General features: G+C 64.2%; 79 protein-coding genes and 3 tRNA genes (2 of these 82 cut by a window edge). 39 read left to right on the forward strand and 43 right to left on the reverse strand.

The annotated features are described in order from the left end of the window. From HRU71_11580 to HRU71_11590, 3 genes are all read left to right on the forward strand, one after another. On the forward strand, positions 1-788 hold the 3' portion of the coding sequence (locus HRU71_11580) for a PEP-CTERM sorting domain-containing protein (protein QOJ04083.1). Its footprint begins 121 nt before the window's first position; only the last 788 of its 909 coding nucleotides appear in the window; its start codon lies off the left edge, out of view; it ends in the stop codon at positions 786-788. A 370-nt stretch (positions 789-1,158) separates the two neighbouring features. Further along, positions 1,159-2,568 carry a tryptophanase gene (locus tag HRU71_11585; protein QOJ04084.1) on the forward strand — a complete coding sequence of 470 codons (1,410 nt, stop codon included), beginning with the start codon at positions 1,159-1,161 and terminating at the stop codon, positions 2,566-2,568. A 95-nt stretch (positions 2,569-2,663) separates the two neighbouring features. Beyond that, positions 2,664-4,526: a hypothetical protein gene (locus HRU71_11590; GenBank protein ID QOJ04085.1), complete on the forward strand. Its 1,863-nt coding sequence runs from the start codon at positions 2,664-2,666 to the stop codon at positions 4,524-4,526. A gap of 75 nt (positions 4,527-4,601) precedes the next feature. Here the strand turns inward: HRU71_11590 and HRU71_11595 are convergent. Beyond that, positions 4,602-4,675: transfer RNA gene (locus tag HRU71_11595), tRNA-Arg, on the reverse strand. A 201-nt stretch (positions 4,676-4,876) separates the two neighbouring features. Here HRU71_11595 and HRU71_11600 point away from each other — a divergent pair. The 5 genes from HRU71_11600 to HRU71_11620 all read left to right on the forward strand — a co-directional run bounded on the left by HRU71_11600 (position 4,877) and on the right by HRU71_11620 (position 11,922). After that, entirely contained in the window at positions 4,877-6,526 is a 1,650-nt protein-coding gene (locus tag HRU71_11600) for a dienelactone hydrolase family protein (GenBank protein QOJ04086.1), read from the forward strand. A 119-nt stretch (positions 6,527-6,645) separates the two neighbouring features. Then, positions 6,646-8,838, forward strand: coding sequence for a UvrD-helicase domain-containing protein (locus HRU71_11605; GenBank protein ID QOJ04087.1), 2,193 nt, complete (start codon positions 6,646-6,648; stop codon positions 8,836-8,838). 192 nt (positions 8,839-9,030) lie between these two features. Continuing rightward, complete coding sequence (locus HRU71_11610) at positions 9,031-10,104, forward strand: mannose-1-phosphate guanylyltransferase (GenBank protein QOJ04088.1); 1,074 nt, start codon at positions 9,031-9,033, stop codon at positions 10,102-10,104. A gap of 68 nt (positions 10,105-10,172) precedes the next feature. Continuing rightward, positions 10,173-10,625, forward strand: a complete 453-nt coding sequence (ruvX, locus tag HRU71_11615) for a Holliday junction resolvase RuvX (protein QOJ04089.1) — start codon at positions 10,173-10,175, stop codon at positions 10,623-10,625. A gap of 109 nt (positions 10,626-10,734) precedes the next feature. Further along, positions 10,735-11,922, forward strand: coding sequence for an AAA family ATPase (locus HRU71_11620; GenBank protein QOJ04090.1), 1,188 nt, complete (start codon positions 10,735-10,737; stop codon positions 11,920-11,922). A 6-nt stretch (positions 11,923-11,928) separates the two neighbouring features. Here the strand turns inward: HRU71_11620 and HRU71_11625 are convergent, their stop codons facing one another. The 13 genes from HRU71_11625 to HRU71_11685 all read right to left on the reverse strand — a co-directional run bounded on the left by HRU71_11625 (position 11,929) and on the right by HRU71_11685 (position 26,345). After that, complete coding sequence (locus HRU71_11625; protein ID QOJ04091.1) at positions 11,929-12,648, reverse strand: class II aldolase/adducin family protein; 720 nt, start codon at positions 12,646-12,648, stop codon at positions 11,929-11,931. A 79-nt stretch (positions 12,649-12,727) separates the two neighbouring features. Continuing rightward, positions 12,728-16,156 carry an ABC transporter permease gene (locus tag HRU71_11630; GenBank protein ID QOJ04092.1) on the reverse strand — a complete coding sequence of 1,143 codons (3,429 nt, stop codon included), beginning with the start codon at positions 16,154-16,156 and terminating at the stop codon, positions 12,728-12,730. Positions 16,157-16,165: 9 nt separating this feature from the next. Further along, positions 16,166-16,933 carry an ABC transporter ATP-binding protein gene (locus HRU71_11635; GenBank protein ID QOJ04093.1) on the reverse strand — a complete coding sequence of 256 codons (768 nt, stop codon included), beginning with the start codon at positions 16,931-16,933 and terminating at the stop codon, positions 16,166-16,168. Between the two features lie 18 nt (positions 16,934-16,951). Beyond that, positions 16,952-18,253, reverse strand: a complete 1,302-nt coding sequence (locus HRU71_11640; GenBank protein QOJ04094.1) for a glycosyltransferase family 4 protein — start codon at positions 18,251-18,253, stop codon at positions 16,952-16,954. 126 nt (positions 18,254-18,379) lie between these two features. After that, a complete protein-coding gene (locus tag HRU71_11645) occupies positions 18,380-19,003 on the reverse strand; it encodes a PEP-CTERM sorting domain-containing protein (GenBank protein QOJ04095.1) in 624 nt (207 codons plus the stop codon). A 194-nt stretch (positions 19,004-19,197) separates the two neighbouring features. Further along, a complete protein-coding gene (locus HRU71_11650; protein ID QOJ04096.1) occupies positions 19,198-20,358 on the reverse strand; it encodes a PQQ-binding-like beta-propeller repeat protein in 1,161 nt (386 codons plus the stop codon). Positions 20,359-20,403: 45 nt separating this feature from the next. After that, positions 20,404-20,862 carry a hypothetical protein gene (locus HRU71_11655; protein ID QOJ04097.1) on the reverse strand — a complete coding sequence of 153 codons (459 nt, stop codon included), beginning with the start codon at positions 20,860-20,862 and terminating at the stop codon, positions 20,404-20,406. 18 nt (positions 20,863-20,880) lie between these two features. Continuing rightward, positions 20,881-21,291: an acyl-CoA thioesterase gene (locus HRU71_11660; protein QOJ04098.1), complete on the reverse strand. Its 411-nt coding sequence runs from the start codon at positions 21,289-21,291 to the stop codon at positions 20,881-20,883. Further along, positions 21,281-22,912 (reverse strand): sodium:solute symporter family protein, encoded by a 1,632-nt coding sequence (locus HRU71_11665; GenBank protein ID QOJ04099.1) that lies wholly within the window; start codon positions 22,910-22,912, stop codon positions 21,281-21,283. Before HRU71_11665 ends, HRU71_11660 begins: the two co-directional genes overlap by 11 nt. Beyond that, a complete protein-coding gene (locus HRU71_11670; protein QOJ04100.1) occupies positions 22,909-23,124 on the reverse strand; it encodes a hypothetical protein in 216 nt (71 codons plus the stop codon). The genes HRU71_11665 and HRU71_11670 overlap by 4 nt, the downstream gene beginning before the upstream one ends. After that, entirely contained in the window at positions 23,121-24,386 is a 1,266-nt protein-coding gene (locus HRU71_11675) for a tryptophan 7-halogenase (protein QOJ04101.1), read from the reverse strand. Before HRU71_11675 ends, HRU71_11670 begins: the two co-directional genes overlap by 4 nt. 52 nt (positions 24,387-24,438) lie before the next feature. After that, on the reverse strand, positions 24,439-24,963 hold the full coding sequence (locus HRU71_11680; GenBank protein QOJ04102.1) for a hypothetical protein: 525 nt from the start codon (positions 24,961-24,963) through the stop codon (positions 24,439-24,441). 50 nt (positions 24,964-25,013) lie between these two features. Then, positions 25,014-26,345, reverse strand: coding sequence for a coproporphyrinogen III oxidase family protein (locus HRU71_11685; protein QOJ04103.1), 1,332 nt, complete (start codon positions 26,343-26,345; stop codon positions 25,014-25,016). Between the two features lie 189 nt (positions 26,346-26,534). Between HRU71_11685 and HRU71_11690 the strand changes: the two genes are divergently transcribed. Both HRU71_11690 and sugE read left to right on the forward strand, forming a co-directional pair. Beyond that, on the forward strand, positions 26,535-26,936 hold the full coding sequence (locus tag HRU71_11690) for a hypothetical protein (protein QOJ04104.1): 402 nt from the start codon (positions 26,535-26,537) through the stop codon (positions 26,934-26,936). A 9-nt stretch (positions 26,937-26,945) separates the two neighbouring features. Further along, positions 26,946-27,269, forward strand: a complete 324-nt coding sequence (sugE, locus tag HRU71_11695; GenBank protein ID QOJ04105.1) for a quaternary ammonium compound efflux SMR transporter SugE — start codon at positions 26,946-26,948, stop codon at positions 27,267-27,269. 132 nt (positions 27,270-27,401) lie between these two features. Here the strand turns inward: sugE and HRU71_11700 are convergent, their stop codons facing one another. Further along, positions 27,402-27,779, reverse strand: a complete 378-nt coding sequence (locus HRU71_11700; GenBank protein ID QOJ04106.1) for a hypothetical protein — start codon at positions 27,777-27,779, stop codon at positions 27,402-27,404. Positions 27,780-29,467: 1,688 nt separating this feature from the next. Between HRU71_11700 and HRU71_11705 the strand changes: the two genes are divergently transcribed. From HRU71_11705 to HRU71_11725, 5 genes are all read left to right on the forward strand, one after another. Next, on the forward strand, positions 29,468-30,919 hold the full coding sequence (locus HRU71_11705; protein ID QOJ04107.1) for a flagellin: 1,452 nt from the start codon (positions 29,468-29,470) through the stop codon (positions 30,917-30,919). A gap of 165 nt (positions 30,920-31,084) precedes the next feature. Further along, positions 31,085-31,294: a hypothetical protein gene (locus HRU71_11710; GenBank protein QOJ04108.1), complete on the forward strand. Its 210-nt coding sequence runs from the start codon at positions 31,085-31,087 to the stop codon at positions 31,292-31,294. Between the two features lie 77 nt (positions 31,295-31,371). After that, positions 31,372-34,404, forward strand: a complete 3,033-nt coding sequence (gene fliD, locus HRU71_11715; protein ID QOJ04109.1) for a flagellar filament capping protein FliD — start codon at positions 31,372-31,374, stop codon at positions 34,402-34,404. A gap of 186 nt (positions 34,405-34,590) precedes the next feature. Continuing rightward, the gene (fliS, locus tag HRU71_11720; protein QOJ04110.1) at positions 34,591-35,076 is read left to right on the forward strand and encodes a flagellar export chaperone FliS; all 486 of its coding nucleotides are present in this window, start codon (positions 34,591-34,593) and stop codon (positions 35,074-35,076) included. A 47-nt stretch (positions 35,077-35,123) separates the two neighbouring features. Then, the gene (locus tag HRU71_11725; protein ID QOJ04111.1) at positions 35,124-36,173 is read left to right on the forward strand and encodes a hypothetical protein; all 1,050 of its coding nucleotides are present in this window, start codon (positions 35,124-35,126) and stop codon (positions 36,171-36,173) included. A 92-nt stretch (positions 36,174-36,265) separates the two neighbouring features. On the opposite strand, the gene HRU71_11730 is transcribed toward HRU71_11725, so the two are convergent. Both HRU71_11730 and HRU71_11735 read right to left on the reverse strand, forming a co-directional pair. After that, positions 36,266-38,398, reverse strand: a complete 2,133-nt coding sequence (locus HRU71_11730; GenBank protein QOJ04112.1) for a hypothetical protein — start codon at positions 38,396-38,398, stop codon at positions 36,266-36,268. 283 nt (positions 38,399-38,681) lie between these two features. Next, complete coding sequence (locus HRU71_11735) at positions 38,682-40,109, reverse strand: DUF2252 family protein (GenBank protein QOJ04113.1); 1,428 nt, start codon at positions 40,107-40,109, stop codon at positions 38,682-38,684. Between the two features lie 298 nt (positions 40,110-40,407). Here HRU71_11735 and HRU71_11740 point away from each other — a divergent pair, with 298 nt between their 5' ends. Continuing rightward, positions 40,408-41,322 (forward strand): prepilin-type N-terminal cleavage/methylation domain-containing protein, encoded by a 915-nt coding sequence (locus HRU71_11740; GenBank protein ID QOJ04114.1) that lies wholly within the window; start codon positions 40,408-40,410, stop codon positions 41,320-41,322. Between the two features lie 119 nt (positions 41,323-41,441). Then, positions 41,442-43,760 carry a hypothetical protein gene (locus tag HRU71_11745; protein QOJ04115.1) on the forward strand — a complete coding sequence of 773 codons (2,319 nt, stop codon included), beginning with the start codon at positions 41,442-41,444 and terminating at the stop codon, positions 43,758-43,760. A gap of 30 nt (positions 43,761-43,790) precedes the next feature. Here the strand turns inward: HRU71_11745 and HRU71_11750 are convergent, their stop codons facing one another. From HRU71_11750 to HRU71_11765, 4 genes are all read right to left on the reverse strand, one after another. Beyond that, entirely contained in the window at positions 43,791-45,305 is a 1,515-nt protein-coding gene (locus HRU71_11750; protein QOJ05002.1) for a CoA-acylating methylmalonate-semialdehyde dehydrogenase, read from the reverse strand. 94 nt (positions 45,306-45,399) lie between these two features. Beyond that, positions 45,400-46,719, reverse strand: coding sequence for a PQQ-dependent sugar dehydrogenase (locus HRU71_11755; GenBank protein QOJ05003.1), 1,320 nt, complete (start codon positions 46,717-46,719; stop codon positions 45,400-45,402). 285 nt (positions 46,720-47,004) lie between these two features. Further along, a complete protein-coding gene (gene mutL / locus HRU71_11760) occupies positions 47,005-49,035 on the reverse strand; it encodes a DNA mismatch repair endonuclease MutL (protein QOJ04116.1) in 2,031 nt (676 codons plus the stop codon). A gap of 107 nt (positions 49,036-49,142) precedes the next feature. Next, positions 49,143-49,718 (reverse strand): phospholipase D family protein, encoded by a 576-nt coding sequence (locus HRU71_11765; GenBank protein ID QOJ04117.1) that lies wholly within the window; start codon positions 49,716-49,718, stop codon positions 49,143-49,145. Between the two features lie 323 nt (positions 49,719-50,041). Here HRU71_11765 and HRU71_11770 point away from each other — a divergent pair, with 323 nt between their 5' ends. Beyond that, the gene (locus tag HRU71_11770; protein ID QOJ04118.1) at positions 50,042-51,868 is read left to right on the forward strand and encodes a hypothetical protein; all 1,827 of its coding nucleotides are present in this window, start codon (positions 50,042-50,044) and stop codon (positions 51,866-51,868) included. Positions 51,869-51,888: 20 nt separating this feature from the next. Here the strand turns inward: HRU71_11770 and HRU71_11775 are convergent, their stop codons facing one another. Continuing rightward, positions 51,889-52,365 (reverse strand): hypothetical protein, encoded by a 477-nt coding sequence (locus HRU71_11775; protein QOJ04119.1) that lies wholly within the window; start codon positions 52,363-52,365, stop codon positions 51,889-51,891. A 168-nt stretch (positions 52,366-52,533) separates the two neighbouring features. Here HRU71_11775 and HRU71_11780 point away from each other — a divergent pair, with 168 nt between their 5' ends. The 3 genes from HRU71_11780 (at position 52,534) to HRU71_11790 (ending at position 55,828) form a co-directional block, all read left to right on the forward strand. Next, positions 52,534-54,027, forward strand: a complete 1,494-nt coding sequence (locus tag HRU71_11780; protein ID QOJ04120.1) for an RtcB family protein — start codon at positions 52,534-52,536, stop codon at positions 54,025-54,027. A gap of 84 nt (positions 54,028-54,111) precedes the next feature. Further along, complete coding sequence (locus HRU71_11785; protein ID QOJ04121.1) at positions 54,112-54,273, forward strand: hypothetical protein; 162 nt, start codon at positions 54,112-54,114, stop codon at positions 54,271-54,273. Positions 54,274-54,439: 166 nt separating this feature from the next. Further along, on the forward strand, positions 54,440-55,828 hold the full coding sequence (locus tag HRU71_11790) for an alginate export family protein (protein QOJ04122.1): 1,389 nt from the start codon (positions 54,440-54,442) through the stop codon (positions 55,826-55,828). Positions 55,829-55,846: 18 nt separating this feature from the next. On the opposite strand, the gene HRU71_11795 is transcribed toward HRU71_11790, so the two are convergent. Next, positions 55,847-56,935, reverse strand: a complete 1,089-nt coding sequence (locus tag HRU71_11795; protein QOJ04123.1) for an HD domain-containing protein — start codon at positions 56,933-56,935, stop codon at positions 55,847-55,849. A gap of 80 nt (positions 56,936-57,015) precedes the next feature. On the opposite strand from HRU71_11795, the gene HRU71_11800 reads away from it, so the two are divergent. Further along, the gene (locus tag HRU71_11800) at positions 57,016-58,134 is read left to right on the forward strand and encodes a hypothetical protein (GenBank protein QOJ04124.1); all 1,119 of its coding nucleotides are present in this window, start codon (positions 57,016-57,018) and stop codon (positions 58,132-58,134) included. A gap of 62 nt (positions 58,135-58,196) precedes the next feature. Here HRU71_11800 and HRU71_11805 read toward each other — a convergent pair whose 3' ends face one another. Together HRU71_11805 and maf are read right to left on the reverse strand one after the other, a co-directional pair. After that, a complete protein-coding gene (locus HRU71_11805) occupies positions 58,197-59,156 on the reverse strand; it encodes a glycosyltransferase family 2 protein (protein QOJ04125.1) in 960 nt (319 codons plus the stop codon). Positions 59,157-59,286: 130 nt separating this feature from the next. Further along, on the reverse strand, positions 59,287-59,874 hold the full coding sequence (gene maf, locus HRU71_11810; GenBank protein ID QOJ04126.1) for a septum formation protein Maf: 588 nt from the start codon (positions 59,872-59,874) through the stop codon (positions 59,287-59,289). 84 nt (positions 59,875-59,958) lie between these two features. Here maf and HRU71_11815 point away from each other — a divergent pair, with 84 nt between their 5' ends. From HRU71_11815 to HRU71_11855, 9 genes are all read left to right on the forward strand, one after another. Beyond that, positions 59,959-61,656: a glycosyltransferase family 39 protein gene (locus tag HRU71_11815; GenBank protein QOJ04127.1), complete on the forward strand. Its 1,698-nt coding sequence runs from the start codon at positions 59,959-59,961 to the stop codon at positions 61,654-61,656. A gap of 253 nt (positions 61,657-61,909) precedes the next feature. Then, positions 61,910-61,982 (forward strand) — tRNA-Thr (locus tag HRU71_11820). A gap of 281 nt (positions 61,983-62,263) precedes the next feature. Next, positions 62,264-63,472 (forward strand): elongation factor Tu, encoded by a 1,209-nt coding sequence (gene tuf / locus HRU71_11825; protein QOJ04128.1) that lies wholly within the window; start codon positions 62,264-62,266, stop codon positions 63,470-63,472. Between the two features lie 140 nt (positions 63,473-63,612). Next, positions 63,613-63,789 carry a 50S ribosomal protein L33 gene (gene rpmG / locus HRU71_11830; GenBank protein QOJ04129.1) on the forward strand — a complete coding sequence of 59 codons (177 nt, stop codon included), beginning with the start codon at positions 63,613-63,615 and terminating at the stop codon, positions 63,787-63,789. A gap of 49 nt (positions 63,790-63,838) precedes the next feature. Next, a tRNA-Trp gene (locus tag HRU71_11835) sits at positions 63,839-63,911 on the forward strand. A gap of 485 nt (positions 63,912-64,396) precedes the next feature. After that, the gene (gene secE / locus HRU71_11840; GenBank protein QOJ05004.1) at positions 64,397-64,600 is read left to right on the forward strand and encodes a preprotein translocase subunit SecE; all 204 of its coding nucleotides are present in this window, start codon (positions 64,397-64,399) and stop codon (positions 64,598-64,600) included. Continuing rightward, positions 64,600-65,292 carry a transcription termination/antitermination factor NusG gene (nusG, locus tag HRU71_11845; GenBank protein ID QOJ04130.1) on the forward strand — a complete coding sequence of 231 codons (693 nt, stop codon included), beginning with the start codon at positions 64,600-64,602 and terminating at the stop codon, positions 65,290-65,292. Before secE ends, nusG begins: the two co-directional genes overlap by 1 nt. A 60-nt stretch (positions 65,293-65,352) precedes the next feature. Further along, entirely contained in the window at positions 65,353-65,784 is a 432-nt protein-coding gene (gene rplK, locus HRU71_11850; GenBank protein QOJ04131.1) for a 50S ribosomal protein L11, read from the forward strand. 139 nt (positions 65,785-65,923) lie between these two features. Continuing rightward, positions 65,924-67,639 (forward strand): sodium/solute symporter, encoded by a 1,716-nt coding sequence (locus tag HRU71_11855; GenBank protein QOJ04132.1) that lies wholly within the window; start codon positions 65,924-65,926, stop codon positions 67,637-67,639. A 123-nt stretch (positions 67,640-67,762) separates the two neighbouring features. Here HRU71_11855 and HRU71_11860 read toward each other — a convergent pair whose 3' ends face one another. From HRU71_11860 to HRU71_11890, 7 genes are all read right to left on the reverse strand, one after another. Further along, positions 67,763-68,692: an OmpA family protein gene (locus HRU71_11860; GenBank protein QOJ04133.1), complete on the reverse strand. Its 930-nt coding sequence runs from the start codon at positions 68,690-68,692 to the stop codon at positions 67,763-67,765. Between the two features lie 267 nt (positions 68,693-68,959). Next, positions 68,960-70,318, reverse strand: a complete 1,359-nt coding sequence (locus HRU71_11865; GenBank protein ID QOJ04134.1) for an ABC transporter permease — start codon at positions 70,316-70,318, stop codon at positions 68,960-68,962. Beyond that, positions 70,315-71,244, reverse strand: coding sequence for an ATP-binding cassette domain-containing protein (locus HRU71_11870; GenBank protein QOJ04135.1), 930 nt, complete (start codon positions 71,242-71,244; stop codon positions 70,315-70,317). Before HRU71_11870 ends, HRU71_11865 begins: the two co-directional genes overlap by 4 nt. Positions 71,245-71,522: 278 nt before the next feature. Further along, the gene (locus tag HRU71_11875) at positions 71,523-73,193 is read right to left on the reverse strand and encodes a hypothetical protein (GenBank protein ID QOJ04136.1); all 1,671 of its coding nucleotides are present in this window, start codon (positions 73,191-73,193) and stop codon (positions 71,523-71,525) included. A 165-nt stretch (positions 73,194-73,358) separates the two neighbouring features. After that, the gene (locus HRU71_11880) at positions 73,359-75,836 is read right to left on the reverse strand and encodes a VCBS repeat-containing protein (GenBank protein QOJ04137.1); all 2,478 of its coding nucleotides are present in this window, start codon (positions 75,834-75,836) and stop codon (positions 73,359-73,361) included. 368 nt (positions 75,837-76,204) lie between these two features. Continuing rightward, the gene (locus HRU71_11885; protein QOJ04138.1) at positions 76,205-78,793 is read right to left on the reverse strand and encodes a CRTAC1 family protein; all 2,589 of its coding nucleotides are present in this window, start codon (positions 78,791-78,793) and stop codon (positions 76,205-76,207) included. 78 nt (positions 78,794-78,871) lie between these two features. Continuing rightward, positions 78,872-83,068: a hypothetical protein gene (locus HRU71_11890; protein QOJ04139.1), complete on the reverse strand. Its 4,197-nt coding sequence runs from the start codon at positions 83,066-83,068 to the stop codon at positions 78,872-78,874. Positions 83,069-83,449: 381 nt separating this feature from the next. On the opposite strand from HRU71_11890, the gene HRU71_11895 reads away from it, so the two are divergent. Both HRU71_11895 and HRU71_11900 read left to right on the forward strand, forming a co-directional pair. Beyond that, on the forward strand, positions 83,450-84,049 hold the full coding sequence (locus tag HRU71_11895) for a sigma-70 family RNA polymerase sigma factor (GenBank protein QOJ04140.1): 600 nt from the start codon (positions 83,450-83,452) through the stop codon (positions 84,047-84,049). 4 nt (positions 84,050-84,053) lie between these two features. Further along, positions 84,054-87,554, forward strand: a complete 3,501-nt coding sequence (locus HRU71_11900) for a protein kinase (GenBank protein ID QOJ04141.1) — start codon at positions 84,054-84,056, stop codon at positions 87,552-87,554. On the opposite strand, the gene HRU71_11905 is transcribed toward HRU71_11900, so the two are convergent. The 7 genes from HRU71_11905 to HRU71_11935 form a co-directional block, all read right to left on the reverse strand. Then, positions 87,527-88,810, reverse strand: a complete 1,284-nt coding sequence (locus HRU71_11905) for a hypothetical protein (GenBank protein ID QOJ04142.1) — start codon at positions 88,808-88,810, stop codon at positions 87,527-87,529. The genes HRU71_11900 and HRU71_11905 overlap by 28 nt on opposite strands. After that, entirely contained in the window at positions 88,810-89,136 is a 327-nt protein-coding gene (locus HRU71_11910) for a hypothetical protein (GenBank protein ID QOJ04143.1), read from the reverse strand. The genes HRU71_11905 and HRU71_11910 overlap by 1 nt, the downstream gene beginning before the upstream one ends. Positions 89,137-89,314: 178 nt before the next feature. Beyond that, positions 89,315-91,393 (reverse strand): tetratricopeptide repeat protein, encoded by a 2,079-nt coding sequence (locus tag HRU71_11915; GenBank protein ID QOJ04144.1) that lies wholly within the window; start codon positions 91,391-91,393, stop codon positions 89,315-89,317. A gap of 117 nt (positions 91,394-91,510) precedes the next feature. Further along, on the reverse strand, positions 91,511-92,194 hold the full coding sequence (locus tag HRU71_11920; protein QOJ04145.1) for a PEP-CTERM sorting domain-containing protein: 684 nt from the start codon (positions 92,192-92,194) through the stop codon (positions 91,511-91,513). 572 nt (positions 92,195-92,766) lie between these two features. Beyond that, a complete protein-coding gene (locus HRU71_11925; GenBank protein ID QOJ04146.1) occupies positions 92,767-95,562 on the reverse strand; it encodes a hypothetical protein in 2,796 nt (931 codons plus the stop codon). Positions 95,563-95,578: 16 nt separating this feature from the next. After that, a complete protein-coding gene (locus HRU71_11930; GenBank protein ID QOJ04147.1) occupies positions 95,579-99,625 on the reverse strand; it encodes a proprotein convertase P-domain-containing protein in 4,047 nt (1,348 codons plus the stop codon). A gap of 371 nt (positions 99,626-99,996) precedes the next feature. Next, positions 99,997-100,917, reverse strand: coding sequence for a type II secretion system protein (locus tag HRU71_11935; GenBank protein QOJ04148.1), 921 nt, complete (start codon positions 100,915-100,917; stop codon positions 99,997-99,999). Positions 100,918-101,131: 214 nt separating this feature from the next. On the opposite strand from HRU71_11935, the gene HRU71_11940 reads away from it, so the two are divergent. The 6 genes from HRU71_11940 (at position 101,132) to HRU71_11965 (ending at position 111,959) form a co-directional block, all read left to right on the forward strand. Next, complete coding sequence (locus tag HRU71_11940; GenBank protein ID QOJ04149.1) at positions 101,132-102,160, forward strand: LacI family DNA-binding transcriptional regulator; 1,029 nt, start codon at positions 101,132-101,134, stop codon at positions 102,158-102,160. A 50-nt stretch (positions 102,161-102,210) separates the two neighbouring features. Next, positions 102,211-105,345, forward strand: a complete 3,135-nt coding sequence (locus tag HRU71_11945) for an alpha amylase N-terminal ig-like domain-containing protein (protein QOJ04150.1) — start codon at positions 102,211-102,213, stop codon at positions 105,343-105,345. A 13-nt stretch (positions 105,346-105,358) separates the two neighbouring features. After that, on the forward strand, positions 105,359-107,731 hold the full coding sequence (locus tag HRU71_11950; GenBank protein ID QOJ04151.1) for an extracellular solute-binding protein: 2,373 nt from the start codon (positions 105,359-105,361) through the stop codon (positions 107,729-107,731). A 4-nt stretch (positions 107,732-107,735) separates the two neighbouring features. Further along, the gene (locus HRU71_11955) at positions 107,736-108,596 is read left to right on the forward strand and encodes a carbohydrate ABC transporter permease (GenBank protein ID QOJ04152.1); all 861 of its coding nucleotides are present in this window, start codon (positions 107,736-107,738) and stop codon (positions 108,594-108,596) included. Between the two features lie 172 nt (positions 108,597-108,768). Further along, positions 108,769-111,219, forward strand: a complete 2,451-nt coding sequence (locus tag HRU71_11960; GenBank protein ID QOJ04153.1) for a DUF4968 domain-containing protein — start codon at positions 108,769-108,771, stop codon at positions 111,217-111,219. 206 nt (positions 111,220-111,425) lie between these two features. Then, entirely contained in the window at positions 111,426-111,959 is a 534-nt protein-coding gene (locus HRU71_11965) for a hypothetical protein (protein QOJ04154.1), read from the forward strand. Positions 111,960-111,962: 3 nt separating this feature from the next. Here HRU71_11965 and HRU71_11970 read toward each other — a convergent pair whose 3' ends face one another. The 4 genes from HRU71_11970 to HRU71_11985 form a co-directional block, all read right to left on the reverse strand. Continuing rightward, complete coding sequence (locus tag HRU71_11970; GenBank protein ID QOJ04155.1) at positions 111,963-112,547, reverse strand: methyltransferase domain-containing protein; 585 nt, start codon at positions 112,545-112,547, stop codon at positions 111,963-111,965. A gap of 61 nt (positions 112,548-112,608) precedes the next feature. Next, entirely contained in the window at positions 112,609-114,243 is a 1,635-nt protein-coding gene (locus HRU71_11975) for a hypothetical protein (GenBank protein ID QOJ04156.1), read from the reverse strand. Positions 114,244-114,266: 23 nt separating this feature from the next. Beyond that, positions 114,267-115,313 (reverse strand): DNA polymerase III subunit delta, encoded by a 1,047-nt coding sequence (gene holA / locus HRU71_11980; protein ID QOJ04157.1) that lies wholly within the window; start codon positions 115,311-115,313, stop codon positions 114,267-114,269. A 13-nt stretch (positions 115,314-115,326) separates the two neighbouring features. Then, positions 115,327-115,343: the 3' end of a tetratricopeptide repeat protein gene (locus tag HRU71_11985; GenBank protein ID QOJ04158.1), read on the reverse strand. Its footprint extends 1,426 nt past the window's final position; only the last 17 of its 1,443 coding nucleotides appear in the window; its start codon lies beyond the right edge, outside the window — the gene reads right to left on this strand; it ends in the stop codon at positions 115,327-115,329.

Consider the following 115,343-nt stretch of genomic DNA (forward strand, 5'->3'; position numbering starts at 1 on the left):
ACGTCCTGCCGAACGGCGTCACCGTCCAGTCCTACGGCAATAACTTCACCCAGTTTGATCGCGAGGTCACGGACAACGTCAAGAACCTCAACGCCGGCACGATCAGGTTTGATTACAACACGTGGAACGCCGCCGGCAACCCCTCCCCGGGCGGAGGCGGCGCGCTGACCGGCGGCTTCTTCATGGCCGACGGCATCACCGTCAAGCCCGGCTTTGCGCTGCATTGGGTTCAGATTGTCGGACGCGACACCACCACCAACGGCGCCAATGACTGGGGCTTTAATCCGCAGAATCAGAACGGCCCGTTCCCCGACGCGGATGCGACGACACCTGTCTATCCGTACGAAAGCCTGCTTCCAGGCGTCAATCCCAACCCCGCGCCCACGCTCGGTTTCACCGATTTCCCGGCCCGGCCGTATGCTTGGGGCCATCAGGACTGGTTTGCCGAGCTGGCACTCACCTGCATTGCCAACAATCCGGGACCGGACGGATTCCGGGAGAGCCGCGTGATCGGCTCGTTCTTCTGGGGGTTCGAAGTCATTGTTCAACCAGGCGGAAATAATCTCATCGGCCGGATTGAGCCGTCCCTGTGGGGGACCGCCGGTGCGACCAACGACTTCATCACCACCATGAATGAATACTACGACGGCATGTCGCCCGACGGCCAGGTGACGCCGCGCCACCGCTTCGAGAATAACTCGAACTGCTTTGTGCCGGAGCCGGCGGCCGGCATGCTGCTTCTCGTTGCCGCGGGATTGGCGCTTCGCCGGCGTTCGCGCTGTGCCTGAACGGTCCTGACGCGCTGCGTCCACGGATGAATCAAACAAAGCCCTCGACCATGCACCAGTTGGTCGAGGGCTTTTGCTTTGGCGAGCCAGGACGGTGCCCAACAAGAATGCCCCGCGCCCATCCGACGAGTGCGGATTACTCCGCAGCGACGCGCAGCTTCACCAACGTCAAGCGAAGCACGCATCCCGACGGCGATGATTGATCCGAGTTTGATCGAACGACAGGCGTCTCCAACCGTGACGACGGGACTGGCCTGATGCTTGCAGAGGGGCTATATCAATGGATGGTGGACGCGGTTGGGCTTGCGGTGGCCGGTCGGGACCCGTGGCCGCATCCAAAGCCCGGCGGATCGCAGCAGGGATCATTTTCATGAAGACGATCATCGAGCCGTTTCGGATCAAGTCGGTCGAGCCGATTCGAATGACCACGCGGGAGCAGCGGGAGCGCATCCTGCGCGAGGCACATTTCAATCTCTTCCGCGTACCGGCGGAGGACGTGCTGATCGATTTGCTTACCGATAGCGGCACGGGGGCGATGTCGTCGGAGCAGTGGGCCGGCATCATGCGCGGCGACGAGTCCTATGCCGGCGCGGCGAGTTTCTTCCGGTTTCAGGATCGCATCACCGAGCTGACCGGCTTTGAACATGTATTGCCGACGCATCAGGGCCGTGCGAGCGAACGCATCCTCTTCGAACTCGTGGGCGGGCCGGGCAAAGTGGTCCCCAATAACGCCCATTTCGACACGACGCGCGCAAACGTCGAGCATTCCGGCGCGCGGGCGGTCGATCTGCCGATTCCCGAAGCGGCCGATCCGGCCAACCGCCATCCGTTCAAGGGCAACATGGATGTGGCGGCGCTGCGCCGGCTGATCGCGGAGGTCGGAGCGGATCGCATCCCGCTCGTGATGATGACCATCACGAACAACAGCGGCGGCGGGCAGCCGGTGAGCCTCGAGAACCTGCGAGCGGTGAAGGCGGTGTGCCGCGAACAGGGCCTGCCGTTATTTCTCGACGCATGTCGCTTTGCAGAGAACGCCTACCTCATCAAGCAGCGCGAGCCGGGCATGGCCGACCGCTCGATCCGCGAGATCGTGCACGAGGTCTTCGCGCTGGCCGACGGCGCGACGATCAGCGCCAAGAAGGACGGACTGGTCAACATCGGCGGATTGCTTCTGCTGCGCGACGAGAAGCTGCTTCACGCGGCCAGCAATCTGCTCATTCTCACCGAGGGGTTCATCACCTACGGCGGTCTGGCCGGGCGCGATCTCGAAGCGATGGCCCAGGGGTTCGAGGAGGTCGTGCAGGAGGACTATCTCGCCTATCGAATTCGCAGCGTGGAGTACCTCGGCGAGAAGTTGTCCGCCATCGGCATCCCGATCGTTCAGCCGCCCGGCGGCCATGCGATCTACCTCGATGCCGCCGCGATGTGCCCGCAGATCCCGGCGCATCAGTTTCCGGGCCAGGCAGTCGTGTGCGCACTTTTTCGCACGGGCGGCATTCGAGCCGTCGAGATCGGGAGCGTGATGTTCGGCGCGAAAACCGGCTCGCCCGCGCCGAGCTTACCCGCCGTCCCGCAGCCTCCGAAACGGCCTCGGCTCGAACTGGTGCGTCTGGCCTTGCCACGGCGGGTTTATACGCAGAGCCACATCGATTACGTCATCGAGGCCGCGAGCGAGGTCCACGAACATCGCCGAGCGCTTCGCGGACTTCGCATGACGTACGAGCCTCCCGTCCTGCGTCATTTCACGGCGCGGTTTGAAGAGATCGAAACCGCGGGTTGATCCGGCGGGGAATTGACGCCCTTGTGCGAAGCGCGGTATATTATCTATAAGCGGATCAAGTTATCGTGTATTCGGTCCGCGCGGAGGAGTGAGACATGACGCCGCGACGCATGTTCGAGTGGATGATGGCCTGCCTCGTCGTCTTTGTGCTGGTTTCGAGCGACGCGCTTCAGGCGGAACAAATCACCGGCTACGTCCTGCGCCAGGGCGACTTTGCCCCCATCGCCGGCGCCAAGGTGACGCTCCAGGCGACGACGACACACGTCTTCACGCAAGCCGACGGCTCGTTCACCTTGCCGGTGCGCGCCGGCACCGAGCGCGTGATCGTGGGCGCCGCCAAGGGTTACTTCAACGCCGGCGTCACGCTCACACCGCCCGCTTCTGGTGTGCAGATCTTTCTTGAACCCGTGCCGCAGGACGACGACCCGGCTTACGCCTTTCGCGAACCGATCGAGGCCTGCGGCTTCTGCCACCCGAATCAGTTCAATGAGTGGAATGACTCACCGATGGCGCGCGGCGGGCTGAACACCTGGGTGCACGACATCTACAATGGCATGGGGACGCCGGGAGGTCTTGGCGGCTTTGTCTACACGCGCGACTCCATCTATGCGCCGACCAATCCCAACTCCGAGTGCGCCTCCTGTCATCAGCCCGAATCCTGGATCCCCGCTCCCTTCAGCCGAATGGAAGGACCGCAGGATCCCAACTATCCCTCGCCTGCTGCCGCACACGGCATCTCGTGCAGCGTCTGTCACAAGGTCGCCAACGTCGACGTCTCACGAATTGATTTCCCCGGCATCTTCCCCGGCGCCGTCCTCTTCACGCGACCGGCTGGCCAATTTCCCAACGAAGTCATGTACGGCATGCTCGGCGACGCCACGTACAACGTCCCCACGCTGATGCGGCCTTCGTATCAGCCCCAGCTGGCGGCCGAGGTCTGCGGCGCCTGCCACCAGGATCGCAGCGATCCGGACGAGAATCACACCTACACCGGCCCCATCTCCGAGCCGACCTACACCGAATGGGCCCAGTCGCCCTACAGCGATCCGCAGTCGCCGATGTATGCCAATTGCATTACCTGTCACATGCCGCCCACGGAGCACACCACGCTCTGCGAGGTGATCTGGCCGCCGCTGGAACGCCAAGTCGGCACGATTCGCTCGCATGATATTCGCGGCACGACGCCTCTGTTCCTCGAAAATGCTGTTTCCCTGGGCATGACGACTTCGGTTGTCGACAGCGAACTGACCGTGAACGTCACCCTGACCAATACCGGCACGGGTCATCATGTCCCCACCGGTGTCACCACGCGCAACATGATCCTGCTGGTCGAAGCCTGGCCCGATGGCGGCGATCCGATCACCGATCTGCTGCCACTCGCAAACGGCCCCACGGTCCACATCCTGGGCGGTGTCGGAAATCCGGCACAAGGCCATTACGGCGGTCGCCCCGGCAAGCTCTATGCCAAAGTCCCGCACGATGCCCAGAACAACTTCCCCGCCTTCTTCACCGATGCGACCGGCAACATTTTCGACAATCGAATCGCCGCCCTGGAATCGGACGCCACGCAATACACCTTCTCGTTGCCACAAACCAGCGGCGACGTCCGCGTGCGCGCCAGATTGCTCTATCGACGCGCCTGGCGCGCGCTCGTGGACGCCAAGCAATGGACGCAGGACGGCCACGGGAACCCGTTGAGCGATGTCGCTCCGCCCCACTACGGATACCTGATGGAAATGGCCGAGACGGCGGTTCCCAACTGTGCCGAGGCCGGCAGCGGCGACGTCAATGGTGACGGGTTGCTCAACGGCGCGGATGTCGGCGGCTTTGTCGATCTGCTGTTGAACCACTCGCTAGGTCCCGCCGGAGCCGCCTTTTGTGCTGCGAACATGCAACCGGACGCGGTGCTGAACGGCGATGATCTTGTGCTGTTCGTCGCGGCGATGCTAAAGCAATAGCTTCTGCTAGGGGGCGCTGGGCTGTCGCGGCATGCGCCCGAACCCCGCATGGCGGCAAAATAACGCGGGTTGCAACGCGCCCGGAGGGATTCGAACCCCCGACCGTCGGATTAGAAATCCGATGCTCTATCCGGCTGAGCTACGGGCGCCTCGTTCCCATCATCATATCCGCTCATTGAGCCTCCGAACACGAGGTGTAAACGCCTTGGTGCCGTCAAGCAGCCTCCGTCGCAGCAGCGGCCGGTGACGGCGGGGAGTCGAGCGGCCTTGCGAGAGGGGTCGCGTTATAATACCCGCGGCAAGCCAATCAAACAGGAATAGACACGTAGCAGTCTGAAGGAGACACAACCATGAGTACGCGCAAGGGGTTGAAGCGGGTCATCGCCTCGGACGGCAGGGGGATGGCGAGGGATGAGGCATCCGTCTGGATCATTCGGTCGTCGGCGGAGCGGCGCGTGCGCGTGATGGCGGCGGCTGTCGGTTTGGCGGTGGCTGTGTTTTGGTCGCCGGTGACGTATGCCGGGCCGGATGAGAAGCCGGCGAGTCTGACCGCGTTACAGAAGCAACTTCGCAGCGAGTATCGCAGCGGGAATTACGAAGCGGCGCTGAAGACCGCCGAGAAGATTCAGGCGATGCAGCCGAATGAAGTGTACGCGATGTACAACGTGGCGTGCATGAACTGCCTGCTCGGGAAGCATGATGAGGCCTACAAGTGGCTGGAGAAGGCGATCGATGCGGGCTATCGCGACGCCGACGGGCTGATCGAGGATTCGGATTTCCGCACGATTCGCGGCGAAGATCGATTCCGCGCGCTGATTCGGCGCATTCGAGCGGCGACCTCGGACACAACGAAGCACGGCGGCGGCGTGGCCGACGTGCGCAAGAAGGACCCTCCCGCACCGGAGAAAAAGGCCGGCAATCGGCAACCCGAGGATGAGGACGAAGGCGACAAGCCGAAGCCGGAAACCAAGCCGAAGAAAGTGGTCAAGAAGCTGTCGCCGCAGGAGGCGAGCGAGAAAATCAACGAGCTGACGCAGGAATTGATCAAGGTTTCCAGCGAGGGAGATAAAGACAAGGCGCTGGATTTGGCGACCAAGGCGTATGAGATCGCCAAAGCGTCCGAGGTGGGCGGGTTGATTTCGCTCACGTCGTACAACATGGCGTGCATGCACGCGTTGAAGAAGAACACCGACGAAGCGTTCAAGTATCTGGAGGAAGCCATCGGCGCCGGCGGGGGGTTTACGCGTGATATGGCGGCGCAGATGGAGGGCGACAGCGACCTGGACCACATCCGCAAGGACGCGCGCTACAAGAAGCTGCTGGAGAAGGCCAAGAATCTGCGGCCGCCGGCGGCGCGCGTCGGTCAGCGCGGCTCGGCCGACAAGAAGGTCGGATTCCGTTACGAAGTAACAACGCCCAAGGGGTTGAACAAGAGCAAGGCGGCGCCGCTGGTTGTGGCGTTGCACGGGTTCGGCAGTTCGGCAATGGAGGAGAAGGAAACGTGGCGCGAAGCGGCGGCGCGCGTCGGGGCGATTCTGTTGACGCCACAGGGGACGAATCAGCGCGGCTCGTCGTACAACTGGGGCGACAACCTCGACGAGATCGAGGAGAACATCATGTCGGCGATCGACGACGTGATGGACAAGCAGAACATCGACAAGAAGAAGATCGTCATCGCCGGGTTCTCACAGGGCGGGCAGATCGCGTACGCCCTGGCGCTGCGTAATCCCGATACCTTCTGCGGCGTGATTCCGGTTTGTGGTCTCTGCAAGGAGTCGGAATCGTCCTTTGATGACGACGCGGTGAAAAACCTGCGCGTGTGCATCCTCTATGGCTCGGACGACGAGGACGAAATCCTCGACTCCAACAGGAAGGCGGCCGAGAAGTTCAAGCAAAGCGGCGCGAAGGTCTCGGTCAAGGCCTACGACGGCGGCCATGCCTATCCCTCCGACGCGGACGAGATGCTGGCCGACGCGCTGAAGTTCGTCCTGAACAAGTAACAGCAGGCCAGCCACCCTTTCATACGGCGACCGGCGCGCGCGATCGCAAACGTGAGCGCGGCCGGTGCGCCGACGCGCCGGTTGGCGGGTACAATGCGCGCGAATCGGGGCGAGGGTTCATGGACGCCGACGCATTGTTTGATGATCTGACCGAGCCGCAGAAGCAGGCCGTCGCGCATACCGACGGGCCTTTGCTGGTTCTGGCGGGCGCCGGCTCGGGCAAGACGCGCGTGATTACGCGTCGCGCCGCGTACATCGCGGCGACGGTTGCCTCGCCCGACCAGGTGCTGGCGATCACGTTCACGAACAAGGCGGCGGGCGAAATGCGCGAGCGCATTGCGGAGCTGGGCGCGCTGGGGGACAACCCCTACGCGCGGATGTGGGTCTGCACGTTCCACAGTCTGTGCGCGCGGTTGCTGCGGCTGTACGCCGATGCGGCGGGGGTGTCGCGTTCGTTCACGATTCTGGATGACGGCGACCGGGCCAAACTCGTTCGCGAGGCGATTGAGGCGTGCGAACTGCGCGTGGAGAACTGGACGCCGTCCTCCGTCGAGCACGCCATCAGCGACGCGAAGAACAACCTCCTGACGCCGCAGGCCTTCGCCGAGCAGGCGACGGACTTTCACGGCCGGACGGTCGCGCGCATCTACGAGGCCTATCAGGCGCTGCTGGCCCGCAATCAGGCGGTGGACTTTGATGATTTGCTGATGCTCGCGGCGCGCCTGTTGACCGAGCAGGACGACGTCCGCGCGGCGCTGTCGGATCGCTTTCGCTACCTTCTGATTGACGAATACCAGGACACGAACCATGCGCAATACATCATCGCCAGCCGTCTCGCGGCGGCGCGGCGGAACATCTGCGCGACGGGCGACCCCGATCAATCCATCTATGCGTGGCGGGGCGCGAACATTCAAAACATCCTCGATTTCGAAGAGGAATATCCCGACGCAACGGTGATCCGATTGGAGCAGAACTTCCGATCGACCGGGGCGATCCTCGCTGCCGCGTCCGCCGTCATCGCCTGCAACCAGCGGCGCAAGGACAAGGCGCTCTGGACCGAACAGGAGACCGGTCCGGCCGTGCGCGTGTGGCGCTGCGAGGACGAGCGCGCCGAGGCGCAGCGCATCGCGGAGGACATCGCCTGGCACCTGCGCGAGGGGCGAACCGGCGGCGACGTCGCCGTGTTCTATCGCGTCAATGCGATGAGCCGTGCGATTGAAGACGCGTTGCGCGCGGCGGGCATTCCCTATCAAATCGCGCGCGGCGTGGAATTCTACAACCGCAAGGAAATTCGCGACGTGCTGGCGTATCTGCGAGCCATCGTGAACCCGGCCGATCAACCGGCGTTGTTCCGCGCGATGAGCAATCCCTCGCGTGGGATCGGCGCGGCCACGCAGGCAAAGATTCGCGCGCTTGCCGAACAGCAGGGGATCACCGTGAGCGACGCGCTGGAGCAGCTCGCGGCCGGGGGCGGTGCGGTGGGGAAGAAGCTCGCGGGCTTCACGAGCCTGATGCGTCACTTGCGCGCAATGTCGGCGCAGCCTGTGCGGCCGATCGTGGAGGCCGTTTTGAGCGAGGCGGGGTTTGACCCGTCGGCCGGGGGTGGGCAGCGATCGCTCGGTGGTGATGCCTCGGGCTGGCTGGAAAGCGACGCCGTGGAAAACGTGCGGGAATTGGTGACAGCAGCGCGGCAGTTCGATCAGGACAACCCCGATGGCACGCTGACGGACTGGTTGCAACAGATCAGCCTCGTGTCGGACACGGACGCGCTGGACGAGCAGGGCGGCGCGGTGACGTTGATGACGCTGCACACGGCGAAGGGGCTGGAGTTTCCGCTGGTGTACATCGCCGGGCTGGAGGAAAATCTGCTGCCGCATCGGCGGGCGCTGCGCGAGGGCGAGGACGACATCGAGGAGGAGCGGAGATTGTTCTTCGTGGGGATGACGCGGGCGATGGACTCGCTGACGATCACGCACGCGAAATACCGCATGACGCGCGGCATCACGGAGCGCTCGACGGCGTCGCGCTTCTTGAGCGAACTGCCGGCGGAGGGCGTTGAGCATGAGTCGTTCGAGATCGAGCGCGATCGGGCACGCAGTCACCTCGGCGAATTCAACGAGGGCGAAGAGTCGTTCGACGCGTCAGGGTATTATCCCGGCCAGCGCGTGCGGCACGACGAATACGGCGAGGGCACGGTGCTGACCGTGGAGACGCGCGGCCGAACGCCGTATGTACGCATCCACTTCGACTGCGGCGAGCGCAGCTTCGCACTGGAGCATGTGTCGTTATACATCATGGACGGAGAATGCTAAGTGGAGCCGCAGAATGATTCATAGGGTGTGGCACCGGCGTCCCGCCGGTGAATCACAGGCGAGACACCCGGGCCACAAGTGAATGCTCGTTGCGGTGCCACTTAGACTGCGCGAAGCCCGTGTTGGACGAAACGAGAGAGGCATGTTGATGGAAGCTCGGATCGTAAGAAGCGTGGTGAGGGCCGCGGTTTGATGAATCACGTCGCCGTTATTCTCGCCGGCGGATCGGGTCGGCGGTTGTGGCCGCTTAGCCGCGCGGATCGTCCCAAACAGTTGCTTCGCATCGTCGAAGGTCGGAGCCTGCTGCGCCATGCCTACGACCGCCTGCGCTTGCGCCTCGCTCCGTCGGACATCTTCGTCGTCGCGCTGGAGCGGCATCTCGATGCGATCGCCGGGCAACTGGAAGGCATCCCGCGCGAGAATCTTATCGGCGAACCGGTCGGCCGCGATACCGCCAACGCGATTGCCCTGGCGGCGGCGATTCTGAACGAACGCCGGTCCGGCTGCACGATGGGGGTCTTCACGGCCGATCATCTCATCCGCCCGATTCAGACTTTCAGCGAAATCGTTGCACGGGGGTACGAGGCGGCCGAGACCCATGCCGACGCCCTGGTGACGTTTGGCATTCGCCCGACCGAGCCGAGCACGCAGATGGGCTACATCGAGCGCGGCGAGCCGGTCTCGCCCGGCGTGTTTGCCGTGAAGTCCTTTCGCGAAAAGCCCGACGCGGCGACGGCGAAGCAGTACATGATCGGCGGCGCGCACGATTGGAACAGCGGCATGTTCGTCTGGCGGCTGCCGACGATTGTGTCGGCGTTGCAACGTCATCTGCCGCAGGCATGGGAGGCGCTGGCGCGGGTGGCGCCACGGTGGGGCAGTGAGGCGGGCACACGCGCCGCGGCGGAAGTGTACCCGACGCTGACGAAGACAAGCATCGATTACGCCGTGATGGAGAAAGCGGCGAAGGTCCTCGTGGTCGAGATGCCGCTGGAATGGCACGATCTGGGTCATTGGACGAGCCTCCCGGCGGTGGTCGGTGCGGACGGCGCAGGGAACACGATATCGGCGACGCGGGTGGCGGCCCTGGCGGCAAAGGGCAACATCGTGGTCAGCGAAGAAGACCACCTGATTGCGGCGATTGGCGTCAGCGATCTGGTCATTGTCCAGAGCGCCGACGCGACGCTCATCTGCCACAAGAGCCAGATCGACCGGCTGAAGGATCTGCTCGACGAAATCGGCCGGGACTACGGCACGCGGTACGAGTAAACGCCGAAGCGATCTGGTTCGGAATCGGCTGTCAATCCAAATCTGCCCGGGATGATACAATACCGTCCATGCAACGCATCCTCGGCATCGACTACGGCACGACGCGGATCGGCATCGCCGTTGCGGACCTCGAAACGAAGGTGGCCGTGCCGCTGACGGCACTGGCCGGTCGCAACGACGTGACGCGGGATGCCCGGGCCATGGTCGACGCCGGCGCGGAGCAGGGGGCGGTCGCGTTTGTCGTCGGTCTGCCGTTGAGTATGGATGACAGCGATTCGCAGCAGACGGCGCTGACCCGCCGTTTCGCCGCCGAGTTGGAACGGCTATCCGCGAAACCAGTCTATTTTCAGGACGAGCGACTCTCATCCATGGCGGCGGCCGATGCCCTGCACGAGCTGCACGGCGGCCGTCGAAGCGGCCAGCGCCGCGCGAAGCAAAGCGGCCGCCTGGATGCCGTCGCGGCGCAGCGCATTTTGCAGGCCTATCTGGATAACCCCGAATCCGTGTTGCCGGGCCGATAACGCGCCGCGGCACGATTTTCGACCCGCCGTCGAGCGGTTACTATTACAAGGAAAGAGAGCGAACGGTTGATCCGCTGACCCCGAGCGGGGCCGGTCAAGGAGACGCAGCATGGCAAAAGCAGCTTCGACGTTGTTCGGCAAGCCGCGGCACGAGGGCGTGCGCGTCGTCGTCACCGGGCAGGTCGGTGTGGACAAGAAGCAGTTCCTGGAAGAGGTCGTCCGCATCGCCGCCGAGCGCGGGCACGACGTGAAGCTGCTCAACGTCGGCGACATGATGTATGCCGAGGCGCCCGACGTGGTGCGCGGCCGCATCCTCGATCTGCCTCGGACGCGGCTGAACAGCCTGCGCCGGGCGGCTTTCAAGGATATCCTCGCCACTGCGGAGAAGTCGCCGAACGTCATCATCAACACGCACGCCACGTTTCGCTGGAAGCATGGGTTGTTCGAGGCGTTCGACTTCGATCAGATGACCGCGCTGGATGCCGATCTTTACATCACGCTGGTGGACAACGTCGATGCGATCCACGAGCGGCTGCTGCGCGATCACGACTTGGCTCACACACTGAAGGACATCATGGTCTGGCGCGAGGAGGAGATTCTCGCGACGGAAATCCTCTCGCACGCCATCTGCGGCCATGGGCGCTTCTACGTCCTCGCCCGCGGGCAGGAGGGGGCTACGGCCAAGTCGCTCGTCCGGCTCATGTTCGAGAAAGACCGCAAGCGCATCTATCCCAGCTTCCCCATGTCGCACGTGATGGACATGCCCGATGTGCTGGCGGAGATCGACGGCTTCCGCGACGCACTGGCCGAGCATTTCATCTGCTTCGATCCCGGTGATTTGGACGAAAAGCGCCTGCTTTTTGAAGCGGCCGAGGCGACGAAGCGCGGCGAGCAGACGTTCAAGCTGGCCGTCAATCGCCGCGACCTGGTCTTCAACGTCACCGATGTCACCAGCGTGGCCCGGGACATCGACGGGCAAATCTATGCCCGCGACTTCAAGCTGATCGACCAGTCCGACATGATCGTGAGCTACATCCCCGAGCTGACGGGCGGCATCCCCGGCCTGTCCAGCGGCGTCGAGCGCGAGTTGCAGCATGCATTTGAGGGGACCAAAGAGGTTTTCGTCATCTGGCGGCCGAAGAAGGAACCGTCGCCCTTTGTGACCGAGACGGCGACGAAAGTCTTCACATCGGTGGAGGAACTGTTCCAATACTTCCAGTCGCGCGGGTACATCGGGGATTATCAACTCAACCTGCTTCGCACCGGCGCGCCGAAAGAACGCGGCCGGTTCGGATGAACATCGTTAGTACCGTTCCCCGGTCGGCGTGATGCGCGGCAGCGGCGTGCCGGGCATGCAGGTCGGCGGCACGTCGGAGGCACGGCCGATCCCCATCTGTTCACGCAACGCCGCCAGCTTGGCGATTTCCTCCGGCGGCAACGCGCGCGTCTGGCCCAGTTGATGCGCCATGAACAGCACGTGCGAGCCGTGTTCGAGTTTCTCCAATTTGAAGAACGCGTCGGCGGCCGTCTTGCCCACGGTGATCGAACCGTGCCGGTCGAGCACCAAGGCGTCGTAACGACGGATCAACTCGCGCACGACCGTGGCGCCCTCCACCGTCGCGGGCGTCGCATAGGCCGTCACCGGCACCTGGCCGAATGCAAGAATCACCTCCGGCAGGGCGCAAGGATCGATGGTCAGTCCGGCAACGGTGAAGGCAATCGTTGTCGGCGGGTGCGCGTGAATCGCGGCGCCGATGTCCGGCCGCTCGGCGTAGGCCGCGAGATGCATCCACCGCTCGCTCGATGGTTTGCCGCGTCCGAGAATCGGCCGACCGGACCCGTCGATGAGCACGAAGTCCCCCGGATCGATCATGCCGAGGCACGAGCCGCTCGGTGACACGAGGAAGCGGTCAGGCCCCGCGCGAGCCGAAACGTTCCCGTCGGTGCCGGCGACGAGGCCGCGGTCATAGACGCGGCGGGCGATGTCGGCCAGTTCCCGTCGCAATTGCCATTCGCTGATCATTCGCTGCTCGCGCTGCGTCAGGGTGTGTTTGAACTCATAAGAAGGTAACGGATTGCGCACGGCCCGTCCAAGTTGTGGTTCAATCTCGCCGGAGCGATGCCAGGAGCGGCGCGCGGGACGCCGTGCGCGCCGCCCAGGCGCTGGCCGCCATCCCGCAGCCGGTGCAGAGCAGCAGGGTCAGCGCAAGTTGGTTCCACGGTGCATCCGATGCCTGCTGTGACGACCCCGCGAGTTGCGGTCCGACCGCCACGGCCGACGCCGCGATCCCGATGAGTAAGCCCGCCGCCAGCAGCGCGGCATTTTCCACGAGCACAAGGAACCGCAGTTTCACGCGGCTCATACCGACCGCTCGCAGCAGCGCCAGCTCGCGGCGGCGCTCCAGGACGCTGCGCAGCATGACCGCCGCGAGACCGAGCGTGCCCAGCACCAGACCCAGCCCGCCGAGGGATTGGAATGTTGACAAATAGGTGTTTTCTATCGCCAGGTAGCCCGCCAGCCGTGAGGCCGTGTGCGTCGCGTCGAAGCCGAGATAGGACAGATCGTGCTCCAGAGCCGACTCCACCTGCTCGGCGCGCTCCGGCGGCACGTCGATCAGAAAAAACGAATAGCCCGCGATGGATGGATACAGCCGCTTGAAGTTCGATTCGGCGATGATCAACTCGCCCTGCAACACGCTGCCGACCAGCGTGGCGACGAGGCGCAGCTTGACCGGCCGGCCGCGCTCGTCGACCGCGAGCCAGTCGTCGCCGAGCGACAACTTGAGCAACCACGTCGTGGTGTTGGCGTCGGCAATGACCGGAATCGCGCCGTCGTCGAACGTGCGATGGAGCAGCTTCCACGGATTCAGGCGCTCGGCGGGGGAGGCGTCGAGGTGTGAGGTGAAGGAGAATCCGCCGCGCCCGATCATCGCGTCGGTCGCCCCAAGGATGCGCGGGCGGCTCACGCGGTACAGGTTCTCGCAACTGGCGTCCTCGCCGGGTTGAACGCGAAACGACTGAATCGACGAGCCGCGAAGAAGTTGGGCAGTCTCCGGCGCGAGTCCGATCGTGGCGCGACTGCGCGGATCGCCGAGGTCCTCGGCGATCGGCGCGATGGACTGCGCCATCAGGGAGAAGCCGCCCAGGCCGCCGGACCGCGCGAAGTCCGTCTGGGTCACGTCGCGGCGGTAGAGGCCGACCGATATGACGACGAATGTCGCGCAGGCGATCAGTCCGCCGGCGAGCAGGCTGCGGCCGGGATGTCGCCGCGCGTTGCGAACACCCAGTCGTAGCAGGGCGCCAGAACCGGGGGCGATGGGGCGGCGCGAATCGGCGCGCATCCATGCGCGCAGCCCTGACAAGCCGGCGATCAGCACCAGCGCGCCGGCGCTGAAGAACGCCGCCGGCGCTCCCGTGGAGCCGCGTTGCGCGCCCAGTATCGCAACGAGGCACGCTGCTACCGCACACAGCACCGAGAGGCGCGTCGACCACGGCGAAGCTGCGCCGCGCGCCGTGGATGGCGATTCGATCTCGCCGGCCATCAGGGATCGAGCCGAGCGGCGCGCCATCCCGCGACTGCTCCACGCGATCATCGCGACGGCGGGAACGAATCCGGCGATCGGGCCGATCCACAGGGCGCTTCCATCGCAGTGCAGCGACAGAAACGTGACGCTCCCGGGCAGCGCCCACCACGTTTGCAATCCTGTCAGCATCAGCCACGCGTAGCCCAGTGCAGCGGCTGTCCCACCGGCTACGCCAACCAGCGCGAGCAGACCGCCCTCGATCAACAGCAGCCGCGACGCGGTGCGCACCTCGAAGCCCAGCGCCAACAGCAGGCCGATCTCCCCCGCGCGCCGCTCGATGCCGAGTCGAAAGATCAGAACGACCAGCAGGAACGCCGCGGCGATCAGAAACAGGCTGAATCCCAGAAACAACATGCCGAAATCGGTGCTGCCGGCCGCGGCGCGCTCCACCCGGCCGCGCAGATCATCAACGCGAAGGCCCATCTCGGACGGGTCCAGGCGGCGCAACAACTCCTGTTCGAAACGCGCAGCCAACAACGCCGGATCGCCTGACGCCCGCGGGCTCACGTTGCCGGCTTGGTTCGTGACGCCTTCCATGCCGGAGTTCGCTGGATAAACGTGTATTGAAGTCAACGTTCCGAACGGCGCATCGGCCTCGGCCCAAAGCCGCCGACCCGTCGTTAATGCGACGAAGGCCTTCGGCGTGGCACGATGTTTGTCCCAGTAGTCCTCGTCCTTCGGGCGTATACGCTTCATGTCCATGGGGAACGGCGCGTCCCACTCCGACAGGCGATTCGTCGTCGTGATGCCTTCGTACGTCGGCGTCAGTCCGGGGTCGGCTGCCGCGCCGGTCATTCGTACAATGCCGCGCAGCGTCAGCGTCGTCGTGGACTCTTCCAGCTTGCCGAATGGGCGGCTCACGAAGTAACGCAGTCGAAGCACGTCGCCGACCTTCGCGGCCAGGTCCTCCGCGGCCCACGTATTAATATAAATGTCGCCATCATGCAGCGGCAGCGCGGGCGAGCCATCGGAAAGCGTCAGCCCGCGCTCGGACTCGATGGCCGTTGCGACGGAGTACGGGATCCCCTCCGGCTGATCGGTCCGCGAAAGATCGTTCACGAGATAGGTCAGTATCGGATCAAGGACCACCCCCAGCGCCGCGGCCGCTTCACGTGCTGCTTTTTCGACGGGTGGTTCCAGTAGGATGCGCCGCGTCTCGAGCGAGACGTACCCTCGCGCCTCATCCACGCGGAGTGAGAGATCGTAATCCGCGAGCGTCGCTGCGCGCCGCAGCGCCGCCTCGATGACAGGCTCCCCGCGTTCCTGGAACGAGACGGCGCCAAAGTGAAGGATCGCGTTGACGCGGCCCTCCTGCCGAAGCCGCTTCTGCAATTCGGCGAGATCAACAAACGCGTTGAGCGGCAATTGGGTTCCGGGCGAAAGTGCCAGCCCGCCCAGCTCCGCATCAGCCGGCAGAATGCCCGACACGCGCAGTCGAAACTGCATCGCCAGATCGTCGCGCCGACCCAGCAGCGTCTCCGCAGGCACCACCTGCGCTTTGGCGACGGCGATGATCACCTCGTCGCCCGCCTTCGCGCCCAGCCGTCGCGCCAACTCCGCATTGAGCACCACGCCATCTTCCCGCGCGGGCGATCCGCCCGGCCCCGTATCGCTCACGGGCAGCCCGATCACCGTGACGCGGTTTTCCCGCGCGCGCGAATCCGCATGGGTGAGTTGCGCCGAGATCAGAATGCACGACCGCGCCCCGGACGCCGTGCCGCGCACCGATTCGGCAAGTTGCTGCGTGAAGAATCGCGGCGCGAGGACGGCTTGATCGACTCCGGCCAGCCGCTTCAGCGCCTGCGCATGCAGGCTGCCGCGCATCGAATCGCCCACCAGCAGCGCGCCGGTCAGAACCGCCGACCCCGCCAGAACCGACAGCACGACGGCCAAGTGGCTGCGCGCGTGATACGTCAGGCTGTGGCGAACAAGCCGGCCGATTGTCACACGAGGCTCCTAAGACAACGGCGTCAGTCGACCGCCGACCAGTTCGTATCGCCGCTTGAATTGATCGGCCAGCGCGCGGCTATGCGTCACCGCCACCAGCGCCGCGCGCTGCTCCGCCGCAACGTCGAGGAGCAATCGCGCAACGCCATCGGCCGATGCGCGATCGAGATTGCCCGTCGGCTCGTCGGCCAGCAGCAGGCGCGGCTGGTTGATCAGTGCACGGGCGATCGCCGTGCGCTGCCGCTCACCGCCGGAGAGTTCCGCCGGGCGATGATCCATGCGATCGGCCAGGCCCACGCGCGAAAGCAATTGCTCGGCACGCGTCAGGGCCGATGTCTGCGCTGGATCACGCTCGGCGGCGTCACGATCTGGACCGGCCAGCGCCGGAACGACGACGTTCTCCAGCGCCGTGCAATAGGGCAGCAGCAGGTGATCCTGAAAGACGAAACCGATCTGGCGATTGCGAAACGCTGCCAGTTGTGCTTCGGGGAATTCGAACGGGTCTTCGCCAGTAAGAAGGAGCCTGCCGCGGCTGGGTGGCTCCAGCGTGCCGAGGATCGCCAGCAGCGTGCTCTTGCCCGATCCGCTCGGTCCCATGATCGCGACCGTGTCGCCGGGGTGCAGTTCCAGCGAGCATTCGTCGAGGATTTGCAGCGATCCCCGCGGCGTCTCGTAGTCCTTGCCGATGGCCACGGCGGAGAGGACGGGTACGCGAAAGGAAGATCCGGGCGCATTCGGATCCGGCGTGGTCGGCCCCTGTGACGTCCCGTCCGTCATGGCATCCACCCGCGACCTCTAATCGACTATTCGACCCGCTGCACGTGCGCATTGTTCAAACACGCGCCACGCCGACTGGGCCATGATTGTATCAGAATAACGTGACCGCACCGCCTCGCGTCCAGCCTTTCCCAGGCGCTCCGTTTCCTCCGGTGCGTCCATCAGGTTCGCCAGCTTGGCCGCGAGATCACCCGAATCATGCGGCGCGAACAGCAGGCCTCCGCCCGTATCGCCGACCAGCTCGGGAAAACTTCCATGCGCCGGCTGCACGACCGGCACGCCCTGTGCCATGGCCTCCAGCACCGACAGCCCTTTGGCCTCGCGATAGATCGTCGGCACCGACAGCACGGTGCAGGCGCGCAGCAGATCGGCCTTGCCGGCGCGATCGACCTCGCCGCGATAGTCGATCCGATCCTCGTGGCCGGCGCGGCGCCAGGTGTTTCGCAAATTGTCAAAATATGAACGTTCGGGCCGGCCGAGGTAGCCACCAATGAGCAATCGCACGTCGCGGCCCTCGGCGCGAAGGCGGCTGAATGCGTCAATCAGCAGGTGCAGGCCTTTCTCCGGGCAGATGCGCGCCAGGTAGCCGACGGTGAACGTTGCCGGCCTCGGTCGAGGCGCCTCCGGACCAAAATCATCGGTATGCACGCCGAGCGGGACAGGGTGAATTCTCGCCGCGTCGATGGCGAATTCGCGGGACGCATAGTCGCCGTAATAGCGCGTCACCGCGATGAACGCGTCCACGTCGCGCTGCCGCGCGCGGATCAGGTCCAGAACGCGCGCCCGTTGTGCCGCGGGCAGCTTGTCGATGAAAATGTCCTCGCCGGTCAGCGTGCAGACAACGCCGACGCCCAGCCGCCGTTTGATCTCGCGCGCCAGGCCGACGAAGAACACATCCGGCAGATGAACCACGTCCGGCTCGAACGCGCCGACCGCCTCAATCAACTCATCCAGTTCCACCGAGAGCGGCCCGCGCTCGCCCTCCAGCACGGCCGCCGTCAAATCGCCCGCGACCGCGCCGGATGTTTCGCCCGCCCAGCGCATCACGCTTCGCAGCAGCGACGGCGCATCCAGCATCCGTCGCAGAAACGCCGGGACACGCCCAAAGAGCGGCGATTTGTTCTGGAGGTAAACGTTGATACCGCCGTACAGCACGCGCGACTGGCTCACGTCGCGCTCGTCGGTGCGGATCGGCGTGAACACCGGTACGAGGACCACCTTGCGACCCTGGCGAATCAAGGCCGCCGCCAGCGTGTTATCGCGCATGCAACTGCCGCAGAGCATGCCTCCGGCGCCGGCGGTGAGGTAGGCCAGTCTCATTCAGATGCTGCCGCGAAGTGGCACAAAAAAAGCGGGCCGCCCGGATTCGGACAGCCCGCGCGCGATTCAAGTTTCTCCCGCCGTCCGTCAAACATCGAACCATGCGGGTGTCCGTCGCAGCAAGGGCTAGCGGCGGCGGCGAAGCACGAGGCCGCCCAGCATGAGCAGGGCCGCCGTCGCCGGCTCCGGCACAAAGGTCGTATTGACGACGCAGACGTAGTCAAACACGATCGGCTTGTCGGGCTGTGCCGGGTTGCCGATGGCGCCGACGCCGGACCAGTTCTGCGCGATGCGCGACGCGCCAAAGTCAATCTGGCCAGACGAACTGCTGGGCATGACGACCGGCGAGACGAGGCCGAACATGCTCAAATCGTTTTCGAATGTGATCGAATAATCTTCGCTGGTGGTGAACTCTCCGGTGGCGGCGTTGTAGCTGCCGCTCGACGAACCGGGCACGATGCTGACCGTGATCGCGCCGGTCTGGATGCCGCCCGGCAGTTCGATCGAATCGATGAATTGCAGGTAGCTGTCGAACTGCGCCGTGCCGTTCACGTCGTCATAGCTCAACGTAAAGTTCGTGCTGGAAATCTGCCCGCTGCGCGGTCCGCCGTACTGGGCCGGAAAGTTCAGCGTGAAGAAATTCGGCTGGCCCGGATCATGCACCGCCGAGAGGGCGATCATTCCGGCCTGCGCGGCCGATGCCAGGGTTACGACGCCAAGGGCCGCCGCCAGGACTTTCATCTTCAACATGCAGGATGCTCCTTTCTGAAAACGACTCGCGCAAGCGTGTTGGGTCGGTAAAGCCGGAACTATAGCCGATTCCCGCTCCTTTGAAAAGCAACGCAAACCTCACACCGGCTTCACGAAATTCAGGTCAGCCATCGGGTTGGTCCTCTTTGAACCGCACGCTTGCCACGCAACGCACGGCCGATCACGCCGGTGGCTTAATTCCTGCTCGGTGGGCGACCCGGACCTTCTCCAAAACACAGGATGTCCCCGTCCTCTGTCCCAATTACGAGACAGCCACCCCCGACGGCCGGGGACGCCGTCACGGGCGAACCGGCTTCGTACCGCCACCGCTCCTCGCCGCTGCGAAGGTCCAGACCGTACACGTTCCCGTCCGATGAGCCGACCCAGACCCGATCCGCCGCCACCACGGGCGACGAATCGACGCGGCCCCGCGTGCGGAACTGCCAGCGCGGCTTGCCGGTCTTCCGGTCCAGCGCGTGAACGAATTTGTCGCGGCTGCCGATGATGACCAGTTCCTCCGTAACGGCCGCCGATGCGTAAAACGGAAAATCGCGGTCCTTGTTCGTGAACGTCCAGCGTCGTTCGTTACGCTTCAGATCGATCGCCAGCACGTCATTGCCGAACGTTCCGACGTAGACCGCGTCGTCCACAATGGCCGCCGAGCATCCGGACACGCTGCCGAGGTCCACCGCCGCAATCGATTTTCCATCGGATAGTTGCAGCACGTGGAGCTTCTGATCGCAGCCGGCGACGACGACCTTTCCATCCGAGACACCGGCGCTGCCGTGAACACGACCATCCGTGAGGTGCTTCCACAAAAGCGAGCCGTCGGTGAGCTTCAAGCAGTAGACGTTGCCATCGTAGGAGCCGAACACGACGCGATCGCCGGAGCAAATGGGCGAACTGATGTTCTCGGCCTCGGAGCGAAAGGACCATCGCCGCGTGCCGTCGGCCCGATTGAGAGCGTGAAAGCCGCCGTCCTCGTCGCCGTAGAGCACAAGATCGCCGCAGACCGCGGGGGACGATTGAATCGTCGGCGGGATGGCTTGGCTTGTTGAAGCCGGACCGCTCGTGGTGCGCGAGGCAGGGGTCTTCGCGGCCCAGACCACGCCGCCATCCGAGAGTTTCAGCGCATAGAGCGTGCCGTTGTCGCAGCCGACGTAGACGACGCCGTCAACGATGGCGGCGCTGGAGCCGATCGGTTCGCCGGCGGAAAATTTCCATCGCAGTGCGGGCTTGTCAGGAACGGTCGAAGTTGCCACGCCGGTGAGGCGTTCGTTTCCGCGAAACGAAGGCCAGTCCGACGGACCGAGTACTGCGGCGGTCATCCATACGAGAGTCGTGATCGTCGTCATCGTCGATTCAGCTTGCAGAAGACGCGCTGGGCTGGTTGAGTGATCTCAACTCGGTTTGAATCGTAGCACCAGCGCCGCGCCGCCGGCCGCGAGGAGGATGCCAACGTAAAAAAGCGGGCTGGGCGCATGCTGCGGTTTGTGGAAGAGCATTCCTACGAACGTTGCCACGATCGGCGCGCCGGCGAAGACCAGCGGCGGAACCGTCAGCGGCGTGCCGCCCGTGCGCAGCGCGTAGATCACGCAGAGCGCTCCCACCGCGCCCAGCACGCCCGCCAGCGTCGAAATCGTCATGCCCTTGTTGGAGAACGACATCGGCTCGGCCTTGCCGATCGTCAGCGCGAGGCCGGGGATGATGACCGCGACGAGGCAATACGCCAGCCCGACAAACAAAAAAGCCCGGATCGGGCCTTTCGGCTCGAAGCCCATCTGGCCGCTATGAATCGTCGGCACGTACGCACCCCACGACAGCACCGCGCCGAGGACAAACCAAAGGTAGGCTTTCATTTCAGTGTTTGCTCCGTGTCATGCCGTCAGTTTCGCGCGGACGCTCGCCGGGATCGCCACCGAGCGAAACACGCCACCGGGGAGCAATTCGCAGCAGACGGCCCGCGTCCGCCCGCGCGCCAGCCGCTGCCCGGCCTTGCTGAACAGCACTTCGTACGTCATCGACTTGTCCGTCAGATCGGTAATCGTCATCGCGAGATCAATCTCGTCCTCGAAGCGCAGCGGGCCGAAATACTCGCAACTGGTCATGACCCGCGGCCAACTGATCGTCGCGCCGTCCACGTCCTGAATCACGCTCATCCCGCGCGAGCGAAAGAAGGCGTGCTCGACCTCCTCCATCCAGCGGTAATAGTTGGAAAAGTGCATCACACCGGCGACATCCGTCTCGGCGAAGGTCACGCGACGCGTCATGGAAAACTCAACGGGCATGGACGACCTTCCCAAAAAAACGCTCGATCGTCGCGTCCGGCGGTCGTGGCGTGACCAGCGACACCAGCACCAGTGCCGTCGTGGAGGCGCCTATGACAAACGTCACCGGCATCATCCCGGCGACCAGGTGGTCGCCTTTGCTTTGCAGATCGGATCGCATGAAGAAATACATCCCGACGGCGGCGGCCGTGAGGATGCAGGCATAGGCACCGGCCTTGGTCACGCGCTTCCAGTACAGCGCGCCGAATACCAGCGGCGCCAGTGCGGCGAAACCCGTGAAGCACCAGGTGCCCAGCGCGAAGACGCTTGTCCCACGCGAATACAGCGCAAGGATGTAACAGGCCGCGACGATTGCGACGATGAAGATGCGCCCGATGAACAGCCGCTGGCGATCGCTCAAGTTATCATGCCCGATGTAGTGGCCGACAATGTCATTGGTGAAAATGCTGCCCAGGCAGAGGAACTGCGAATCAAGGCTGGACATGATTGCTGCGAGCACGCCGGCGGTGAGCAGGCCGCCCATGACCGGCGGAGCCAGCTTTCGCACCATGACGGGCAGCACGGCGTTCTGGTCGGCGAAATCAGGCGGGATCAGCATCTTGCCGTCCGGACCCAGGGCCGACGTCGCCCAGACGCCGATCAGCACACACGGCAGCCATGTCAGCATCATCAGCAGTGGGTGCGCCACAATCGACAGGCGGAAGGACTTCGCATTCCTGGCCGTGAGCCAGTGTTGGAACAGATGCGGGAACATCGCGACGCTGAATGGAATGAAAATGTAGGTAATAAACCGCAGCGGTGTGATTTCATCCGGCTCGCGCGGCTTGATCGCCGACGCGCCGGCGTTGTACGCGGCCAGTTTCTCCTCATAGACGCGATGATCGTCCTCGGTGGCGGCGAGCTTCAGGTAGGACGGATTGTACGCGACGACTTGCCGCGTGGCGGCGACCGGTCCGCCGAGCTTGTTTGAAATAAATACAAACGTAACAATTCCCAGCACAACGAAGATCACCGTCTGGGCGGCATTGGCCCAGGTCGCGCCGCGCACCCCGCCGAAAAAAATGTAAATCAGCACGACGACGCACATGATCGCGCCGCCCAGCCCGTAGGGAATGCCGCCGGCCGTTGCCTCGAATACCTGCGGGAACGCGCCGACGGTGATCTTCTCGATGGCGGTCGCTCCGCCGACGATGCCCATGAGAATGTACGGCGTCACCAGGCCGATCAGTGCCGGGAAGAGCAACAACCCCAGCTTGTCCGACACGAAGCGGTCGCGAAAGAACTGGATCTGCGTCTGGTATCCGAACCGCTTGCCGTACCCCCAGAGCTTGATGCCGATCAGGAAAAAACAGAACGAATGAAAGATCCCAGACCACGAAACCATCAGCCCATAAACGCCGATGCCGCTCTTGAACGCCTCGCCGCTGCTTCCGATGATCGCGAAACTCGTCATCGTCGTTCCGAAGAGCGACATGAGCAGCAGGAACGGTCCAATGCCGCGCGACGCCACGAAGTAATCCGCCGTCGTACCACGCGACAGCCGACCGCTCAACAGCCCGATCCCGATGAGCATGACCATGTAGACGCCGATGACGAGGCAGCAGATCTGGCCGGCGTTCATCGCGACTCCTCTTCCACGTTATCCAGATGAGTCGGCCAGCAGTACGTCATCGCCACCAGACCCAGCGCCGCGGCACAAAGCGAAATGCCGACGTGCCAGGCGAGCCCGATGGGGACGAATCCCAGCACCAGCGGTTCATGCGTGTGCCACCACCAGAAATCCTGGTGCGCGGCGATCAGCAGCAAAAAGAAGAGGATGACGACTTTCTTCATGGGGATGCGATCTCTTCGTCCACCGCGATGCCTTCCGGCAGCGTCAGATGCCGCGCCATGGTATCAAACAACTCCCCGAGATCGTCGTCAAATACATCTCCGATCAATACGCGCGTCACCGCATCTTTCAAATGCGGGTACTGCCGCACGAACCCGCCGAGGCTGAACGTCGGTTCGTAGTATGCATACACCAGCATGCGCACCCGGTGCATGCCCTCGGCCAGCTTCCTGCCGTATCGCCCGAGGCTCGCGGCCGACGTATCGCCAGACGCCAGGGCCGCATCGATCGCGTCCGACGCGTACTCGCCGCTCTTCAACGCCAGCATCACGCCCGACGAGTAGAGCGGATCGAGGAACCCGAAGGCATCGCCGACCAGCAGCCAGCCGTCGCCGGCCGACCGCCGTGAACGATACGAGAAATCCGCGGTCGTATAGATTGGCCTGACGCGCTCGGCCTTCACCAGCCGCCGCGCCAGGCCCGGCGTGTTGGCGATCTCCTCGTCGAGGATCGCGCCGGGGTCGTCGCCGCGCCCGTTGTACAGGTAATTCGGCGGCGCCACGACGCCGATGCTCGTGAGATCGTCCTCCAGCGGGATGAACCAGAACCAGCCCTGCCGGCCGGGCAGCGCGATCACCAGCGTCGCGCCGGCGTTGCGGCCCTCGTCGCGCTGCGCCCCTTTCCAATAGCTGTAAATCGCCGCGTTCTTGAGCTTCTCGTCCCCGTAACGCAAGTTGAGCTGACGCGAAATGAGACCACTCTGTCCGGTCGCATCAACGATCACCGGCGCTCGCAGCTCGCGCTCCTCGCCCTCGATCACCCCGCGCACCCCGACCGCGCGTCCGCCGTCGAACATCACCTCGCGCACGTTGGCCCGCTCTACCACCTCCACGCCGCAGGCCCGCGCGTTGTCCAGCATCATCTGGTCAAATCGCGCCCGGGACACCTGCCAGGTCGTCGACCACGGGTTGGGATCGCGGTCGGAGAAGAAGAACGGCGCCGAGTCCTTCCCCGTCGCCGAGACAAACTGCACGCTCTCCTTGCGCACGAAATCCGACTGCTTCATCGTCTCGAGCACGCCGAGCTTTTCAAATACAAACCACGTATTGGGCATCAGCGATTCGCCGATGTGATGCCGCGGGAACTTTGACCGCTCCAGCAGCAGCACGCGGCGGCCACGCTTCGCCAGCAGCGTCGCTGTCGTCGCGCCAGAAGGCCCGCCGCCAACCACGATCACTTCCGGATTGGATGAAACGCTTGCCATCGTGCGATTCGCCGAGAAAAACTCGCCAGGTGAGGCCGGGGGTCAGGATGGGTTATTCGCCGGTCGTGCCGCTGACCACTTCGAGCAGCTCTATCGCCGGCTGGGTATCGTAGTGGATTACCGCCAATCGGCCATACGTCGCCGTGAGGCCGGGCCGGAAGTGCTTCATAAACGGGGCGGTCGGGGCGAATCGCAGGTAGAACCGCGGCTCGACGCGCCGCAGCACATTGTGCCGGATCAGAACTTCACCCAGCGGAGCGACCTGGTCGAGGATGTCGCGCTTCACGTCGGCCGCGATCTGCCGCAGGTCGATCCGCACGATGCCGAATTCCACCGCGCCGGGCTTGTCCTTCGGGCGAAGCAAGATCATCCGGCGATACGAATCCCCGTCCCGCCGAGACGACAGCACCGACAGCGCCACCGCTCGGCCGCAATGCCGCTCCAGCCGCGTGGTCATGTGTTCGGAGTGAACCAGCAATTGGCGAAACGGATCGGGCACCATCGCGTCGGACACGATCATCGCGGCGGCGTCCAGCGAGGCGATATCAACAAGCCCCTCGCACAGCGCGCGCAGCATCGCGCGGTGTTTCGTTTCGCCGGAGGTTTGACTTGGCGTACCCACGTCCATCAAGTGTAACGGACTCCGCGGAACCGGCTTTCAAAGAAAATGGGAAGCAGGGCGTCCACGTGAAGCAGCCCGCGGCGCGTCAGGCGAATCTCACCGTCCAACAACTCGGCGGCTCCCTCGGCGACCAACTGATTAAACGATTCAGCAAAGGCCTCGGTGATGTTCATGCCGAACTTTCGGCGGAAATACTCAAGCTCGACCCGGCCTGTCTTCAATTGCAGGATCAGCTCGCGGATCAGACGCTGATGGGGCGTCATCGGCAGGGCGCGGGCCAGCGGTAGCTCGCCACGGTGAATCGCCGCAAGGTAATCGTCCCACTGGTCGGCATTCTGAAAATGCACACCCGCAAACTGCGAGAACGACGCCACGCCCGTGCCGATCATGTCGGCTCCGTGCCACAGCGAATCGCGATAGACGAATCCGGCGTGGCGATCCCTGCGAACCAGCGTATAACCGCTGGAAATCTCGTAACCCGCCGACTCGAACGCGCGGAACGCCTCGTCCACCCAGCGACGCTTTGTTGCCCAGTCGGCCACAAGCGGCGTGGTCCCGCTGGCCTTCGCCTCGCGCGAGAAAACGGCATTGTGCGGAAGCTCCATCTGGTAAATCGTCACGCTGTCCGGGGCAAGCTTCACGGCCTTTTCAACCGTCTCGCGCCACGTCGCATCCGCGTCGCCCACCATGCCGGCGATCAAATCGATGTTGATTTGCGGAAAGCCCACGTCCCGCGCCCAGTCGTATGCACGAAAAATCTCCGGCGACTTGTGCGCGCGCCCGTTCGCCTCCAGCACCGCGTCGTCGAAGTGCTCCACCCCCAGGCTCAACCGCGTCACGCCCAGCGCGCGGATCGTGCGAAGCTTGCTCTCTTTCAGCGTGCCGGGTTCGCATTCGAACGTCACCTCGCGCGCCGCGCTCCAGTCCCAGTGCCCACGAATGCGATCGACCAGCCGGTTGAGCTGCTCGTTGCTCAAGAACGATGGCGTGCCGCCCCCAAAATAGACAAATTCAAAGTTACGGCCCGCCAGCCCGCCGCGCTCCGCGTACAGCCCCACCTCCCGCGCCAGCGCCTCGGCATACGCCTCCACCTCGTCGGCGTTCTTGTCGGTGTACACCCGGAAATAGCAGAACTTACACCGCTTGCGGCAGAACGGAATGTGCAGATACAGCCCCAGCGGAGGAGGCTCGGCGACCGGCCGGTCCAGCGCCGCCAGGGCCGCCGGGATGTGCTCGACCGACCACGCTGAAAACGGCGGGTAATTCGCCACGAAGTAGCTTCCCACTTCGGTCGGCGCCGGGTCGCCCGGTTGCGATGCCTGCGGTAACTCGATCATGGGCGGATTCCTCGGCATCGCCGTCGGGTCTGTATTGGAGCCGCTTTCAATCGCGGTTCCCCCTGAATCGCGGTCGCACAATCAACCGAGAGTTTAGTCGCCGCGCCCGACCGCTTCAAAAAGCCGATCCATGCGGTATCATGGCGCGACCGGGCGCGCGACGCCGCCCGCCTTTGCGAGGCACAACCGATGACAACCAGCATCTATCCGACAACGCGACGCATCGTCGCCGCTTTCTTCGTCCTGACGCTCGGCCACGGCATCGTCGGCTGTGACAAACAACCGGCCGCTCAATCGAACACCGCCGCCGCTCCGGCCGATGCCGCCGCACCCACCCCCGGCCACGCCCCGACCGCCAACCGCGAGACGCTTCTGGCCAAGCTCGCCAGCGCCGACGCCTTCGACGGCAAGACCGACAAAGTCGTTTCGAAGTGCGCCGGCTGCGCCCTCGGCATGGACGGCTCGGAGAAGTACACCGTGCAGTTCGAGGGGTATTCGCTCCACCTGTGCAACGAGGCCTGCCGCAAGCAGTTCGCCTCCGACACGGTCAACGCGGTGCTGGCGATGCGCGTGCCGGGCGCGAAACCCTAGGGCCGCGGCATGGCTTGGTTCTTTCTCATCGTCGCGGGGTTGCTGGAGATCGGCTGGGCCGTCGGCCTGAAATATACAAAAGGCTTCACCGTTCTCTGGCCCAGCGTCTGGACCCTCGCCGCGATGATCGCCAGCATGGGCCTGCTCGCCATCGCCGCCAAATCGCTCCCCATCGGAACGGCCTACGCCGTCTGGACCGGCATCGGCGCGGTCGGGGCGGCCGTGCTGGGCATGGTCCTGCTGGGCGAATCGCGCGACGCCGCGCGGATCGTCTGGCTGACCGTCATCATCGTGGGAATCATCGGCCTGAAGTTCTCAACCCGCGCGTCGTGACGCGCCGGCGGTGCATACCCCGCGGCAGCGCCGTAGGGTGCATCCTCGACGCACCACGAGAAACGGGTTCCGCCGCATCACTGCGGCGGCTCGGACCGGCACGAACCCGCTTCTTGACGGTTGCGGCTCGGTTCAATCGCGGCGACGCGGATCGCGCCAATGGAAGCGATCGCAAGACCGCCGTCGTCGCAGCAGCAACAGCGCCGGGGCGAGGAGCAGGGCCGAGGCCGGCTCGGGGACGTAGTTGATGTGAATGACCGGGTTGGGCCATTCGCCTCCGGCGATTTGGAAACCGGGGTTGGCGCCGAAGGCCACGTTACGCCGCGGGTCGGTAGGGTCGAACGGCTCAAAGCCGAAGAAGCCTTCCGACCCGGCGCGAAGCTGCGTCAGCGTGCCGGGGGCGACGCCGGCCTGCGAGGTCAAAATATAGCTATGCAGATTGTAAACCGTCGGCCCGGCCGGGATCGGGCTTCCGCCCTGCGGCAAACCGACAATGAGCGATGACAGCACGCCGTCGGGGCGGTTCTCAACTGGGGGCAGAAGATGATTGGTAAAGGGCGCCCCGCCACGCTTGTTTCAGAGGCTCAACTGCGTGGCCCCACCGGCCGGGTCGCGAATCCAGAGCGAATAGGAACCGAGCGTGCCGTCGTCGATTCTTACTCGTGTAGTAATGCGCCACTTGCACTCATTAACCGTCGCGTCGCAGCGGAGAAACAGGGAATCGCCTAGGATTCCCTGCTGGTCAATAAATGAGTTGGGCGATAATGCCTCGGCGCGCTGCCAAACCCATATTGCTGCGTGCGCGTACGGAATTGCAGTGAACGAGATTATTGTACTGAGTAGAGCCCTTCCTAAGCGCATTATACGACTCCTTGCGAGAATCCCTATGAACCTGTTGTGAACGAACGCTGAACACTTGATGTTGTATGTCCGCAACTGTCGTTTGAGATGACTCGCCAGTAGTACGTTGTGTTGGGTTGTAATGAGGGTGTCTGCCATTGATTTGCTGTGATACAGCACGGGACTGCCGGCGGGTCTTCCGATGAAGTGCCGAAAAGAATCTGATAGCAATCCGTCTCATCACTCGCGGACCACGTAAGCGTCACGTTGGTGGATACACCGGTCGCATTGTCCAAGGGAAGAAGCAGCGTCGGTATTCCGGGGTTGCCGTCGTTCGTTGGAAGGTTATCGGGAACACGACATTGCTCGGCGAGTTGCCGGTGATGAGCTGCGCGGCACGGAGCGCTGATCGTACGAGTCCAATGCCGGGTTGGACAGCGGGAGTCGACATCCCGCGTTGGCCATGACCTGATCGAACACCTGTTGCGGCATCAATGTCAGGTCAGCCCCGTCGTTGGGCATGGGCCACGTCGACGATCGCTCAAGAACGGCTACGGGTCGAAGCGAACTACGACGGTCCATTGGTCTGGCCTCCTGCGTCATACGACGCGCCAACGGGACAGTTCTCGCCGCCCGATTGCCCGTATGGGCGGCAAGCCCGCCTCCACAAGATGACAGCAGTATAACACAGTTGCCGAAGGCGTGTCAAGGGAAATTTTCGGACTGTTTGCGGTTTGCCATAAGCCCTGTGCCCGCCGCCGGTAACCGCACGCCACGTAGAAGCAGTGGCCGTGTGCCGGATAGAAGCCGTGAACCGTCAGTCGTATGCCAGAAGCCGTGAACCGTCAGCCGTATGCCAGAAGCCGTGAGCCAATAGCCGTGAGTCGTAGGCCGTGTGCCACGTCGTGGCCGTGAGCCGTGGTTCAGACAGTAGCCGTGAACCGTCAGCCGTGAGCAAAGGGCTATATGAAGTTTGATGTCAGCCTTTGGCTCTTAGCCAATCACTGCTTGCCAGCGTGCCTCCGCACCGTTTCCCAGTTTCGCGTTTCGAGTTCGTTTACCCTCGGCGGGTCCGATATGAACTGCTTGGGCAGGTCCGCATTCCGTGAATTGAAACAATTTGGGCGTTAACGAAAGTCCCAAACCACTCGGCCCGATAGGACCGCCGTCACTGCATTGCAGACCGGCGACGCCCCCGCGGCGGTTGTCCGAAACAAGGTCCGCAAGAGGGTGATGAAACAAACACAATCGTCGTCGCGATGAGCCGGGTGGCCGGCGACGACGAAAGACGGCACGCCAGGTCGTGTGCCGGGTCAGGCGGCGCAAGGAAGCGGGCCTGCGGGTTCAGGGAGGAATCCATGAGTCGGATTAATACCAACGTCTCGGCGCTTCAGTCCATTCGGACACTGATCAGCAACCAGGAAGACCTGGCGCTCCGGCTTGAACGCCTTAGCACCGGCGTGCGGATCAATCGCGGCGCGGACGACCCGGCCGGCTTGATTGCCTCCGAGTCTCTGCGGTCCGAGATTCGCGGTCTGACCGCCGCGATCGACAACTCGGCGCGAGCGATCAACGTCATCAGCACGGCCGACGGCGCGCTGGGCGAGGTCTCGAAGCTGCTGCTCGAGATCAAGAGCCTGGTGAACCAGTCGAGCAACGACGGCGCGTTGTCGGACGATGAAATCGCCGCCAACCAGCTCCAGATCGACTCGCTTCTGGAAAGCATCAACCGCGTGGCGAACTCCACGCAGTTCAACGGCAAGAAGCTGCTCAACGGCGAGCTGGCCTACACGATCAGCGGCCAGAACAGCACCGAGCTGCAACGCTTGCAGGTCTTCGGCGCTCGCATCCCGAACGGCCAGTCGCTGCAAGTCGCCGTGCAGGTGACGCAGTCGGCGCAAACGGCGGCGCTGGGCATCGGCCTGGGCGGCGGGAACGGTCTGTCCGCCAGCGGCGTGCTGTCGGCCGGCAACAACGTGACGATCGAGGTGCGCGGGCGACTGGGCACCGAGACCTTTACCTTCACCGGCGGAACCAATCTGGCGACCATCGCGGACACGGTCAGCAGCTTCAAGTCGCTTACCGGTATCTCCGCGACGGCCAGCGCGGGCGGCCTCTCGTTCAACAGCGTCGGCTACGGCAGCGATGAGTTCGTCTCGGTCCGGGCCATCAGCGGCACCTTCACGGTCAACCCCGGCGACCAGGGCGACACGCAGGATCGCGGTCGCGACGCGGGCGTTCTGATCAACGGTCAGTCCGCGAACGTCAAGGGCCTGATCGCCAGCATTCGATCGAGCGGTCTGGATGTCGTGGTCGACTTGTCCGCCGCGTTCGGAACATCCCTGGGTACGTCCACCTTCGCCGTCACCGGCGGCGGAGCGAACTTCCAGATCGGCCCCGAGGTCAACAGTGACGGCCTCGTCAGCATCGGTCTCCCGTCGATCACGACGGCCAACCTGGGCAGCTCGGTTGCGGGCTACCTGAATTCGATCGGCACCGGCGGCAGCAACACGCTGGCACAGCGTGGGTCGCTCCCAACGGCCGAAGCGATCGTATCGGCCGCGATTCGACAGGTTGCGATCTTGAGCGGACGGCTTGGCGGGTTCCAGGCGAACCAGATCGAGACGAACCTGAACAGCCGGCGCGTGGCGCTGGAGAATGTCAAGGCGTCGGAATCAGCGATTCGCGATACGGACTACTCGCAGGAAGTCTCCAACCTGACGCGGGCGCAGATCCTGGTGCAATCGTCCACCCAGATTCTGGGGCTGGCGAACCAGATCCCGCAGACCGTGCTGGCGCTGCTGCGGTAATTGCGCGAAACGCGGCAGCAACAAAAGAGGTTTTCGAGGCGGCCGACGCGCTCCATGCACGTCGGCCGCTTTTCTTTGCCGATAGTTCAGTAAGAAGCGATTCAACAATTGGGACGAACCGGCGAGCATGCTCGCCGGTTCCGCTCGCCGAGACGGGTGAAGACGATGACACCGCAACGAACTCAACCGGAATCATGCCGCAAACACGGGGTGATCCTGACGTGTTTTGTCGATGGTCGGAAGCGCTTTCGCGCCGTGCCGGTCCATCCGGAGAGCCCCGAAGCGATCAACGAATCGAACGAGCCGGTGGGGCCGGTGGAGTTGAGAGGCCTGCTCTCGGCGATCCGGCGCGCCGCGCCCTCGAGCGGTGACTGACCCGGCATGGTCGCCCCGCGCAATTTTTGCGCACCAAGCCATCGCCTCGCCCGATCGCTGACCGGGAGGGTTCACCCATGTCCACCATTTCCACCGGTGTCGGACTTGTTTCCGGCCTGCCGACTCAACAGATCGTCGAATCCCTGATCGCCAGCCAGCGGCAGCCGATCACGCTCCTGCAAGGTCGTGTTTCGGCGCTCAACGCCCGCCGAACGGCGCTTTTGCAGGTCTCCGCGCAGCTTCTGGCCCTGAAAAATACGACGACGCGTTTCGGTACGGCCGAGCTGTTCCGCACGACCAAGGCCGCGTCCACGCAAGAGAGCGTGCTGCTGGCCAGCGCTTCGGCCGGCGCGGCGGTTGGCTCGTACACGTTCACGGTCAAATCGCTCGCGACGGCGCACCAGGTCATCTCCGGCGGTTTCGCCACGAGCAACGCGACCCCGATCGGCGCGGGCACCCTGACCTTTGAAACCGCGATCGCGACGATCAACCGAACGACGCCGCTGGGCGCGCTGCGCGGCGGCGAGGGCGTGCGCGGGGGCAAGATTCGCGTCACCGATCGCACCGGCGCCAGCGCCGTGATCGACCTGACGACGGCGACGACGCTCGACGATCTTCTCGGCGCGATCAACAACCAGACAACTGTAAATGTTCGAGCCGAGGTGCGCGGCGACCGCGTGGCGCTGATCGATCAAACCGGCCTGCTCACCGGCTCGCTCACGGTCGCCGACGTGGACGGAGGCCGCACGGCGCAGGACCTGGGGCTGGCCGGTAGCAGCGCGACCGGCACGCTTGAAGGCGTCGACCTCGTTCGTCTGTCGCAGCATACGCGCCTGGAGCAGCTCAACGATGGCAACGGCGTGCGCCGGCTGCGCAATCAACCGGATTTCTCCGTCACGCTGGCCGACGGCGGCACGCTGACGTTCGAGCTTTCCGAACGCCTCACCGATGCCACGCGGCTCGCGAATCTGAACGGGGGGGCGGGCGTGCCGGCCGGTTCGATCAAGATCACCAATCGCGCGGGCGTCTCGCAGGAGATCGACTTGTCGAGCGCGCAGACGATCGGCGACGTGAAGAGCGCGATTCAGGCGGCGGGCCTGAACATCACCGTGACGTTGAGCGGAGCCCGGCTGCTGCTAAGTGACAACTCCACGCCCGATTCAACGCCGGAGGACAATGCCCTGCGCGTGGAAGAGGTCGGCGGCGGGACGACCGCAGCCGCGCTGGGCATCAAGGCCGTTTCCGCCACCGGCTCGATCAACGGCAAGAATATCTTTTCCATCAGCACCGTCGGCGACGTGCTGCGGCTGATCAACTCCGATGCGGCCAACGGCGGTCGACTGCATGCGTCGATCTCCGCAAACGGGACAGGCTTGACGTTGACCGACACGTCGGGCGGGGCAGGGACGCTCTCGGTGGCGGCGCTGGGCGGTTCGAAGGCCCTGGACGATCTGGGCCTGACGACGCCCGCATCGGGCAACGCGATCCAGTCGCGCCGGCTTGTTGCGTCGCTGAACAGCGTCCTGCTGCGCAGCCTGCGCGGGGGCGCGGGCGTCGCGGGCGGGCAGATTCAGATCACCGATCGCGCGGGCGCGTCGGCCGCGGTGGACCTGTCGACCGCGCAGACGCTTTCCGAAATCATCGACGCCATCAACGCCGCCTCGACGGGTGTGCGCGCGCGCGTCGCATCCAACGGGCTGGGCATTCAACTGTACGACACGAGCGGCGGGGCGGGGAATCTCGTCGTCGCGGACGTCGTCGGATCGCTGGCGACGGACCTGGGCCTTGCCGTGAACGCGGCCGTCTCGTCCGCGTCGAGCGGCAATCTCCAGCGGCAGTACGTTTCCGACGCGTCGTTGCTGACGGCGCTGAACTACGGCAAGGGCGTTCCGCCGGGCAAGTTTCGAATCACCGACAGCGCCGGCGCGTCGGCCGTCGTGGACCTGACGCAGGGCAACGAAGTCACGCTGGCGGACGTGATTGACGAGATCAACTCGCGCGGCATCGGTGTGGTCGCGCGTGTGAACGACACCGGTGACGGCCTGCTCCTGACCGACACGGCGGGGGGTTCGGGAAGTTTGAAGGTCGTGGATGAGTCGGGCGCCGCCGCCAAGGCCTTGCGCATCGCCGGCACGGCGGCCTCGGGCCAGACCTTCATCGACGGCTCGTACGAGACGCGCATCATCGTGACGGGCAACGATACGCTGGCGGACGTGTTGACAAAGATTCAGGCGTCGGGCGGCCCGGCGAATGCCTCGATCATCAACGACGGCGCCAGCGGGCAGCCGTTCCGGTTGAGCCTGACGGCGTCGAGTCTGGGGCGGGATGCGGCGCTGGCGATTGACTCCGGCGCGACGGGGTTGTCGTTCGAGACGCTGGTGCGGGGGCAGAATTCGACGGTGCTGTTTGGTCCGCCGGGGGCATTGAACCCCATCGTGCTGACCAGTGGGTCGAACACGCTTGGCACGGCGGTGGCCGGGGTGAAGCTGGACCTGGTTTCGCCGAGCGATCAAGCCGTGACGGTGAACGTGACGCGGGATACGTCGGCGGTGCTGAAGGAGTTTCAGACGTTTGTCGCATCGTTCAACAAGGTGATGAGCACAATCGACGGTCTGACGCGGTTCGATCCCGAGACCGAGCAGCGGCAGGCGTTGACGGGCGACCCGACGGCGCGGCGTGTGCGTGAGCGGTTGATCGCGCTGGCCAATCGCGTGACGCCGGGCGGCGGCGCGGTCAATCGGCTCGCGTCGATCGGCGTCCGAATCGGCGCCGGCTCGCAGCTCACGCTGGATGAAGACAAGTTTCGCGCTGCGATGGAGAACAACCCCGCCCAGGTGGAGGCATTTTTCACTGACGCGGTGGCCGGCTACGGGAAGGCGATCAACGACGAGCTGGACCGGCTGTCGAAATCCGAGACGGGCCTGATCGCCGTGCAAGGCGGCGCGATCGAGAACTCGGTGAAGCTGCTGACCGATCGCATCGCGTCCATGGAGACGCTGCTGGGCCGGCGGCGCGAACGCCTGTACGCGCAATTCACGGCGATGGAAAACGCCATCGCGCAGTTGCAATCGCAGCAACGATCGCTAAGCGGTCTGTTGAGTCTTTCCTAAGCGTCCTTTTCGGACCCACCGGGCAAGGCAGCGCAGAAACGCTCCACGCCGCGGGAGCCTGGTCGCAACGCGCCCTGTAATAACTGAATCGCCGAACCGCTCCGACCGATGGATACCGTGGACGGAACAAATCTCGGACGCGGCGCCATGCGTCCTTCCGGGGCTTGGACGTCGCGGTGAGCCATCATGCAACGATCTCCAACGGCTTCCAGTGAGTATCTGCGAAACGCGGTGATGACCGCGACGCCGGAACAGCTCCATTTGATGCTCTATGACGGCGCGATCCGGTTTGTCACCCAGGCGAAGGAGGCCCTGGCGTCGAAGGATCTGGAAACCTGCTGCGAGAAACTCATCCGCGCGCAGCGCATCGTTCTGGAAATGCAGCGGGGCCTGCGGCCGGAGTACAACCCCGAGCTTTGTCGCAACCTGGAGGGGTTGTACACCTTTGTTTACAACCGTCTGGTCGATGCCAACATCACGCATGATTCCAGCGCGATGCAGGAAGCCCTGCAAATTCTCGAACATCAGCGGGAGACCTGGCGTATACTGATTGAGCGCGTCCAGGCGGCCCGGGAGCAGGAAGCGAGCGCCGCGCGCCCGGTCACTGCGGCGGGACGAGCGTCCGCTGCCGGCGATTCATTGCCTCGGCCGACGATCAGCTTACAATGCTGAACCGGCGCAGTGCCATCGCGCGAGCCCTCAATCGCAGGATGCTTCCCATGAATGCGCGTTCATCGATTCTTCGACGAGCTGGATGGATGTTGCTTCTGGTCGGGATCGCTTCGTCGCTCCCGGCGGCGCGGGGGCAGGCTCCCGCGCAGGATTCCGCGGTGAATCCTGAATCGCGTCTCGACGAGGCGATTCGCAAACTCGACAACGATGACGTGGAAGGCGCACGAATCGAGTACCTCCAGGCCATTCGGGGCGTTCGGCGCGATCTGCCGAAGCTGAAGCTGGTGGAAGGTCTGCTGCAATTGAAATTGAAGCCGCCCAATGTGCACGAAGCGCTCCTGGCGCTGGAGGAATACAACAAATCACCCGAAGGACGGAATGACTATCGCGGTCACGCGGCGGTGGGACGTGTCTACCTCGATTCGCGCCGCTACCTCCTGGCCTCCGGACCCTTGAAGACGGCCAAGGACCTGGCCCCGCGCGAGCTGGTGAACGGGAAGAACGTGCGGGCCAACATCACGCTCGATCTCGCCATGGTTTATCACGGATTGAAACGGGCCAAGATGGCCCTGGAAGAGGCGAAAGAGGCCGAGCAGATGGCCGGAAGCGATCCGGAGATTCAGTTGCGGTTGGCCGAAGTGGCTTCCGGCGCCGACGATTTTGAGACGGCGATTCAGGCGGCCGACAAGGCGATCAATCTGTATCGCGCGCGGATCAAGACCGCTCCGCTGGACAAGGCAAATTATCGTTCCGTGTTGAATGCGCACCAGTTCAAGATGAACACCGGCATGAAGCATGCGGATAAGAACCCGCAGGATCCAAGGCCGACGTTCGAGGTAGCGGTCACGGTTCAACAGGCAGGCGAAGCGCAGCGGCAACTGGCGTTGGTGGACGCGCGCGAAATCGCCTTGCAGGCCCTGCGAAAGGAACAGGCAGATTCGCGCACGACGATCCGAATCAAGGTTTTCCTGGCGCGGATCGAAGCCGCCCTTGGTGCCTTTGGCGATGCCGACGAGCACATCGCTGAAGTCCTGCGCGACGATCCAGAGAATGCCGAAGCGCTGGAGCTGCGGCGCCAGCTGACCGGCGGGCAGTAAGGACAAGCCGCCTCGATTTCCGCTTCCGGGGAATCACAACGTCAGGACGAACAGGCTCAACGGTGCTTTGTCAGCCTGAACGTCGCGTCGGCTCATTCATCCGAATCGCCCTCCGGCTCTTCGGTCGAGTCGACGTGGGAGTCGGATTCTCCGGACGGTTCTTCCTCGACGGGTTTGGGCTGCGGCTTCTTGTAGTTCTGCACGCTGCGCGTGCGCCAGGCCTTGCCGTCGAACGTCGTGTACGACGAGGACGATTGGTAGAAGTTCAGCTTGCCGGCCACCGGCGCGAGTTTTGCCAGAATCGGCGGCGCGGCGCGGACGATGGCCTGCATCGGCGGCGGCATCTCCTGCGCGCCCATCGCCACGAAGCCCAGGCCCATCGACAGGCCCGCGATTGCACCTTGCACCTCCTCGGCGAAGTTGCGCTCATCGGTGAAACTGATCGACATCACGTTTTCGCCCTTGGGGATCATCGCCTCGGCCGTGAACTGCTTGCTCTTGGTGATGTTCGGGTGCTGTCCCGAGGCCGTCTTCAGGCAGGTCGTGACGGCCTTGCTGGATGAGCCGATGATGAGATGCCCTTCGGCACAGCCGACGACGGGCGAGAGACCGCCCATCATCATCATCATGGGGTGCGAGATCTGGGTGAACTTCGCCTTGCCGATCTCGGTGGGCGTGAGGGTGAGGCCCTGTTCTTGTCCGATTTTTTCTTTGACGAACGCGACGAGGCGATCCATCTGGTCGGCGGCTTTTTCGGCGTCGGTGACGCCGACGAGCAGGACCCAGTCCTGGCCGGCGTTGTAGGAGATGTACGGGCCGGTGTAGAGGGCGAAGATTTCATCGCGGACGTTGATGCCCAGCGCGCCCTGCTGGATGCCCTCCCACGACTCCAGCGCAGCCGGTCCGCCGGGCACGTTGTCGCGGATGAAATCAATCGCGTAGTCATACAGCTTGGAGAGATCGAAGCTGCCGGAGCATGAAAAGGTGACTGCCTCGCGCGGAACGAATTTCGCGTAGTCATCCAGAGCCTTGCCGCTGCATAGGACCTTGGTGAACCCGCTTTTTTCGGTGCCTGGCCGGATGGACGTCAGCTGCTCGGTGTGGACGCGCAATCCGTCGGTCCACTCCACCTCGGCGACGTAGTCAAACGTTGACATATCATCGAGCAGGCGCGAGACCACGCGCATCCACGCGGCCGGATTGTCTTCCTGGCTCGCGGCGTCGTGGTCTTCATCATCCGTTGCGTCCTCGTCGGCGGATTCTTCCTCGTCCTCTGCGGCGCGAGCGGAGCGCTTCCGCTTGGGGCGGGGCGAATCGGCCTGTTCCTCCTCGTCGTCGCCGCCGGCCGGCCGCTTCGCGGCGGCGGCCTTGCGCTTCGGACCACCGGCCTGCATCGAACCTTCGATCATCTTCACCATGCCGTTCATGCTGTTCATCATGCCGCTGGAATCGAAGAAAACGAGGCTGTCCTCCGCGGGCGGGAGCTTTTTGAACGCGCCTTGGAAGCGCGGCGAGTCCACCAGCGCTTTCTTGTCGGACTTGCCCTGAAGCAGGGCGACGGCGTCGCGGGCGATCTGCGTTCCGCCCACGCCGATTACAATTGTATCTTTCCACGCGCTGATGCTCACGACCTTCAGCCCCGGCACCGCCAGCACCTCCAGCGCCGCCGTCGTGATGCCGTCGGTCTTGTCCTCGGTGACTTTCAACACGCCGGGGGCCGCCTGCATCTCGACTACTTTCACGATCTCTTCCAGAAGCGCCTTCAGCGCCTTGTAGTTCGCGGCTGCCTTCTCCCTGGTCATGCGACCGGCCAGCACGCCCTCGAACTGAAACGCCTGCGGGAACGGGCGATAGAACCGTCCGGCCCAGATCATCTCCGTGCCGAACAACTCGCTCCAATCCACGGCGCGGCAGAGCGTGCCGAATCGCTCGTGCAGGTCTTCGACCATCTCCAGGTGCTCGTCGTCGACGTTTTCCATGACGAGATCCCAGATGTCCGTGAGGATGCCGCTGTCCATGAAGGCCTTGTGGACCTCGCCCCAGTAGGCATTGAGGAACTCCCGCTCGGGGTTGCCCTTCGCCGCGACCGCGATGAACACGTCATCGGGGATGGCCTTGGAGAGTGAAAACTTGCTGAAATCCGTCTGCGCCAGGGCGGGCATCGCCGCAGTCAGGACGCCCAGTGCGGCGACCGCAAATCGAACTCGACGGGACTGTATCTTCATGGAATGGACTCCTGCTCCAGAGTGTGAGGTTTCGGATTCGTCACCCGCGCCTGGACGCTCCACCAGCGTGGCGATTGCGGGCCATCAGGAGGCGACGGCATCGATTGGCAACAAGTCCGCCCGGACCCAACGGGGTCAGGTTCGATCGAACCGAAGCCTCCGGCACGATAAGGGGCAACGAGAAGTGTGCCCGAAATTCACGCTTCAGGCAAATCGGACCACACCACGCCGTCCCCCGAAAAAGCGTCCATCCCGGCCCTCTGTAGCGATAAGGGTCGAATTATCAGGGGGTTGGCGACGCAATGCGGGCGATCCACTCATTCGCCCGTAGCGCAAGGTGCTGTGCGGCGGGATCGGCTCGGAACTCCTCGAAGCAGCGGGCGAGATGGGCTTCAAACGCTGCCGCGCGGCGTACGAACTCATCGACCCCGGCTTCCGCCAGCCCGGCCACCCGTTCGGGATGCGTGGCGAACTTGCTGGCGACCAGCGCGTGGCGATGGGCGTGGCCGAGTGTTTCACCAACGAGGTCGGCCGCGGCGAGGAGATCGCCCACCCCGCGAAGGTCTTGCCAGTCGGGTTCTTCGCTCCAGGGGTCTTTCGGGCGCACAAGATACGAACGACCGTCGAGGTTTGCATGGGAGACGAACCAATGCGGCGGACCCTGAAGTGCGGCATGGGCGGCGGCGACGTCGCGCCCGCGATCGGGTCCGGCGCGGATGAGTCCGGCTCGCTCGGCGGCGGGGCGCGGCTGCTCCTTGAATTCAAAGAGCATCGGTGCGGCGTTATGACGCAGCAGACCACCGGTCAGCACGAGGTATTTGCCGACGCCCTGGCTGCCGCTGGAGCCGAGACGCGTCCACCGCGCCGCATCGCGTACGTCCATCGCGCGATCGTTGGCCAGCAGGCGGCGCGACGCGGGAGTCATGCTGCCGATGGCCTCGCGCAATGCGTCGGTCAGCGCCGCGCGGGTCGCGGGCGGCGCCGGATCGAGAATATCGACGGGTTGCTTCTTTTTGCGGCGCACCGGGGCGAAGCGAGGCGGTTCACCGTCGCGCAGATAGCGTCGTGCGAACGTGCGCTGGTCAGCGTCGTGAACCTTGTTCATCAGCGCGCGCACGGCGGGATGCCTTTCGGCAAGCGTGGCGGCGTCAAGGTTGCCGCGCAGCGCCGCCGCATAGGCCGCGCAAAACCGCCTTGCAAGTTCTGTTTGCCGCGCCTCGTCCAGTTCGATTCGCCGCGCCGCCGCCGCCACGCGCAGTGATGCCACGCCGCGCAGCACATCCAATTCAAACGGTCCCTCAAACGCCTCATCGAGGTCCACAACGCCGAATCGCACGAAGTCGGTCGAGTCAGCCGTGCGGTACACGCCGATGTTCCCGTAGTGCACGTCGCCGTGAAGGAGGAGGCGCGCGTCCTCGCGGTGCAGCCAATCGGCGGCATTCTCTCGACACCAGTCATAATACAGGTCGGCCGTCCCGCGAAAGAACGTGTACGCATCCGCATTCAGGCTGCGAAACCTCATCGGCAGTTCGCGCGGATCATCGGGAGAAAGGTGCGGATTCAACGCTGCGAGGCGCGCGGCCGGGTTGCGACGTGCCTCCTCGGCATGAGCCGCCGCAAGGACCGCGGCGCAAACCGCGCACGCGATCGGGGCCGCTCGCGCGCGGCGGACGCGCTTCGGCCTGGGCCATGGACGTGAGGACTTGGACAAGCTGGAACGCCTGATGGACTGCATGGTTCGTGCTGACAAGCGTTTGGGATGCTACCGCCAACCGAGTCGATTGGGCAAACCGAGTCGAACAACGTCAGGCGTTTTTAATCGCGCAGGGCCGTCGGAGGCGTGGATTAACCGATTCTTAATGCAGCCTGAATACACCTCAAACAGTCAGGTGCCACACTACGTCGGGAACTCATCGGCTGGGCGGGAGATCCGTTGTGCGGCGGACCGTCCGGCGAACGCGAAACCTGAAATAGCAATACGTCAGCAAAGCGAGCGAGGATCACCTCACATGCGGAGAAAGTCTTGTCCGACGACGAAGGGGGCCTTCACGCTGATCGAACTGCTGGTCAGCATCGCCATCATCGCGTTGCTCATTTCGATTCTCCTGCCGGCGCTGTCGGCGGCCCGCGAACAGGGTCAGGAGACCAAGTGCCGCGCGAATCTCAAATCCTTCGGCATGGGGTTCATGACCTACGCCAACGTGAACGACGATTACACGTGCAGCGGCGCCTTTGATCCCGACGTCGGCAAGAAGCGCGACGGCCCGGTCGATCAGATCGGCTGGGTCGCGGACCAGGTGAATTCGCAGGCGTCGGTGCCCGGTCAGATGCTGTGTCCGTCGAATCCCGCCCGCTACAACCAAAAGCTCGGCGCCGAAGGCGGAACCTACACCCCGGCGCAGGCCATCGAATTGATTCGCCTTGGCTACAACACCAACTACACCCAAAGCTGGTACATGGGCCGCACGCAGTACAACCCCAACGGAACCGGCAATCTCAAGAGCACGACCGGCACGCTCTGGGCGCTCAATTTGAGCAGCCTCAAGAGCGTGGATACGGCGCGCGTCCCCATGCTCGGCGACGGCCGCACCGATCCCGACAACCTGGTGCTGGGCGAGCGCTCGGTGAAATCCATGACCGACGGGCCTTACCTGGGGAACTACGGGATTCAGAACTACGCGGACTTCGGTCCGGCGCACGGTCGGGCGAAGTGGATCGCGTCGAAGAATCACAATCGCGTTCGGGCGAACATCCTCTTCGCCGACGGCCACGTGGGTTACTTCCGCGATGTGGATGGGGATGGGGAGTTCGCGCTGAACGATGACGATTTTCCGAATGTGACGCAGCGCGATGTGGACCACCAGGTGTTTGACGGCGTCCTGACGCTGGGGCGAAGGTCGAAGAACCCGGATGCAATCGAGTAAGCGCGCGGAGGATGGGTCGGCGGCGTCCCGGCCGGGGGGACGGGTCGCGCATCGGACGTGCTGCGTGGGGTTTATGACGTTTTCGATTTTTGTGTTCTGGTGTTTACGGAAGGGGAGCCATGCGAAGCAGAATCACCGTCATCGTCTGTCTGATCAGTTTCACGTTTGCGCACGTCGCGCCCGCGACGGTCTTCATTAACGAAGTGCTGATCAACCCGCCGGGCAGCAGCAACGACGACACGCGCGAGTTTGTTGAAATCGTCGGCACGCCCGGCAAGAAGCTCGATGGCTACGCTTTCGCGATGATCAACGGCGGTCAGCGCAAGCACTACCCATTGGGCACGATGGACTGCGCGCTGTTGAATTCCATTGGGGAGGGCACGCCCGAGATCGACGAGTTCTTCAGCCTCGATGGATTGCAGATCGGCCCGAACGGCATCCTCGTGCTGGGCATCGGCCCGTCCGGCGCGTACCCGACCCTGCTGGCGGATTCGAACTTCCGCCGCTGGACGACGCTGTGGCAGAGCAATCCCGGTGATCCGCACGGCAAGTTGAGCAACGACGGCTCGAACACGCTTCTGCTGATCCGCAATCGTCCGGGCGACACGCAGGCCACCGGCGACAACGGCGACGTGCGCTGGGGCAAGGACCGCGTCCACGTGGATTCAGAGCTGACTACGCCGGTCGATACCACGATCTGCATCGGCGGTTCCAACAACGGTTCGCCCTGCCAGGACAGTAGCGTTTGCGTCGGCGGCGGGAGCTGCGGCGCGGGGCAGGCCGATCTGCTCGGCGACGGTAACGTGGACAAAGGCGAGCCGAACGGCTTGGCGGCGCCCTGCGGCCCGAACTCGGTCGATCTCAAGGGCGCGAGCACGCCGGGCGACGAGTCCGACGATCTGGAAATCGTGGACGAGATCAGCTACGAACACGACCAGGGCTGGGAATACGACTTCGACGCTCGGCACGTGGACCTCGGCAGCACGACAAGCGGGCTGCCCTATCGACACGTTCATGCCTTGGACGATCCACAGGGCATCAACCCCGACGCGCTTTCGCGCGTCGATTACCGCACCAAAGGACCCGGCTGGCCGCCGGCCCCGGGCGCGACCGGCGAGATGACCAACGGCAACAACTGGCAGGACACGGCCACCGAGCAGTGGATTCGCGGCGAGAGCGCGGCCACGACCGCGACCTGTCCGCCGCCGGGCGGCAATCCCGCCCCGCCGTTCTATTATGACAATTGTACTAATACCAATCCGGCCAGCATCCAGCCCTTTCTCACCAACGTGCCGCTGTGGCTCAACGACGGATCGGGCGTCGATTACAACTTCGCCGCGCAGAACACCTACGAGATCATGGCCGGTCGCGTGAATCCGCTGGCGGTCCCCTTCATTCCCGGGGACGCCGACCGCGACGGCGCCTGCAACGCCGCCGACATCGCCAAGATCGCCGTCTTTTTCGGTGATAACGACTGGGTCTTCAGCAACAGCTTCTCCGAGTCGGCCCAGGGCGATGGCGGCGATCCGGCCGGGCAGATTCGCCCGTGGGACGTCGACCTGTCCGGCGATCACGGCATCGAGCCGACCGACCTGCAATGGGCGCTGAATTTCCAGGGCAACACCGACGGCCGCATCGTCGGCCAGCGCTACGACAGCACGACGCCCTCCGCCACCGGCGTGCATCTGAACCCCAACACCGGCGTAACCGTCGCGGTGACGGCGAGCGCGGCAAGCGGCTGCGGCCGACCGATCTCGGCGCTGTTCATCGGCGATGTCGTGGACGTGACGGTGAGCGCGCAGGTGACGGCCGGTGCGAACCTGTTGGCCGGTCAGGAGAACGGCGTGATGCAGTTCGCGCACGACGTGGCCGTGAGCAGCGGCGGCGTTCTGGAGCTGGTCGGCGTGACGCCGATCAACGGTTTCAACACGACGCGCGCCGCGATTCAGTCGCCGCAGGGCACAAGCGGCGAGCTGGGGGTCAAGCTCGTCAACGGCTACACGACGGCGTTCAATCGCGGGCTGACGTCGGCCGATGCGATGTACCGCGTCAGCTTCCGGGCGGTGGCGGCTGGTACGACAAATGTCAGCATTTCGGCGGCGGCCGAGCCGAAGTTCGCCGCGAGCACGCCCGGCGGCGTGAAGATCGGCCACACGCGGAACCTGCAATCGCTCGGTTCGTTCAACATCGCCACGATCAGTTACGGCGACCCGGAGAGCACGACTTACCCCGCCGCCATCGGCATCACCGTCACGCCCGGGCTGCACGGCGACGTGAACGGCGACACGCTGGTGAACCTGTCCGATGTGCCGCTGTTCGTGAACGTGCTGCTCGGGACGGACACCAACCCGGCACACGTGGCCGCCAGCGATCTGAACTGCGACGCGGCGGTGAACGGTCGCGACATCGAGGGCATGATCGACGCGATCCTGCCGTGAGAGGGCGTATCGCAACAGGCTTCTTCGGCTTCATCCTCTCGTCGTCACAAATTCCCCCGCCGTGCCGCCGGGCTGCCAGCGGGTGAGGATCATCTTCGACTGCGTGTAGAACGCGATGCCTTCCTTCCCCTGGATGTGCAGATCGCCGAAGAACGAACCCTTCGTCCCGGTGAACGGGAACATCGCCATCGGCGCGGGCACGCCGACGTTCACGCCGATCATCCCCGCCCCGGCGCGATGTTTGAATTCGCGGGCCGCGTGCCCGTCGCGCGTGTAGATGACCGCGCCGTTGCCGTACGGATTGCGATGGGTCAGCTCGATCGCCTCCTCCAGCGTGCCCACGCGCGAAACGCTCAAGACCGGGCCGAACAGCTCCGTGCGGCTGGCGAAGCTCTCCGGCGAGACGTGGTCCAGCACCGTCGGTCCCAAATAAAATCCCTTCGGCGCGTCGGGCACTTTCACGCCGCGCCCGTCCCGCGCCAACTTCGCCCCGTCTTTCACACTCCTGTCGATATTAGCGATCAGGTTCTCCAGGTGCGATCGCGTCGTCACCGGGCCCATGTCCACGGGCGAGACGCCCGTGCCACCCGCGCTGCCCTCGATGTCCGTGCGGCCGACGCGCATCGAATCGGCCGTCGCGCGGAGTCGTTCCACCAACGGGTCGGCCACCTTGCCGATGGCGACGGCGAGGCTGCCGGCCATGCAGCGCTGGCCCGCGCAGCCGAAGGCGCTGACCGCCAGGGCGGCGACGCTTTTGTCGAGGTCGGCATCGGGCATGACGAGGATGTGATTCTTCGCGCCGCCGTTGGCCTGCACGCGCTTGCCGTGCTTCGTGCCCGTTTCGTAGATGTATTTCGCGATCGGCGTGCTGCCGACGAAACTGATCGCCTGCACGTGCGGATGGGTGAGGAGCGTGTCGACGCATTCCTTGTCGCCGTGGACGATGTTGAGCACGCCCGGCGGCAGGCCGGCTTCGGCGCACAGCTCGGCCAGGCGCATGGCGGAGAGCGGTACTTTCTCGCTTGGTTTTAAGACAAAAGTATTTCCCGCGGCGATGGCGATCGGAAACATCCACAGCGGCACCATCAGCGGGAAATTGTACGGCGTGATGCCCACGCAGACGCCCAGCGGGTGCACGTACGTCTCACAGTCCACGTCGGCAGCGATGTTTCGCAGCGTATCGCCCATCGTCAGCGTCGGCATGCCGCAGGCGAACTCGACCATCTCGATGCCGCGGCGGACCGAGCCGACCGCCTCGGCGTGCGTCTTGCCGTGCTCCAGCGAGACGGTCCGCGCCAGGCTCTCGGCGTTTTTCTCCAGCAGGTGCACCAGCCGAAACATCACGCGGGCGCGCTCGACCACCGGCGTGTCGCGCCACGCGGGGAAGGCGTCCTGCGCCGCCTGAATGACGGACGCCGTTTCCGCCGCGCTGCACATCGGCACGCGGGCGATCACGTCGCCGGTCGACGGATTGAATACGTCACCGAAGCGCGACGCATTGGATGGCGTCATGCGCCCGCGGACGAAATTGTGAACGGTTTGGATTTTTTCCGAGACGGCGACGGACATGGGGGCACCTCCGGTTGATTGCGAATCCGGATAGTTTACCCCGCCGATCCGGCGGCGTCTTGCGCGGCCGTTAAGGTGCGGCCGGGACGATCCGATGCACCTGGCCGGTCGTGCCGACGGGGCCGAGGTTGGCGCTGGAGAGGACATAGATCTCGCCGGCGGGGTCCTGCCCCATGCCGAAGATGTATCGGCCGAGGCGGCCGTTGTCGCCGCCGTCGATCATGAACTCGCTCATCTGCCAGGTGCCATTATCCTGACGCTGTGCGACGAAGAGGGAGCCGTCGGGCGTTCCGAAGTCGCGTGAGAAATCACCGAAGACGTAGCGCCCGAACAACCCCGGCACGGTCTGGCCGCGATAGACGTAGCCGCCGATGACGGCGATGCCGCGCGGGCCGCCGGCCGGGTCGGTGTGGGGGTATTCGACGATGGGGTCCAGGAGCGGCCGGGCGTCGGCGTCGGTCGTGGCGCAGCTGGCCGAAGGTGAGCCGGGATCATCAAGATTGAAGCATTGCGAGCCTTCGCGAACGCGCCAGCCGTAGTTCCCGCCCGCGGTGACGAGGTTGACTTCTTCGACGAGATTCTGCCCGACGTCGGCGACGAAAAGCTCCTGCGCGCCGCCGGCGTTGAAGGAGAATCGCCACGGATTGCGCAGGCCCATCGCGAAGATTTCGGGCTTCGCGCCGGTCGTGCTGACGAAGGGATTGGTCGGCGGGATGCCGTACGGATTGCCGCTGTTGACGTCGATGCGGAGGATTTTTCCGAGCAGGGTGGAGAGGTCCTGGCCGTTGCCGGTGTCGGGATTGTGACCCTCGCCGTCGTCGTTGGCGGCGCCGCCGTCTCCGACGGCGATGTAGAGGTAGCCGTCGGGTCCGAAGGCGAGCTGGCCGCCGTTGTGGTTGAATTGCGGCTTGCCGATGACGAGCAGGACGCGTTCGGAATCGGGATCGGCGACGTTCGCATCGCCCGCCGAGACGAGAAACTCGGAGACGTGCGTCTCGGAATTGAAGGTAAGCGGCACGTCATCCGACGCGCGCGGGGCGGTGTAAAAGACGTAGAACTTTCCATTTGCGGCGAAGTTTGGATGAAACGCCAGTCCGAGCAGGCCGCGCTCATCGAAGATGAGGCCGCCGCCGAAGTCGATGCCGACGGTGACCATGCGATCGCGCAGATCGAGAAACGGCGTGTCGAGGAGATTGCCGCCGGCGTCGATGACGCGAATGAGGCCGATCTGATCGATGACGAAGAGTCGGCCCGAGCCGTCGCCGGCGTGGACCAGCCCGACGGGCGAAGTCAGCCCCTCGGCGACGAGTTGGAGGCCGATGGTCTGCGGCGTGGGGCCGGCGAGAAGTGCCAGTAAGGCGTCACAACCCGCGCAGGGCAGCGCCAGCATCAGCAGGGCGGCAAGGACGGGTTTTCGGGATCGTGCGAGACCGGTCTGCATGGCGATACATCGGGACATGTGGAGACTCCTGATCTTCGGCGAGGCGACAACAAGCGCCGCGCGGGATTGTCGCGCCGAGCGGCCCGCGCCACCAGCCCTTACAGGCCGAGTCTCTGCGAGTCTCTGGAGGAAGCGTTCCCGGCCGGTAGGCGGATTTTCGCCGTTCGAGCGGCCAGGCGTGCAATGACACGCGTACCGTGTGTGCCAGAATGCACCGGCCTTATTTCCGACAGATTAGGTCCGTTTGAATTGCCGCTCGAGGTCGCGCGTTGTGAGCTGGAGCGTCGTTGGGCGGCCGTGGGGACAGTTGCTGGACCGCTCGGTCAGGTCGCGCTGGCTAAGCAGGGCGACCATTTCATCCTGCGTCAGCGCGTCGCCGGCCTTGATCGCGGCCTTGCACGCCATCATGTCCAGCGCCGCATGGACGAGGGTCTCGGCCGTCGCCTCGCCGCAGTCGACGAGTTTGTCCAGCAGGTCGCGCACGAACGCGGCGGGATCGAGATTCGACAGGAGAATCGGGAAGCTCTGAATCGCCAGCGAGGCCGGCCCGAAGCGGTCGAGTTCGATTCCAAGACGTTGCAGCAGTTCGCCTTGGCGCTCGGCGGCCTCGGCCTGTGCTGCCGAGACGCAGACCGTGGGTGGGATGAGCAGCCGCTGTGATTCGAGCGGTCCGGCGAGCAGGCGCTGGCGAAACTTTTCGTACAGGATGCGCTCGTGCAGGGCGTGCTGATCGATGATGACGATGCCTTCGTCGGTTTGTGCCACGATGTAGGCATTGTGTACCTGGATGACCGAGCCGGCCGGGGAATCGAGCGAATTCGGGGCGGTCTGCGCAGCGGTTGATTCGTTCGCGGAATGGGTCGCACCGCGCTCAAGCGGCGGCACGTCAGCGGGAGGACGGCGCGGGTCCGTCGGACGCGCGACCGGATCGGGTGGCGCGTACTGGTTGTCTGATGGGGGCGTCGGCGTCGCGAAGGTCGGCGCAAGAGACGGGCGGACGTTGCGAAGGGCATAAGACGGCGGCGGGGCGAAGTCGATCCGAGCCTGCGTCGGGTCAATGGAGCGCAGATAATCGGCCACGGCCTGCCGCACGCTGCGCTGCCGGTCGTCGGCACCTGCGTCGCGCGTCGCGCCGGCATCCCCGATCGCGCGGTTCAGCGAGAAGGCCGGCGTCAGATCGCGCGCCAGCAGCGCTTCGCGCAGCACAGCCAGCACCTGCGACTGGACCAGACCCGCATCGCGCCAGCGCACCTCGAGCTTGGTCGGATGGACGTTCACGTCGAACTGTCGCGGGTCGGCGCGGAGAAACAGAAACACCACCGCGTGCCGGTCGTGTTCCATCAATCCGCGAAAGGCCTCGCGCACGGCGTAGGCGATGCGCCGATCGGTGATGAAGCGGCCGTTGAGAAAGACATATTGCCATTTGCTCGATGCGCGTGACTGCGCCGGCGGCGCGAAGAGGGCCTCGATCTCCAGATCGCGCTCGCTGCGCTGTACGGGAATCAGGCACGACGCCAGCTCCGGACCATAGAAATCGCCGATGCGACTGCGGCGGTCGCTCACCGCCGGCAGGCTCCGCGCCGGGCGCCCGTTGTGCGACACCGAGAAGGCAATCGCCGGGTGCGCCAGCGCGAGCCGCGCGATCTGCTCGGTGACGTGGCCCATCTCCGTTGCCGCCTGGCGGAGGAACTTCCGCCGCGCCGGAACGTTGTAAAACAGATTCCGCACTTCGACCGTCGTCCCCACCGGTCCGGCGCTGGGTCGAATGTGCGGAGCGTTATTCGACTCATCGGACTCGTTCGCGACGCGCTCCCCGTGACCGACGTATTCAAACGCCTCGTTCTGGCCTGCCGGCCGACTGACAATTCGAAAGCGGCTGATCGAGGCGATGGAGGCCAGCGCCTCGCCGCGAAAGCCAAGGGTTCGAATGTTGAACAGGTCTTCGGTGCTTCGGATCTTGCTCGTCGCGTGCGGCGCGACCGCCAGCGCCAGATCGTCCCGCCCGATGCCGCAGCCGTTGTCGGTCACGCGGATGAGCTGAACGCCGCCTTCCTCGATGGCGACGTCGATGCGCGTCGCGCCGGCATCGATGGCGTTCTCCAGCAATTCCTTCACGACGCTGGCAGGCCGCTCGATGACCTCGCCCGCGGCGATCTGGTTCACCAGCGCGGGATCGAGCCGGAGGATGGGGCGGCCGGAGGGCGGCGGATCGGCCTGGGAGGACGTAACCGAGTGCTGGCTGTTGGTGGAAGGGGGCGAGTCCATTCGTCCGCGCGAGTATAGGTGGCGCATTTTCGGTCCGTCAAACCGAATTGCGCCGGCTGTGAATTCCGACTCCGCCCTGGGAGGGGACTGCCTCGCGCAGACTTGCTCTACGACGCCCGGCGGGCGTGCTGGAGATGCGCTTTGAAGTTGTCCAGGTAGGCGTTCACGAGGTCGGTGTCGTTTCGAATAATCACGATGTTCTCGGCGTTTTTCTCCTCGGCGGCCTTCGTGAAGTTGTACGATCCGGTGATGACGGTGTGCTGGTCGATGATGACAACCTTGTTGTTCGCGGTGTCGTGGTCGGCGTCGAAGTAGACCTTCACCCCGTCGCGCCGCAGCCTGCGCCAGGGGCCGTAGGTCATCTTCTCCTGCGATTTGTCGAGGATCAGTTCGACGGCCACGCCGCGCTTGGCCGCCTGGGCCACGGCTTCGCCGATGCGCTTCGAGGTGAAAATATACATTTGAATGCGAATGGTCTTGTTCGCCTCGGCGAGCGCCGCGACGATCCGGCTTTCGCACCCGCCACCAGGGCTGAACACCGCCTCGCATAAGACCGGCTTATCTTTTTCGTTCGACCGCATCGCACCGGTCATCGCCGCGACGGCAACGAGTCCGACGGCATGCCAGTACGATCTCCGCATTCCCTGACCGGGGAACGCCCCGTGTGCTTGCGTGGGCGGCATTGCGATTTCCTCCAGACAGCGGTAGGGATTCTGCCGCAGTCGACCGCCGGATTGCAAGCAAATTCCCGCAGCGGTGGGGGGCTTCCACATCCCGTTTCGTATCCAACGGCGCCGGATCCCGGCAATAACGCGAGGGCCGCTGCGTTTGGCACCGACAGTAGAAGTCCCCGTCCACACGACCGGACCGTGGCCAAGCGGCCGAGCCGCGTGGAAGGCGAATGGGGACATTGGGTGTGAGTGGGCATGTCCGGCCGCGGCGAGCCGATCAGCCGGGGCGACTGCCCAGTAACGTACAGCATTACTCTTCCAGGGAGTGGGCAGCCATGTCAAGGCATCGTTGCGCGCCGGTCGTTTGGGGATTCGTCTTTATCAGCGGCATCATCGTTTCAGCCGTCGCGCCCGCGCCGGCTCAACCGCTGCCGCCGCCGCTTCAGCCGCCGCCCGTCCCGCCGGAGAACCCGATTACTGAACCGAAGCGCGTCCTGGGGAAGATCCTCTTCTGGGATGAGCAGCTTTCCAGCGACAACACCATTGCCTGCGGCACCTGTCACATCCCCGGCCGCGGCGGCGCCGATCCGCGCATCGCCCGCCACCCCGGCAACGACAATATTCTGAATACGCCGGACGACAAGCTGGCTTCGCCCGGCGTCATACGATCCGATTCCGCCAATCGGTATTTCCGCGATCCGGTCTTCGCGCTGCTGCGGCAGATCACCTCGCGCGCCGCCAACCCTGCCATCACCGCCATGTACGCGCCCGATCTTTTCTGGGACGGCCGAGCGCGCACGACGTTCATCAATCCGCAGACCGGCGTCGTGAGCATCCCCAACGGCGGCGGTCTGGAGAGCCAGGCCGTCGTGCCGATCTTGAGCAGCATCGAAATGGCTCACGACGGGCGGACGTGGACCGAGGTCGTCAACAAGTTGAACGTCGCCGAGCCGATGATTCTCGCGTCAAACCTGCCGGCGGACGTGGCGGCAGCGGTGCAATCGAATCCGACCTATCCCGATCTGTTCGCGGCGGCCTTCGGAGATCCGATGATCACGGCGGAGCGCATCGGGTATGCGATTGCGACCTACGAGCGAACGCTGCTCCCGAACGATACGCCGTTTGATCGCTTTCTCGCCGGCGTGCCCAACGCGATGACGCCGGGTCAGGTTCAGGGCTTCAACGCGTTGCAGGCGTCGCCGTGCGTCGCGTGTCACACGCCGCCGCTTTATTCGAACAACTCGTTTCAGAACATCGGGCTGCGGCCGGTCGCAGAAGACCGCGGGCGGCAGGATGTCACCGGCCTGGCCGCGGATCGCGGGCGGTTCAAGGTGCCGACTTTGCGAAACGTCGGCCTGAAGCCGACCTTCATGCACAACGGCCAATTCACGACGCTCAACCAGGTGATCGGATTTTATGCCAATGGCGCGGCACAGTTTCCGGACAACAAGTCTCCGCTGCTGCCGATCGGCCTGCCGCCGCCCGTGGTCCCCGCCGTCATCGACTTTCTCGCCAACGGCCTGACCGATGCGCGCGTGGCGAATGAAACGTTCCCGTTTGACCGGCCGCGGCTGCACAGCGAGTCGCCCCAGCCCAATCCGTCGCTGATCGGCGCCGGCACGCCGGGCAGCGGCGGGCTGGTACCCGCCATGATCGCGGTCAGTCCGCCCAACCGGGGGAACATCGATTTCAAGATCGGGGTGAACGGCGCCTTGGGCGGTGCGCAGGCGTTTGTCGCATTTTCCACGTCGCCGCCGGTCGGCGGGCAGCTCGTTAATCCCACGCTGCACGGCCCGATCACGCTGGACGGGGCCGGCCCCGGCAACGGTCTGGGCACGTGGCAATGGCCGATCGACGCCACGGCCGTGAGTTCCTGTGATGTCTATTTGCAATGGCGCGTGACCGATCCCGCCGCGGCCGGCGGCGTGGCGCTGTCGCGCATCGCGCACCTGCGGATGATCCCTTACCTGTGCGGCGGCGACCTGAATTGCGACGGCGAGGTGAACGGTCTGGACGTGCAGGGGCTGGTCGAGGCGATTCTCGATCCGGTGACGTATGCCGCGAATCATCCGGACTGCAACGCAGCGCGCGGCGACCTGAACGCGGATAATCTCGTGAATGTGCAGGACGTCGCGGCCTTTGTTGCGGCACTGGGGATGTAAGGGGCCTCAACGCGCCCGCATCATTCCGGATCGTCCAGATAGACCAGCGCCGTGACGTCAAACGGGATCGGCTCATCGCTGCCGGGGCGGTATTCCTCCGCGAAGACCGTGAGCACGACCGACCGATTGCCGGTCACCGTCGGCACGTTCATCCGGCCGTCCGAAGGCAGCGTGCCGGTTTCGTGTCGGCCATCGGGTTCCAGCGGCAGAACGCGAAGCTCATAGTTCAATCCGCCGATCGGCGTCCAGCGTGGATCGTTGGGATCGACGATCAATACGTGATGCTCCATCACCTCGAATTGGATCGTGCAGCCGGCCGTTGAGTAATAAGTGTCCTTCAACGACGGCGGCGCATCCGGATCGGTCGTCAGCGCCACGATCAGGTCGCGCGGCGGGCACTGCTGACTTGGAAAAATGTCGATCACGCGTCCGAAGCAGCCACACACGGCGGCTGCGCAGACCCCCAGCGCCGACAGGATGACACACCGTGAAAACATGGCGCCCTCCCCTCCGGCCCACCGTTATTCTAGAATGGCCGTCGAGATTTGACGCGCGGATCGGACCGTTCAGCGCGAGAATTTGGCAATCGTTGTATCATGGCGAGATGGGAATGCCCGCGCCGCGCAAGCGTGCGCGCCGTTGCGGACCTTCACACAGGTTGAACCATGAGCGGCGAGTTGTTGAGCAAACTGATCCCCACCGGCGAGGCGACGGCCCTGCTGCCGGTCGACGGCGCGAAGCCCGTCACCGTGATCGGCACCCCTGCGATCCGCGAGACGTTCAGCGACGACACGCTGCAACAGGCGATCAACACGCGGCAGGCCCCCGGCGTCGTCGAGGTCGTGCTGAATCCCGATGCGCACATCGGCTACGGCGCGCCGATCGGCTGCGTCATGGCGTCGCCGTCGCACATCTATCCCGGACCGGTCGGCGTGGACATCAAGTGCAGCATGAGCCTGTTGCAACTCGATCTGCCGGCCGACGCGATCCAGACGCGGCAGACGCGCCGCGCGATCATCGACGCGATCTGCGAGCGCGTGCCGACGGGCGCGGGCCGCGGCCAGCGCCACGTGCCTAAATCGCGTCACGTCTCCGAGGCGCTGGGTCGGAACGTCGCCGTCGAGGGTGCGTCGCCCGTCGTGTGCCAGGCCCTGGGCATCCCGCCGCACTGGGCCGACCGCTGCGAGGACAGCCACCACGTCGGCCACGACGGCACGCGCGACGCGCTGGCCGCGCGGCTGGACAAGCTGCTGCATGCCCGCGCGATCGGCAACTTCGAGGAGAAGGTGCGCCAGCTCGGCTCCTACGGCGGCGGCAATCACTTCGGCGAGTGCGAGATCGTGCGTGTGGACGAGAGCGACGCCGCGCGACGCTGCGCCGAGGTCTTCGGCCTGCGCGACGGACATGTCGCATTTCTGTCACACTGCGGCTCGCGCGGGTTGGGGCACAACCTTGCGATGGGGCAGTTCCGCACGTTGCAGGGCATGTTCGCCGAATGGGGCATTCCGTTCCCGGGAGGCGACAAGGAGCTTTGCTACGCGCCGCTCGGAACGCCCGAGGCGAACGATTACCTCGACGACATGGCCCTCGGCGCGAACTTCGCGACGGTCAACCATCTGCTCATCAACGCGCTGGTGCTGGAGGCGTTTCAGGAGATTTTCCCCGGCGTGAAAGGCGAACTGGTCTATTTCATCAGCCACAATATCGCCCGCAAGGAAATCGTCCACAATCAGCCGATGTGGGTCATGCGCAAAGGGGCCACGCGCGCCTTTCCTGCCCACCATCACGCGCTCATGGGCACGCCCTTTGAATCGACGGGCCATCCGATCCTCCTGCCCGGCGATCCGCAGCGCGGATCGGCCGTGATGGTCGCGCAGCCGACGGCGTCGCTCTCGTGTTACAGCGTGAACCACGGCGCGGGCCGCATGCTGGGCCGCAAGCAGGCGATTCGAACACTGGATCAAAAGGCAATCGACGCGAGCTTCGATGAGCACGACATTCTCTCGAATTGCCGGACCTTTCCGAAGGACGAAGCCCCGGCGGCGTACAAGGACTTTGAGGAAGTGCTGCGTTCGGTGAAGCTGGCCGGCCTGGCCAGCGAGGTGGCCCGGTTGCAGGCGAGATTCGTCATCAAGGATGCCAGCGCTGCGGATGATTGATCGGTGCGCGCGGGTGGCTATACTGCGCCGTCGGCAAGCGACGCGCAAGCAGGCCGGCTCTATCGCGCGTGCAGGAGCAAGGGAATGTTTCCACAGTTCGTCGACAGCCCTGGGGACCAGTTCGGAGCCGTTCTGATCAATCTGTTCGGGAGCATCTTGAGCGGGTTCTTCAACGGCATTATCAACGCGTTCATCAACGCGTTCATTGTGCCGTTCTTTCAAAGTCTCGCGGGCGGCATGGCGTAGTTGGCCGTCGACGCGCGCCGAAGCGGCGCGACAGGATCCCCTCGCCATGCACCGCATGTTCGCACAGCCCAGGCGCAGGTGGCCGTGCGCGGCGCCCGCATCATGCGGCGCGCTGCTTGTCCTGGCGCTGGCGCCGGCGAGCGCACCAGCGCAGGAGCCCGCTGCTGTGACCACCCAACCGGCGTCCACGCAGCACGACGAGTCTGCAACCTCGCAGCCCACCGCTCCATCGATTTCCGAGCGCAAGTATTATGTCACGCGCGCGATCAGCGCCACGCCCGCGCCCGATCCGCCGGTCTACGTTCACCGCGCGTCGGCGCTGGCCGAGTGGTTCGGCGCGGCGGACGCCGCGAGCTTGAGCTGGCTCGACGTCGGCATCGAGCAGAACACGCGCTACGAGCATCGGCAGAATTATTATCCGGCGGGCAATCTCAACGATAACCGGTTCCTGATGCGCAATCGCGCCTACCTGGGCATTCGCGAAATCGTCGATCCGCTTCGATTCGGTTTCGAGTTTCAGGACGCGCGGGCCTTCGGAAACGATTTTCCCGAAATCACCCAGGACGTAGATGAGAATGACCTTCTTCAGGCCTTTGGCGAGCTTTACTTTCAAAACGCCCTGGGAGAAAAACACCCCTTGAGCTTTCGCGCGGGGCGGCAGTCCTTCGATCTCGTCAACCGGCGGCTGGTCGCGCGCAATGGCTTCCGCAATTCCACCAACGCCTTCGACGGCTTCCGCCTCCGCGCCGGCGACGATACCACCTCGTGGGAGATCAACGTCCTCGCCGCGATGCCGGTGGAGCGCTTTGCCCGACGGCTCGACCAGCCCGACGATGAGCGCTGGTTCTACGGCCTCACCGGCTACTTTCGCGCCTTGGACCCCGGCATCCTCTTCAAGCCCTACTACTTCGTCCTCGACGAGGACCGCAAGGGCTTCAACAAGTATGACCGCGAGCTGCACACCGTCGGCCTCAACGTCTTCGGCCTGCTGGGCGACAGCGGCTTCGACTACGACCTCGACGGGGCCTGGCAATTCGGCAAAAGCCGCCGGCGAAACCATCGCGCCTTCGCCACGCACGCCGAACTGGGGTACACGATCACGCACGACTGGAAGCCGCGCCTGGCGGCGTTCGTGGATTACGCCTCGGGCGACCGCCACCCGTTTGATCGCACGAACGAGCGGTTCGACCGCCTGTTCGGGGCGTCGCACATGTTCTACGCCCCCACCGACATGTTCACACGGGAAAACCTCATCCAGCCCGGTTTGCGGTGGACGGTGAAACCGTTGAAGAACCTTACGCTGGAAAGCTTCTATCGCGCCTACTGGCTCGCCAGCGATTCGGATACCTGGTCGCCCAGCAACGTCCGCGCGCGCTACGGGCGCAACGGCGATTTCCTGGGCCACGGGCTGGATGTGGCCGTGATCTATCAAATCACCCGGCAGTGGACGATCGAGATCGGGTACGCGCACCTGACCGCCGGCGAGTTCATTCAGAACCTCCCCAACGGCGACGACTCGGATTTTTTCTACGTGCAGACAACTTTACGCTTGTAGAAATCCCAGCGCGATGCGTCACGCGTTCGATTTCGCCGAGGCATCGGAGCGGGGCAGGCGATTTTTCTCCACCAATCGCGTGAAGGCATCCACCGTCCGAGGCTCGAACAGCTTGCCCGATGCGCCGCGGATCGCCTCCAGCGCTTGCTCGGTGGTCCACGCCGGTTTGTACACCCGCTCGCTCACCAGCGCATCGTACACGTCGGCGAGGTGAACGATCCGCGCGGCCTGCGGCGTCGCGTCGCCTTTAAGACCGTCCGGGTAACCGCTGCCGTCCCAGTTCTCGTGGTGGCTTCGCGCGATCTGCCGCGCGATTTCAAAAAACGGCTTGCGCGAAAGAATGCGTTCGCCGGCGATCGTGTGCTCCTGGATCAACGCGCGCTCTTCGCGCGTCAGCGGCGCGGGCTTCTTCAGAATATGATCCGGCACCTGCATCTTGCCCACGTCGTGCAGAATCGCCGAGTAGCCGTACTGCTCGGCCGTGCTCTCGGTGAGACCCAGTTCCAGCGCCAGCGCGCGGGTGTAGGCCTCGATGCGGCGAACGTGCGAGCCGGTGTCCTGATCCTTGGCTTCGCTGGCGACGGCGAGCATGTAGATCGCTTCCATGTTCGCCTCGCGCAACTGCTCGGTGCGCTGGCGCACGCGATCCTCCAGCTTCGCCGAATAGCGCTTCAGTTCCAGCGCCTGCTCGATCACCGTGTCGCTCATGCGCGACATCTGCACGTATTCCTCGCGCGCCCGCTCCTCGGCCGCCTTCTGCGCCGTCAGGTCGATGACCGTCACGAGGCGAAAATCCGAATGCGGCGGTTGCTCGCCCAGCAGCTTGCCCGACACGCGCGCGGGCACGACGCCGCCGTCGGCGCGGATCAGGCCCAGCTCCATTTCAAAGGCGGCGTCGAAATCGGCCGCGTGATCGGATCCCTCGGCGAGTGGTTTGCACAGCGTGCGCGGATCACGCCCGATGAGATCGCGAACGGTCAGTCCCAGCAGGTCGGCCAGCCGGGCGTTGGCCAGAACGATCCGCCGCGCGCGGTCCACCACCAGCGCGCCGCAGTGCAGCGCGTCGATCAGGCACGGGAGCGTGGCCAGCAGCGGGTCTTCGGCCATGTCGTGAATTGTAACCGGTGGCTCGCCGTCCGCACGCGGCGTAGAATCCCAAAGGACGGGATCACGATTGGAATCCAATCATGGCACAGCGCAGGATGACGCCGGCTCACGGGTTTTTTTATACGATCGTCATGATTGGCGCGGCGTCGTGCATGGCCGCCGCCCAGGCCGAACCAGCCTCCAAGAACCCGCCCGGATCGACGCGCCATTCCGATCCGCGCGATTCCGCCGGCCTGAAAGACGAGGCGCGCCAACGCCGCCTGCGACTCTTTCCTCCGTCAACGCAGCCGGTTCTGCCCGAGGGCGCGACGGTTCGCATCGGCGACTGGGTCTATCGCGCGGCGCGCGCCAACCCGGCCGATGGCGTGCCGTGGGACCTGATGGTGACACCCGTCGAGGAAAAAGCCGACCGCTGGCAGCTCGGCGTTGCCGGCCAGCCTCTGCCGCCGCTGGAGATGGGGCGCCGCCGCGTGCCGGGCGACGTGCTGCGGCCGGGCATGGCCGCGCCGCGCGGGTCGGCGGCCGTGATCGAAGTGCCCGACGTGCTCTGGAAGCAGTGGTTCGCGCGCGACCTGGCCGATGTCGTGGGCGTGCATTTTCACGAGGTCGTCTCGGAGGACAAGGCACGCATCCTGTTCAGTCTGCACAAAGTGCCGCCCGACAGCCCGGACGGCCGGCCTCCGGCCGATTACAAAGGCGTATCGGGCAGCCGCATCGAGGCGACCTTGCTGACGCCGCTGGCGTTTCATCTCGATCAGACAATTGTCGCACGGGTCGATCCGCTCAAGAAGGAACTGGTGGAGAGTCGCACGCAGCACGAGCTGGCCCACGCCGCCGTTTCGCAGGATGTCTTTCTCGCCGTCCTGCACGGACCGCAGGATTGGAACGTCGAAGCCTGCACCGGCCGACGGACGAAGCTGGCGTATTACTGGCGGCGCGAGGAGATCGGCCGCACGTGGCGCGAGTTCCGCGGTGGGCGGGAGAAGGCGAAGGCCGTCCGCACGACGGTGGTGCTCGTGCCGCCGACGCGCTGGTCGCTGATGCTGCCGATCCCGCCGGATCGCGTGATGCAGTCGCAAGTGGATGCGTTCAACGAATCGATCGTGCGCGTCAGCCAGCGCTTTGCCGAGGTGGACGCCGCGGCGCAGGAACGCTTCCACGGGCAGCACGGGGCGTTCGAGGCGGCGGAGGGGCCGTGATTCGGTTCGTTCGCCCGGCGATCCCGGATGGTCGCGGCTCGGATCGGAAGGGGTCCGGTTAATCACTCGCCGCCAGGTCTGCGGTGATCTTCAATACGACGCAGCCGATAGGAGACATCCTCCAGGATGGCGCGGCTGGAGTTGATGAGATCGGCGACGATGCCGGTGAGCACCATTTGGAACCCGGCAATGAGCAGGATCGCGCTAAGAATGAGTGATTGAATGTGCTTGTCGTGCTCGGTTGTAAAGAAGAAGAAATACAAGAATCGCAGCCCGATGAGAAAACCGAGCGCGAACGTCGCGCCGCCGGCGAGGGTGAAAATCTTCATCGCCCGGTAGGACGAATACACCCGCACCATGATGCCGACCGAGCGCGAGATGAACACGCCGATGTTGGAGAACAACCGGCTCTCGCGCAGTTTCTCATTCGTGCGAATCGGCACGCTGATCGTGATGAGTCGCTTTCGCCCCGCCTGAATGACGTGGTCCACCGTGTGATCGAAGTCGGTCGAGCAGGCCAGTCGCATCGCCGCCTCGCGCGAGTAGGCCTTGAAACCGCTCGGCACGTCGGGAACGGTGATCCCCGCCAGATGGCTGACCACGCGGCTGCCGAGCATCTGCATCTTTTTCTTGACGAACGAAAAGTGCGGCACCTTCTCCGGCTCGCGGTCGCCGATCACGAGGTGCGCGCGGCCTTCGAGGATCGGCTGCACGAGCTTTGGAATGTCGCCGCCGAAATACTGGTTGTCCCCATCGGTGTTGACGATGATGTCGGCCCCGTGCGCGAGGCAGTAGTCGATCCCCGCGGCAAAGGCATGGCCCAGCCCGCGATTGCCGGGAAATCGAATGATGTGTTCCACGCCGTGTTGCCGGGCGATCTCCACGGTCCGATCGGTGCAGCCGTCGTCGATGACGAGGATTTCGACTTTGTCGATTCCGGGAATCTGGCGTGGAATGTCGCGCAGCGTTGCCGGCAGCGTCGCCTCTTCATTCAGACACGGAATCTGGACAATCAGTTTCATGCGTCGCGTCGTGCGGCGAGCGTCATCACGGAGCCGATCGCGCATGCGATCGATTGAACGTCCGGCGGTGCAGCATCACGACGATCGCTATCGTAGGCGAACGCGGCAATTAGTCCAGAAAGACCGACCGTCACGCGACCCAGTTGGACAGCATGCGCCCGACCAGTTCCATCGGAAGTCCGACGATGTTGGAGAAGCTCCCCTCGTAGCGCTCCACGAACTCGTCACCGTGATCCTGAATCCCGTAGGCCCCGGCCTTGCCGCGCCATTCGCCGGTCTCGATGTAGTCGTCGATCTGCCGGGACGTCAACGGCCTCATGTGAATGATGGAGACCTCGTGCTGAAGCAGCCGTCGACCCGACGCCGGCGCAAGCAGGGCCACGCCGGTGATGACCTGGTGCGACGTGCCGGCGAGGCGCGTGAGAATGGCGCGAGCGTCGTCGGCGTCGGACGGCTTGCCGATCAACGTGTTGTCGTAAAACGCCAGCGTATCGGCGGCGAGAATCGTTTGCTGAAAGTACTCCCCGGCCACGCTGCGCGCCTTGAAGTACGCAAGCGATTCGACGTGCATCATCGGGCTGACGTGCGGCAGCGGGTCGTCCGGTTCTTCGAAACGCGGCGCCACCACCTCAAACGCGTACCCCGCCTCGGCCAGCAACTGCCGCCGGCGCGGACTGGTGGAGGCGAGGATCAAACCTTGTCGTTGCGTCGATTGCATGGCGAGAACCACAGGTACGCTGAAAGGCAATCTGCGTAAATCGTACCCGATTCCGCCGATTCGTAAAGCGCGGAGGAGCGGGCGTTGACCGCCGCCGCCGCAACCGGCTACCTTCTCATACGCATGTCAAACAGCTCGCTCGAATCTCCATCATCGCCTCCCGCCATCCTTCCGATCGGTGCGCCTTCGCGCGATTCAAATAATTGGCCCTTTGCCGTCGTGGCCGGGCTGCTCCTGTTGCTGTATGCCGCAGGGCTGACGCGCGATCTGACGCGACCCTGGACCGGTCTGCACGATTGGAACGGCGCGCTCTTCTCCCAACTGGCGCGAAACTTCAATCGTTACCCGGCAACGATCCATCACGGCCTGCCGCTCGTGGCGGCGGGGGCGACGGTTCCCGAACCGGTTGATCGCTCGCTCTACGTGCGCCATCCGCCGGGGATCGTCTGGCTCGTCGCCGGCGCGTTTCGATTGGGCGGCGAAGCGGAGTGGGTCGCGCGGCTTGTTCCGATTCTCGCATCGCTGGTCTCGTGGGTGCTGCTGGTGCGCCGGATGCGCCGTCGACGAGGCGACCGAGCGGCGTTGCTCGCGGGAGTGCTGTATGCGCTCATGCCGATGAGTGTCTATTTCGGCCGCATGGTCAATCACGAGCCGATCTGCCTGATGTTCATGCTGCTCGCGCTGGAGGGCTGGGGCGGGATGACGGGAAGCGGCGCGAGCCGGCCCCGCCGCGGGTCGGTCGCGATCTGGCTCACGGCGCTGGCGGCGGCGATCTGGATCGACTGGCCTGGCGCCGTGTTTGCTGCGTTGTTCTGCCTCTACGCGCTCGCACAGCGGGCACGCGGCCGGATCGGCATCGCCCCGGTGGCGGCGGCGTGCGTCCTCTGCATGGCATCGCTGGGCGGGTTGCTTGGATACATCGTCTATGGCGCATTCGAGGGTCGCTGGTCGGACTTGTGGGCCGTTTACGCGGCACGTCGCGGCGCGCCGCCTCGACCGCTGGGTGAATTGCTGATCTGGAAGCATGTGGTCGACAACGCCACGTGGGCGATGCTGATCCTGGCGGCCGTCGGCGTCCTGATCGAGATGAGCGGGGCGCTGCGTCACCGCGCGCGGGATAACACACGCCGCGTACCGGGGGTGCCGTCGGGTGGCAGCGCAATGGGTGTGCTGACCCTGACCGGGCTGGTGTGGGTGATCGCTTTTCCGCGGCAGTTTGAAATCCATCCGTACTGGATGTTCTACCTCGGCCCGTGGCTGGCGGCGGAAGGCGGGTTCACTCTGGCCGCGGTTGATTCGCTGCTGCAACAGCACCGACCCCGCGCCGCGATCGGACTGATCGGCGCGCTGATCGCCGCAACGGCCGCTTTCTGCTTCGTCGGGCAGGATTATTATTTCTGTCGTCTTCCGCCGCGCGCTGACACGGCCCGGCTGAATGATCTGATCGACCTGTGCAGCACGCTGAAGCGCGAAACCAGCCCGGCTGATGCGATCCTGCTTTACCGCGATCCCTGGCGCGGCGAGCGACATGGCGACTACGACGCGCGGTACATGATCCCGCCGCAATTGATGTATTACCTCGATCGGCGCGTGGCGGTTGAAACACAGCCGTCGCTTGCGATTCAGTGGCGTGATCGTTGCACGACTTATGTCATCAGCCTCGACGATCTGGCCTCGGCGCCGGATCGCGACGCGGCCCGGGCCGCTCTGGCAGAATTGCCCGTTCGGCAGGTTGGCCCATACGTTGTGTTTGACCTGCGAAGAAAGGGGAAAACCGATTGAGGCATCGCGGGCCATTCTCGTCTGTAATTCATTGTCTGGAAAGCAGTTATGACTTCAAGGCCGACGGACTCCAGGGAGCCGGGCCGTCCAAGTCTGGATCGGAATTGCATTTGACGCAATTCGGTTGCTCCTTATACTGGTTGGTCTTACAAATGGGCTGGCGCGGGTCAAGGTCGGTTCGTCTGCCCGGGCGGCGTCGGTCCCCGGCGCGGCAGGACGCGCGTGCCATGCGGCTGCAAGGCATGGACAACGTGCTGCTGTAGCTCAGTCGGTAGAGCGCGTCCTTGGTAAGGACGAGGTCACGGGTTCAAGTCCCGTCAGCAGCTTATTGATAGAGGCTGCGGAGCGGGGCTGTCCCGCTGTCCGGCAGCCCGTTGAGCAGACGTCTGCGGCGTGTTGTGCAAGGCCGAGCGCGGTGGAAGCATCGCGAACGCGCATCGCATCAATGACTCCGAAGAGTAAGTTCGGCATGCAGTAAGAGGCCGGCCGACGGCCACCGGTTGTCCGGGGTGAAATCGGCAGGCATCTTCGAATTTGTTTTGAGGTTGGGACAGGTTCACATTGTAGAACACCAGAGGCAAAGCTGGCACGCGGAGGAATCGCAGGAATGGCCAAGGAAAAATTTGAACGAACAAAACCCCACGTCAACGTCGGCACCATCGGCCACGTCGACCACGGAAAGACCACGTTGACGGCTGCCATCACCGCCGCGCAGGCCGCGAAGGGTCTGGCGAAGTTCAAGGCGTACGACGAAGTCGCCAAGGCGTCGGAAAAGGACGGGCGCCGCGATCCGACGAAGATTCTGACCATCGCGACGAGCCACGTCGAATACGAGTCGGAAAAGCGTCACTACGCGCACGTTGACTGCCCCGGTCACGCCGATTACGTGAAGAACATGATCACCGGCGCCGCCCAGATGGACGGTGCGATTCTGGTGGTCAGCGCCGCCGACGGCCCGATGCCCCAGACGCGCGAGCACGTCCTGCTGGCCCGCCAAGTCAACGTGCCGGCGCTCGTCGTGTTCCTCAACAAAATCGACCTGCTCGACGATCCCGAACTGCTGGATCTCGTCGAGCTTGAAATCCGCGAGCTGCTCAACAAGTACGACTTCCCGGGCGACAAGACGCCGATCATTCGCGGTCAGGCCAACGCGGCTCTGAACAATCCGAAGGATCCGAAGGCGACCGAGTGCATCACCAAGCTGATGGAAGCGCTCGACACCTTCATCCCCGAGCCGGTCCGCGAGTCGGACAAGCCGTTCCTGATGCCCGTTGAAGACGTCTTCAGCATCAAGGGGCGTGGTACGGTCGGTACCGGTCGCATCGAACGCGGCGTCATCAAGGTCGGCGAAGAAGTTGAAATCATCGGCCTCGCCAAGGAGACGCGCAAGTGCGTTGTCACCGGCGTCGAAATGTTCAACAAGACGCTCGACGAAGGCCACCCCGGCGACAACGTCGGTCTGCTCCTTCGCGGCATTGAAAAGAACGAACTCGAGCGCGGCCAGGTCATGGCCAAACCCGGCTCGATCACCCCGCACACCAAGTTCGAGGCCGAGGTGTACGTGCTGACCAAGGAGGAAGGCGGTCGTCACACGCCGTTCTTCAACAATTACCGTCCGCAGCTTTACGTGCGCACGACCGACGTGACCGGCAGCCTGAAACTGCTGGGCGGCGCGGAAATGTGCATGCCCGGCGACAACGTGACCCTCGAGGTCGAGTTGATTTCGCCGATCGCCCTGGAAGAAGGCGTGCGGTTCGCCGTGCGCGAGGGTGGCCGCACGGTCGGTTCGGGTGTCGTCACGAAGATCATCGCCTAGGGAACGGGCGATTTCGCAGTATAACGCGGTCGCCGCGGCCGATCGGAACGGTCGCGGCGGCCGATACTACAATGTATGCCGGGGCCGGTCGTCGCGAGGATGAAACGCAGCGACGGATCCGGGCCGATGGACGGTGAGCGATGGCAAAGGCAAACAAACGGGAATACGTCTGGCTGGAATGCACCGAGTCGGGCGATCTGAACTATCGCACGCAGGTGAACGTGCAGCAGGGCATCCCGGAAAAGCTCAAGGGCGGTCTGAAGAAGTATTGCCCGCGTCTGCGAAAGCACACGCTCCACAAGCTCAAGAGGAAGTAGTAGCCAGTTGGCCGGCTGCCAGCGATCGCTGACAACCGACCACTGAAACAGGAGCGTAGCTCAATTGGTAGAGCACCGGTTTCCAAAACCGGCGGTTGGGGGTTCGAGTCCCTTCGCTCCTGGTTGGGTGCTCGCCGAGGCAGCGGTCGAGCGGTCGGTTTGATGACCGCCCGGCCCATCGATCAACGGGTGCTCCATGGCGCAAGACCGGCACGATCGCATAAAGAACGCCGGGCGGCGTGACGGCCTGCGGGGCGGAGCGGCGGTTGACGAAGAGGAGAATGACGTGTCCGACGTGGCAGTCGATCACCGAGACGACGAGCGATACGAGTCGCAGGTCTATTCCGCGCCGAGCGAGTCGGCCGGCGAGCGGGGCTTTTTCGATATCTACAAACCCGGCCAGGGATTTTACACGCGCGTCTGGAGCGGCATCGCCTTCGGCGCGCTGGCCTGCTGGTTTGCCTACTTTCTGTTCGAGAAGTTTTCCATCCTCGGAAACCATGCGACCGCACGATACATCCAGTTCGGCGTCGCCACCGCGGCCATCGTCGGCCTGGGCCTGCTGGGCTACTGGATGCTGGCGCTGAATCGCAGGATTTGCGATTTCATGATCGCCACCGAGAGCGAAATGAAGAAGGTCCACTGGACCAGCCGTCGCGAGATCATCGGCTCCACCAAGGTGGTGATCTTCGTGATGATCGCGCTGTCCATTCTGCTGTTCGTGGTGGACCTGCTGTTCCTGGCGGCCTTTTCGGCGGCCGGCGTTCTCAAGGGCGGCGGCGTCATGGAAGCTTTGAAAGGTCTGTTCTAATGCCTGAAGGCGACGAACACACGACCGATCCGATGCCGTCCGACCCGGTCTCGACGGACGCGGTGAGCGATTCGCCTGCAACCGAGACGGTCGCCGCCGTTGCGCCGAAGCCCGCCAAGCCGAGCGCTCCGCGCTCGATGCACTGGTACGTCCTGCGCGTCGCGTCCAACCGCGAGGACCAGGTCTGTGAGGCCCTGACGCGAAAGGTCAAAATCGAACATCTGGACGATCGCATCGGACGCATCCTGGTGCCGACGCAGCGCGAAAAGCGGATGCGCGGCCGCGTCGCCAAGGTATTCGACCGCAAGCTTTATCCCGGTTACGTCTTCGTCGAAATGGCGACGGAGGAAGACGGCAGCATCCCCGAGGACGTCTGGTTCATGGTGAAGGACACCATGAGCGTCGGCGATTTCATCGGGTCCGACGGCAAACCCACGCCGATGAAGCCCCACGACGTGGAGAAAATGCTCGCCGTCGTCGAGAAGTCGGCCGAACAGCCCACGCTTGCCGGCATGGCCGGCATGAAGAAGGGCGACGCGATCAAGGTCAAGGAAGGCCCGTTTGAGAACTTTGAAGGTGAAATCGACGAGGTCTTCCCCGATAAGGGCCAGGTGCGCGTGATCGTGACGATCTTCGGTCGCGCGACGCCGATCGACCTCGAATACTGGCAACTGGAAATGCTGGAGAAGTAAGAGTGTCCGCGGGCGATTCACGCGGTCCCAGCCGAATCACGACGAGAGGTAGCGCGCATCATGGCGAAGAAAAAGATTCCGACAGCGGTGTTCAAGGTGCAGGGTGCCGGTGGCCAGGCCACCCCCGCGCCGCCCATCGGTCCGGCCTGCGGTCAGTACGGCGTCAACCCCGGCCAGTTCGTGCAGCAGTTCAACGAGCGCAGCAAGCATCTGAACGGCATGCCGGTGACGGCGGTGGTCAGCGTTTATGCCGATCGCACATTTGATTTCATCCTCAAGAGTCCGCCGGCATCGGTGCTGCTCAAATCGGCGGCGCAAGTGGCCAAGGGCGCCGGCAACCCGCTGAAGGAAAAGGTCGGCAAAGTCACCCAGAAGCAGGTGGACGACATCTGCAAGACCAAGATGAACGACCTCAATTGCTGGACGCTCGAATCGGCCCGCAAGATCATCGCCGGCACCGCCCGCAACATGGGCATCGAGATCGAGGGCTGATCGCGGATTCGCAGCGCATCGAATTCCCGTATTCTCCGGAAGCCGGCGGACTGCCATCCGTCGGCTTCGTTCATTCTCGGCCACACCGACTTGTCGTTATCCTGCGTCACGCGGCGGCGAATCGACGATAAATCAATTGATGATCGTCCCCAACCCTGCTCCGACGATGACGCTCGCGCTCTGCCTGGCGCAGGCGCGGTTTCACCTGCTCGACTGGGGCGTCGTCGCGGTCTACCTCGTGTTCACCACGGTGCTTGGCGCGAAACTCGCCGGCAAGCAGGCGACGATTCGAGATTTTTTCCTCGGCGGGCGAAAGCTTCCGTGGTGGGCCGTCTGCGGCTCGACCGTCGCCACGGAGATTTCAACTGCGACGTTTGTCGTTGTCCCCGCCATCGCCTTCGCCGCCGGTGGCAACCTCACCTACCTTCAGCTCGCCATCGGCAGCATCCTTGCGCGATTCGTCGTCGGCTGGTACTTCGTGCCGCGATTTTACGAGCAGGAAATCTACAGCCCGTATGACTACATCGGCCGCCGCCTCGGACCGCGCGTCAAGACCGTCACGACGGTGCTGTTCTTAATCGGCGCCGTGCTTGGACAGGGCGGGCGGCTCTTCACCGCGGCCTTCATGGTCAGCATCGTCGCCGATATCGATCTGGTTTCCGCCATCTGGCTGATGGGCGCGTTCAGCGTCCTCTGGGCGATGCTTGGCGGCATCACCATGGTCATCTGGACCGATGTGATCCAGTTCACCATTCTTCTGCTCGGCGCAGTCGTCGCGCTGGGGTTCGCGCTTCATGTCGTGCCCGGCGGCCCGGGCGAGGCGATTCGACTCGGCCGTGAGGCCGGCAAGTTTCAGTTTTTCGATTTCAGCACCGATCTGTCCGTGCGCTACACGTTCTGGTGCGGCTTGCTGGCGACGACGTTCTCGAACCTCGCGGCGTTTGGCACCGATCAGGTCATGGCGCAGCGGATGTTCTGCTGTCGGGATGCGCGCGACGCCCGCCGCTCGATCGTCTGGAGCAGCGTCAGCATCGGGGTCGCCCTGCTCATGATGCTGCTGGGCATCGCGTTGTACGCCTATTTCCAGCATGCGCCGTTTACGCCCGAGGAAGCAGCCCGGTACGCCGCGCATCAGGAGTATCTGCTCCCGATCTTCATCGTTCGCGCTCTGCCCGTCGGTGTGCGCGGCTTGATAGTCGCGGCTGTGCTCGCGGCGGCGGTTTCCACGCTCGAATCGGCCCTGGCCGCGCTGTCGCAGACGACCGCCGGGCCGCTGATGCGACGCGTGTCGAAATGGCGCGGCTCGGCCGATCCCGGACCGCGCTTTCAGGGCGAATTGGGCCTTTCCAAGGCGCTTGTCTTCGCATGGGGCGTCGTACTCTGCGGCATGGCGACCGCCTGCATCGGCATCGCGCGGAACTATCAGAACGCCATCGACCTCGTGCTGGCCTTTGCGGGCTATACGGCCGGTCCGCTGCTGGGGATCTTCCTGCTGGCGTTTTTGAAGCATCCGCGCGACGACCGCGGGCTGCCCTGGGCCGTGGCGGTGGCCGTTCTCGCGGTTTTCGCCGTGTCGGTTCGTGAACAATGGGGGGTGCACGTGGTGCACGCTGTCGTGGCGGTTGTTGCCGGGCTTGCGCTGTTGCGCACCGGATTTGGATGGCAACACCGACTGCTGATCGTTCTGGCCATCACCGCCGCCGGAGCGTTGCACTGGGTGGATGGAAATCGATTCCCGCAGCTGATGTCGTCGGGTGTGGCCTTTCCGTGGACGTACCCACTGGGCACGATCATCACCTTCGGGCTGGGATTCGCGCTGGGCCGGCCGAGGGACGCGCCGACGGAGAGCCAATGACCGGCGATCAGCGGACAACGCGGAACCAAAAGAAAAAGCCCCCGGCAAACGGTGCCGAGGGCTTCGTTGCAATCATTCGTGTGTTCGGCCTGCGATCACCGGTCACCGGCCGCTGACGACAGCTTACGGATTTTCGAATTCCTCGGCATTGATATCGCCGGCAAGCGTCTTCGGCGTTTCCAGCGAGGCGGCGTCCGTCGCCGTTCGGCGCGACGAAGTCGTGCCGGCGTTGGCCTGCATGCCGGGGACCATCTCCTTGCTGCTCACGAGGAAAATCTCCACGCGTCGATTTTCCTCCGCGCCGCCGCGTGGCGGGTTCGGAACGCGCGGGCGGTGCTCGCCGTAGCCCATGACCCCCATGCGATGGTAGTCGACGCCGAAGCTCTTCAGGGCAAACATCACCGCGATCGCGCGATGGCTCGAGAGGTGCCAGTTCGTCGGATGGCTCTTTGCCGTGATCGGACCGATCGGCAGGTTGTCGGTGTGGCCGACGACGATGACCTCAAACTGGCTGGCCGCCGACGAATTCACGATGTTGGCGAAGGCCTGCATCGCCTGCTTGACCGAATCCTTGACATGATCGCTGCCCTTGTCGAACGTCAGATCGCTCTTCCAGCGAACGGCGCCGCGCTGCGCGTCATACTCGATGGCATCGGGATACTGCGCCGCGAGGTCTTTCAACGCCTTGTCCAGTTCCGGCGGCAGTTTCACTTCCACCACTTCGATCCCGCCGACGCCTTTCTTCAGCACGTCGTCCATCTGCGCCTGAAGCTTGCGGGCGAACTCGTCCAGCCGCTTGTTCTCGGCCAGCAGCGTCTCGTTCATCGCCGACTTGGTGTCAAGCTCGCGTCGCAGGGCATCGCGCTCGGCCTCCAGTGAAAGCACGCGGTTGCGCTCGTCGGCCAGATCACGCTCGGCCGCATCGGCACGCTCGGCCGCCTTGCGCCGCGCGAACTCCGTCCGCAGGAACTCGTCGCGCGAGACACATCCGACCGACGTGAGCGCGAGACCGCCGAACACGGCGAGCATGGTGAGTCGTTGATACTTGTTCACGGTGAATCCTCCCTGATAGTCAGGCTACGACGAAACAGCGAATCCGCGTCGCACGTCGCCAGCATGTCGCCACAACGGCCCGTGCACGGTCCGCCCCGCATCCGTGCCGTCGCGGCGTATTATGCCGAACCGCCCGTCCGTCGGCAACGGGGCACCCGGATGAATTGAGCAGCTTTCGGAAGGGCTAAGGTTCGATGTTTCCGAAGCGCACGGGGTATCGACCGGCCTGTGATTTGTTGACAGGCCCGAACGACCGAGCGGTGTGACCTAACCGCGAATCGCCCATTTTGCGAGGTCCGTCAGCTTCGGCGGTTTGCCCTGCATGAGCAGTCCGACGCGGAAGATGCGCCCCGCCGCCCACACGCAAAGCAAGGTCGTAAGCAGCGTGCCGATGACGCCGACCATCGGTTGCCAGATCGGCACGCCGGGCGGCACCGCCTGACGCACCATCATGACCATCGGGGTGGCGAATGGGATCAGGGACAGGACCGTCGAGAACTGGCTGCTGGGAAAACGCAGGACCGTCCCCAGCGCCATCAGAGGCAGCACCATCACCAGCATGATCGGCATGACGAGGTTCTGCGCCTCGCGCAGGTCGTTGCAACAGGCCCCGACCGCCAGGAACAGCGATCCGAACATGAGGATCGCCAGCGACAGGTACACAACGAACCAGCCGAGCATCGCAATCGGTACGAGATCCAGCGCGTCAAAGTGCCGAGCGACAAAATAGATGCCGATCGAATAGACGCCGATCAGCGTCAACGCCATGCCGACGAACCCGATCAGCTTCCCGAGCATCAGATCGAACGGCCGCACGCTGCCGAGCAGCACCTCGGAGATGCGCTGCATCTTCTCCTCGATCGCGCCATGCAGCAGCGGCTGCGTCGCCATCATCACGGCCACCCACATCAGCATGACGAGGCCGAACGGCACCATGAACGTTTGCAGTTGGTTTACCTGCTTGGCGGACTCGACCTTTCCGCCCTCGCCGCGCGTCACGAGGCCGAGGCTTTCGATCGACGGCGGCGTCATGGCGCGCTCGACGAGCTTCTGATCGATCCCCGCCTGCGCCAGGCGCACCTCGCGCACCCGATCGCTCACGACCCGCCGCAGCCAGCGCTGAATGTCTTCATAGGTCGGCGAATTCGAATAATACATGATGCCCGGGTCCGCGCCGCCCTCGGGATTCAGGATGTCCGCGCCGATCTCAATGATCGCGAACAGCTCCTTGTTGCGTACGCGATCCGACAGCTCCAGCCGTTGCGCCTCCCGATCCTTCGCCGGCGCCACCTGCTGCAACGCAATTTTCGAGCGAACCTGCTTGCGTGGCGCTGCGCTGCCGGACGTCTCCTGTCCGGCCGAGGTGTTACGATCCATGCGCGAGCGGTACACCTCCTGCGCGTTGTACTGCTCCGCCGCAGTCGCCAGCGTTTCAAACAGCTTGCCCGATCGATCCACCACCGCGACCTGCTTCGTGTCGGTATCGACGCGATCCTCCATCAGAAGCTGCACGCCGATGCCGCCGAACATGAACACCGGCATCAGCAAGATCGCCACGACGAACGATTTGCTGCGCACGCTGACGCGGTACTCCCGGCCGGCCACGACCCACACCTTGCCGCTCATGGGGCGACCTCCTCCGGCGACGGCCGCGCGATCCGAACGAAGATATCGTGCAAACTCGGCCGGGCGATCTCGAAATGCTCGACGCGCCCGTGATCGACCAGCGCCCGCAACACCGCCTGCGGATCGGCGCCACTGCGCACGCGCAACTCCTGGAATTGCCCGAAATCGTTGACGCGCTCCACGCCCGGCAACCGATCGAACGCCACGCCGTTCCCGCCCAATCGCACCCGCAGCGTGTCGGCACCGTACTGGCTCTTGATCTGCTCCAGCGTGCCGTCCAGCACTTTCTGACCTTTGAAGATCATGAACACGAAATCGCACATCCGCTCGGCCACGTCCATGTCGTGCGTCGAGAACAGCACCGTCGCACCGGCCCGCTTCAGGTCCAGCACCGCATCCTTCAGCACGTCCATGTTCACCGGGTCCAGCCCGCTGAACGGTTCGTCAAGAATGACCAGCTCCGGTTTGTGCAGCACCGTCGCGATGAACTGCACCTTCTGCGCCATGCCTTTGGAGAGCGCCTCGACTTTCTTGTTCTCGACGCCGGGAAGCTCCAGCCGTTTGAGCCAGGTTGCGATCTCCCCGCGCATGCCCCGCGCGCCCTTCAACGCCGCGTAAAACTCCAGCACGTCGATCACCTTCATCTTGCGATACAGCCCGCGCTCCTCGGGCAGGTACCCGATCCGATCGCAGGCCGCCGCGCCGGCCGTCGCGTCTTCGCCCAGAACCCGAATCGTGCCGCGATCGGGGTGGAAGATGCGCATGATCATGCGCAGGGTCGTCGTCTTGCCCGAGCCGTTCGGCCCGATGAAGCCGTAGACCGACCCGGCGGGCACGTGCAGCGTGAGATCGTTCACCGCCGTGAACGCGCCGAAGGTCTTGGTGACGCCGTTGATGGCCACGGCGTCGGTGCGGGAAGCTGACATGCGTGTCTCCGGCTTGTGAGACGGGGTTCGACCGGCCGCATTGACTCGGACGTCTTCCGATGCGTCGAAGCGTGCTCGGAGAATACCGGCGATACCGCAGGGACTCCACCCCGAAGGCATCGGCGATTCTCATCAGGCCTCAATGGCTCTCGTCATGAGTCAGGAGAACGCAACTCCCGCCGCGCGCTCACGCAACGAGAACAGAACAAATGAAAAGGGCTGGGGGAACGGGGTTCCACCAGCCCTTTGGTGCAGGCAATCGTTTCAATCGCCAGTCGCTACGGGAGAATGAAGTCAATAAACGGCTGGACGTCCAGACCGTTGACGTCGTTGTCGGCATTGCGATCGTACATGCATTGCAGGGCCGGATCCTGGTTCGTGCCGAGCAGGACGGCGACGAACAGCGCGACATCCGTATATTGCGCGTCGCACTCATCGGGGACGGCGTTCGTGTTGCAGTCCAGACTCGTGGCGTTCAGGATGTCGGTCAGATCGTTGACGGTGTTGTTGTTGCAGTCGCCCTGTACCGGCTCGTAGGCCTGGAGGAAGAAGGCGTAGTCGTCGTTGTCAACGTCGCCGTCCTGGTCGATGTCGTGCACGCTGCACGGGTCGTCGGGCGTGTAGGTCGGCGTCGGGCCGGTGAAACACGCGACGAAATCGGCGAAGTCGGCCTCGTCGATGAGGTTGTTGCCGTCGGCGTCGAACTCGGCCCGTCCCAGCGAATCAAGGAAGGCAATGACCTTGTCCTTGTCGGCCTGGCTCAACGCCGCGAAGGCCGCGCCGGCGGGCTGGGCCTCGCTGAACGGCACGTTGTGCCAGCCGATGGCGGCGGTGACGCGGCTGGCGAACGTGCCGCCGGTGACGCGGGCGTCGTGAATCAGCGGATCGCGCATGCGCAGGCCCCAGAGCGGCGTCGTGCGCAGCTCGCGCACGCCGGCCATGCCCTGCTCGATGCCGTCGCCGAGGGTGCCCATGTCATGCAGCAAAAAGTCTGAATACGCACGAACCGGTTTGTTGCGGATCGCGTCTTCCAGACCGGGGTCGTTCGATGTCATGAACTGCGGGATGTGGCAATCGGCGCAGCCGATCGCGTTGAAGATCGACTCGCCGGTCATGCCCGACCTGGGCGTCTGCGGCGGGGGGGCGAGGAACCGCTGGAAGTTCGTCACGTGGTCGATGAAGTGCAACCCGTCGATATCCGGTCCGTCCTCGGGATCGGCCACGGTGTCGCACTCGCCGAGCGTCGGCGGATCGTCGCCGTTCGGGTCGTTCTCCGTGACGATGAAGCGATTAGTCAGCCCCATCTCGTTCAACGCCGCATCGGCGGAAAACGTCAGCACGGTCGCCACCTGGCACTTCCACCCGAAGCGACCGACGCGCAGCGGACTCATCGGCGGGTCTTCAAATGCTTCCACCATGTGCGCCTTGCCGCTGATCCCGGGGCCGACCGATTCGTTTGCCAGGATGTCGGCATCGGGAATGGCTTCGACCAAGCCGAAACCGAGCGTCGAGTTGGTAAGACGATGCGTAGTGACGTTGGCCTCGGGCGGCACCTGTTCAAGGCAGGTGCCGTTGATCCCCTGGGCCTGAAGCAACGAGCCGCCCTTCTCAACGAGCGGATCGAAGATTTCGTTCTTGTCGTCGAAGAAACCGAACCGCGTCACGACCATCGCGCCGCTGCCGCCGATCGGCGTGCTGTGGCAGGCGCCGCAACTGGTCTCATTAAACACCGGGCCAAGCCCCTGGCCGATCGTCAAGGCCGTATTGAACTTGGTGCGACCCGCAAGGAAACGATTGAGCTGGGCCGGGGTCAGGCCGCTTAACGGCGCGCCCATCTTGGGCTGGAGGTCGACGGCCTCGGCACGGTCCACTCCCGGATCGGGCAAAATCACCGTGATCAGCACCCACAGGCCCAAAGATCGACCAACCAATCGCTTCTTTCCGTTCATCACAATGCACTCCTAAATGTTGGCCGCCGATGGCAGGGCAGACCCAAGGGCGGCTCGCACCAACGCGCAAGCCTTCCCTGCGACCGGCCACTTGGAACGCGCAGCCATTTACGGCGATCCCCCGACTAATTAGCCAACCCGATCACCACTCGTCCGGCGGAGCGCCTAACTGGCGCAGTCCTGACCGTTGAGGATCTCGTTAACAAAGAGCGGGATATCGTTCATATCCAGCCCGTTGTTGTTGATGTCCGCGCACGAGCAGACGCCCGGGTTGCCGAGGAGGCAATTCACGAAACCGGCGATGTCCAAACCGTTGCGCTGGCCGTCGCCGTTGGTGTTGCCGGGGCAATTGCAACCCGCTTCACACACCGTACTGGTGACTTCAAACGCGTCGATCGCACCTTCGCAGGTCGTGTTCGTGCCGGTGTCCGCGACGGAGAACCGCACGCGAACATTGGCGGAGAGCGCCTGGTTCTGGAAGTAATCACTCACGCGGAACGAGGCAAGCGTCCAGGCCGATGCGCTGGTCGTGATCGTCTCGACGGTCGTCCAATTGACGCCGTTGTCATTGCTGACGGCGACTACCATGCTGTCGCCGGTGCTGCCGAAAAACCACCGGGCATAGCGAATGACCGCGTCGGAACCCGACAGGTCGATCGGAGGCGAGATCAGGTGCGTCGGCCCTCCGTCGACGTCCGCCGCGCCCACCGCGCCGCCGGGGACACCTTGACCGGTGACCCAGCACATCACGTTGGGCGGACCCTCGTAGTCGTCTTCGGGCTGTGCCTGGTTGACGCCGCTGATGGTTCCAACTGGATCAACGCGCACCCACGCGCCACCCGTCAGGGATGGATCATTCTGCACGGTCCAGCCGGCATCGCTCACTTCGAAGCTTTCGAGTGAAACCGCCTCACCCGTCGCGACGGTCGCGCGATAGGTTGCCGCGGGCGCAGTGGACGGGCTGTAGAAGGTTCCCCCGCCAACCAACTGGCCGCGGATGTAATAGCGGATGAAATCACCGCACTCGGCCGCCGGCAGGGAGGCCGTGTAGCGATCGCCGCTGACGTGCGTCATCGGAGTCGAGCTGAACGCTCCGCCGTTGATGCTGTAGAAAAGAGTGACGCTGCCGGGCTGCAACGCGCCGTTGACCGGGACCACGTCGACTTCCAGCAGGCGGGCCGTCGCCGGCTCCACCGCCTGGGGCGCGCCGCCGATGAACGTGTAATTGATCGAGACCGGCGGAATGTTGATCCAGACTTCCATCGTATTGCAGCGGCCCAGGACGATGTCGTTGTAGCCGTCGCCGTTGATGTCGAAGATCGCCGAGTGATACGTGCCGACGAGATTGCCGGTCGGGATGACCGACGGGCTATCCTCGCGAAGCGTCACGTTCGGCGCATTGCCAAGATTGCGGTAAATGTGCGCCCGCCGTATGCAGCCGAAGCCGTCCACGTCCACGTCGGAGATGAACACATCCTTCCAGCCGTCATTGTTCAGGTCGACGATGATCGACTGGCTGCCGAAGCCGTCGTCCCCGCCCGCCTGGAACGAGAACGAAAACGTGTTGAAGTTCGGCGCGCCGTTCGCGTCGTTGCCCGTGTTCAACAGGTACCGGTCGGCGTTGTCGTCGGTCGTGACGAGATCGAGCCGGTTGTCGTTGTTCAGATCGCCGGCGCTGACGAAATACGGCGCCTGCGAATTGACGATCTTGTAATTGTTGAAGAAGCCGACGTTGCTCGGATCGTTCATCACGACGGCCACGTGCTGCGGCGGCGTCAGGGCTGTCTGCTTGACCACGTCGTTGATGCCGTCGCCGTTGATATCGCAGATGATGCTGGCCGCGCCGAACGTCGAGTACAGATAGTTGCGAACGCCCACGCCGGGGTAGTTGAACGAGCTGCCCATGCGCATGGTGCTCTGGTCAACAAACACACCGGGATTGCCCGCTCCGAGATTGACCAGCAGTTTGTTGTCAAAGTCGTTGTTGGGGTTTTCGCTCGGACCGGTCTGGCCGCTGTCGTAATCGCCAAAGTAAATATCCGGGTAACCGTCGCCCGTTACATCACCGACCGCCACCGAGCAGAATCGCGGATTCGCCACGACGTTGTTGACGCTCAACATCTGCGGAATGCGGAAATCCTCATGGCGGAAACCCTGCCAGACGCCGCCGATCTCGCCGAGGTTGCGGTAGATCCGCGGGTGGCCGATCACCTTCGACAACCCGTCGCTCACGGTCGTCGCCGTGACGATGTCCAGCCAGCCATCGAGGTCCAGATCGACCAGCAGCACGTCGCGATCATTCGTCTCCGTCAGGAATCCCTGATCGCCCGGAACGTCCGATGCCGTGGCGTAGGTGGCGGTCTGATCCGTCAACACGCCGTTGACGTTCATGAACAGGACATTCGTCTTGCCGCCCGGGGTTGAAAACGGATTCTTGCGAACGCAAACCAGATCCACATCGCCGTCCTGGTCCACGTCGCCCCAGGCGTAGTCCTTCTCTTCCGGATCGGCCGTACTGACCGCCGGCGCCGCGTTGATACGGACCCCGGATTGGTTCTGGAACGTCACCCATTGCCCATGTGCCGACCCCCCGGCACAGAAAAGTCCGACCATCAGGCAATACGACAGGTTTCGGGGATTCAAGGCTATGCCCTCGCTGTGAAGGTAGAAGTCCACTCTGCCCGCCGTTGCGGCAGGACGGCTCACTCCAGTCTCCCTAGCATAACCGAACGCGATATAAGACTCAATCAGTTAATGGCTTAGGAGCCGCAGTAGCGAGCTGTTCCAATGATGTCCAACGTCCGAATTTCGTTCATCCACAACCAATTGTCACGTATGAAGTTGCTATTACGCACACATGCAGGCCAATTGCATATTATGCAATTGCACAAAAAGTCGTGCTAGACGTTGATTGAACTCTCCGGCTCGTGAGCCGGTGCCGTCGGTTTTCTGAATTGCGGTCAATGAATGCACGGGGACTTGACCGGTCCTCGCAAGGACTCGAGGCGGCGCTAGCGCGCCGGCAAGGGTGTTTCGCCTTGCCGAATCATGTAGCGACCTGATTTCAAGTTCTCGTAGCGGCTCTTGGAACCGGTCGTGCCGGGGGGGCGCGCGTCGGGCCACGAAATCGTCAATTCATCAATCTGCTCCGTTTCGCCCAGTCCGATGTGCACCCAAAGACTGGACTGCGATAGCCGACCGCTCCCCGCCTCAACCGTTCGCACGAGCTGGCGCCCACCCACCACGGCCGAGACCCGCGCGCCGATGGCATCACGATTGCACCGCTCGCCGATCAATCGAAGTGAAACAAACCTGCACGCGCCGCTTCGCTCGTTCCTCACGAGTCTCGCGCCCGTCTCGCTCCCGTTGTTTACCCAAATGTCTAAATCATAGTCTCGGTCCCAGTCGACGGCCGCCACCGCACCGCCCGGCGGGCAGTTTCCTTCCACCAGCATGGACGCGTCGCAGAACTGACCGCTTCCGAGATTCAGGAACACCGTCGGCTGCTCCCTGCCGGCCCAGCCGATGCCCCCATGCAACCAGCGTTTCAAGTCCACCCAGGCGCGTGGGCCTTCCGCGGTTCGTGCAGGATCGCCCAACACAGGAGCAACGCGTCGCCAGAAGGAATTTGACACATCCTCGTCGCGCGTGCCGGAAACAAGTCCGTTCGTCACGATCAGGTCTTCCAGGCCGTCTCCGTTTACGTCGATCGGCGTCGCCCCGCTTGTCCAGCCGCCAATGCGCACGCCCGATTCGTCCGCGCGATTCAGGAACGTGCCGTTTCCCTGATTGAGGTACAACGCATTGCCCTGCGGAAGCCGCTGCATGGCGACGCGCGAAGCGGGATCGCAACCTTCCATGAAACGAGGCTGAAAAACGATTCGGCTGCCCTCCGGACTGAACACGTTGCCCTCGAACAAATCCAGATCGCCGTCGCCGTCGAAGTCCGCCCAGCAGGCGGCGCGGCCGATGGCGGCGAAGTCCAATCCACTCTTCGCGGTCACGTCGACGAAGCGCCCGCCGTCGTTGCGAAACAACCGCCCACTTGCGAATTCCGACGCGACAAAAAGGTCCGCGTCGCCGTCGCCATCGTAGTCCGCCCACGCCGCGGCCGTTGAAAAGCGATGTCTGCCCGCGTCGAGACCGACCGCCGCGGTGACATCGGAGAAGCCGCGCGGACCATCGTTGCGAAGCAACACGTCTGCCGGACCGTTGGAAGCGTCGAACAACGGTTGGGGCGCCGGGCCTTCGCCCAACCAGTCGATACTGCGACACGCGTACACATCCAGATCGCCGTCAAGATCGAAATCCGCCGCCGCCAGCGAACCGAACCGCCCCGGGCCGGCCCCCAGGTGTGCGTGGCGAAGCGTGAACCGTCCACGCCCGTCGTTCTCATAAAATACAATTGTCGCTCCTGTCGCGGCGACGAGGTCCGCATCGCCGTCGTTGTCCCAGTCGATCAGCAGCACCCCGCCCGCGTCGTCGGTCCAGTCCACGCCCGACTCGCGCGCCGAATCGCGCACGCTCCCATCGGCCTGTTGCAGCAGCAGTCGATTCGCCTGCCCCGCTCCCGTCGCCACGAAGACATCCTCAAGCCCGTCGCCGTTCACATCGCCGATGGCGATCCCGTGACCCCGCAGCCGCGGACTGCGAGACCTGGGCTGCGCGCCGGACGCTCCAACCGGATCTTTGCTCGATTCGAACTGCGGCGAGAAAGTCAGCATCGCGCGATCGGCACGAAGCTCGTCGTACTCCATGACCAGGATTGAGACGATCCGCGGCGCAGCCGTGCGCGGCAACCGGTCACCCGCTTCTGTAACCTGTTTCCCGTTCCCCGTTTCCCGCTCCCTGTTTTCTGCTTCCGCCTCCCACACCCACGACACGGCCCAGCGAGCGTTCTGCTGCACGCGCGATGATCCAGCGCCGCTCCCCACGCGCACGATTACGTCCGTCGCGAAGTCCGTCGGCGAATTGGAAATGATGCCGGCCACTCGAAAATCAAATCGCAGGAAGGGGTTCCCGTCTGAATCCCGCGCATCGTGACCTTGCCTTTGTGCCTTCGCGCGGGTGGTGGCTTCGTTCTGATTGACCTCACGAACGTTTCCGTCGCCCGCCTGATGCGGGGCAAGAAACGCCTCGAACGCCGCGCCCGGCGGCGTGCGGCCGATCGACTCCGGCCGACCGCGAAACCGTTCCACGCGAACGCCCCGCAGAGCCGTCGTGATCCGTGGCTCGGGCCGCAACGGCGGAAGCAGACATCGGTCGAAAAACTCTCCCTCGGCGTCCGGCGAGATCGTTCCCGTGGCGGCCAACACGTCGCCCAGCCGGCGAAGCTGCGCCACCGCGGCCTCGGCCTGCACTTCGCTGATCCAGCCATCGGCAAGGGCGCTTGGCAGATCGGAGCCTTTTTCCGCGAGCCGCTCTGCGCGTTCAACGGATTCGACGGCTGAAGCCATGGATTCGCCGCCGGCGTTCGCATGGACCGTTCCCTCGGCGTGCCGCACCGATTGCAACGGCTGGCAGGCGATACCGGGCACGACGAATACAAGCCCGATGTGCGGGAGAAAGACCTTCAGGCTGGTTGCGTTCCATCGGCGCATAAAAAGACCCGCCCGACGCGCGATTCACACGCGCCGAGCGGATCATCGTATCCGAACTCCTTGTTCTGTTCCCTCCTCTTACGGACCCGTCACGATCCCCTCCACCATTCCCTTCACATCCAGCCCGTTCGCGGACCCGTCGCAGTTCACGTCCGCCGTCAGCGCGTGATACGGCTCGTGTGGCATTCCCAGCAGGGCCGCCACAAACGGCTCGATGTCTTCCATGTCCGCGAAACCGTCGCCGTTCACATCGCCGCGCTGCTCGTTCTCACACGGTACCACGGTGCGAATCCGCTGGCGGCCCGCCGCGTCGTACACCCCGTCGCCGTCGCTGTCGAACTCCAGCGCCAGCTCGATGGGCGCGAACGTTTCGTGGGCCAGGATCGTGACATTCACCGGCAACTTGATCGGCACGCCGATCGGCAGCGCGATCACCCGATGAATCGGCTCGCCCGGCGGCAATCCATCGAGGCTCACCGCTTCCAGGTCCGCCACCTCCCCGCCGGACCCATCCGGGATGACCGCTCGAATCGTGAACTCCAGCAGGCCGCTTGGATCGGTCTCATTCAGCAGATTGAGTGTGTACTCCCGTTCCGTCCCCACGCGCTGGGTTGCCGTCGTCGGATTCTGCCACCAGTCACCGCACCATCGTGATGTCGCGCTCACCGTGTTCGTGCAGCCGAACGTCGCCCCCGTCGCGTTGTTCGTGACCGAGAGCTGATAGCACCCCGTCAGGTACGGCGGCGGATTCGGCAACCCCGTCGGCCGCGGCAGGTTCACGCACACATTCACGCACTGCCCCGCCGGAATCATGGCCGTCACACCGGCTGGCGGCGAGAAGTTCATCGCTCCGATGTTGCTGCACCCTGCGCCGCCGATCGGCCCGGAGAGATTCCACGTGTAGCTCTGCGGCGAGCCGGTGTAGTTGCAGATCTGGAAGCACACCTGCTTGCTGACATCGCCCCGGCAATACAGCACCGAGTTGGTGTAGCAGACTTCGCGGCACTTGCCGAGTTGCCCGGCCGTGAACAGGTCCACGATCTCGTTGTTGCCGAGCGACCGCCGGAAGAACTCAAACTCGTCCAGCACGCCGTTGAGGAAAAGATTGCCCGCCAGGATCGGCAGCCGCTGGCCGAACACCAGCGCCGACGTGTTGTTCACGCTGCCGATGATCGCGTTGTCGTTGAAGCTTTGCGCGACGCCATCCACAAACAACCGAATCACGTTCGCGCTGCCCGTGCCGCCGGACCCGTTGCGATACACCACCGCTGCCACGTGGTGGCACTGTCCGTCGTTGATCAACGGCAGACCCGTCGCGATGAAGTTCCCGAACACGCCCGAGGCCAGCTGAAACGCCAGTCGACCGTTGAAACTGAACAGCGCGTAGCCATAGACGTTGCCGCCGCCATCCGTCGTGCGCTTATCGACAAACGGCTCCAGACCCGCGCCCGTCGTGCGAATCCAGCCTTCGATCGTGAAGTTGCCAAGCCCGAAGTTGATGTCCGCCGTCCCCGGCACATTCGGCACCGTCACCACGCCGTTGATGCCGTTGAACGCCAGCGCTCCGCTGCTCGAACAACTCGCCGACCCGGCCGGCGTGACCCCGCCCGACGGCGTTCCGTGGTTCATGATGCCCGCGATGTCATCAATCGGCGGCAGCACCGGGTTGTCATCCATCGGCCACCAGTCCGCCATGTTCGCCGGCGGATGCTTGCAGTCGCATGAGCAGCGATACCGCACCTTGCCGTATTCGGCAGGCGGAATCGGTGGATCGTAATACCGCACGAGATTGCACAAGCCGCTGTTGCTGCAACCGCCCGAGCACCGCACCGCGCCGTTCACCAGTACCGGATGGCAGGGCGGATCGACCGGCGGATAGCAATCGCAATCCGACACCTGAAAATGACCTGATCCCGCCGGATACTCGGTGATCTCGATGGGCGTGCAGACTTCGCCGTTGGGGCAATGGCCCGCGCAGGTCGGGATGCACGTCCCCGGTTGATCCGGATTGCAGTAAGAGGTCAAATTGCAGGCTGGCGGCGGCGTCTGGCAATCACACCAGTACCGCACCGAGCCATCGGAATTCTGCGACGTCTGAATCTCGCAAGTCTGCCCCGCGACCGGGCACGCGAACACGCACATCGGACCGGCCGGTCCCATCTCGACGTGGCAGAACTCCGGCCCGCATTCGCACCGCGTGATGCGATACACGCCATCGGCCCCGAGTGTGATCTCCTTCGGCTGACACAGCGTGCCGCTGTCCGGGCACCCATTGACGCACGTCATGCCCGCTGGATCGGGCTGGCATACCGGCGGGTTCACCGCAACCGGGCAGGGAATCTCCACGTCGCCGAGCTGGAGCTTATCACCCGTGGTGGTGTCCTGATCGAGATCGATCATGATCGACTGGTTGGTGAGCGGGCTGCCACCGTTGGCCTTCTCGCCGAGGATGCCGTAGACGTACAAGTCCACCCCCGGATCGGGCGGCAGCTTGATCGCGTCTGCCGTACACCAGACCTGTACTCGGTTGTTTACGGTGTTCGGCGTGTCGTAGTCATAGTCCGTTCCGCCTGCCGAACTGTCCTGAAGACTATTGATGACCGAGCCGGTGATGAACGTATTGCCCGACGGCGACCATCCGCCGCCTCCGGCCGGATTGGGCGGCGTGTAGCAGAATTGCAGCAGGCGGCTATGATGCGCTCCGGTGTAAAAGTCGCCGGCCCAGCTTTGCATGGAACGCTCCGCTGCGAGCATGCAACAGGATGCCGAGGGTGCATTCGGCGCCGTGAAGCTGATGTCGCTCACCGGGCTGCTCCACGGATCAGGCTGGGTCTGGTAAACGGGCAGGATCAGCTCCAACTGTTCGGTGCCCGCGATCGGCCGGCCGATGTTCGGTCCCGAGGCCGCCAGCCCCACCGACCAGATTTCATTGTCATACGTTGCACTGGGACTTCCAATGTCTTCGCGCCAGACAGAATAATACAATCGTCGCGTATAGTTCGGGCCGCCGCCGGCCGGGTCCGCGTGCGTCTGAACGGCCCAGACCCGCTGGCCGCGCTGCGTCACCGGGTGCGGGCCGATCGGCACCGCGCCGTTCGGATCGGGCGGCGGCGAACCGGGCAGCACGATGCCCGTCGCGTGGTTCCAGGTCGACAGCACCGTCGCCGCGGGGCTGATCTGATAAATACGTCCGTCTTCAAAATTGGACACGTAGAACGATTGCAGCCCGCAATCGTAGGTCAGATTGCCCAATCCGGGCCAGCATTCGGTACCGGTGCAGCCCGTATACATCGCGTTCGGCAGCGTGATCCAGTGCGCCGCCACGCCCGTGTTCGTGTCGATTTTATAGATCGCGCCCGCTGCGCCGCCGGGAACCGTCCCAATCGCATCGGTCCCCGGGCCGATCGTCGAATAAATCGCCGTGTGCGCGAGATACAGGTTGCCCAAGTCATCCAGCGTCACGCCGAAAACCGTGCCCAGGTCCGATTTGAGCCACTTCTGCGCCGCCGACGGTGAATAGAAATTCGTGTACCAGTTGTCGGCGAGCGTCGCGCCGGATTGACCGGAGATGTTCATGATGTTGACGACCGGCAGCACGGTATTCGTGAAGTAGTCATATCCCTCGTGCGTCGCGAGCGCCACGGAACCGGGAAACGTCGCCGCTGGAAGGAAGTTCGGCTTCTTCCCGCAGCAATCGTCGCACGCCGGCGGCGGGCAGGCGGATCCCGCGCATTGAATCGTGAACGTCCCCGCCGCGGGCGCCGTGCCCGGCTTCGTCCCGATCCGAATCAGATACTGCTGCCCGCATACGACCTCGCAATCCAGATACGTCTGCACGCCGCACGGCGGCGCGTTCGGCGGAAACGGCGGCGGCGCAATCGAATCATCGACGCAGCAAAGCGGCGGCGCGCTGGGCGGCAGCCCCGGGCAAGTACAGCCATTTGTATAAAATGCAATCTTCGTGTCGGCCGTCGTCTGACCGCACGTGTGAATCTGGATCAACCCCGTGCACGGCGCCGTCCAGCAGAACCACACGTCGTGCTCGAACGCGAGCTGGCCAGGCTGCCCGCACCACGCATCCTGCCCCTCGGCGCTGGTCGTCGCCGTCGTCAGGTCGAAGTTAAACACCCCCGTGCCCGAAATCGACGTCGGCGACGTGCACTGATCGCCCGCCTGCACCGGCGAGACCATCAACAGGAACACGCTCAACGCTCCCACCAGTCGGCAAACACGTTGCGACGTTGGTGCCCGGTCATCGTTCCGATCAATCGTCATGGCAATATCCTCATGTTGACTTGGGGAGTTGCATTTCAAACTCGGGATTGCCGCTGTCTGGACAGCTTCGGGACGCCGCGGCGCACCGCAGTCCATCCTCACAATCCCTCATCTCCATTCCGTCGAAACACCCTCGAATCTCTCACTTGGAGATTCGAAATCTCAATGTGCTTGAGAGTTGAGATTTGAAATAGCCGCTAATCCTTGACATCGTTGCCGAACGAACAATCCGCGACCGTGCTGTAACTATATGGATATCAATGGGTTATGTCTTTAGCAGGCCGAAACGAGCTTCGTTAAAAAAAGGCCCCCACCGTGGGGTATCATGGATTGGCACTTCTCACGTCTTCTTACGGGGGTTGCCGACGCCTTGGAACGAACATGGCCCTGTCCACGCACACATCGACATCCCTTCTGGTCGGTCTCGCCGAAGCCGAAAACGACGCCGTCTGGGCCGAGTTCGACGCACGCTATCGGCCGATCGTCACGGGATATTGCCTGAAGCTCGGCCTGACCGAACACGAAGCGGCTGATGTCGCCCAGGAATCCCTGATGCGCTTTCTGGAGGAGTACCGCGCCGGAAAGTATGACCGCGAGCGCGGCCGGCTTCGCTCGTGGCTGATCGGCATCGTCAAATATCGCGTGGCCGACCTGAAGCGCGCGAAGTTCGCCCGGCGCGAGCTGCGCGGCGAATCGGCCGTCGTCGATCTGCCGGACGATGACCAGCTTGAGGCACTCTGGGAGGCGGAGCGCTGCCACCAGCTGCTGCGCCAGGCGATCAGCGAGCTGCGCGGCGCGTCACGCCTGACCGAGCGGACGATGCGCGCGTTCGAGATGTTCGCCGTGGAGCAGAAACCGGCGGCGGCCGTCGCGGCCGAGCTGGGCATCTCGGTGCAGGACGTGTACGTGGCGAAGAATCGCGTGGCGGCCCGGCTGCGCGAAACCCTCGAGCGTCTCGAAGCCCTCTTCGACGATCGGTGAACCAATGGGCGAAACGCGAGCCGATGCTACGACTCCCTGCCCCGACCTCGCCGCGCTGGAGGAGTGGGTGCTCGGTGGCGAGTCCGATTCCGCGCTGGGTCGTCACGTCCAAACCTGCTGTCGATGCCGCGATTGTGTCAGCGAAGTCCGCGCCAACAATCAACTCATCGCCCGCTTCGCCCGGCCCGGCGCGAGCGAACCGCCTCCTGCAACGACCGTCTGGTCGTCCGTCGAACCGGCCGATCTGATTCTCGGCTACACGCTGGGGCCGGAGCTTCATCGCGGCGGCCAGGGCATCGTGTACGAAGCTGTTCAGAAGTCCACCAAGCGCCGCGTGGCCGTCAAGATGCTGCGACCCGGCGCGCTCGCCACCGACAAGCAGCGCCGGCGATTCGAACGCGAAATCGAACTGGTCGCCGCGATGCGCCACCCCCACATCGTCACGCTCTACGAAAGCGGCGACACCGCCGACGGCCGGCGCTACTTCGCCATGGAGCTGATCCGCGGGCGGCCCCTGAATGAAGCCTGGCATGGCCAGAAAATGGCGGCGCGGCGCGAATCGCCTCGCGATGTCGCCACGATCCGGCACGTGCTGGCTCTCTTCATTCAAATCTGCGACGCCGTGCAATACGCGCATCAGCGCGGTGTCATCCATCGCGACCTCAAACCCGCGAACATCCTTGTGGACGAGACCGGCGCGCCGCACATCCTCGATTTCGGCGTCGCCAAGGCACTCGGCGAGGAATGGTGCGAGGGACTTCAGTCCACGCGCGCCGGCGAGTTCATGGGTACTTTCGCCTACGCCGCACCGGAACAGGTCGAAGGCCGCATCAACGTGATTGATACACGCACCGACGTCTACGCACTCGGCGTCATGCTGTACGAAGCCCTCACCGGCGCGCTGCCCTGCGACGTCGATCGGCCTCTCTCCGATGCCATCCGTGCCATCACCCACGAGCCGCCGCAACCGCCTTCGCGACGCAATCCCGCGCTGGGCGACGAGTTGGACACCATCTTGCTCAAGGCGCTCGAAAAAGATCGCGCTCGCCGCTACCAATCCGCTGAATCGCTTCGAAAAGACCTGGAGCGCTTCCTGCGCAACGAACCCATCGACGCCCGGCGCGACAGCACCTGGTACGTCCTGCGAAAGTTCATGCTGCGCCATCGCGTCTCCGCGACGATCGGCGCCGCTTTCCTGTTCCTCATCGTTGCGTTTGCCATCGTCACGGCCGTCAACCTGCGCCGCACCGCCTTCCAGCGCGACAAGGCCCTGCGCGCGGAAGATGCCGCCCGGACATCCGCGCGCCAACTGGCTGCGGCCCTTTCGCAGAGCAACATCGAGCGGGCGCGGCTCATGGTGCGCGCCGGAAACGTGGCGTCGGCGGAGGAGGTCCTCTGGCGCGAGTACCTCGCTCCCGTCGACGCGTCACAACCGATGGAGGCGCTCGACGCAACGGCTCGCAGCGATGCCGAGCCGTTGCCCCTGAATGACGCCTACTGGGCGCTCCGCGAGGCCTGCGTCGCCAGCCACTGCCTCGCGACCATCGCGGCGGAGGGCGGCGAGCGAATCGCGCTGGCCGTCTCACCCGACGGTCGACACGTCGCCGCGGCGGGGCAGAATGGCGTAGTACAGGTGTGGTCGCTTCCGCTGGGCCCGCAGCGCGAACTGCTTCGGCTGACGCTCGATCCAATCTATGCGGCATCGTATTTTGAGACGAACCGCCTCGCGCTGGTCACGGTTCGCGATGAACAGGTGCAGTTACGCATCGTGGATGCACGGACCGGCGAGTTTGAATCATCGGCGCGCACCCTGGCGGCGCTTTCGGAGTTGCGGCCGGGTCCGCTGCTGATCCGGTTCTCGCGCGACGGCCGGCGCCTCGCGCTGCTCGGCGCCGACGGGTTCGCTCGCGTGCATGCGACAGCAACCGCTGAATTGATCGCCACTGTTTCTTACTCCGCGAACGGGCAGGTCACGACCGTCGCCTTGAGTCACGACGGCCAGCGGCTGGCGATCGGCGGGGTCGATCACTCGATTCACATCCATGATCTGTCGCGCGGCACCGAGGTGCAGCGCCTCCGGACCAGCCCGCCCAACCCGTTCCGCTTTATCTCCGCCATGAGCTTCAACGCAGACGCGACGCAACTGGCCGTCGGCTGGGGCGAGGGCGCCGTGGAAGTCTGGGATGTGTCCGCCGGCGTGCGACGGTGCAGCATGCGCGATCACACCTATGGCATCACCACCCTGGAATTCTCGCCTGACGGTCGACGTTTGCTTTCCGGCGGACACGACAAATCGCTCATCGCCTGGGAACTCCCCGCCTGCCGCAGGTTGTTTGTCTGCCAAGGGCACCGCGCCGCGGTCCTTCATGCCTGCTTCAGCGACGGAAGTGACAGCATCCTGTCAGTCGGTCTCGATGGCCTGCTCAAAGAATGGGACCCCCACGTCGAACCGGGCATCGCCCGCCTCACGGGGCATGAGGCCGCATCGTTTTGCGTTCAATTCAGTCAGAACGGCGGCCTCATCGCGTCCGCCAGCGCAGGGCCGGACAATCGCGTGCGCGTCTGGAACCGCCACACTCTTGCCCGCGCCACCGGTCAGCAACCGCACCACGAGGCCGTCGGCGGAATCACGATGCTTGATCAGGACGGGGTGTTGCTATCAATCGGGTACGACGGCGAAATGCGCGTCTGGGACGTCACACCCAGCGGCGATGCCGAGCCGCGGCTGGCCCTGCGCCGAACGTTCAACACCGGTATCAAGGTGCCCTCGTGCATCGCAGCCAGTCCGGATGGCGAGTGGGTCGCCGCCGGCGGATACGAAAATCGCGTCACCATCTGGCACGCGAAGAACATCGTCGAGGACGAATCGTACGCCGATCACGATCCGATATCTCCGCGGACGCTCGAGCCTGCTCATTCCGTTTTCGGATCGTCGGACCGCACACCCTGTGTGACGTTCAGCGAGGACGGCCGTCTGCTCGCGGCGTGCAGCACCGATCGCACCGTGCGGCTGATCGAACCGGCAACCGGGCGCATTCTGACGACATTCGTCGCCCACGACGGAACCGTCCGATGGGCCAGATTTCTCGACGGCGGGCGGCGACTCGTCACCTGCGGCGACGACGGCCGCGCGAAGCTGTGGGATCTCGCCGCGCTGCGCGGTGGGGCACCGCCGATGGCTGCCTGCGTGCGGGAGTTCGCCGGACACGAGCACGCAATTCTCACGCTCGCAGCCAGCTCCGACGAACGCATCCTGGCCACCGGCGCGCGCGACGGCTCCATTCGCCTGTGGAGCCTCGCCGACGGCCGCTTTCTGACAACCCTGGAAGTCCACAAACAGGCGGTCTATTCGGTGGCTTTCTCGCCCGACGGCCGCATGCTGGCGTCGGTCGGCGAGGAACGTGACGTGTGTCTGACAGATCTCCGCTATTACGATCGGCACCTGGCCGGAAATCGGGTGTATCACGCGGCGAGGCTTCAGGCGGAACGCCCGAATCGAGAATAGAAAACCACCGCACCGATCGCCCCCAACAGCCCCGCCGTGGTGAACGTCCACAAGGCGCCCCATCCCGGCGTGACCCGCTCACCAACGAGCCAAAGCCCTGCGCCCACCAGCGCCGCCGGCATCACCGCCACCCCCCGCGCCGACCAGTACGCCCCGACCGACTGCGTCTTCATCGTGGCGGGCACCAGATCGGCGATCATCGCTTTTCGCGCCGGCTCGCCCAGCTCCCGGCAGCCGGCCACTGCGAACGCGACGTACAATCCCGCGGCCCCCAGCGTCGCCCCCAGCACTCCCAGCGCGATCGGAAACGCCGAGAAGAATACAAACGTCAATCCTATGAACGGCTTTTTCGCCAGGCCCGCCCGGCTCGCCCGCGGCGCGATCAGCAGGTACAGCAGCACGTTCATCGCCGCCTCGATGTTCAGCAGGACCGACTGGTACACCGCCGCCCCGCGCGCCGCCTCCGCTGCGAGGATCGGCACACAGAACAAAATGATGAACGGCTTGGCCATCCCCTCGGCCCATCGTGCGAAGATGTCCGAGATCAGCAGCCGCCGCAGGTCCGGATTGAACTGCCGCAACACCTCGCGCGGCCGGGCCAGCGCCAACTGCTCATCGCGCGACGCAACCCCCATCGAGCGGAACTGAATCACCAGCGCCGCAAGCACCAGCGCCGCAGCCGCCGCCACGTTCGCCCGAACGCCGCCGGTCACGCTCCCTAATTGCCAGAGAAACAGCCCACCCACCCCGTAGGCCACCATGCGCGACACGCGTCGAAAAATCGACTGGAGCGTGAACGCCATTGTCCGCCGGTCCGATGGCAGCGCGTCTCCCACGACCGTCACGATCGCCGGTCCCGCCAGCGAGTCCCACACGAACACAAACGGAATCGCCAGGAACACCGCCGTCCGAGACTGCCAGATGAACAAGATCGCCAGGCCGACCAGCGGCAACAGGTTGAACGCCAGCAAGGCTCGTCGCGTGTTGAACCGCGCCGCGATCGCGCCGCCCGCGTAGTAATTCAATGCCTCCAGCCCGTCACGGTAAAACCCGTACAGCCCGATCAGCACGATCAGCCATGGATCGCCGCCCAGCGCCGCCCGCTGGAGCGATTTGAGGTACTGCGGAACCAGCGGCGACCACAGCTCCGTGCTCGCCGTCACCAGCAGGATCGCGCCGAGCAGCGCCAGCGTCGATGCGTTCAGGCCCAGCCAGTCGCGCCATCGCCCGCCGGAATTCTCCGCCGAGGATGCCATCAGTATGACACTCCGATCCCCGATGCGATCGCTGGCGCGGGTACATCGGTCTCGGTCGTCAGCGATACGCCGTACAACGCGCGAACCGTCTCACGCAGAAACGCAACGAATTCCTCCTGCGTGTGCGGCGTGCCGTCGGGCCGCCGGCCCCACGGCGCCGCCCGCGCCTCGTCTGCGTCGTACCGCGCGGGCGAAACGCCGCGCCGTCGAGTGGGGGCTTCACCTTCGCCATGGCGGCCTCCGCAGTGCGCGCATCGAGCCTCCGCGATGCGCCTGCCGCGATCCGCTGTCCTGCTTTTTCGCGCCGATTTTTTTCTCGTTGCCATCAGACCCTGCCTCCCCCGGCGCCGATCGGCGGGCGCCCATCGCCGATCAACGATAGGGTCACCGTCGCGGGAATCAAGTCAGTGGTGTTCGTGCGAATCGTCCCGCGCACGGTAGCCCCGACCGGGTCGCAGGTTAGGTCGTCAACAGTCGCTTGCAAAAATTCGTCGCGTCGAGGAATCACGGCGCGGTTGCGCTCGGTTGCAGCATGCGCCGATACGCTTCCCCGAACGGCCCGCCGCCCGCGAGCCGCTGCTTGACCAGCTCGCTCGCCTTCTGCGATTGGCCGGTCTGGAGGTACGCAAAGACCAGTGCCTGATCCAGCGCCAGAAGATCGGTCCCGCTCAACGCCGGCATCGCCGCCTCAAGATGCGGAATCGCCTTTGCCTGCTCGGCGCGAAGCTGATACAACCGGCCGATCCAGCGATGAATCTGCAAGTCGGCCAGCGGCGCGAAACGGGCCAGCGCCTGCCCCCGCTCGATGGCCGCCAGCGCGGTCGCCCGATCGGCGTCGTCCAGTTGCGCTTTCAATCGCTCCCGCGCGGCCAGCATGAAATAGACATATTCCACATTCAGCGACGAGTACGGCGGCACGCTCCGCGCCGCCACGTTCATCAGGCGATCGGCCTCCTGGTAGTTCCGCTCCTTCAGCATGACGCGACCGACCATGCCGCTGATCGGCCGCTGAATGCCGCCGCGGTGCGGCGCGGGGGTCTGCCACTGCCGGGCGACGTCGAGCACCTCGGGCGACATCGTACCCTCCAGCGCTCGACAAATACCGTCAAACCGCTGGTAGGCCTGCGGATTCGATTCGCGATAAAACGGAATATCGCACAACACGCGCACGGTATGGGCCGCGCCGTATCGTTCGTACACGTTCTCGCCGAGGCGACGGCGATACGCCTCGTCATTCGGCAGCGCCGCCATGCGCTCACGCGGCGGCGCGATCGATCCGCCCAGATCGCTGATGGACGCCAGCCACGTCCGCGCCATCAGCACCTGCCCCGCCAGCGACGGGTGGACGTGGTCATCCATCAGTTCGTCGCCGATGGCGCCGCCGGGGCTGGCCGCGGCGAACGCGGCGCGCACGTCGCAAAGCGCTGCGCCTCCCTCCTTCGCGGCGTCGAGAATCGACTGTTGCACGGCGCGGGGCGGACGCCACGGCATCGTATCGAGATCCAGCGCTCGCCTGAACTCCGCTGCGGCCTGGTCGTACTGTTTCATGCTGTGCAGCGCGCGACCGAGCAGGTAATGCGCCAGCGCGCTGGTCGGATGGGTGTTCAACACGTCGCGCATTGCGGCGGCGACTGCCTCGGGTGCGGTTCCCGTCGATCGCATGGCGACCAGTTTCGCCGCCAGTTTTTCGGCGGCCTCGGGTGACAGGCTGGTCGCGTCGTCCTCGCCGAGCGGCGCGAGATCGCGCTCGTTGGATGCGAGCGTGCAGACGAGAATCGGCACGCCGCGTGCCTTGCAGAGTCGGATCATGCCGCCGAGGTGCGCGCGAAGATTTCGCGCCGCGTCCTGCCGGACGGGATCCTCAACGGGGATGACGGAGCGCGCCATGACGTGTTCCATCAGCGTCTGGTTGGATTCTTGCGACGGCGCGGTCCAGGCTTCGATGACCTGTGCCACGCCTGTTGCGCGAAACGCGCGCTGCACGCGCATGGCTGCGGTGGATCGACCCGCCGAATGCAGCGACGCCACGCCGTACGCGCCATAAAACTCGTTGTTCCCGCAATAGACGATCACCAGATCGGGCTGGTAGTCGATTGCGTCTTCCAGCATCGCCATCACGGGGAAGCTCGCCACCGCGGTCGTCGCGAGATTGACGACCTCGACCGTTCGGCCCGGCAAGCAGTCGCCCAGCATGGCTTGCAGGAAGGCCCCGGCGCTAAGCGCCATGGGCTGCGGGAACCCTTTCATCGCTGACTCGCCGCACAGGAAGATGCGCACCGTGCCGGCCGGCTTCGGCATGAGCAGGGCGTTTTCAAACATCGAGCCTGCGCGGCCCTTGTTGGCGAAGAAGTACGAGGCCGCTCCGGCTGGATCGGTCACAACGAGCGTGCCGCCGCTGACCGGCCCGATCGTCTTCATCAACGCGGGATAGCCGCCGTAGCCGCAGAGCCGCGTGACGCCTTCGACCGCGCCGAACAGCGCGGCGACCAGTCCCAGGGCGAGGAAGATGAAGAGTCGGCGCTTTCGGCGCGTGATGCGCGGCGTCGATTCGATGGTCGCGGCGTTGGATTCGCGTGGAGACATGGTTCACGGGGATTCTATCGTGGCGTCGCGCGGGGAGGCGAGCGCGCAAAAAAACGGCCCGCGTCGCAGGACACGGGCCGTGGTGAGTGAACTTGATTTCCCAGTCCGAGCCGACGATCAGCGTCGGCGTCGAATCAGAGCCAGCGCGCCCAAGCCGATCAGGGCCATGGTGCTTGGTTCCGGAACCTTGACTTGGTACGTCACCGGGTGGGCGTTCGACGGCTGCCCCCAGTCGCCGACCTGCTGGTTGGGATTCCCGAGCGAATCAATCGCGCCGTCGCCGCTGCCGCCGCCGCTGGTGAAGGCATCAAGGAAGACGATGTCGCCGGCTGACAGACCCATGTTCGACAGCAGCGTCGTGATGGTGACGGTGTTGCCGGACTTGCTGATTGAGATGTCATTGTTCGGCGGGGAGTTGTACGTCGCTTCGGTCAGCGACCAGGAACCGCTGTAGTTGTACAGCTCGGCGCCGTTGCCGCTGTCAACCCACGAGCCGATCCAGTAATCGGCGCCGCTGGTCATGCTGATCGGTCGCACCCAGCCGTTGCCGACCGGGTCGCCACCGGGAACGGTGTCGAGGATGACCATGTATTTGCCCCAGTCGGTGAGATCGACATCGCCCGCCAGCGTGAACTTGAACGAGATGTTCGTGGCGTCGTTGTTCACTTCCAAGCTAAGGATGTCCAGGATGCCGCCGCCGGCACCGGTGAAGACGTCATCGAATGAATCCTGGTAAATCATCGACGCCGAAGCCGGCATCGCCGCGATCGCAAGAACCATTGCCGCAATCAGTTTCTTCATGACTTCTCTCCTTGCCTCATGGGCGCATCTCGCGCTGAAAAAACGACATCTATCTAACCCATGCGACCCGCTTCAGGCCGCTCGGCCCGACCCCCGGATCGCACTTCTTGCCTCTAGTAAAACACTTTACCTGAAGCCGAGGAGGCTTGTCAATGGTTTGGCGGGGGTTGGCGGTAGGGTTTGCGAGAAATTGGATACAGCGGCCTTTGACTCACTCGTGGTAGGTCTATGTGACCGATTCCGAGAATCCCGGCCTTGAACCCACGCAAGCCCGAGCCGGGCTGCGGAGGATTCCGCAGGGGTCAGGGCGTGGGCGGGGAATCTTCATTCGAAGGCACGATGTCTAACCCCTCACCCAACCCTCTCCCCAGTGGGGAGAGGGCTTTATCGACGAAGCGCTCCCCAGCGGGGAGCGGGCTTTATCGACGAAGCGCTCCCCAGCGGGGAGAGGGCTTTATCGACGAAGCACTCCCCAGTGGGGAGAGGGCTTTATCGACGAAGCACTCTCCAGCGGAGAGAGGGCTTTATCGACGAAGCTCTCCCCAGCGGGGAGCGGAAAATTCAGACGGGATCTAATTCAGCAGGCTGGTCACGAACAGGGGCACGTCGTCGAGATCGTTCAGGCCGTCGCAGTTCATGTCGGCCGCCGGACCGAAGTTCGGGTTGAACCCGGTCACGTGGTAAATGAACGGCTGGATATCGCGTCCGTTTCGAGCGCCGTCGTTGTTGACGTCGCCCGCGCCGAGTCCGCTGCCGGTCGTGGCTTGAATTCCTACAAATGTCTTGTGTCGGTATTTGTTCACGCCTCCGGGGAGCGTCTCGATGGCGACGAGGTCGGCTCGGTGATTGCCGCTGCTCAAGGAGCTTTGCCGGAAGGTGAAGGTGTCGAGGTATTGGGTGGCGCGGTTGGACGGCCCCGATGCCAGGGCGATGAAGTCCGTTCCCTCGGGCAGATCGACAAAGACGTACACGGCGTTGGTCGTGAGGTCGTCGGTCTTGACGATCCAGTCGACCGGCAGCGACGTGACGTCGTTCGAGCAGGTCGTGGTTGGCGCGAGCAGCGTGAAGTCGGGATCCTCAACGTCCACGTAGACGACGATTCGGAACTCGGAGAAGAGCGGATCGCCCGTCGTGCGATGGCGATACGCGCGCACGGTGATGTAGTGATAGCCCTCGCCCAGCGCGGCGGCGTCGATGGTCTGGCGATAGGTGCCGCTGCCGCCGGTGAAACGGGGCGAGTTCTGCGTGAGGAAGTTCTCGAAGCCGTAACTGGGGCTGTCGCTGGACGTGTTGCCCGCGTTGAAGTCCGATGACGGATTGCCGCCGTGCATCGAGCCGTTGCCGTTCGTGTCGGTGAAGCCCTGATCGATGCGATACACGGCGAGATCGTCGGTGTTCGGATCGAGCGCGTCGGCCACCGTCGTCTGCAACTGAATGTCAAACGTCGGCGAGGTCACGATCGTGATCGGGCTGATCCGCTGGAGGTGATCGGCCACGCCGGCTGAATCGGGCGGAATCACCTGGGTGGTGGCGTTGGTGATGGAAATCGTGCCCGTCGGAACGGCCGGAGCGTAGATGACATACCCGCGGCCGTGGAAGACGCCGTTGGCGTTTCGATTGCGCGGGACGCGGATGGTGAGTGACCCGCCGGCGCCGACGGTGAGAATTTCCTGAAGATCGTTGTTGGGATCGACCGTGGCGCTGGCGGCGTTGCCGGTCATCTCGTGCAAGCGCGTGCCCTGCGGGAAGGTCGTCGTGACGGTTCGCGAGTCGAAGCCGTTGTCCTCGCGATCATTCAGGCCGACGACGACGTTGTCGACGCTGTTGGGCGTGCGGCGCGTGAAGACCAGCACGTCGCCCTGGGCGCCGCTCGACGTGATCGGCACGAACCAGCCGCGAGCGAATTGATTGCGCAGACGGACAAGATCGGTGATCTGCGAGCTGTTCAGGCCGAGGGCATCGTCGCGGCCGTTTCGCCGGGGGAAGTTGTTGGGCGGCGGTCCGAACTGGTTGGCCATGTGATAGACGATGGCCGGTCCGGTTCGCATGAGGACGTAGGCCTGCGCGATGGAGTCGTTCTCGCCGGTGCTGATGGCGTTGTCGTGGCTGTTGACGTGGTGGACGCCGATGGTGCCGTTGTTGAAGCCGTCGACGTTGTCGACGGAGGAGCTGATGATGGTGTCCCAGGAGCCGGCGCCGTCGTTTTCGACAAGATCGCGGAGCGCGCCGGCTTCGTTCAGGTCGAGGGCGTCGCGATTGCCCTGCTGCCAGCCGACGGCGGGGTAGCCGGTGCCGGGTTCGCCGGGCTTGCGGACCCATTGAGCCATGTTGCTGTTGCTCTCAACGGCCTCGGAGAAGGAGTAGGGCGTCTGGACGGTGCCGTCAAAGGCGACGTAGCGATTGTAGACGATTGCATCCCAGAGGTTGTCCCAGAACCAGGTCGGCAGGTGCTTGGCGGCGTCAAGCCGGAAGCCGTCGACCTTCAGCACTTCGAGGTAGTACTGGGTCGATCGCATGAGCAGGCGTGTCGCGCTCTCGGAGACCGGGTCGCCCTGCATTGGATCGTTCAGGTTGTAGGGATAAAACGTGTAGTTGAACGTGCCGGGGTTTCGGCTGGTGCCGTTGAGCGTGACGTTCTGCGCGCCCAGGGCCTGATCCGGATAGAGCCGGGCATTGGCCGCGTTGGGGAGGTTGTAGATCGTTCCGGCCGGGATGTTCGCGGGGTTGCCCGCGGCGACGGGATGCCGGATGAAGAGGTGGTTCTTGGCCGGATCGATGTCGATCAGCCCCAGAAGACGACCGTTGTAGAGGTGGTAGCAGCAGCCGCCGCACTGGGGATCGTTGAGCGAAAAGCTGCAACAGGGGCTGGTGGATTGCGGGCAGCCGTCGGAATAGCTGTTGAAATCGCCCGCGGGGTCGCCGCCGGTGGTCAGCACGAAACCGGGATAGCCGCCCTGGGTGATGAAATTGGGCGTGTTGTTGTCCCAACTTCCGTTGTGATTCATGATCCAGTCGACGAAGACGCGGCAGCCGGCGCGGTGGAACTCCTCCACCATGAGGCGGAAGGTGTTTTCGGTGCCGTAGCGCGTCTGCGACGAACTGCTGCCCAAATCGAACCGGTCGAACAAGTCATAGCCGATGCTGGCGGTGCCGCCCTGCCCGCGCTGGGGCGGCGGGAGCCAGGTCGAATCGTAGCCGGCCATGAAGACGTCGGGCATGCGTGCCCGGATCACGTCCCACTTCGCTTCGAAGTACTGAATCATCACGGGCGGCGGCTCGGCCTGTGCGCGGGGGCCGAGCCGGGCCATCGCGCCGAGCAGCAGCGCGAGGGCGACGTACAAGCGATTCGATGCGAAGCGTTCCATCATCTGCTCACCGTCTCCTTTATGGCGCGAGGAACGCCGTGATGAACGGTCGGATATCCAGGCCGTTTCGAGTCAGGTCGGCGTTGAGGTCCGACTTGCTCACGTCGCAGGGGTTGGTGTTCGTGCCGAGGAGTACGCCGACGAAGGCATCGATGTCGGCCTGATTCTTCACGCTGTCGCCGTTGATGTCGCCGGGGATGTTGCTGCACGCGGGCACGATCGTATGGCCGAGCCATTGCTGGCCGGGCGCGACGGCGTTGTCGGACAGGTTGCCCGACCAGCGATCGCACGGCGGTTGCGTGCCGATGAAGCCGAGGTTCCAGGCGTTGCCGCGATTGAGCGGGGGCAGGAGCTGGTTGGAGAAGTAGCCGGTGCTGCCCGTGAGCACCGCCAGGACCTTGATCTGCGTGCCCAGGGAGGGCGGCGTGAGGCCGACGTCGACCATGGGGATGTCGAACTCCATGCCCTTCTCGGCCAGCGTCGCGCCGGCGGCGGATCCGCCCTGACTTAGACATGTTTGGCTATTCAGTGAACCTCCGGTGACACCCAGGATGTTGGTGTCGTCGAAGGCGACTTGCAGGCAGTTGGCGTTGCCGGGGTTGGGGGCCACGGCATCGCCGAAACCCGTGTGGTTGTTCTGAGTCGCCAGGGCGGTTCCCATGACGGATGGAATGTTTGACGGCGTGAACTGCGTCGGCGAAGCCGGGTTGGTACCGAGGGTGTAAGCCAGGAACTGATTGCCCGGGGCCGTGCCGCCGTTCAGGTTGGCGTTATCGCCGAGGTTGGCCTGGCAGCCGCCCAGCGGGGGAAGGGTCTGGTTGCTCCAGAAGCCGCTGCCGCCGACGAGGGCGGCGCCGACTTCGATCGCGCCGGCGGGGCTGCCGATGGAGGCCCGATCGATCGCGAATTGAACGCCTCGGAAAGACGTCGCGGCGTTGAGTTCCTGCTCTTCGGGTGTCGTCGTCGGGCAGTTGGAGCTTGTGACGCCCGAGGAGTTGGAGTTATCACCGAAGAAGGTGTTGGGCCCGACGGTTTGGGTAAACGTCAGGGCGGTGACGGTGAGCGGCGGCGTCGTGTCGGTTAGGTCCACGAGCTGCGCGGTGTAGTTGCCGCCCGAACGAGTCATGACAATTGCATAATTGGGGTTGAACCCGGCGTCGAGCGTGTCGCCGTTCAGGTTGCGGAGCACCTGCGGGAAGCCGACGTAGTTCGTGTCGAGTATGTTGGACGGCCCGCCGGCGCCGGTCTTCAGGAATAGAACGTAGGCGTTGCCGTTGGCTTCGAGATTGCCGGTCACACCGAGATACACATGGCTGGCGTCATCCTGGATGAACAACTGATTCATCTCGCTGCCGTTCGCGTTGGGGATCGGATCAGCCAGAACGCCCGAACCGCTGTTGCGCGTCAGGCGGCCGATCGAGCGCGTCGTGTTGGTGGCGAGGTTCTTCAGGAAGACGCTGTACTCGTTAGTGTTCGGTTCGTTGTTGCGCTGGACGACGCAGGCGTAGTCGGGAGTGAAGCCGGCGTCGAGGATGACGTTGTTGAATCCGGTGATGGCGCTCGGCGGGGCGGTCTGGCCGGTGATCGTGCCGGCGCCGCCGGCGAGCGTGTCGAGCAGGACGACGAAGGCATTGCCGTTGCCTTCGAGATTGCCGGTCAACGCGACGCGGATGCGATCCGCGGTGTTGGACACGAAGATTCGATCCAGTTCCGAACCGGGCAGGTTCTGGGGCGGGGCTTCGACGGCGTCGCCAAAGCAGGTGTAATTGTTCTGAACCGCCGCGGCCGGAATCGCCGGCAGCGTGCCGCCGCCCTGCTGCGGCGTCGTGCCGTCGTAGACCTTCGGGATGTTCTGGCCGGTGAAGAGGGTGTTGGTCGGCGTGCTGGCCGGGATGCCCGTCGGGCTAAGGGTGATCGTCGCGAACTGGTTGCCCGGCGTGAGCGGATTGGTGCTCAAGTCGATCGGATTCTCAAACGCGTCGTGAATTCCGAGGCAGCCGACGTTGCCGCCTTCGTATTCCTCGACGTGCAGCGTCCATGACACCAGCGAACCGACGTCGCCGGCGACGGAATCGACGACTTTCAGGCTCCACGGCCCGTTCGGATCCACGCCGTTCATGGTCAGGAGGGTTTCGGCCGGCAGGACGGTCCCGCCGCCGCCTTCGCTGTCGAAGGTGACGTTGAGATTCGCGCCGGCGCCGCTGGAGGGATTCCACAGGACGACCGAGCGACCGCTGTCAACATGCGTCAAGGTCACGGTCAGGTTGTTGACCTGCGGGTGCGTGATGTTGACCGACACGTTCAGGTCCGTGATGCGGTTGATGCCTGCGAACGTCGGGCTGCGGTTGTCGGTCGCGCCGGCCGGGTTGTTGTCCGGAATCGCCAGAGGAAGCGGTGCATCGGAGAAGGCGGCGCTGCCCGTCGCGGGCGGGGTTTGAGTCGGATTGAGTGGAGGCAGCCACTGGTTGCTGATGAAACCGCTGCCGCTGACGATGGCCGCGGCGATCTTGATTTCATCGGTTGGCTGGATGCCCAGCGACGCGAGGCGCACGGAAAACTGCACGCCGCTGATGGCCGTGACCGCCTTGATTTCCTGTCGAATCGGATCGTCGCCGGAGATGTCGTTGACGCCGAGGATGTTGCTAAGGTCCGCGGAGAAGGCGTTAACGGCGAGATTCGTATGCCGCGCGGTGTCGACGGAGAACTCGAGCGGGATGTCGGAATCGAAGCGCAGGTCTTCAATGAAGGCGTTGTGCTGATTGCCGCCGCGCCAGTATTGAATGGCATATTCGGGGGCGAAACCGTTATCGAGCGTGACGCCGTCCATGCCTTGCAGCGCGCCCGATCCGCCGAGCAGCGAGCTGGTGAAGAGAAGCTGGGAGCCGGGGTCGCCGTCGTCAGGCCGGTCGATGAAAATAATCAGCGTGTTGTTGAAATCTTCAAAGACGGGGATGTTGCCGGTGACGCCGATGTAGAGCTTGGAGAAATCGTTTCGGACAAAGAGGCGGTCCAGCTCGCTGCCCTGCGTCGGAAGCGGGCTGAAGGGTGCGGCGTCGCCGAAACAGGTGTAATTGTTCTGCGTGGCGATGAGCGCGCCCGCGCCGTAGTCCGCCGGGATGTTCACGCCGTCAATCGCCGGGGGCGTTGAGCCGACGCTCAACTGCACCGTGGCAAACTGATCGCCGGTGAACGTTGCGAAATCGATGATGCTCGGCGGGTCGGCCATGGGATCGTGCACGCCGACGCAACCAACGCCGCCGCCGATCGAACCCTGCGTGGGCCGCAGCGGCGGCAGACTCTGATTGCTGATGAACCCGCCGCCGTTGGCGAGCAGGGCCTGGATGCCGATCGTGCTGGTGCCGGTCAGATTGAGCTGGAGCAGCTCGATCTTGAACTCGAAGCCCAGCGTGGCGGTCGCCGCGTTGACTTGCTGTTGGAGCGGATCGTTGGCCGGCTCGCCGTTCACGCCGGCCAGATTGTTGTTGTCGACCGCGAAATGCGTGCCGAGTGTCAGGGCGACGCCGGCGTCGGTCGGATTGGTCAGATCGTGGAGGAACGCGGTCGGCGTCGTGCCGTTCATCCAGACGGCGAGGGCGTATTCTGGGGCGAAATCGAGCGTGACGCCGCTTAGGTTCTTCAGGGCGTTGGATCCGCCCGTGAAGCCGGAGGTGTTCAACACGGCCGTGCCGCCGTTGGCGCCGTTGTCGATAAAGACAAGGATAGTGTTTTCGAGGGCGTCTTCGCGTTCGGTGTTCCCGGTGATGCCGATGTACAAGTGCGTCGCGTCGTTGCGGACGTAGAGCCGGTCAATCTCGTTGCCTTCGGTCGGCTCCTCGGAAGGCGGCGTCGCGTCGCCGAAGCCGGTCGGATTGTCCTGCGTGGCGCTGGGGCTTCCCTGGTATTTGGTAGGCAGATTGCGCCCGTCAACCGTCGGCACCCCGGCGCAGGGGTCGCCTGCGAGCGATTCACCCGGCGCGGCCAGCAGTGCGGCCAGCATCGCGGCCACTGTGCCGAGTGCAATAAACCATCGAACCATCCCGGATGTTGAAATCACGTATTGAGTCATGTTTTGCTCCACTTTCCGCCTTCCGGAAATCTCCTGAAAACGCGTTTCTGTCTGTTTTCGTCCGCCGCGATACGGTCCCCGTGCGTTTTGATGGCGCACATCGAGCGCCGCTCGGGGGCAGTCAATTGCCCCAACGCCGCGGCAAAACGATTCCGAACTAAACGATCACCCCAAACGGGGCGGCGGGAGGATGGTCGGCCGGCAGGGGTCCACTCCACGTGGGCCGAACGATGCGGTCGGCGAATCGACTCGTGCCGTCGATTCGTTCATTCTAACACATCGTGCCTGGCGACTGCGACGGCTTCCTTCCCCCCGATTTCCCTCACTTCGTTGACCTCGTTGTACGATGCGGCCCGTCTGGCCTGCATCGATCACTCAATCGTTTGAATCTCGGACGCACGATTCGGCTCACTCGAAAAGCGCGGTCGCGCGGCGTTGAAAGGTCCGAATAGCTTGACGGCCAGCGCCTGCGAATCGGCGTTGGAGCCGCTCTTGAGCTGTGCCCACTCGACGTGGGAATCAAGATACAACACGTTGATTCCGCGCGTACCGTGATTGTCGTCCGGGTTGAATTCGCGCAGGAACGCCGTGCTGGTGTCATTCAGGTTTGTCTGATCGGTCATCAGGAAAAACTCGGGCTTGTCGTCGTTGCGAAGGAGTGAAATATACACATAGCTAATATATGTTCGGCCGGCTGATTGTTCCTGGATGATGGTTCGCGGAAGATCGCGATAATGGCTGACCGGGACGGTGGGCCACTGGGGCGTATCGTTGAAGGGTCGATTGTTGATGCGATCGCTGGGACACAACAACTGCTTCGGCTCCGGCAGATAGGCCGGCGTGGGCGATGCTTCTTCCAGCGCCGGGTCGCGCGTCACCTTTCGCTCGACGATGTCCCGGATCATGCCGGAAAAGTTCGGCCCCCAATCGGCGGATGCGGCACGCTGCGCATCGCGCCTTTGCTGAAGCGAGGGGTTATCGTTGTTGGCGACCGGTTTGGCTGGGAACCAGCTCTCGTTGTCCTGGCTGTATTGCAGGAACGCCTGGCCGAACTGCCGCAGATTCGAACCGCAGACGGTTCGCCGCCCGACTTCGCGCGCGCGTCCCAGTGCGGGGACGAGAATGGAGATCAGGAGCGAGATGATCGCCATGACGACGAGCAGCTCGATGAGGGTAAAGGCCGGACGCGCGGCGTAGCGAGAAACTACTTGGCGTTGGGTGTTATTTCGAAGTAGACAGGTGGGGCGGGAGAAAGCCGACAGCCGTTTCAGTGGGCACGCTCCCGTTCGCATTTGAATCTCACCGCTGCATGGGTTAAGATTGTATCGGTAAAACCTTTTACTTAATGGAAGTATAACGTGACGCCAACGCGATTCAAGCAAATTCCGGGATCCGGACCGCCGCGGTTGATGCCAAGCCGGTACGTGGTTGTCGGAGCAATGGTTACAATCGGCCGACCATCCTTGGAATCGGTCATCGCCACGCATTGAAGCACGCACTCGACCCATGGCAAAACGAAAATCGGTCAGCATCAAGGACGTCGCCCGCGAGAGCCAGGCCTCGCTGACAACCGTCTCACTCGTTCTCAACAAACGCGATTGGCGCATCAGCCCGGCCACGCGCGAACGCGTGCTGGAGGCCGTTCAGCGACTCGGGTACCGCCCCAGTCGGATGGCGCAGGGCCTCCAGGCCCAGCGGTCAGGATTCTTGGCAATTCTCGTGCCGCAGCTTCGCCATGCGTTCGCGGACGCATATTTCGGCGAGTTGATCAGCGCGATTCACGATCAGGCGCGCGAATCGGGCTACAAGGTCATCCTCGAGGTGGCGGACGAGACCTACCTCGCCGCTTCGCAACACGTCGAGATCTTTGATCGGCACGTCATCGACGGCATGCTGTGCATGGGCGTCACGAATCGAGACGTTTATCTTAAAGACTTTGAGAAAGGCGATCGCCCCGTCCTGCTCGTGAACAACTATCTCCCCGGGCTGGTGTTGAATTCCGTGCGCTGCGATTACGTCGAAGCCGGCCGCCTCGCGGGGCATTATTTGCGTGAGAAAGGTCACCGGCACGTCGGATTGATACACGGCGCGCAGGAGGTACAGACGACGCACGATCTGCGTCGCGGATTTGAAGATGCGATCGGGTTGAACGCTCCGCTCGCCGCCGAGCTGCTTGAGGACGGCCTCTACACGGAAGAAGGCGGCGCCGAGGCGGCGATTCGCCTCGTGCGACGCCATCCGAACCTGACGGCGCTCTTTGCCGGGAATGACAAGATGGCCATCGGCGCCATTGCCGGGCTGAAAAGCATCGGCCTGCGCGTGCCCGAAGAAATCAGCGTGGTCGGCTGCGACGACATGCACTCGGCCGCGTTCTGCGATCCGCCGCTGACGACGGTGCGCACGCCGATCTACGAGCTGGGCCGGCGTGCCTGCGAGCGGCTGCTCGACCTGGTGTTCAACCGCGCGGAAGCCGTTCAGGAAGTTCACCCGGTATCGCTGACGGTTCGCAAGTCCGTCGCCGCGCCGCGTGCCTGATCGCCCCGCGCACGGCGCTCTTGAAGGCATTCAATCGCTGGAGTGAAAACATGAACAGCATTCGCTGCGGGGCCGTCCTCGCGCCGTCCGTCGTGCTGGCCCTGCTGCTGCCCGTGCGCGGCGAGCCGGCTGGCAAGGCGTCGAACGCCGAGCGCATCAACGTCGCCGGCACGTTCAACAATTGGACGACCGGCGATTCGGCGTACCGCATGACGCTTGTTGACGGGCGTTACGAACTGGTTCGCGGACTTCCCGCCGGGCGGTACGAATTTAAATTCGTCTTCAACGGCTCGTGGGATCGCCACTTCGGCGACGCCGGCAACGGCCGCGTTGAGCAACCGGGCGGGAACATCGCGCTGGTCGTGCACGCATCCGGCGCGCAGCGCATCTGGCTGGATCCGGCGGCGAGGCGATGGGGGCACGAGCGCGCCGAGCCGGCTGCTCCGTTCGCCGTCATCCGCGTGCTGCGCGGCGAGAAGCCGGGCGAGTATGTTCTCGACGGTAGTCTTTGCGAGGTTCCCCCCACGATGAAGAGAACCTTCGCATGGAAGGTGGAGAAATCAGCGGGCGGCGAGCTGGCGGTGACCGACGCGGACCGGATGCTGGCGCGCGTGACCGTTCCGACGCCCGGCGGCTACCGGATACGGCTGGCGGTCGGCGAGGGCAAGGGCGTCGATGGAGCATCGACCGTGCGGACGTGGGAGGTCCGGCCGGAGGAATTGGACGCACGGCTTCCGGCGACGGAGTTCCGCTGGTCGCCGAGCGGTTCGTGGGCGAGAAAATCGCTGCCGATCGAGCGGGTCGAGGTCGTGGGCGATTTCAACGGCTGGCGGCCCGGGTCGACGCCGATGCACGCGGCGACGCCGGCGGGCCCGTACACGGCGCGCGTGATGCTGGAAGACGGGTTGTATCAATACAAGTTTCTTGTTAACGGCGTGGATTTCGTCGAGGATCCGTCGGCCGACTCGCGCTATCGCGCGCCCGACCGCGCCGGCGGGTTCAACAGCGGCCTGCTTGTCGGGCCCGACGCCGCGCAGCTCGGCCCGGCCCGGCCCGACGCGATCGCCGCCGCCGCCGTGCAACACGACCTTCACCGAGCGAAGTACCTTTCGCCGATCAGCGACGACGTGATTCGCCTCGGCGTGCGCACGCTGGCCGACGACGTGCAGGCGATCGATGTGCTGATGCCCGGGAACTCCCCGAACGGCAAGGCGGTCGAGCCGCTCGGGGCCATCCCGATGCAGCGTGGTCCCGGTCAGCACGGATTCGAGACGTGGTCCTGTCAATTGACCGCGCGGCACAGCAGGCTTAAATACGCCTTCCGCCTGCGGGACGGCAGCGCGACGCGCACGCTGGATGCAACGGGGATACACGAATCGCCGACGGTGAAGCGTTACTTCGAGCCGGATCTCTCCATGAGTTTCAAGACGCCGGACTGGGCGAAGCGGGTCGTGTGGTACCAGATTTTCCCGGAGCGGTTTCGCAACGGCGACCCGTCGAACGATCCGCCGTCGACCGTTCCGTGGAACCATGCGTGGTTCAAACCGTACCGGCCGCGCGGCGGCAAGGGTTATACCGAGCACGGCACGCTGGAGGATTTCATTTACGACCGGCGGTACGGCGGCGATATGCAGGGGGTGCGTGAGAAGCTGGGCTATCTCCGCTCGCTGGGCATCACGGCGATCTACTTCAATCCGGTGTTTCAGGCGCCGTCGCTGCACAAGTACGACGCGAGTGATTACCGGCACATCGACGATTTCTTCGGCGTCAAGGGCAGTCTGAAGGACGTGCGTGGCGAGACCCTGGATCCGGCGACGTGGCAGTGGTCTAAGACGGATTTAGTTTTCCTCGAGTTTCTCGCCGAGGCGCACCGCATGGGCTTCAAGGTGATTCTCGACGGCGTGTTCAATCACGTCGGGCGGGAGTTCTGGGCGTTTCGGGATGTGCTCAAACACGGCAAGGATTCGCGCTACGCCGGCTGGTTCGACATCAAGAGTTTCAAGCCGTTTCATTACCAGGCGTGGGACGGCGATGACGGCTCGCTGCCGCGGCTGAAGCACGACGACGCGCTGGGGCTGGCGAAGGAGGTGCGCGAGCATCTCTTTGCCGTGACGCGGCGCTGGATGGACCCCAACGGCGACGGCGATCCGTCGGACGGCATCGACGGCTGGCGGCTGGACGTGGCCAGCGATATCAACGTGAATTTCTGGAAGGACTGGCGCACGCTGGTGAAGTCGATCAATCCCGATGCGTACATCGTGGCGGAGCTGTGGCAGGAATCGCGAGAGTGGCTGGACGGCCGCAGTTTCGACGCGGTGATGAATTATCCGTTCGCGCGGAGCTGCCAGCGGTTTTTCGTGAACCGTGCGAAGCGCATCACGGCGAGCGAGTTCGACCGGCAGTTGAAGGAGATGCAGGGCTGGTACGCGCCGCAGGTGAACTACGTGCTTCAAAATCTGTTCGGCAGCCACGATACGGATCGCGTCGCGTCGATGTTCATGAACCCGGATCTGGAGTACGATCAGGCGAACCGATTGCAGGACAACGGGCCGAATTACAACCCGTCCAAGCCGACGGCGGATTGCTACAAACGACTGAAACTGATGGTGACCTTTCAGATGACGGCCCTGGGGGCGCCGATGGTCTATTACGGCGACGAGGTCGGCATGTACGGCGCGGACGACCCGAGCTGCCGCAAGCCGATGCTGTGGGACGATCTGCCGCCGAATGACGACCCGGACGAGCGAATCGAGCCGGACGTGCTGGAGCATTACCAGTGGATGATCGCGATTCGGCACACGTGCCCCGCGCTGCAACTGGGCACGATGGAGACGTTGTGCATGGATGACGAGAAGGGCCTGTATGCCTTTTCGCGCACGCTGGGGAGCGAGTGCGTCGTCGTGGTTCTTAACAACAGCGACCATCGGCATCGATTGGATATCGCCGTGCCCTGGGCCGATGGCACGCACGTGGTTCGTCTCGACGATCGCAAGGCCTGCGAGCGCATCGAACCCGGGCTTGAACAGCCCGCGGCGCGTCCGCGCATCGTGGAGCGCAGGATCGAGGGCAAGCCGGGCACGCATCATGCGGGGATGCCGCGCGTGGAAGGCGGCCATCTGCGGGGTCTCGTGCTGGAGCCGTATACCGGCGCGGTGTTTACGGCGCGGAGGGCGGCCGGCGAGTGAGAAACGTGGCGCGGTGATGGAACCAATCGCACGATGGGCGCGGAGGATCACTGCGGCGGCGGCGGTTGCCGTGCTGATCGGCTCGTTCGGCTGGATGGGCTGGCGGCGCGTCAGCGCTGCGCGATCGCAGGACGATCGCATCGCGATCAAAGTTCTGCACTGGGGTGAAAAGACAGAAGACGATATCGTCCGCCGGCTGGTGGCGGATTTCGAAGCGCAGCCCGAGAACGCCGGTATCCGCATCGTGCGCATCAACCTCGGGCAGGCGGCGGCGGTTCGGACCAAGTTGCAGACCATGTTCGCCGCGGGTGAGCCGCCCGATGTGTTCTACCTCGGACTGGAGAACGTCTCCGACCTCGCCATGAAGCACGCGCTGGTGGACATGGAGGAATTGATCGAGGCCGATCGCGCTGCCGGGCGCGAGACGGTGAACCTCGACGCGTTTTTCCCGTCGGTCGTGCGGTGCTTTCGCGTGAACGAGGAAACGGGGGCCGTCGGTGACGGCAAGCTGGTCGGCCTGCCCAAGGATTTCACCACCGTCGGCTTTTATTACAACCGCGATCTGTTTCGCCGCGCGGGCGTGGCCGAGCCGCCGGCGACCGGCTGGACGTGGGAGCAGTTCCACGCCGCGGCGAAGAAGATCGGCGAGCTGCCCGATTGCTACGGCGCGGATTTCGTCTCGTGGGAGCAGATGGTGCGCATCTACCTCTGGACGCACGGGCATGATTTCACGTCGCCCGGCTGGACCGCGCCGTATTCGTTCAAGCATCCCGAACTTCAAGCGGCCATTCAGCAGTTGCAGGATTGGTTCAACGACGGCCGCACGCTGCTGTCGGCCAAGACGCAGATGGAGACGCTTCAGGATCCGTTCCTCTCGGGGAACGTCGGCATGGCTGGGCCGTTCGGTCGCTGGAAGGTTCCGGCGTATCGCCAGATTCGCGGGTTCGACTGGGATCTCGCGCCGCTGCCGCATGTGGAGGGCAAGCCGAAGCGGAACGGCGTGTTCACGGTCGCATGGGGCATCTCGAGCGCGACGAAGCACAAGGAAGAGTCGTGGCGATTCGTGAAGTACCTGATGAGCCGCCGCGGGCAACAGTTGATGACGCAGGCGGGTCTGGCGGTTTCGGTGCTGCGTGAGGTCGCCGAGGAATCGCTGAAGAGCGAAGGGCCGACGCGTCCTCGCAACGCGCGGCTGTTTCTTGACGCGGCCGACGACGCGCTGCCGACGGACTTTCCGGCGATTCCACAGTTTCAGCAGTTGCTGCGGGTGCGGCTGGAGGAGATTTTCAAGATCGGCCGGCCGGTGAAGCCGACGCTGGCGCGGCTCGATTCGGAATGGCAGGCGCTGGACAAGCAGTACGAAGTCGGCGTGGGCGGTCGTCCGATGCCGTGGGGCCGCCTGCTGTCCATCTGGATGTGGCCGGTTGGCGCGATGCTCGTGGCCGGCGCGATGCTCTGGTGGCGCGGTCGGCCTCGCGGCGGCGAGCTGCGCGAGGAGCGCGCTGGGTTGATGATGAGTTCGCCGTGGATCATCGGGTTCATCGCGTTCACGGCGTTTCCGATCGTGTTGTCGGCGGCGCTGGCGTTCACGCGATGGAGTTCGCTGACGACGCTGGACCGGGCGGAGTTCATCGGCTGGGAGAATTTTGTCAATCTGTGGCGGGACGACGCGACGTTCGGCATCGCGTTGCGCAAGACGGCGTGGTATGCGCTGCTGGCCGTGCCGAGCAGCCAGCTCGTGGCGTTGGCGGCGGCGATGCTCCTGAATCGCGAACATTGGTCGGTCGGCATTTTTCGGTCGATCTGGTATCTGCCTGGCGTGCTGGCGGGCGTAGGGATGGCGGTGATGTGGAAGTGGGTGTTCCACCACGAGCACGGATTGCTCAAGGCGTTGCTGGACCCGGTGCTGCCGGGTGGAATGACGACGCCCGCATTTTTTGAGAAGGACGCCGAGGCGTGGGGCGTGCCGGTCTTCGCGCTGATCAACCTGTGGGGCATCGGCGGTACGATGATGATTTACCTCGCCGGGTTGAAGGGCATTCCGAAGGATTTGTACGAGGCCGCGTCGATCGACGGCGCGTTGGGCTGGCGGCGGTTTCGACATGTGACGCTGCCGATGCTCAGCCCGGTGATATTTTTCAACGGGATCATGGCGATCATCGCGTCGTTTCAGGTGTTCACGCAGGCGCACGTCATGACCGGCGGCGGCCCCGGCGATGCGACGCGATTCTACGTCGTCTATTTGTACAACCAGGCGTTTGATTTTCACGAAATGGGCTATGCCTCGGCGATGGCGTGGCTGCTGCTGCTCATCGTGCTGGCGTTGACGTTCGCCCTGATGTGGGGCACGAAGCGATTCGTCCACTACGAAGGATTGAAGGCGTAAGGCGATGTTCAAACCGTTGCGACAATCCACCGCCCTGGTCGTGCTGCTGATCGGCAGCGTCGTGATGCTTTTCCCGTTCTGGTGGATGCTGGTGACGAGCCTGTCGCGCGCGGAGGAGGCCGGCGCGTCGGCGTCGGTCAGCGGGTTTCGCTGGTGGCCCAGCGATCCGCAATGGAGCAACTACCCCGACGCGCTGGCGCGCATGGGCAGCAAGCCGTGGTACGGGTTTCTTGACGCGTTGAGCAACACGGTCGTGGTCACGTCGTTGAGCGTCGTCGGGCAGGTGCTTTCGTGCAGCCTTGTGGGCTATGCGCTGGCGCGGGTGCGCTTTCGCGGGCGCGGCGCGATGTTCCTCGTGATGATCGCCACGATGATGTTGCCGGCGCAGGTGACGATGATCCCGCTGTTCATCCTGTTCCGCTGGTTCGGCTGGGTGGACACGATCCTGCCGCTGGTGGTTCCGACGTTCTTCGGCACGGCGTATTTCATCTTCATGTTCCGCCAGTTCTTCGCGCAGATTCCCGAGGCGCTGCTGGAGGCGGCGCGGATCGACGGCTGCGGGCACCTGCGCGTCTGGTGGCAGATCATGCTGCCGTTGTGCAAGCCGGTGATGGCGATCACGGCGATCTTCACCTTCATCGGCGTGTGGAACGATTTCCTCGGCCCGCTGATTTATCTGCAAAGCGAGGATCGCATGACGCTGGCCGTCGCGCTGAACTCGTTTCAGAACCAGTACGGGGATTTTCGCGAGGCGCATTACCTGATGGCGGCGAGCATCGTGACGATGGTCCCGTGCATCGTGTTGTTCTTTGTGGCGCAGCGGCAGTTCGTGGCCGGGCTGATCCTGGGCGGGGTGAAGGAGTGACGCGCGAAGCTGATCTTGCAGGGTTCGCGTGCATTGACGCGGTCGCGCGCCGCGCGTGGTTTGACCGGCGGGAAACGCGCCGGTACATTGCACGGCTGTTTCCATTCGTGAGAGACCGGTTCGCGCGGTGGGCCGAAGGGTCCGCCGCGTTGTGTTTGCGGGGAAAGTGGGAATGACCACAACGCGTTACGGCGGCCTACCGGCGGCGATCACGGTGCGCGAGCGCAGCGGCTGGCAATCGCTGGGCAACATCACGTCGTACCGCACCGAGGACGACGCGCTGATCATCGAGTGCGGCGAAGCGCGCGTGTGCTTGAGTGTGGAGCGTGAGGACATGATCCGCGTGCGGCTCGCGCCGCGCGGGCGATTTCGGCGGGATTTCTCCTGGGCCGTGCAGCCCGATGCGGTGACGCGGGTGCCCTTCGGCCTCGAGGAGCACGACGAACACCTCGAGATGGTGACGGATCAGCTTCGCGTGCGCATCGCGCGGCGGCCCTGTCGCATTTCGTTCCATACGAACGAAGGCGACCTCATCGCGGCCGACGACGCCAGCAAGGGCATGGCGTGGGACGGGCCGGAGATTCGCTGCTGGAAGGCGTTGCATGGCGACGATCATTTCTTCGGCCTCGGCGAGAAAGGCCCGCCGCTCGACAAGCGCAACGGCGCGATCGTCAACTGGAACCACGACGCCGCCGAGCACGAGCCGTACACCGATCCGCTGTATCAGACGCATCCGTTTGTGATCGTGCTGTCGCGCGGGCAGGCGCACGGGCTGTTTTTCGACAACACGTACCGCACGTTTTTTGATCTCGGCAAGACGTCGCGCACGGCGTGGTCGTTCGGCGCGGACGGCGGGGAGCTGGATTATTACTTCATTCCCGGGCCGACGCCGTGCGAAGTCGTTCGGCGTTACGGTCGGCTGGTCGGCACGGCGCCGCTGCCGCCGATGTGGGCGCTGGGGTATCAGCAATGCCGCTGGAGCTACGAATCGGCCAAGCGCGTGCAGCGCATCGCGAAGGAGTTCCGCCTGCGGAAGATTCCGTGCGATACGATCTACCTCGACATCGATTACATGGACGGCTACCGCTGCTTCACGTGGGATCCGAAGCGTTTCGCCAATCCGTCGGCGTTGCTGGCCGGTCTGGCGCGACATGGGTACAAGACGGTTGTAATTATAGATCCGGGCATCAAGGCCGAGCGCGGCTATTCCGTCTTCGAGAGCGGCGCGGCGGGCGATCATTTCTGCCGCGACGCCGACGGGCACGTCTACGTCGGCAAAGTGTGGCCTGGCGAGAGCGTCTTTCCCGATTACACGCGCGAGGCGACGCGCCGGTGGTGGGGAGATTTATACAAAAGTCTAATCGCCGACGGCGTCACCGGCTTCTGGAACGACATGAACGAGCCGGCCGACTTCACCCATGGCGACGGCACGATCCCGCTCACGGTTCGCTTCGACAACGAAGGCGAGCCGACCGACCATCGCGAGGCGCACAACGTCTACGGCATGCAGATGGCCCGCGCTACCTTTGAGGGCATGCAGCGCCTGCGACGCGGCGAAAGGCCTTTCGTGCTGACGCGCGCGGGCTACGCCGGCGTGCAGCGCTACGCGGCCGTGTGGACCGGCGACAACGCTTCGACCTGGGATCACCTTCGGATGAGCATCCCGATGCTGCTGTCGATGAGTGTCTCGGGCGTGACGTTCTGCGGAGCCGATGTCGGCGGATTCCGGGCGTATCCCTCGCCAGAGCTGTACACCCGCTGGCTGCAACTGGGTATTTTTTATCCGCTTTGCCGCACGCACACGGCCGGCGGCGCCGAGCAGGACCCGTGGTCCTTTGGCAGGCGGCACGAGCGAATCAATCGCTCCGCCATCGAGTTGCGCTACGCCTTGCTGCCGTACCTGTATTCCGAAATGCAATACACGACCAAGTCCGGCGCGCCGCTGCTGCGGCCGGTGTTTCTCGACTATCCCGAGATGGTGGACGTGCACAAGATCGAACACGAGTTTCTCTTCGGGCGGCAGTTGTACGTCGCGCCGGTTGTGCACGAGGGGGCGAAAGAGCGGAAGTTCCGCCTGCCGCCGGGCGAGTGGTACGGCTTTGACGACGGCGCGCGGCGCACCGGCGACGCCGAGCACAAGATCGCCGTCGATCTCGAAACGATTCCGATGTTCGCTCGCGCCGGCGCGATCATTCCCATGCGCCGCCCGGTGCAGTTCGTCGATGACAAACCCCTGGCCGAGTTGATTCTTTCGGTCTTTCCCGGTCGCGGGCGTGGCTGCTTTTACAACGACGACGGTCGTACCTATGACTATCAGAAAGGCCGCTACCTGCTGGATGAATACGAGACCTTCAGCGAACAGGACGCGATGGTTCTGAAGCTTGTCCGGCGCACCGGCCGCGACGCGTTCGCGCCGAAGACGGTTCTGGTGAAGTTCAACGGCATGCTGAAACCGCCCGCGGCGGTGGAACTGACCGGCCGGGAGCTGCCGGAATGCAAGGACACGCGACGGTTCGAGCGCGCGGCCGACACGTGGCGGTACGACAAGAAATCGCGGGCGCTCTGGGTGCGCCTGAAGCGCTTCAACCCCGGCGACGCCTTGGCGGTGATCCGCAAGGTCTAACGCTTTGCAATTCCTGACGAGTCCCAACGCAGGGTGCGTACTCGACGCATCGAGCCAGCGCACACGCGAAAGGGCCGCCGCGCCCGGTCGACCCGCCGTGAAGCGTGCGTCAATTCCCCTTAATTCACTTGTGGTATGATGTTCCCGGCGGGTTCCATTTGATGATCCTCGCCGCGGTTGCCAATCGGCTACACCAGGAGCCTATCATGTCGCAGGAGCAAGCCATGTCGACGGAAGAGTTCATGAAGCAGCAGTACCTGACGCTTCGGGATGAGATTCGCACGAGCAAGGCGCGGATATTCGCGCTGCTGGTGATCGGCACGCTGCTGATCCCGGCGGTGGGGTACTTCGCCCGCGAATCGGTCGGGATGTACGCCTCGGCGTCGATGCCGTTCGTGATCATCATCATGATGATCGCGTTCCTGATGGAACAGAACAGCATCATCCGCGCGGGGCGCTACCTCAAGCTGCACGTCGAGCCTCACATCGAGGGCATCGTCACGTGGGAGGAATGGCTGGAGAGCAACCGCAGGCTGCGCGATACGGATCGCTATTTCTTCGGCAGCTTTCTGCTGGTGTTCTTTCTGTTTTACGCGATCGGCGCGGGGGCGGCCGTGCAGGGGCTGGCCGAGCAATGGCCCGAGCACTACTGGTACGGCGCGGCAGCTTACGGCGTCGGCGGATTGTGGTTTGTGATTGTCTTGATCGGCCACTGGCACTCGTGCACGTCGACGAAGTGATCATCAACCGCGGCGGCGGTGAATCTTCGGCGCGACGTGCTCGAACGGATGCTCCAGCAGGCACGCCGCCGCGGAGCGATCATCGACCAGGAGGTAGCCGCCCGGGCGGATCACATCGATCACGTGTTGCATCGCACGCGGCGGGTCGCTTGATCGACAGATCACGTTGAAAGCAATCACAACCTCGGCGAGCAACGGCGCGGCGGATGCATCGATCGCCGCAGGCGTGATCGGTTGCGTGGCGATGTCCATTTGCAGGCGCCGGACGCCGGGCAGGTCGCGTGCGACGGCTTCCAGAACGCGGGCCGAGCGATCCACGACGGTCAATTCAAACGGCATCGACAGCGTCGCTTGGAGTTCGACCGGCTCCAGCGAGCGTAGCGATGCAAACGGCACGCGTCGCACGACCTGGTCGGCGTAGCGTGCCACGTCGGCGATGAGCTGTCGCAGCGGCCCGGCTCGTCGCGAGCCGTCGCTCAAGAAGGGCGCGGCCAGGCGCGTGACCGCGCCGGGGCCGATGAGCACGATCGCGGGGTGTTTCACGCCGTCGGCGCGGAGCAGTTCATCCAGCGTGTGAAATACTGACAAGTGTCGATTATGCCAGGAGGTGGAGCCGACGGAATCCATTGGCACGGGGTCGCGCGACGCCCTACGGCACGAGCTTGAACCTGACGGTGTTGCTGTTGATCTTCTGCGCGAGGACGTCCTCGACTTCGACCTTGATCGTGTACTCGCCCTCGCCCAGTTGCCTGGGGATTTTCAAGCCGTTCTCCGGGTAGCCGAAGAAAAAGTCCGATCGGCGGTCGCGCGAGATGTCCTCGACGTTCTCGATCTTGTCGGTCCAGCGCTCGCGCCCCTCCGGGTCGATCAGGCTGAACCGCAGCGACAGCAGCGTGCGGAACTGGCCCGACTCGGTCCGCTCGCACTTGAAGTTCTCAATCGGCACGTAGAGCAGGAACCGCGATTCGGCGCCGACCTTGAACGTCGGCGGGTCGATCGGCTCGTACTGACCGAACTGCGAGATCGACCGGCAGATGACGACCTTGCTGACCCGCAAATCGGCCCGCTCGGCTACGAGGTGTCGCAGTTTCTCAATTGCCTCCATCTGGCGATTGGCCCACGTCGCCGGGTCGCGCTGGGCGCTGGATCGCGCCGTCATCAGCGCCGACAGCTGCGCCCGCATGATCTCCAGCACGTCGGCGTTGATGCCGTCGATGGCGGCAAGGGCTTTCTCATCCTGCCCGCTCGCGAGGTACAGAATCCGCAGGCGGAACTGCTCCTCGATGTTGTTGGGATCGGCCGCGACCTTCGCCTCCTGTTCCTCGATGCGTTGCTTGAGCGTATCGACGATCACGGTCTCCTTTTGCGGCGACAGGCTCGCGGGAGTCGATGGGCCTTCGGCCCGTGCGTCCGGCGTTTTGGCCATCGGCTCATTCGACGCTTCGACGCTCAAGTTCGTGATGACCGGCGGGCGCTTCGTCGCAGCCGGCGCGGGATCAGTTTTCGCATCCGTCAATAATGAGGCGGCGGACGATTCGGCTTCGCTCGCGTCCACCTCATCGTCGAACGGCTCATCCTCCGTCACGGGCTTGTTTGTCGCGCCCGGCGTTGCATCCGTCGGCTTGTTCGCCGGATTGGCTCGGTCCGCGCCCGGTGCCGTCGGCTTCTTCGCGCCGTCGTCGCGCTGCATCGCGGGTTGCGGCTTCACGAGCGGATCGTTCGCGTCGCTCGGATCCGCCAGTCGAGGTCGGCCATTGTCGGCGTCGCTCGTCGGCGATTCATTCTTCGTCGGCGTCGAGCCGGGTTCCGCCGTGCGCGCGCCGTATACCGGCGACCCATCCGACGAAGCAGGCGGCGACATTTTGCTGTCATCCGTCAGCGTGCGATCCGGGCCGGTATCGCCGTTGCGATGGCGCGTGGCGGTCTGTTGAATGCGCGCGTGGCGATTGGGGTCTTCCTGCCGACGGATCTTGGAATTGAAATCGTTGCTTTCGTAGCCCGGCTGGTAGCGCGGATTCATCGAGCTGACGTACTGCTCGACTTTCTGATCCACTTCGCGCGCTTTGGCGTCGTCGGCGCCGGTCTTGGCCGGCGCGGCCGCGGCGGCTTCGCCGGACGAAGGCCGATCGGTGCCGGCGGTCGCGCGCGTCCTGGGCTTCTCTTCTTTCTTCTTCATGCCGAACCAGTCCCAGTCCGACATCGCTCCGTCCGAGCACCCTGCGATCACGCCGATGCATCCGGCAACAACCAGCAATCCCAAGCGCGTATTCAACATTCGCGACATAACCAGCGTCCTCAAGCAGTTCGTCAGACTCGCGCGGCGGGCCGGGCAGGCCGGCTCAAACCGATGACCAGTTTCTCTACGTTCGTTCTCACGTCGCCAAGACCGGTCTTGGCGTCGAGGTCGATTTTCAGCAACTTTAACAGATGATCGTACCATTGGGCGAGGGGAAATCGGGCCAACTGCTGTTCGAGGCCGTAATCGCTCCAGATTCGCAGCCGCCGAGCCGCTTCCCTCGCGGTGACGCCCTGTTCCACGAGGTGCTTGGCTTCGGCCAGGCGACGAAAGGCATAGGCCAGCCCGCCGACCGCCCGGTAGGGCGCGCTGCGGTCGGTGGCGAGCACCTGATCCCAGATGGCGAGGGCCGCCGGGGCGTCGCCGCGCGTGATCGCGTCGGTGATTCGGAAGATGACTTCTTCTCGGGTCGCGCCGACCATTTGCTCAACGTCCGCTTGGGTGATCGCCGTGCGCGGCGCGACAAATGACGCCAACTTGGCCAGCTCCATGTCGAGAATGCCCAGGCGCGCACCGACCAGCTCGGCGAGCCGGCGTGAGGCGGCGTAGTCGAGCGAGACGCCGTAAGTGGATTTGGCCCGTGCGACAATCCACGCGGGGACATCCTGCGGCTTGGGCGGGTCGCAGGGAATGTTGCGGCCGATTTTCTCGACCAGCTTGTAGAGACGAGTGGTTCGCTGCCAGGTTCGGCAGACGAGAATCAGCACACCGGTGGGGGTCGGCGCGCCGAGGTACTTTTCCAGCAATTCGCGGTTGGTGATCTCCGCTTCGGGGTCGCTCTTGAGCAGATCGTCCGCGTCGCGCACGAGGACGACGCGTTGCGGCGCGAGCAGCGACGGCGTGCGAAGTTCATCCAGCACCGTGGTGATGGTCGTCGTGGGGCCTTCATACTCCGCCAGCGCCATCGAGTCAGGCTGGTCGCCGAGCAGGTCGCGCAGGATGCGCTGCAAGGCTTCAAGCCGCAGGAACGAATCCGACCCAAAGATGACGTATACCGGCAGCGGGCCTTTCGTCGCCTCGGTGGCGATGGGTGGGGGAGTGGATTTTCGCGTGGCCACGGTTGGGCTTTCGTCAGGGTGCGGCAACGG

The organism is Planctomycetia bacterium (assembly GCA_015200345.1).
Taxonomy (GTDB): domain Bacteria; phylum Planctomycetota; class Phycisphaerae; order UBA1845; family UTPLA1; genus PLA3.

What these genes read in the sequence shown, in the direction of transcription:
- rplK (QOJ04131.1), top strand. Translation starts at nt 65,353, where the DNA reads ATGGCGAAGAAAAAGATTCCGACAGCGGTGTTCAAGGTGCAGGGTGCC.
- HRU71_11795 (QOJ04123.1), bottom strand. Translation starts at nt 56,935, where the DNA reads ATGGCCGAAGACCCGCTGCTGGCCACGCTCCCGTGCCTGATCGACGCG.
- HRU71_11875 (QOJ04136.1), bottom strand. Translation starts at nt 73,193, where the DNA reads ATGAACGGAAAGAAGCGATTGGTTGGTCGATCTTTGGGCCTGTGGGTG.
- HRU71_11870 (QOJ04135.1), bottom strand. Translation starts at nt 71,244, where the DNA reads ATGTCAGCTTCCCGCACCGACGCCGTGGCCATCAACGGCGTCACCAAG.
- HRU71_11635 (QOJ04093.1), bottom strand. Translation starts at nt 16,933, where the DNA reads ATGACGGACGGGACGTCACAGGGGCCGACCACGCCGGATCCGAATGCG.
- HRU71_11855 (QOJ04132.1), top strand. Translation starts at nt 65,924, where the DNA reads ATGATCGTCCCCAACCCTGCTCCGACGATGACGCTCGCGCTCTGCCTG.
- HRU71_11625 (QOJ04091.1), bottom strand. Translation starts at nt 12,648, where the DNA reads ATGATCAGCGAATGGCAATTGCGACGGGAACTGGCCGACATCGCCCGC.
- HRU71_11655 (QOJ04097.1), bottom strand. Translation starts at nt 20,862, where the DNA reads ATGAAAGCCTACCTTTGGTTTGTCCTCGGCGCGGTGCTGTCGTGGGGT.
- HRU71_11910 (QOJ04143.1), bottom strand. Translation starts at nt 89,136, where the DNA reads ATGGCAACGAGAAAAAAATCGGCGCGAAAAAGCAGGACAGCGGATCGC.
- fliD (QOJ04109.1), top strand. Translation starts at nt 31,372, where the DNA reads ATGTCCACCATTTCCACCGGTGTCGGACTTGTTTCCGGCCTGCCGACT.
- HRU71_11770 (QOJ04118.1), top strand. Translation starts at nt 50,042, where the DNA reads ATGTCAAGGCATCGTTGCGCGCCGGTCGTTTGGGGATTCGTCTTTATC.
- HRU71_11660 (QOJ04098.1), bottom strand. Translation starts at nt 21,291, where the DNA reads ATGCCCGTTGAGTTTTCCATGACGCGTCGCGTGACCTTCGCCGAGACG.
- HRU71_11785 (QOJ04121.1), top strand. Translation starts at nt 54,112, where the DNA reads ATGTTTCCACAGTTCGTCGACAGCCCTGGGGACCAGTTCGGAGCCGTT.
- HRU71_11890 (QOJ04139.1), bottom strand. Translation starts at nt 83,068, where the DNA reads ATGACGATTGATCGGAACGATGACCGGGCACCAACGTCGCAACGTGTT.
- HRU71_11730 (QOJ04112.1), bottom strand. Translation starts at nt 38,398, where the DNA reads ATGAAGATACAGTCCCGTCGAGTTCGATTTGCGGTCGCCGCACTGGGC.
- HRU71_11640 (QOJ04094.1), bottom strand. Translation starts at nt 18,253, where the DNA reads ATGAGACTGGCCTACCTCACCGCCGGCGCCGGAGGCATGCTCTGCGGC.
- HRU71_11705 (QOJ04107.1), top strand. Translation starts at nt 29,468, where the DNA reads ATGAGTCGGATTAATACCAACGTCTCGGCGCTTCAGTCCATTCGGACA.
- HRU71_11960 (QOJ04153.1), top strand. Translation starts at nt 108,769, where the DNA reads ATGACCACAACGCGTTACGGCGGCCTACCGGCGGCGATCACGGTGCGC.
- HRU71_11805 (QOJ04125.1), bottom strand. Translation starts at nt 59,156, where the DNA reads ATGAAACTGATTGTCCAGATTCCGTGTCTGAATGAAGAGGCGACGCTG.
- mutL (QOJ04116.1), bottom strand. Translation starts at nt 49,035, where the DNA reads ATGGACTCGCCCCCTTCCACCAACAGCCAGCACTCGGTTACGTCCTCC.
- HRU71_11925 (QOJ04146.1), bottom strand. Translation starts at nt 95,562, where the DNA reads ATGATGGAACGCTTCGCATCGAATCGCTTGTACGTCGCCCTCGCGCTG.
- sugE (QOJ04105.1), top strand. Translation starts at nt 26,946, where the DNA reads ATGGCTTGGTTCTTTCTCATCGTCGCGGGGTTGCTGGAGATCGGCTGG.
- HRU71_11650 (QOJ04096.1), bottom strand. Translation starts at nt 20,358, where the DNA reads ATGACGACGATCACGACTCTCGTATGGATGACCGCCGCAGTACTCGGT.
- HRU71_11585 (QOJ04084.1), top strand. Translation starts at nt 1,159, where the DNA reads ATGAAGACGATCATCGAGCCGTTTCGGATCAAGTCGGTCGAGCCGATT.
- HRU71_11675 (QOJ04101.1), bottom strand. Translation starts at nt 24,386, where the DNA reads ATGGCAAGCGTTTCATCCAATCCGGAAGTGATCGTGGTTGGCGGCGGG.
- HRU71_11680 (QOJ04102.1), bottom strand. Translation starts at nt 24,963, where the DNA reads ATGCTGCGCGCGCTGTGCGAGGGGCTTGTTGATATCGCCTCGCTGGAC.
- HRU71_11610 (QOJ04088.1), top strand. Translation starts at nt 9,031, where the DNA reads ATGAATCACGTCGCCGTTATTCTCGCCGGCGGATCGGGTCGGCGGTTG.
- HRU71_11965 (QOJ04154.1), top strand. Translation starts at nt 111,426, where the DNA reads ATGTCGCAGGAGCAAGCCATGTCGACGGAAGAGTTCATGAAGCAGCAG.
- HRU71_11725 (QOJ04111.1), top strand. Translation starts at nt 35,124, where the DNA reads ATGAATGCGCGTTCATCGATTCTTCGACGAGCTGGATGGATGTTGCTT.
- HRU71_11590 (QOJ04085.1), top strand. Translation starts at nt 2,664, where the DNA reads ATGACGCCGCGACGCATGTTCGAGTGGATGATGGCCTGCCTCGTCGTC.
- HRU71_11930 (QOJ04147.1), bottom strand. Translation starts at nt 99,625, where the DNA reads ATGACTCAATACGTGATTTCAACATCCGGGATGGTTCGATGGTTTATT.
- rpmG (QOJ04129.1), top strand. Translation starts at nt 63,613, where the DNA reads ATGGCAAAGGCAAACAAACGGGAATACGTCTGGCTGGAATGCACCGAG.
- HRU71_11975 (QOJ04156.1), bottom strand. Translation starts at nt 114,243, where the DNA reads ATGTCGCGAATGTTGAATACGCGCTTGGGATTGCTGGTTGTTGCCGGA.
- HRU71_11895 (QOJ04140.1), top strand. Translation starts at nt 83,450, where the DNA reads ATGGCCCTGTCCACGCACACATCGACATCCCTTCTGGTCGGTCTCGCC.
- HRU71_11800 (QOJ04124.1), top strand. Translation starts at nt 57,016, where the DNA reads ATGGCACAGCGCAGGATGACGCCGGCTCACGGGTTTTTTTATACGATC.
- HRU71_11915 (QOJ04144.1), bottom strand. Translation starts at nt 91,393, where the DNA reads ATGTCTCCACGCGAATCCAACGCCGCGACCATCGAATCGACGCCGCGC.
- HRU71_11935 (QOJ04148.1), bottom strand. Translation starts at nt 100,917, where the DNA reads ATGCGAACGGGAGCGTGCCCACTGAAACGGCTGTCGGCTTTCTCCCGC.
- HRU71_11740 (QOJ04114.1), top strand. Translation starts at nt 40,408, where the DNA reads ATGCGGAGAAAGTCTTGTCCGACGACGAAGGGGGCCTTCACGCTGATC.
- HRU71_11670 (QOJ04100.1), bottom strand. Translation starts at nt 23,124, where the DNA reads ATGAAGAAAGTCGTCATCCTCTTCTTTTTGCTGCTGATCGCCGCGCAC.
- secE (QOJ05004.1), top strand. Translation starts at nt 64,397, where the DNA reads ATGATCGCCACCGAGAGCGAAATGAAGAAGGTCCACTGGACCAGCCGT.
- HRU71_11645 (QOJ04095.1), bottom strand. Translation starts at nt 19,003, where the DNA reads ATGTTGAAGATGAAAGTCCTGGCGGCGGCCCTTGGCGTCGTAACCCTG.
- nusG (QOJ04130.1), top strand. Translation starts at nt 64,600, where the DNA reads ATGCCTGAAGGCGACGAACACACGACCGATCCGATGCCGTCCGACCCG.
- maf (QOJ04126.1), bottom strand. Translation starts at nt 59,874, where the DNA reads ATGCAATCGACGCAACGACAAGGTTTGATCCTCGCCTCCACCAGTCCG.
- HRU71_11765 (QOJ04117.1), bottom strand. Translation starts at nt 49,718, where the DNA reads ATGCCGCCCACGCAAGCACACGGGGCGTTCCCCGGTCAGGGAATGCGG.
- HRU71_11900 (QOJ04141.1), top strand. Translation starts at nt 84,054, where the DNA reads ATGGGCGAAACGCGAGCCGATGCTACGACTCCCTGCCCCGACCTCGCC.
- HRU71_11745 (QOJ04115.1), top strand. Translation starts at nt 41,442, where the DNA reads ATGCGAAGCAGAATCACCGTCATCGTCTGTCTGATCAGTTTCACGTTT.
- HRU71_11780 (QOJ04120.1), top strand. Translation starts at nt 52,534, where the DNA reads ATGAGCGGCGAGTTGTTGAGCAAACTGATCCCCACCGGCGAGGCGACG.
- HRU71_11945 (QOJ04150.1), top strand. Translation starts at nt 102,211, where the DNA reads ATGAACAGCATTCGCTGCGGGGCCGTCCTCGCGCCGTCCGTCGTGCTG.
- HRU71_11955 (QOJ04152.1), top strand. Translation starts at nt 107,736, where the DNA reads ATGTTCAAACCGTTGCGACAATCCACCGCCCTGGTCGTGCTGCTGATC.
- HRU71_11685 (QOJ04103.1), bottom strand. Translation starts at nt 26,345, where the DNA reads ATGATCGAGTTACCGCAGGCATCGCAACCGGGCGACCCGGCGCCGACC.
- HRU71_11905 (QOJ04142.1), bottom strand. Translation starts at nt 88,810, where the DNA reads ATGGCATCCTCGGCGGAGAATTCCGGCGGGCGATGGCGCGACTGGCTG.
- fliS (QOJ04110.1), top strand. Translation starts at nt 34,591, where the DNA reads ATGCAACGATCTCCAACGGCTTCCAGTGAGTATCTGCGAAACGCGGTG.
- HRU71_11775 (QOJ04119.1), bottom strand. Translation starts at nt 52,365, where the DNA reads ATGTTTTCACGGTGTGTCATCCTGTCGGCGCTGGGGGTCTGCGCAGCC.
- ruvX (QOJ04089.1), top strand. Translation starts at nt 10,173, where the DNA reads ATGCAACGCATCCTCGGCATCGACTACGGCACGACGCGGATCGGCATC.
- HRU71_11690 (QOJ04104.1), top strand. Translation starts at nt 26,535, where the DNA reads ATGACAACCAGCATCTATCCGACAACGCGACGCATCGTCGCCGCTTTC.
- HRU71_11620 (QOJ04090.1), top strand. Translation starts at nt 10,735, where the DNA reads ATGGCAAAAGCAGCTTCGACGTTGTTCGGCAAGCCGCGGCACGAGGGC.
- HRU71_11755 (QOJ05003.1), bottom strand. Translation starts at nt 46,719, where the DNA reads ATGCTGGCGCTGCCCTGCGCGGGTTGTGACGCCTTACTGGCACTTCTC.
- HRU71_11600 (QOJ04086.1), top strand. Translation starts at nt 4,877, where the DNA reads ATGAGTACGCGCAAGGGGTTGAAGCGGGTCATCGCCTCGGACGGCAGG.
- HRU71_11710 (QOJ04108.1), top strand. Translation starts at nt 31,085, where the DNA reads ATGACACCGCAACGAACTCAACCGGAATCATGCCGCAAACACGGGGTG.
- HRU71_11885 (QOJ04138.1), bottom strand. Translation starts at nt 78,793, where the DNA reads ATGCGCCGATGGAACGCAACCAGCCTGAAGGTCTTTCTCCCGCACATC.
- HRU71_11605 (QOJ04087.1), top strand. Translation starts at nt 6,646, where the DNA reads ATGGACGCCGACGCATTGTTTGATGATCTGACCGAGCCGCAGAAGCAG.
- HRU71_11940 (QOJ04149.1), top strand. Translation starts at nt 101,132, where the DNA reads ATGGCAAAACGAAAATCGGTCAGCATCAAGGACGTCGCCCGCGAGAGC.
- HRU71_11665 (QOJ04099.1), bottom strand. Translation starts at nt 22,912, where the DNA reads ATGAACGCCGGCCAGATCTGCTGCCTCGTCATCGGCGTCTACATGGTC.
- HRU71_11865 (QOJ04134.1), bottom strand. Translation starts at nt 70,318, where the DNA reads ATGAGCGGCAAGGTGTGGGTCGTGGCCGGCCGGGAGTACCGCGTCAGC.
- HRU71_11920 (QOJ04145.1), bottom strand. Translation starts at nt 92,194, where the DNA reads ATGAAGAAACTGATTGCGGCAATGGTTCTTGCGATCGCGGCGATGCCG.
- tuf (QOJ04128.1), top strand. Translation starts at nt 62,264, where the DNA reads ATGGCCAAGGAAAAATTTGAACGAACAAAACCCCACGTCAACGTCGGC.